Below are 112,966 nucleotides of genomic sequence, written 5' to 3'. Positions count from 1 at the left end.
GCCACGAGGGGACGAGGGCGCAGCGGCGAACGCCCACCGGCGATCACGGCGTCGTGCATGCGGATCAGCTCGCGCGCGTACCCGGAGAGGTCGGTGCCCGGTTCGAACGCGCCGAAATCGCCCACGCCTGCGCCCTTCATCGGTGCTGTCTGCCAGCGCTGCAACGCGCTGCAACGATTGTGCCACCCGCCCCGCATGGCGTGTGCTTCATGTCACAGATTGTGGAGGAGGATTCGATGACCCAGACACTCGATCCCGTCGTCGACGGATCGGACGTAGCCGGACCCCAGCAGCGGGTGGACGCGTGGCTGACGGCGTTCGAAGCGGCCCTGGCCGCCCGCGATGTCGACACGGCGGCGAGCATGTTCGCCACCGACAGCTTCTGGCGCGACCTGATCGCGTTCACCTGGAACATCAAGACCGTCGAAGGCCGGGCGGGCGTCGCCGACATGCTGCGCGCCCAGCTCGCCGACACCGACCCGTCCGGATTCCACACCACCGAGACACCGACCGAGGCCGACGGGGTGATCAGCGCGTGGATCGGTTTCGAGACCGGGGCCGGACGCGGTGTCGGGCACCTGCGGCTCACCGACGAGGGCGCGTGGACCCTGCTCACCACCCTGCAGGAGCTGAAGGGCTTCGAGGAGAGCAAAGGTCCACGGCGGCCGAAGGGCGTGCGTCACGGTGCCGACCGCGCCCGGGTGACCTGGTCCGAGCAGCGTGAACGCGAACAGCACGAACTCGGTTACACCCGGCAGCCGTTCGTGCTCGTCGTCGGTGGGGGACAGGGTGGTATCGCCCTCGGTGCGCGGCTGCGTCAACTCGGCGTGCCCGCCCTCGTCCTCGACAAGCACGACCGGCCCGGTGACCAGTGGCGCAAGCGGTACAAGTCGCTGTGCCTGCACGATCCGGTCTGGTACGACCACCTGCCGTATCTGCCGTTTCCCGACAACTGGCCGGTGTTCGCGCCGAAGGACAAGATCGGTGACTGGCTCGAGATGTACACCAAGGTGATGGAGGTGCCGTACTGGTCCAAGACCACCTGCACCTCGGCGCGCTACGACAAGGCGAGCGAAACCTGGGTGGTCGAGGTGGAACGCGACGGCGACCCGCTCGTGCTTCGCCCGCACCACCTGGTGCTCGCGACCGGGATGTCGGGCAAACCGAACATCCCGAATTTCCCCGGGATGGAACGCTTTCGGGGCGACCAGCACCACTCCAGCGGGCACCCCGGGCCGGACCGCTACGCGGGCAAACGTGCCGTGGTGATCGGGGCCAACAACTCCGCCCACGACATCTGCGGTGCCCTCTGGGAGGTGGGTGCCGAGGTCACCATGGTGCAGCGGTCCTCCACCCACATCGTGAAGTCGGATTCGCTGATGGAGCTCGGTCTCGGCGACCTGTACTCCGAGCGAGCCCTTGCTGCCGGAATGACCACGCACAAGGCCGATCTCACCTTCGCGTCGCTGCCGTACCGGATCATGCCCGAATTCCAGATCCCGGTCTACGACGCGATCCGTGAGCGAGACGCCGACTTCTACGCGCGCCTGGAGCGCGCCGGGTTCGAGCTCGACTGGGGCGACGACGGCTCCGGATTGTTCATGAAGTACCTGCGCCGAGGTTCGGGCTACTACATCGATGTCGGCGCCGCCGAACTCGTCGCCAACGGCGATATCCGTCTGGCGCACGGGCAGGTCCGCGAACTCACCGAGGACAGCGTGATCCTGGCCGACGGCACCGAACTACCCGCCGATCTCGTCGTCTACGCGACCGGCTACGGGTCGATGAACGGCTGGGCGGCCGACCTCATCGGCCAGGACGTCGCCGACGCGGTGGGCAAATGCTGGGGTTACGGCTCGGGCACCACCAAAGACCCGGGCCCCTGGGAAGGGGAGCTGCGCAATATGTGGAAGCCGACCCAGCAGCCCGGCTTGTGGTTCCACGGCGGCAACCTGCACCAGTCCCGCCACTATTCGCTGTACCTGGCCTTACAGCTGAAGGCCCGGTTCGAAGGGGTGCCGACCCCGGTCTACGGAAAGCAGGAGGTGCATCACCTGAGCTGACCACCCTCGACACGGCGAGCAGTCGGGTGGCTGATCCTCAGGCCGGTGGGATCAGGTCGCTTTCGCTGACGGTGTACGTCAGCGGCGGGTAGACGAAGTCTGTTTCGTTGTTCTCACGTCGTCGCAGGCGGTAGAACTCTCGTCGCTGATCGTCGTCGGCCGAGGTGAGACGTACGCCCTGCGCCAGGTACGGCCGGCCCTCGCGGAACCGGATGAAGGTCTTCGATTTTCGGAAGGTCACGCCGAGCCACTGGTTTTCGACCGACCGTGCGGACGGCTCGAGCACGATCTTGTGCTTGAACCGCCGATTCGCGGCGACCGAGAACACGACGACGCTGTGGTGGGCGAGGGGGATCGCGAAATTCTCCTCGGTCCCCTTCCGTTCGAAGATCAGGGTCCGCGGCGGTGCCTCGGGGTGGCGATAGCAGGAGAAGACGGCGATGAAGGACTGATCGGCGAGGTCGAGTGCTTGGTCGGAATGGCTGCCCATGGTGGCGTAGGTGTTCGTATAGCTCTCGATGAGCGCGTTGTCGAAACCGACCGTGAGTCCCGCTCGAATTCGTATCTGCTGTGCCAGGTGGTGATGTACCGGCTGGAACCGCTGCGTCGGGCGGGCGTAGCGGGTGGTGGTTCGGACGAGCGGCACGCGACCCGCCGCATCGGTGTCGGTGAGAGTCGCGCCGCGCCGGCCGTTCCCCGTTTCCTCCAGGAGAGCCGAACCGGAAAGCTCCGTGTAGAGGTTGCGCTCGAAAGGCAAAGCATACGAGGCTATTTCGTCGGAGATGTCAGATTCTGGGAGCATCGTAGTCTCCTGTGTTCATGCTGAAGGGAAACCGGTCGCCGTAGGCGATGAAGGACGTGGTTCTGTTCTCTTCGGCGTAGAGCCCGCGCAATTCGTCGACGCCTTCGAGGGTGGGCGGCTCCAGCTTCACCAAGCCGCCGGCGCGCTTCAGGAAGGTCTGGCCGTCCCTGTGTACGGCTTCGGCGTTCGAGCAGCGCACCACGTAGCCCAGACGGGTCGGCAGCGATCCGACGTCCGGCGCCGGGGGGCGGATCTCGTGGGTGTACAGGCGGTTGGTCGACAGCGGCATGAAGAACACGGAGCCGGGATACAGGGTCAGATCGAATCGCACGGGGACCCCGTCGCGTGCGTCGGCCGAATCCTTCAGGCGGAAGCGGAGTTCGGTCAGACCACTGATATTCCGCACGCCGTAGTCGAAGGGGTCGGCGGCCATGGGCGCCAGCATGTCGAGTCCGTCGTAGAAGGTGCAGAAGGCCATGATGCCGCCGACGGGCATGTCCTTGGTCTTGTCGGCATGGGCCGAGATCTTGGCCTTGGACTGTTTGCGCCCGGCCGTGGCCGGGGTGTTGTGATAGATCTGGGCGAGAACGTGATTGAGCGGCGCGTGGCCACGGAACACGGTGGCGGCCTCGTTGTTCAGGGCGTCGACGATGCTCGTGTCGGTCGGGCCGAAGCCCTCGGTCGGCCCCGAGAGATTCGTCGAGCAGCGCAGCAGCCGGAAATGTAGTTCATCACCTCTTCGCGAGACAGGTGTCAGGTAGATACCGCTGCGGTGGGCCGAACCCGGTTTGGTGGACTCGGTCAGGGACTGGAAGGTGTGTTCGGCGCTGATCCGTCCGAAGTGGTCGTCTTCGCGGGCGAAGAAGCGGCGGTAGTACACGCCGACTCGATGCACACGAACCGGGACACGACCGAGGTCGATGACAGTCGGCAGGTCGTCGTCGCCGTGGCCGTGTGACAGCTTCCGGACTATGAAAACCCGTGCGGCCGAACGCAGCTGATGCTCATTGATCGCAGCCATATCGCCACACAGGTAGACGGTCTTCTGTGTGAGATCCGTCGATCCGGCGGCGAGATCGTCCGGGGTGATCGTGGTCCCGAAGAAGTCCGTGATCGCGGTGTCGCGCAATCCCGTCGGTGCGATCAAGACGTTGCCCGTGTCGTCCAGGCGGGCCTCCGTCTCGGTGTGCGTCATATGATCACGGCTTCCTGATTCGGGTGGAGCGGTAGTGGCTCGGCGCGCTACCGGTCCACCGGTGAAACGCCCGGCGGAAGGCGCTGGCCTCCGAATAGCCAAGGTGAGCGGCGAGATCCGCGATCGGCTCGTCTCCGTGCACCAACGCCTCGACGGCGCGGTCGCGAAGGATCTCCTCCTGGATCCGCCGCTGGCTGGTGCCGTCGGCACGCAGCAGCCGCCGCAGGTGCGGCGCGCTGATCGATAGGCGGCGGGCGAGCTCGTCGGCACCGAGCCAGGGACCGTTCGGGTTGCGCTCCATGATCGCGCGCACCCGTGCCGCGGTGGTCGTGGCCTGCTCCTGTGCGTAGAACAGGACACCGGGGGAGTCACGGAGGAACCGTTTGAGGTCGGCTTCGTCGCGCACCACCGGCATGGGCAGCAACGCCGCGTCGAACGACATCGCCAACCGCGATGCGCGGAAGGTCGGCCGGACGCCGAAAATCGTCGTGTACTCGTCGGCAAGGTGCTCGGCATCGAACGGGAAATCCACGGAAAGCAACGTGATCGGCGCTCCGATCAGCCAACCGGCGAACCGGTGCACCCCACCGGTCATCGCGAACGCGACGAACGGATCGAGGCGCACGTCGGGATCGGCGATACCGATCGTGGCGCGGCCCGCGTCGTCGGCGCGCGACGACCAGCGGATGCCGGTGGTCACGGAGGACAGTTCGAACATGCGGGCGAGCGCGCCGCGCAGGTCCCGGGTGTGGATGACGGTGAGTCCGGCCAATCGCAAGGTGCCGCGCGCTACCGGTCGGGGACCCAAGCCCAGCAGTTCGTCGTCGGTCTGCTCCCAGAGGGCGCGGATCACCCCGGTCGTCTGCTCCGGTGTCATCCGGGCACGGTCCTCGGCGTAGAGCCGCCAGTCGAGTCCCGCTCCACGCAGCGCGCGCTCCACATCGAGGCCCCGTTTCACCATCGACTCGACTGTCGCCCGGAAGAACCGCATCGGAATCGTATGCGCCACTTGGCTCCTTCGACGTCGGGCGAGGCGATTCGTACGGTACCGCAGCGGCGATGATCGTTTCGGTCCCCCGAAGGGCCCGCTGCGGTCCTCGTCGGCGGGCAATCGAACTCATAGCGTCATAGGTGACAGCCGCATGGCTGATCTATGGAGAGGACTGTCCTGTGACGCAACGGGTATTCGTCGTCGGTGTCGGTATGACGAAATTCGAGAAGCCGGGTCGGCGATTCAACGAGGACGGCAGCATCTGGGACTACCCGGATATGGCACGGGAATCGGGCACCAAAGCCCTCACCGACGCGGGCATTTCCTATACCGAGGTGCAGCAGGCCTACGTCGGCTACGTGTACGGCGAGTCGACGTCGGGACAGCGGGCGGTCTACGAACTCGGCATGACCGGTATCCCGGTGGTCAACGTGAACAACAACTGCTCGACCGGGTCGACCGCGCTGTATCTGGCGGCGCAGGCGATCCGCGGCGGCCTGGCCGACTGTACGCTCGCGCTCGGTTTCGAGAAGATGCAGCCCGGCTCGCTCGGTACCACCTTCGACGACCGCGAGCAGCCGATGGCCAAGCACATGCAGGCCCTCGCCGAAATCTCCGAGGTGCTCTTTCCGCCCGCTCCCTGGATGTTCGGCGCCGCGGGCCGGGAGCACATGAAGGAATACGGCACCACCGCCGAGCATTTCGCGAAAATCGGTTACAAGAACCACAAGCACTCGGTGAACAACCCGTATTCGCAATTCCGTGACGAATACACCATGGACCAGATCCGCGATTCGCGAATGATCTACGACCCGCTCACCAAGCTCCAATGCTCGCCTACCTCCGACGGTTCCGGCGCGGCGATCCTGGCGAGCGAAGATTTCGTGAACGAACACGACCTCGCCGGTCGAGCGGTCGAAATCGTGGGTCAAGCCATGACCACCGACTTCGCCTCGACCTTCGACGGCACCGCCAAGAACATCATCGGCTACGACATGAATGTCGCCGCCGCGGCCGAGGTGTACAAGCAGGCCGGTCTCGGTGCCGAGGACTTCCAGGTCATCGAGCTGCACGATTGCTTCTCGGCCAACGAACTGCTGCTCTACGAGGCGCTCGGCCTGTGCGCGCCCGGTGAGGCCGGTCGGCTGCTCGACGACAACCAGACCACCTACGGCGGCAAGTGGGTCGTGAACCCCTCCGGCGGCCTGATCTCGAAGGGCCACCCGCTCGGCGCCACCGGATTGGCGCAGTGCGCCGAACTCACCTGGCAGCTGCGCGGCACCGCCGATGCCCGGCAGGTCGACAACGTGACCGCTGCCCTGCAGCACAACATCGGCCTCGGCGGCGCCGCGGTCGTCACCGCATACCAGCGCGCCGACCGCTGACCGGCCTTCCACCACACCACCATTCGCAGGAGAACACGCATGGGTCACATCGAGAAGACCGCCACCCTCAACGCCCCCGCCGAGAAGTTGATGGGCGTGATCACCGATCCGTCCACCTGGGGCGACTGGTTCACCATCCACGAGCGCTGGATGGTCGAACCACCGGCCACCCTGACCGAGGGCGCGACGCTGACCGCCAAGATCTTCATGCTCGGCATGGCCAACAAGTTGGAGTGGGTCGTCGGCGAGGTCGCCCCGACCAAGCTGGTCATGACGGGAACCGGGATGGCCGGGGTGAAGGCCACCTTCTCCTTCGACCTGACCCCCGACGGCGACGAGACCGAGGTCCAGGTCGCGGGGGAATTCGAGGGCTCGCTGATCAAAGGCGCCCTCGGCAAGGCCGTCGAGAAGGACGGCACCAAGCAGCTGCAGACCTCGCTGGACAAGCTCGCCGCCCTCGCCGCCGGAGCCTGACCATGGGCGACGTCTACGAGTTCGACCGCGACGGTCTGAACCTGTGGTCGGACGAAGAGCGGTTCGAGGTCACCAGGGAGCGGCTGGCCGAGTACGCGGCCGCGACCAACGACCCGATCCCCGCGCATCGCCGCGGTGACGTGGGTTCGCCGGTGTTCGCCATCGTCCCGGCCTTCGACGCGCTGATGGCACCCGCCGTCGACGTGGTGCCGATGGACATCTTCGGCCGGATCACCCATGGCGAGCAGGATTTCCACTTCCACCGCCCGATCGAGCCCGGTGACAAACTGGTCTCGCGCGGGCGCGTGATCGGCTGGGAGACCAAGTCCACCGGCTCGCTGGTCTATATCCACCTCACCTGCGAGGACGAGGTGAGCGGTGACCTGGTCAACGAGCAGTACCTGTCCGGCTTCTTCCGCGGGGTCGACGCCGGCGACAGAGTCGGCGAGGCGATCCCGGTGATCGAGCCCTATACCGAGCTCAAACAGTCCTCGCCGCAGGCGAAGACCGCCCACCACGTGGACGACGACCAGACGTTCCGGTACGCGCCCGCCTCGGGTGACCCGGTACCGCTGCATCTGGACGAGGAAGTCGCCAAGGACGCCGGTCTGCCCGGCATCATCGCGCACGGTCTGTGCACGATGGCGATGGCCGGGTGGGGTGTCCTCGCCGAAGTCGCCGATTCCGATGTTTCGCGGGTGAAGCGCTTGGCCGTGCGTTTCTCCAAGTTCGTCTTCCCTGGTGACGACCTCGAGACGCGAATCTGGAACGCGGGCACCGACAACGGTGTCACCACGTACGCGTTCGAGACCGTGCGAGGGACCGATGTGGTGCTGAGCAACGGCATCGCCGAAATCGCGGACTGACCCATGACCCGCCCGCGCCGAATCCTCGTGCGCGGGCCGGTCTTCGAGCGGCGGGCACTGACCGCCGGCTGTCGGACCCACATCCGTGGCGTCCGACCGAGACTGTGAACGGAGGAGTAGGCATGGGTGCCTTGGAAGGACGGGTCGCGGTGATCACCGGTGCCGGTCGCGGGATCGGACGTGAGCACGCGCTGCTGTTCGCCCGGGAGGGTGCCGCGGTCGTGGTCAACGACCTGGGCGGCAGCAACAGCGGTGACGGTGTCGATGGGGGCCCGGCGCAGGAGGTGGCGAACGAGATCGTCGCCGCGGGCGGCCGGGCGGTGGCCGACACCGGTGACGTCGCCAGCTGGGCGGGCGCTGAAGCCCTGGTCGCGCGAGCGATCTCGGAATTCGGTGGCCTCGACGTGGTCGTCAACAACGCGGGTATTCTCCGCGACGGCTTCATCCCCAGCCTGTCGGAGTCGGACTGGGACGCCGTGGTCGCGGTGCATCTCAAGGGTCATTTCGCGGTCATGCACCACGCCTCGGCGTACTGGAAGGCCGAGTCCAAGGCAGGCCGACGACCCAACGCGGCGATCATCAACACCGGCTCGGCATCGGGTGTGACCGTGCCCAACGCGGGCCAGGCCAACTACGGTTCCGCCAAGGCCGCGATCGCGGCGCTGACCCTGGTCGCTGCCGACGAGCTCGAGCGCTACGGCGTGCGGGTCAACGCGATCGCCCCGATCGCCCGCACCCGGCTGACCCTGGCCACCCCGGGAATGGGCGCGCTGATGGCGGCCGAGGCGGCCGACGCCGAAGCCGAGGGAAGCTTCGACGCTTTCAGCCCGGCCAACATCTCACCGCTGGTCGCCTACCTGGCAGGCGAGAAGTGCCCGATCACCGGCAAGGTGTTCGCGGTGCAGGGCGGCGCGATCAGCGAACTCGCCGGCTGGCACGACGTCAAGACCATCGAGACCGACGAGGCGTGGTCGATCGACGACATCGCCGCCCGGCTGCCCTGAACCACCAATCCTGGAGTGAACAACGATGTTCGAATGGTCCGAGACCGACGAGATGATCCGCGAATCCGTGCGCGCGTTCATCGACAAGGAAGTTCGTCCTCACATCGACGAACTCGAACACGGCGAGCTGCCGCCGTACGACATCATGCGCACCCTGTTCAGCCGGTTCGGGCTCGATGTGATGGCGGGTGAGGCGGTCGACAAGATGCTGGCCGAGGAGCAGGCCAGGGCCGACCGGATCGCGGCGGGTGAGCCCGCGCCGGAGAAGCCGGACAAGAAAGCCGCGCCGAACCCGCTTGCGGCGCAGGGCAGTATGGCCGCGGTACTCATCAGCGAACTGACCGGCGTCACGCTGGGTAGCGTCGCGGCGGTCGGTGTCAGCCTGGGTCTCGGGGCGGCGACCATCGCCGCACGCGGCACGCTCGCGCAGAAGCAGCGGTGGCTCAAAGACATCGTCACCCTGAAGAAGGTCGCGGCGTGGGCGATCACCGAGCCCGACTCCGGTTCCGACGCGTTCGGCGGCATGAAGACCTACGTCCGTCGCGATGGTGAGGACTACATCCTCAACGGCCAGAAGACGTTCATCACCAACGGCCCGTTCGCCGACACCGTGGTCGTCTACGCCAAGCTCGACGAAGGCGACGGTGGCGACAAGCGCGACCGCAAGGTGCTCACCTTCGTGCTGGACAAGGGCATGGAGGGGTTCACTCAGGGCAAACCGTTCAAGAAGATGGGCATGCATTCCTCGCCCACCGGTGAGTTGTTCTTCGACAATGTGCGGCTGGGCAAGGACCGCCTCCTCGGTGAGACCGAGGATCACCAGGGCGGTGACGGCCGGGAAAGCGCGCGGGCCAGTTTCATCGTCGAACGGGTCGGCTGCGCGATCTTGTCGATGGGCATCATCAACGAATGCCACCGGCTGTGTATCGAATACGCCAAGTCGCGCAAGCTGTGGGGCCAGGAGATCGGCCGCTTCCAGCTGGTCCAATTGAAGCTGGCCGAAATGGAGATCGCGCGTCTGAACGTCGAGAACATGGTGTTCCGGGCGTTGGAGAGCTCGGCGGCGGGCAAGATGCCGACTCTGGCACAGGCCTCGGCGATGAAGCTGTATTCCACCAGGGCCGCCACCGATGTCGCGATGGAAGCGGTGCAGTTGTTCGGTGGCAACGGTTACATGGCCGAATACCGGGTCGAGCAGCTGGCCCGTGACGCGAAGTCGCTGATGATCTACGCGGGCAGCAACGAGATCCAGGTGACCCACGTCGCCAAGGGCTTGCTCGCGCAGTGAGCGGTGCGCCGGCTGACCGCCCACACCGGGCGGTCAGCCGGTCGGTCAGCTGGAACCGCTGGGCAGCCCCGCCGAGCCGCTGCCCAGCTGGGGATCACCGGTGACCTCGACGACGAGGGTCTTGGTGGAGGAGCCCTGGGTGGCCACGATCGTGTACGTGCCCTTGGCCGGCGGGCGCCAGGTGCCGCGGATCGCGCTGCGCTGCCGGTCCGGGTAGTCGAGGCGCTCGGGTGAGGTGAGCTCGCTGCCGTTGATCGTGACGGTGGCGGGCAGTGCGTAGTCGGCGCCGAACATCCGGGCCATGACCGTGCAGTTGGCACCCACATAGTCGCAGGCGACGGGCATTTCGCTGTTGCCCCAGGCGTAGATGGTGATGTCCTCCACCTCCGCCGAGGCCGCGGGAGCCAAGGTGGCCGGGAGGATCAGTGCGCCCGCCGCGAGGGCGGTCAGTCCTGCGATTCGCATGGGTTCGGTGGTCCTTCGCATCGGTGTAGTCGGTCCCGGTGTTCGATGGGACCGCGTGAAGCGGAAGAGTTCCACAATTCTCGCAGGGCCGGTACCCCGAAAACACACGGCTTGACCCTGGCTTCGCGCCGATCGCCGGATCCGCTACCCCGCGCCGCCGAAATCCGGTTGCGAATCGTGTGTGACGGGACTTTACGGTGTCCGCTCGGTCCGCTCGCGGCGCGGCCCGCCGCGTGCCCGTACTCTGTTGAGTGCCTGCGTATTTGGCGGCCAAAAGCCCGTAGAATGGAGCCCGATGGACCACTCGGACCGTTTCCCTCGTCCTGTTCCAGTGACGGTGCCGAAGCTACTGGTCGGTTTAGGGGCGGTACTGGTTGTCGCCGCGGCGATCGCATCCTTCACCTTCACCTCGACTCTCGCGGCGGTGGCGGGGGTTCCGGAGCATCTGACGTGGTTGTGGCCGCTCGTCGTCGGTCTGACGGTCGCGCTGGTCGCCTGCACTTTCATCACGCTGGTCGGCATCCGTGACGAGAAGGCCACGTCCCTTGTCCGGTTCTACGAGTTGCTGCTCCTCGTCACCGTGCTGGCCAGCATCTGTGGCAACGTCGTGTCCATCTCGCGCGATCCGATCCAGATGGGGACCCTCGCGACGGCGATCGTGGTCTCGGTTCCCCCGATCTGTCTGATGGTCTGCGTCGGAAACTGCCTGCTGCTCACGGCGGTCGTCCCCGTGCGCATCGTGGCCGCCATTCCGCAGGACGACTGGCGGCTCAGGGTCCTCGGCATTCCGAGTACACCGGCGCCGTCCAAGGACCAGGAGACGGCCCAGCAGGAAAGCGCCTCCTGGTGGGACCAGCACCGCAACGAGGCACGGACTCCACCCGCGGCTCCGAAAACCCGCACGTAGGCGGAGCGACCACGGTGCGCTGCTCGGCTGAGTAGGGTCGGCGGAAAGTGACCAGGACCGGAAGGTGGCCAGTAGTGGGGATCGATCAGCGAGCTGTAGTGCGGATGAACGCGCTGGAAATCGCGGAGTTTCTCGACAATACGAGGGTGCTCACGCTGGCCACCCTCGACCGGTCCGGAAAACCGCACCTCACCGCCATGTGGTTCGGCCACATCGACGGTGTCGTCTACTTCGAGACCAAGTCGAAATCGCAGAAGGCGGTGAACCTGCGCCGCGATCCGACCATCGCCTGCATGGCCGAAGCGGGCGACACCTACGACCAGCTGCGTGGCGTGTCGATCGAGGGCACCGCCCACCTGATCGAGGACACACAGGACGAGGAGTACTGGCGGGCCGCCGTCGACATCTACGAACGCTATGTCGGTCCGTACAGCCCCGAGGTCCATCCGTTCGTCGAGCAGATGATGAACAAGCGCATCGTGATCCGGGTCGACCAGACCAAGGTCAGGTCCTGGGACCACCGCAAGCTCGGCCTGCCCGCGATGCCGCTGTCGGGTCGTACCGCCGAGGCCTGACCTCATGTAGTTGCAGTTTCTGAAAAATTGCAGTTTGTGCTAACTTGGCGGCATGTCTTCCGAGCCGGCCAAGCAGCCCTCGATCGGCCTGCGTGAACAGAAGAAGCAGCGGACCCTGATCGAACTGTGCCTCGCCGCACGGCGATTGGCGGTCCAGCACGGCCTGGAGGCGACCAATGTCGACGACATCGCCAAGGCGGTCGGCGTCTCGCCGCGCACCTTCTTCAACTACTACGACACCAAGCTCGACGCGGTGGTCGGTCCGGTCGGCGACATCGGCACGCCCGAAGCGCGACAGGAGTTCGTCGCCGGCGGTCCGACCGGGGTGCTCATCGAGGACCTCACCTGGCTGCACGCCGCCGGATTCCAGCCCGAAAACGAAGTGCGCGAAGGTATCTCGTTGGTCACCGAACTGATCACCGCCGAGCCGAGAGTGCTCGCCGCCTTCATCGCCTCGGGCGCCCGTTTGGAAGCCGCCACCGCCGAACTGCTCTCGGCGCGGCTCGGTGCCGAGGTCGACCCCGAATTCGCCTCGCTCACCGCGGGAATCATGACGACCATCACCACGCGGGCGGCGATGTCGCTGGCCGCGGATCCGAACGGGTCGCTCGCCGCAGCGCTGCACGAGCACTGCGCCATGGCCGCCCGGCTGTTCGATCGGCCGGTCGACACGACAAGGGAGACGCACCGATGACCACGACGGCCGACTCGCCGCCGACCCCGATCGTCCTGACGCAGAAGCGGATCTGGCTGATCTTCTCCGCGCTGATCGCGGGTATGTTCCTGGCCAGCCTCGACCAGATGATCGTCGGCACCGCCATGCCGACCATCGTCGGCGAACTCGGTGGGGTCTCCCACATGGCCTGGACCGCCACCTCGTATCTGCTCGCCACCACCATCGTGATGCCGATCTACGGAAAACTCGGCGACATGTTCGGCAGGCGCTGGTTGTTCCTGTTCGCGATCACCGTGTTCACCGCGGCCTCCGTCGGTGCCGCCGCGTCGACGGGATTCTGGGAGTTCATCGCCTTCCGCGGCCTGCAGGGCGTCGGTGGCGGCGGTCTGATGATCCTGGCGCAGGCCATCATCGCCGATGTGGTGCCTGCCAAGGACCGTGGCAAGTACATGGCGCCCATGGGCGCCGTCTTCGGAATCACCTCGGTCGCCGGGCCGCTGCTCGGTGGTCTGTTCGCCGACCACCTCGACTGGCGCTGGTGCTTCTGGATCAATGTGCCGATCGGTATCGCCGCGCTGTTCATCGCCTTCCGCTACCTGAGCATCCCCAGCCATCGACCCAAGTTCCGGCCCGACTACCTGGGCATCGTGCTCATGTCGGCCGCGACCACCCTGCTGATCCTGATCACCGACTGGGGCGGCAAGCAGTACGACTGGGGTTCGACGGTGATGCTGTCGATGATCGCGGCGTTCGTCGTCGTGGTCGCGGCGTTCGTCTTCGTCGAGTCGCGCGCCGAGGAGCCGATGCTGCCGCTGTGGCTGTTCCGCAATCGCACCTTCGTGCTCACCTCGGTGATCGGATTCCTGGTCGGCCTGGTGATGTTCGCGGCGATCGGTTTCATCCCGACCTACCTGCAGATGGCCAGCGGTACTTCCGCCTCGGTGTCGGGTCTGCTGCTGATCCCGATGATGATCGGCATGATGCTCACGCTCATCACCTCGATGAACGTGATCACCAAGACCGGTCGTTACCGGGTGTATCCGCCCATCGGTGCCGCACTCATCGCCATCGACATGCTGTGGCTGACCCGGCTCGACGCCAGCACCTCGATGTGGGTGGTCTCGGCCATGCTGTTCGTGATGGGCGCGGGCCTCGGCCTGATCATGCAGATCATCGTGCTCGTGGTGCAGAACGCGGTGGCCCCCGACCAGATCGGCACGGCGACCAGTGCCAACAACTACTTCCGTGAGATGGGTGGCGCGCTCGGCATCGCGATCTTCGGTTCCATCTTCACCGGCAGGTTGACCGAGAATCTCACCGGCGCGTTCCAGGCGAACTGGCAGGAAGCGGCGGCGGCGAACATCGACCCGAGCGCGCTGATCCCCTCGGTGGTCAAGAACCTGCCGGACAAGCTGCACGACGCGATCGTCGGTGCCTACGTCGACGCGCTGGTTCCCGGCTTCTGGTACCTGATCCCCGGTGCGATCCTCGCGTTCGCGCTCGCGTTGTTCATCCCGCACCTGACGCTGTCCGACGAGGCGGGCATGGTCGCGCGCGGCGAAGCCGTGATGGCCGAGGAGGAGCCGGACCTGGTCAAGGAGGGGTGAGTGTTCGGGCCGCGCCTCTCAGTCGTCGATGTGCAGTTCGGCGCCGAGAGCGGTGAAGGCGGTGGGAGTCAAGCCGAACATGGCCCGGAACGTGTCACTGAAGTGTGAAGGTGAGGCGAAGCCCGCGTCGGCGGCGGCTCGGGTCAGGTCGTGGCCCTCGGTGAAAGCTTTCGCCACGCGCAGCATTCGCGCCCATTGGACATAGCGGCGGAAACTCGTGCCGGTCTGTTCGGCGAAGGTACGCAGGAAGTACGAGGTGGAAAGGCCTGCGGCCAGGGCCTTTTCGGCCGCGCGTTGCTGCTGGGTCGGATCGGCGCGGATCTGCGCGGCCACGGCGGCGATGCGCGGATCGCCGATCGTCGGGACCGGCACGCTGGCCAGATCGAGCACTCGGTCGATCTCGGGGTCGGGGGAGTTGCCCAGGTCGATCAGGGCGGCTTCGTTGCGCTGATCGGCGCTGAAACCGCCGATGTCGCGCGACATCCCGCCGAGACAACGGGTCATCCGCGACGACGTCGGGTCGAAGAAGCAGAACAGTCGTCGCCCGTCGGTGTCGAGAATGTGGTGGGTGACCCGGGCGCGGAACAGGAAGCTGCGGGCGGTGATATCGGGAACACCCGCGGCACGGACCCGGAACGGCCCGTCCAAACCGACACCGAGACTCGCCACCGCGGTGGAATGCGGCCCCAGCGCCATACCGGGTCCGATATAGACCGCGTGCCCGAGACGCAGCCACAGCCGTGCCGGTCCGGTGGCGGTTGCTGGATCTGTAGCGCACGTTTCTGGAAGTGCCGGCAACGCCATGCACGCGACCATACATCCACCGATCGTGACCACCGTGCGAGAAGTGGAGCAGACATGACGACAACCTTCGAACTGAACGAGGTCGACGTCGACGGCGCGCGCCTGGCCTACGCCGATGTGGGACAGGGCGATCCGCTGGTTCTGCTGCACGGCTGGCCGGAGAGCCACGCCGCGTGGCGGCATCAGATCGGGCCGCTGTCCCGATCGCGACGGGTGATCGCCCCCGACTGGCAAGGCTGGGGTGCTTCGGCTCGTGACCTGCGGTTGAGCTGTGACTACGACACCGAGGTGGATCGCATCGCGCGGCTGTTCGACGCACTGGGCCTGGATCGCGTCGATCTGGCCTGTCACGACTACGGCGGTTTCCTCGGTCTCGGGTTCGTGCAGCGATACCCCGACCGGGTCCAGCGTTTCGCGATCCTCAATTCCCGCGCTCACCGCACCTTCACCACGCCGTACTACCAACTGTTCGGGCTGTTCTCCGCCGCCGCGCGTCGCCCGCTGCTGCGCCCGCTCCTCACGGCACGAACGATCGGACCAGTGCACCGCCTGGGATTGGCACAGTTCGTCCGCAACGGCTCGTTCGACACCCAGCGCCTGGCCGGCTACCTCGATTTCCTGAACACTCGCGAAGGGCGCCGCTGGTACGCCCATTTCTGGGCGGGCTACAGCGTCCGGGTGCGCCCGGAACTCGCGGCCGGACTCGGCGCCATCCGCTGCCCCACATCAGTGATCTGGGGCGACAAGGACCCGGCGATCCCGTTCAGCTATGCCGAAGACCTCGCCGCACACATCCCGCACGCGACTCTCGTCCGGATCGCCGGCGGACATTTCATCATGGAGCAACGTCCCGCCGAAGTCACCGAGGCATTGCGGGCATGGTTGCGCCGCCCCGTCGAAGGCGACAGTTCCATACTTTCAGGTACGGAAGACTATTCGGCATAGTATGGTCGACTGCGATCGCAGTCAGCGGGTGGATGCTCACGTCAGGAGGCCCGGTGTGGCCGAATCCCTCGAAGGTCAGGTCGACCACCTTCATGCCGGGGCAACGGTGAAGTGCCCCAGCGCGTTTCGCTACTGGGAGGTGCGCGGCACTCCGCGCGTGCGGCGACTCGAACGCGTCTTCACGGCCGTGACCAGGCAGCGGCTGTTCCCGACCGACGAGCAGGCGATCGCCCTATGCGAAGACCTGTTCACCGGTGACCCGGTGGCCGAGCGGTTCGTCGCGGAGGTGATGCACGGCGAGATCGGGCCGACGGCCGGGCGCCGGATGCTGGAGCAGGCCCTGCGTGCGGGCATCGACGCGGTACCGGAGGCACCGGAGTCGATGCGTGAACTGTTCGCCGAGTTCGAGACGGTGCCCGACTGGGTGGTGCCCGAACTCGTCGAGCAGGGCGCCGCGATCTGGCGGCGCTGGGGCACCATGCTGTTCAGTTTCGCCGGGGCCGAGACGCTCGAGATGTACACCGAGGCGGCGGTCGCCACGCCACTGTCGCTGGCCGGTGGGTACGCGGGCGACAGCGCGCTGCGCCGTTTCCTCGAGACCTGCCGGTTCTGGATGGACGTCTCCGAGCGCGGCGCGCTGCTCACCGCCGGTTCGGCGGGCCGGGCCACCGCGCTGAAGGTGCGGGTCATGCACGTGTCGGTGCGTGCGAAAGTCGCCGGTCATCCCGAATGGGACATCGAACGGTGGGGGCTGCCGATCAGCCAGACCTACCAGATGCTGACCCTGCTGGCGGGCAGCGTGACGCCCGGGCTCGGCCTGTGGGCGCTGGGTTATCAGACGACACCGTCGGAAATCCGTGCGCTGCTGCACTTCCAGAAGTACATGGGCCATCTGCTCGGGGTCCGTGTCCGCTGGTATCCCGACACGATTCTCGACGCACTGCGCGTGCTGGCGATGACCATCGCGTCGCGGTCCTACGACGCCGGGCAGCACGGGACCGAACTGATCGAGTCCTATCCGGCGGCGTTCGCGCCTCGCGACGGTCATCGCGGCCTGACCCGGCTACGCGAGATGTACAACTTCCGGATCAACTCGGTGTACGCCGCGATGTACATGGCCCCCGGTACGCGTCGGCACTACACCATGCCACCGGCGTTCCCGTGGGTCCTCGTCCCGATTCTGCGCTTCCCGCTGATCACCGTCACCGAACTCGTGCGCCGGTTCTGCCCGCCGTTCGCGCGGGTACACGAGAAACTCATGCTCGCCCACCGCGAGAACTGGTACCGAGCCCAGATGCGGGGGCGCGAAGCAGCCTTCGACGCCGGCGGGGCCCTGCGCCGATGAACCGACGGAAAGCGACCATGACTGCCACCGACATCGTCGAAGTATGGAACGGGCCCGGCCGCGGCGACGGCGAGCTGACGCGGATCGAGCCGCACCACAACGGTTTTCATCCCGCGTCGAGCACGCTCGCCTTCGAACACTGGTATTTCGACGCGCACCTCGACACCGGCCACGTGGTGATCGGGTTCCTGATCAAACGTCGCCCCGAGGATCTGCCGCTGTCGCGACCCTGGGTGGAGATGATGGTCTACGCGCCCGACGGCACCCGCCGCCAGGTGTCGCGGCGGTATCCGCACTCGGCGGCCTCGTTCTCGCCGGATGCCTGCGATGTGCGGATCGGTGACAACACCGCCCGCACCGAATCGCGCGACGACGGCCTGCCCATCCACCATCTGCGGATGGCCGAGGACGGCTTGGTCTTCGATCTGCGGTTCCACAACGAGGTCCCCGGCTGGATGCCCGGCAAGGGCGAAACCCGTTTCGGCGGTAAGGATTCCTTCGGCTGGATGGTCGCCGCGCCCCGCGCGCGAGTGACCGGGACCATCGAGCTCGACGGCGTACGGCACGAGGTCACCGGGCGTGGCTACCACGACCACAACTGGGGCGTCGGTGACATGAAGAAGATCATCGAGCGCTGGCACTGGGGCCGGTTGTACGTCGAGGACTACTCGCTGCTGTTCGCCTCGGTGCTGACCCAGCAGCGCAAGGGTGGCCACGCGATCAACCCGTTGATGCTGGCCCACCACGCCGACATCGTGCTGTCCACCGGCGAGACAGTCCTCACCGAGGGCCCCGCCCGCTTCGATGCCACCGCGGGCCGCACCTACCCCGAATGGGTCGAACTGCGGGTGCCCGGGCGACTCGAACTGCGCCTGGACATCACCCGGGTCATCCACGCCCACGACCTGCTCGACGATCTGCCGGTCGTGCGTTCACGACTGGTCAAGCCGCTCGTGCACCGGCTCGTCGGGCACCCGGGCTACTTCCGGTTCGAGTCCACCTTCGAGCTGAGAGTGCGTACCGGCAACGGCACCGCACAGCGGGACGGAACGACGCTGCACGAACTGGTCGCACTGACCTGAGCACCGCCGCGGAAAAGCGGGATCAGCACCGCGGTCCGGCGCTGGTGATGAACCGGAAGAACTCCCGACGCTGATCCGCGGTGGGCACCGGCAGGTTCTGATTGCCGTGCACGAAACCGATGCCCGCGAAGCACATCAGCCCGGCCCGCATCTCCGACTGTTCGGGCGAGAACCCCAGCTCGATCAGGGCTTCGGACAGCGTGTGGAAGATCCGCTGATCGAGCGCCTTCACCGCCTCGGCCACCTTCGCGTTGGTGCGTGCCCAGTCGCGGACCGCGAGCTCGATCTGCCAGACCCGCTCCTCGGTGAGCAACGCGCCCATGCGTTCCAGGCGTTGCTCGACGGGCAGTTCGTCGAGATCGTGGAAGCCACGGGCGGCGTCGTTGTGATCGGCGCACCAGAACTGCGCTGTCGTCTCGAGCAACTGGTCGATCCCGTCGAAGTGCCAGTAGAAGCTGCCTTTGGTGACCCCGAGTTCCTCGCAGACCTTGGCGATGGTGACGGCGCCGACGCCCTCGCGCAGCAGCACCCGCAACGCCGCGCTCGTCCAGTCCTCGACACCGAGCCTGCGGGCCGCTCCCCGGGCCGCCGCTTTACGTTTGGACACCGGCGCCGGCGGCCGGGCATTCCCGGGCTCGTCGGTCATGGCCGCTCCTCTCGGCATCGGGCAGTCGACCGTTCGGTTCCGCGGCGCGGGCTTACCTCGCGCGGCCGGGCCGGTCGATACGCGGGACTTCGGTCCCCGAACAGTGTTTCACGGAGCCGGCCCGCCACGTGCCGATGGTGCGGTGCGCTGATCGAATCAGAGGTCGAGCAGGTGCGGCAGTCCGGCTCGGAAGCGGTCGGCGTCGACGGCTTTGGCACCGGCGAAGACAGGTAGATCGACCAGCGGGAAGCGGGTCGCCCGGCTCCCCGGATCGTCGGCCGAGTCGAGGACCGCGTTGGCCGCGGCGCGCCCGGATTCGTTGGCCCCCTCCATCGTCGCCAGGTCGATATGGCTGCGGATGTGATCGCCGCCGAAATAGAGGTTCGGGATCGCGCAGTGCGCGTCGGGCCGGTTGTCGTAGGACCCGACCGTATTGACCAAGAGCGGAGTCTCGTTGTGGATGCCGTTCCCGGACCAGGTGATCCCGGGATCGAGGTGCCAGGAGTGGATGTCCTCGTCGCGCAACCAGCCGGTGCCGGTGTTGAGCCAGGTCGTGAGCTGCGCCCACACCTCCGCCGCGATCTCCTCGGCACCGCACTCCTTGGCGGTGCGCCCGTAGAGGATCCCAGGAGTGTCCCAGTCGGAGATGTCGACCGACAGGCACTCCACGACGGAGCCGTCGCCGTAGGTCGCGGCGAAATCCCCCACCCACATCGGTGCCTGGCGCAGCGCGGTGATCGCCCACGGTGACCCGAGTGCGGCGATGTGGCCCTCGGGGATGTCGGTGGGGCGGCGCAGGAAGTACTGGATGCCGACCATCCAGTCCGTGACCAGCTCGCGCATCCCGGCCAAGCGTGGGTCGGCGTCGAGGATCGCCGGGCTCAGCAGGTCGACGACCCGGTCGACGGGAACGGCGCAGATGTAGTGATCCGCGGTCACCGTGGTCGTGCCCCCGCCACCGGTCACCGTGGCCGACTCGATCCGGCCGCCGGCCAGCCGCAACGAGGTCACGGCCCGGCCGAGGACGAACCGGACTCCGAGGGAACGCAGATACGCCACCCACGGATCGATCCACGCGGCGTTGGTCGGCCGGTTGAGGATGCGGTCCACCCCGCCGGAGAATTCCGGAACGAGCCCCGTGCCCGCCAGGACGAGTGCCTCGCCGATGGTGCCGATCGTGCGCGCCGAACTGGTCTGTGGTTTGGCGGCCACGGTTATCCTGGTCAGCGCGTTGACCAGGTACTTGCGATAAGCGGGCGACTTGCCCTCGGCCCGCATGATCTGTTCCCAGGTGACGTACTCCCACTGCCCGAAGCGACGTTCCGTGCTCGAGGTGAACCACATGGTCATCTGTTTGGCGAAGAAGGCCAGTTCGTGGGCGGGCAGGTCGGGAATGAACCGCAGCGAACCGATGATGCTGTTCTGGATCACCTGCGGGGTCAGCTGGGTGAGGCCGCCCGGTTCGACAGGAAGGAAGATCGGCGCGGTGTTCTCGAAACCGGCGACCGTGCCCTCGACCCGCACGAGGTTGTCGAGCACGCCGTTCGGGTTGCCCGGGAACGGGATTCGGCTCATCGTGTCGGGGACATTGCGGTAACAACCGGGAAAGAAGCGGAAGCCGTGCTCGCCGGGCAGATCCTGCCTGCCCGGGCCCGCTGTGCCGGGAACGCCGAGGCTGCGGGCTTTGCCGCCCAGATGGGCGGGTTCGTAGACGGTCACGTCGTAGCCGCGTTCTGCCAGTTCGTGCGCCGCGCTCAGGCCCGCCATGCCGCCACCGAAGATCGCGACGGTTCTGCCCGTCGTTCGGAGCAGTGGCGAGCGTGGGCCGGGGGTGGCGCCCACCGTGGGTGGCTGGGCGGCCAGCGCGGCGCCGACGGCCAGCCCGGCGCGCAGGGCTGTGCGGCGAGTGCAGGTGAACGGGCTATCGGACATGCTGAGCTCCGGGTGTCGCAGAGGTGAGCAGGGTGGGCGTCGACACCCGAGGGGGAGTGCCGCGCAACGTGGTTCGCGTCATCTGTCGTTCGGCGACCGCGTCGCGGATCTCGCGCGCCATGTCGGCGAGGACAGCGGGAACCTGATGGCGTTGATGGCGCAGCGCATCCCAGCCGAGCCGCAACGCGCGAGCCGGGGTGTAGAGATCGGCGGGTTTGCGCGTGCGCGAGAAGATCCCGGTGGTGATCTCGGCCAGCTCGGTATCCACCTCGGCGCTGCGGTAGAGCTCGATCTCCAAGGGCCGCATGGCCTCGCCGCGGGCGAGCCGGTTGGTCCAGTGGAAGATGTCGCGGCACTCGATCACGCGCGTGCGCTCCCACTGTGCCAGTGCCGCGTCCAGAACGGCCGGGTCGTCGAGAACATCGGTGACGGCTTCGGCCAGCCGCCGGCCGTAGTGCAGTGCGTCACGGATCCCCTGCGCGGTGACGGGATCCTTGAAATGGCCCGCGTCGCCGGGCAGCGCCCAGCCGGGGCCCGCGGAACGGCGGAAGTACGAGGCGATGCCGACGGCCGACCGGACGCGCCCGACTCGTTCGCAGCCGCGTAGTCGGTCGACCAGCCCCGGAATCCGTTGCACCGCCGAGGAATAGCGGTGCTCGGCCTCGCGCGGGCCGAGCCTGCCCTCGGCGCGTGGCGGTTGCACCAGGCTCAGTACGAGACCGTCGTCACAGGGGAACGCGGTGCCCAGATCCGCCCCGACCCGCCACTGCGCGGCGATGTGGCGTGCGGCATCGGGCGCGTCACGCCAATAGGCGAAATAGCAGTCACGCCCGCTCGGCACCGACAGGAACGGCTCCTCCGCGCCGACCGCGCGGGCGACGGCGCTGCGCCGCCCGTCCGCACCGACTACCAGCGCCGCCCTGATCTCGGTGACGGCGCCCCCGCTGTCGCTGTAACGCACACCGGCACAGCGGTTCCCGTCGAAGACCACCGACTCCACCCGGCATCTGGGCCGCACGTCGGCGCCCGCCGCGATCACCGCCCGCACGAGCACTCCGTCGAGTCCGGTCCGCCGCACGCACATCGCGTAGTCGATGCCGTCGACCGGCTGGAACGTCGACCCGATACCGAATCCCGCGCCTTCGGCATAGGCGTGGGTCAGCTGGGGCGCACCGAGGGCGGCCACCTCGGGCAGGACGCCGAGTCGCTGGAGTTCGGCCATGCCCGCGGGCCAGAGCAGATGCGTGGACAACGTATCCGAGGGCAGGGGAGCGGAGTCCAGGACGACCACTCGTCGACCGGCCGCGGCCAAGGTCAGTGCTGTCGCGGAGCCGGCGCAGCGCGCACCGACCACGACGACATCGGCCGACTCGATGCCGGGTACGGGGGAAGGAGTCATGTGAGCCGCCTCGGTCATCGAGTCTCGGACAGTGTGTCCGATAAAATCATGAGGTGCGTCACACCGCGAGTCAATACCGCACGGCCGCAGCGTGTTTGCCGAAGGTGTACCGCTACCGAGAGCGACATACGCGGCGCGGCAGGCACAATGAGGGCATGCCCCCAGCACACGAGCGCGGCGCCGAGCCGGATCCAGGGTGCCGATGCCCTCGCTGACGCGCGTCCCGCGATCGGCCCGCAAATCCTCCGACGACCGGCGGGTCGAGTTCGAGCGCCGGGTACTGAGCGCGGTGGAGGACCTGCTCGCCGACGGTACGCCCTACACCGAGCTCGCCGTGCAACGGATCGCGGCGGCGTCCGGCGCGGCCCGGTCGACCTTCTACCGCTACTTTCCGGACAAGAGCAGCCTGCTGGTCCGGATGGCCGAACTGGCCACCGCCGACCTCTTCGCGGCCGCCGAAACATGGTGGCGCGCAGAGCACACCGACGAGCAGGCCGGTGTCGTCGCGGCGATCGCCGCGATGATCAGCGGCTTCCGTGCGCACCGCTACCTGCTGCTCGCGCTGAGCGAGGTGTCGGCCTACGACCGCGCGGTGGCGCGCTACTGGCGGACGAGGGTTGCCGGCTTCGCCGAACTGGTGTGTACCCGCCTCGACGCCGAGCGCGCGGCGGGCCGCGTAGCGCCCCGACTCGACCCGCCGTCGACCGCCCTGGTTCTCACCTCGATGGTCGAACGGACACTCACGGTCGCTTTCGCTTCGGAAACGGGTATCACCGACGAGGAACTGGCCGCATCGCTCGGCCGCGCCATCTGGCTCGTCGTCTACGGCGACGCACAGACGACCGCCTGCCCGTCGTCGTGATCCGTTGCTGCGGCTTCGAATGCCTTGGCGCACAAGGCCCGGTTACCAGCGGACGTCGTAGTCGAACGATCACTATCCCCCGAACAGCAGATACAGCCCGGTGAAGGTGAAGCCGACCATGGTCAGCATCAACGCCAGCTGGCCGGTCAACCGGTGACGCGGCGGCAGGAGAACCAGGCATCGGTCGTGTGCGGCGGCGACGCCGAGGACATGGCCGATCAGCACCGCGAGCACCTTGCAGGTGGCGAGCACGCCCGGATGGCTCGACAGCACGTAGGCCACGTCTCGATCGGCCAGGCCGGCGAGGTTCCAGCCACGGTCGAGTGGATCGGCGAACAGCAGTACCGTCGCCTGTCCCTTCTCGACGAGAAACGTGAGGTAGTGGGCGATCAGGTAGCCCGCGACGATCGGGGTGAGGCTGAGCGCCAGCCGCCGCGGGAGCAGCGCGCGATCAGCCGGGGAGACACCGCCGGTGGCGCGCGCGGCGAGGGAGAACAGCCCGCCGACGACCCCGATGAAGACCAGGAGTCCCGCCGTGCGCACCAGTGTCGTGTCGACGACCGGAGCCAGGTCGTCGACCAGTTCGCGCCACCACGGGAACGTGGAGAAGCTGTCGAAGGCGGTGGATCCGAGCAATGTCGCGGCGACCGCTACCGATCCGGCGAGCCCGGGGGTCCCGGCGAGATTGTTCAGCGGCATCCGCAGTACCGGCTGTCCCGCGCGGCCGCGGCCGAACGGGCTCAGGTGGGCCAGCAGCGTGCTGTACACCTCGAGCGGGTCCGCTCGCTCTGCCCATACGGTGCCGAACAGTACGAGGCCGATCGAGGTGACCGCCAGGTAGCCGATCAGCCAGGTCAGTACCGCGGTCACTGAACCTGGTGTGTGCCAAGCCAATTCCAGCCACACGAAGGAGAACAGGCCCACAGCGGCGGGGAGGTGCCCCCATTCCTCGCGATAGCGGAGAATCCCGTGCTCCGGCGCGCGCCGCGACAGCAGACAGCCGAATCGATGGATCGCCCTGACCGGGGAGACGACCTTCCAGACCGGTCCGATCAGCAGCGACGCCACCATCACCCCGACCCAGACGCCGATATACAGCACTCCAGGAACCGGATTCAGGGCCGGATCGGCGGAACCGAACACCGCGATGACGAGCACGCACACGGTGAACGCAACGCTGACCGTGGAAATCGAGCCGCGAGTCAGGGGCGCATCGATCAGTCGGCGCACCGGCGTGGGCAGCGGCAATCCCGGCGACCGCGGGTCGAGTCGCGGCTGACGCCAGGCCACGAACAGCAGCGCGAACGAGAAGGTCAGCGCCCACGCCGCCCCGACCAGTGCGTAGGTGAGCGGAATCGGGAGATCCGCGGCGCCGTTGAGGCCGTGGGCGAGGGGGTTCACCGCCGGACCAGCAGCGTCGTCACCGTCCGTCCGAGCCGGTGGAGTTCGATGTCCACCTGGCCTGGAACCGCCACGGTGAAATCGAACTCCTGGCCCGCGGCCGCGGTGACGGGAAAGGTGTGCGCCGGAGCGGAGTGGACGTGCAGTTCGTCGGTGGCGTCGCTGTCGACCCGCAACACGATGCGTTGCCCGACCGCGACCTCGGTGCGCGTATTGACCGGAGACACTTCACCGTCGGCTATCCGGATGTCGATGGTGCGTGCGGTCGCCACCGGCTCGACGGTCGGCTCGCCCGATGAGCAGCTCATCAGCAGTGCACCCGCGCAGACCGTCACAAGACCGAGCCGGAGTCGACGAGGGCTCACGGATTCTCCTCACTGCGCTCGGTCCGCGCGGATTCGGTTTCGGCGCCTTCGTTTTCGCGCCTCTCCGCGCGCCGATCGCGCATCGCGATGAACAACACCAGCCCGACCAACGCGACGGCGGGCAGGAAGGCCGGAATCGCCAGCAGAAGGGAGTGATCGGCGAGAATGTCGACGTTCTCCGGGCGGATCACGTGTCGACCGTTGCCTTCTGATCCGGTGTGCTGCCCGCCGCCAGGTAGCGATCGTTGACACGAGCCGCGCCCCACGCCATCGCCGCGATCAAGGCCAGGCTGCACGCCAGCACAACCAGGCCGGCGAGGCCGATCAGCCAGGACGGATGGTCGAAGGACCGCTCGCGCTGCAGCACCGAGATCTCCTCGACGAACGGCCGCGTGAAGGTCGCGGGCGCGGCCACCTCCGCGGCGCCGATGCCGGGATCGAGCGGCATGAAGAGCGGCAGCGCGGACTGCATCCGTCCGTCCTGCAGGCGCAGCACCGTTTTCCAGGTGCCGTGCACGGGCACGGGTCGGGTGGAAACGAAGTGGTCGTCGGCGACGCGACGCAGTTCGTCCACGACCAGGCCGTGGCCGGGACTGTCGTCGCCGGTACCGCCCTGCCAGGCCAGGATCTCCACCCATTCCGGATCGGCACCGACCAGATCGGTGGGGGAGAGCCGGATGTCGGCGGTGACCATCCGCCCGCCCCGCACGGGCTCGGCGTCGGTGAGCACCACCGTCGCCGACGCGTGCTCCGGCACGCGGATGATCAGCCCGTTCGTGGTCGCCGCGGCAGCGATCACCACCGCGGCGACCACCAATCCGCGCCGCACGGCAGGCCTGGGCAGTGGCTCGCCGCGCAGGACGGTGCCCAGCATCGCGCCGATCACACCGCCCGCCACACCGACCGGCACCGCCATCGCCAGCAGTTCGGGCCACATCCCGGCGACCCAGGAATTGACGAACATCCGCTCGATCCACAGCGATTCGAGCCAGATGCCTACCGTCGCCACTCCGAGCCCGGTCAGCGCGCCCCACCAGAGCGGTCGCCGGATCAACGGCAGGAGAGCCAGCAATTCGACCACGACCGCGGCACCGAGATACAGCGGAAACACATTGCGCGGTGCCTCGAATCCGGTGCCGACCAGGACCGCGACGACGTAGCGAACACCGAAGGCGAAGGCCACGAGCAGCAACGTGCTGAGCGGGCCGAGGGTGAGCCGCGCCGCGATCAGGGCGATCGTCGCGGCGAAGACGATCAACATCGGTTGCAGCACCAGCCGGAACTGCTGCACACCGAAGTCGAATTCGACGCCGAACACCGACAGCCCGATCACCAGCCCGCCGAACGCGAACGCCTGAACCGCCCACAACACCCGGCCGTCGATGCGCGCGGGGTCGGGCCGGTTGTATCGGCCTTCGAGTTCGAGCAGCAGCACGCCGATCAGCGACAGACCCGCACCACCGATGAGCATCAGGTGGGTGGGCCCCCAGAGCGTCACGTCCTGGCCGAACAGCCGATGCCAGATGTCGTCGAGCGGAAAACCGATCAGCGCGTACAAACCCGCACCGGCGATCAGGATGCCGCCCACGGGGGCGTACCAGTCGCGGGTGATCTTCACCGCGGCCCGGCCCGGCTTCTCGTCGAGCGGTAGGACGACGGCAAGCATGCCCGCCATGAAGAGGAAGAACAGGCCGACCAGGATGAAGTAGTGGGCCGGATTGGCCAGCGGTCCGGCGTCGCGTCCCTTGCCGACGTGCAGGCTCACGTCCCAGATGAAGCCGAGAAACGCCGTCAGGATGGTCGCGAGGAACATCGCGATCGGGAGCGCCACCCAGCCGGGCCGGTTCATGATGCGCCCGCTGAAGTCGGCCAGCCGTTGCAGCCAGGTGATGCGCCGGGTCCGGTGCAGGTAGGCGACCCACAGCAGAATCGCGCCGATCACCGCGGCAGCACCGGTCATGAGCGCGACCTGATCGAGGGCGGCGCCACCGCCTTCGGTGCCCTGCGCGACCGGCATCGTCGACGGAGCGGATATCGCTGTGGACACGGCAGTCCTCCGATGTGTCGAAGCGCCCGGTCGATGGGGTAACGAACAGTATCCCGAAATCCGCGCGGTGCCGATACCCCACGCGCGCAGGTCGCGGATCCGGTCCTGCGCGCGTGGGGAACGACGCCGTGGGTCAGCGCGTGGCGATGATCGCCGATCCGTGGCCGAAGAGGCCCTGGTTCACCGCGATGCCCGCGCGGGCGTCGTCCACCTGGCGGCCCTCGGCCTGACCGCGCAGCTGCCAGGTGAGTTCGCAGATCTGGGCGACGGCCTGCGCGGGGATGGCTTCGCCGAAGCAGGCCAGGCCCCCGCTGGGATTCACCGGTACCCGTCCGCCCAATGTCGTCGCGCCGCTACGCAGCAGAGCCTCCGCTTCGCCGGTCTCGCAGAGCCCGATGTCCTCGTACCAGTCCAGTTCCAGCGCGGTCGACAGGTCGTAGACCTCCGCGAAGGACAGGTCTTCGGGACCGATCCCGGCCTCCTCGTAGGCGGCGTGCGCGATGGCAGACCGGAAGGTGCGCGAGGGCGGCTCCACGGCCACGGCCGAATCCGTCGAGAAGTCCGGCAGATCGAGCACGGTCTTGGGGAAGGTCGGTGTGACCGTCGACAGCGCGGAGATGCGCACCGGATCGGCGACGCCGTGGCGGCGGGCGTAGTCCATCGACGTCAGAACCAGTGCGGCGCCACCGTCGCTGGTCGCGCAGATGTCGAGCAACCGCAGCGGGTCCGACACGATCGCCGAGGCGGAGATCTCCGCGACCGAGACCTCCTTGCGGTAACGGGCGTTCGGGTTGTTCAGACCGTGCCTGGAATTCTTCACCTTGACGGCGGCGAAGTCGTCGAGGGTGGCACCGTGCAAGGCCATCCGGCGGCGGGCATACAGGGCGAAATAGATGGGGTTGGTAGCGCCGAGCAGGTGGAAGCGCAACCAGTCCGGGTCGTCGCGGCGCTCGCCACCGACCGGCTGGAAGAACCCCTTCGGGGTGGTGTCCGCGCCGACTACCAGCGCGACCTCGCACAGTCCGGCCAGGATCTGCGCACGCGCGTTGGCGACGGCCTGCGCACCCGAGGCGCACGCGGCGTAGCTGCTCGAGATCTGCGCACCCGACCAACCGAGCGCCTGCGCGAACGTCGCACCCGAGACGAAGCCGGGGTACCCGTTGCGGATGGTGTCGGCACCGGCGATGTAGCCGACGTCGCGGTGGTCCAACCCGGCATCGGCCAGCGCGGCACGCGCCGCCACCAGCCCGTATTCGACGAAATTGCGGCCCCACTTGCCCCACGGGTGCATGCCCGCGCCGAGGACGGCGATGTCGCGATCGTTCGTGTCAGTCATTGACCGGCCTCCACATCCACACCGTGTGCTCGGCGTCGTCGTCCTCGTACAGCGTGCCGACGGTCAATTCGACCGGCATGCCGACGGCCAAGTCGTCCACGGTGAGACCGCGCGCGACCTGCCCGAGAACCACCATCTGCTCGACCTCCAGCTCCACCGCCGCGACGACGTAGGGCACGAACGGGTCGGCCGAGACGTAGGGCGCGGGCGGTTTGTATCGAGCGTCCGCGTACGACCAGATCCGCCCGCGCGTGGAGAACAGGTACTCGACGAGCTCGGAGCCGTCGTGGGCACCCGTGCACCGCGGGTTGCGGCAGGCGAGCGTGTTCTTCGGGAAGTACGGCGTGCCGCAGTCGTTGCAGCGGGTGCCTTTGAGGCGTACCTGGCCGTCGTCCGCGGTGAACCAGTCAGCCACGGCGGGGCGTTGTTCTTTCTGCACGTGGCCGACGGTATAGGAACACGTTCTACTTTGGGGCGGAATTCCGATCCGGCGCCGCTCGGGCGCGGGTACGGTTGGCGCGTCGAGGATGCGATGACGTCGATCTGGAGTACCGCAACGCGATGGGCACCAAAGCTATTGACCCGCAGTCGATCCGCAACGTCACGATCATCGGTGAGCCCGCCGGGGCGACCCGGCTGACCCACCGTCTGCGCCGGTGCTTCGGCGACCCGGAGAACACCGTCCGCTGGTCGACGGACGGGGTCGAGCACACGATTCGCGTCACCGCGCCGTCGAACGAGGCGCTCATCGCCGACCTGGAACGCTGCATCCGCGTAGCTCACGGATTGGTCGTGGTCGTGAACGCCGCCGCGCCCAGCACTCCACGGCTGGAGACCATGTTGCGCGTCGCCGACGACCATCAAGTCGCGCGCCTGTGCCTGGTCACCGGGCTCGACCGACCCACCGCCGACTTCGACCGCTGTGTTCGTACGATCGCCGACACTCGCGGGGCCGCGCCGCTGGCACTACAGGTCCCGGCCGGCACCGGAGGCGACTTCGACGGTGTCATCGATCTGATCTCGGCTGCGGTGCTCGGGGCCGCCGGAAACCATCGGGCGTCCGCCGAGCGCTGGCACCGCGCGCTCGTCGAGACGCTGACCGAATCGGACCCCGCGGTGTCGGACTTCCTCACCGTCCCGGACCTGCACAACCGCATCCGGCGGCGCACCCGTAACGGCGACATCGTTCCCATCCTGTGCGACGCGCCCCGCGCGAGCGACGACATCGCCGCGCTCCTGGACGCCGTCGTCCGCTACCTGCCGTCACCCATGTACGTCTGTCAGCCCGAACACGTCCTCGACTACTGACCACCGTGGCCCCGACGGGGGAGGCCGTTCCGCCGTCGAGCGCTCATGTCGCGCTGTGCGGTGCGCAGTCCCCGCCGGATCGTTCCCGGCTCGGTGGGGACCGCGGTGCGGAACTTGCGTTCGGACGCGGTTTCGGGTGCGTCGTCGGTGGTGGCCAGCAGGAAGGCGTCGGGGAGCGCGAGTTTGTTGATCGTGCGCAGGGTGAGCAGGTACTGCCGGGGCAGTGGACCGGTGGTGTAGGGCAGGTCGTATTCGTCGCAAAGTGCGCGGACCCGAGTTGCTATCTCGGCGTACCGGTTGCTCGGCAGGTCGGGGAACAGGTGGTGTTCGATCTGGTGGGAGAGATGGCCGCTGAGGAAGGCCAGGATCGGGCCGGCGTCGAAGTCGGCGGTGCCCAGCATCTGGCGCAGGTACCACTCGCCGTGAGTCTCGTGCTCGATCGCTTCCGGGGTGAATTTCTCGGCGCCGTCGGGGAAATGGCCGCAGAAGATCGCGACATAGGCCCAGAGATTGCGCAGCGCGTTGGCGGTGATGCCCGCGGCCAGGGTGCGGCGCCAGCGCCGTCCGCTCGAGATCGGGAAGAACAGATAGTCCTTGGCCGTCTGCCTGCCGATCTTGCGGAGCAGTGCCCTGGTGTGCGCCGCCTTCTCGGTGGCGGTCGCGGCGCGGTCGCGTTCGGAATACAGCCCGTGCAGGGCGATGCCCCATTCGAAAGTGGCTGCCAGCGCCAGATTCTGCAGCGGTTGCAGGAGCAGGCGTGGTCGCCATTGCTGGTCCCTGGTCACCCGGATGACACCGAACCCGACGTCGTCGTCCATGCCGACCACGTTGGTGAACATGTGATGGTGGTAGTTGTGCGAGTAACGCCATTGTGACGACACCGCGGCCATGTCCCATTCCCAAGTGCGAGAATGGATTTCGGGATCGTTCATCCAATCCCATTGGCCGTGCGACACATTGTGGCCGATCTCCATGTTCTCGATGCTCTTGGCCGCGGCCAGCGCCGAGGTGCCGACGAGCCAGCCCAGTCGTGTGCCGGTGCCCGCCAGGAGCAGTCGCGCACTCATGTCGAGGATTCGCTGGAACGCGATCGTGCGCCGGATGTAGTCGGCGTCGGTGGTGCCGCGCCGTTCCTCGATGTCGCGTCGGATCGTGTCGAGTTCCTCGCCGAGGGCTTCGACATCGGCCTTGCTCAGGTGCGCGTAGACCGCGACTTCGGTGATGGCCATGATTCCTCGCTGGTCGGTCAGCTCGAGAGGGGAGCCAGGGTCGCGGTGAGGCCGGTGAGCAGGATGTCCAGGCCTCGCTCGAGCTCGGCCGCGCCGTCGTAGGCGGCCAGTACCGGCGCCAGTGCACGCACCAGCGGGAACTCGGTGATCGGCAGCCGCTGCAGGCCGAGCCGCAGGACCTCGTCGGATTCCTCCGGCCGCTCGATCACCTCTTGGAGCTCGTTGAGTACGTGACCATAGAGGAATCCGAAGAGCGCGCGGTAGACGTGCAGCGCGTCGGCGCCGGAGAACCCGGCATCGGTGAGCAGCCGCAGGATGTTCTCCAGTGGCCGGACCACCGCGATCGGGCGCAAGCCGAGCGGGGTCGACAGCGGCCGGATCGCCAGCAGCGGCACCACATTCGGGTGGGCCAGCGCCAACGCGCGGAACGAGCGGGCCACCGCACGCAGCTGCGCCGCCCAGTCCGGATCGTCGGCATCGACCACCAGTTGCGCGAACACCATCTCGGCCACGCCGTCGAGCACGGCTGCCTTGTTGGGCAGGTGACGGTAGATCACCATCGGGTCCCGGCCGACCGCTTCGGCCAGCCGCCGCATCGACAGTGCGTCGACGCCGTCGCGATCGACGATCATCAGCGCCGCGGTGAGCACGGACTCCCTGGTCACCGCGCTGGTGGGACGGGGGATTCCGGCTGTCGAATCCTCGGCCACGAGGGCACCTCCGTCTGATCCAGTTGCTCACCAGTGTAGACCTACAGTGTTGACAAGCCAGGTCAGGTGATGTCGAGGTCGGCGAACGCAGTTACAGCACGCAGGGGAGTGATCGCGGCAGCAGAGTCGTCCCGGTGGCGCTGTTTCCCGCGGCTTGCCGGGCTTTCGATCGCCCCGCCGTGATCATCCGCCGGTAGTCCGCTGCGACGGCGGGACCTGCGCGGATCATGCAGCAGCGAGTACCGTGAAGACCGGGGACCGCCGTTCGGACCGGTGCACCAGGTGGGCCGCGCTCGAGCACGATCAAGGGGCGTCCGATGCCGATATTCATGGTGGAGCGACAATTCGCCGAGCAGCTCGAGGTGGCCCCGGAGACCGCCGCGGAGATCAACCGGATCAACGACGAGTTCGGGGTGCGCTGGCTCAGTTCGTTTCTGTCGCTGGACAAACGCAAGACGTTCTGCCTCTACGAGGCCGACAACGTCGACGCGATCCGCGCCGCCGCGGTCAGGGCCGGAATCCCCGCCGACGCCATCATGGAACTGTCCGGCACCATCAGCCCGGACGGGGCCTTCGCCCCGCTGTCGACAGCAGACGGGCCGACCGCCGGCTAGAGCAGTCCGTGCTCGGCGGCGAAGACGGCGGCCCTGGTCCGATTGGGCGCGGCCGTCTTGATCAGGATGCTGCGTACATGGTTGGCGGCGGTATTGGCGCTGATGAACAAGCGCTCGCCGATCTCGCGATTGGACAGTCCGTCGGCCACCAGGCGCAGCACATCCACCTCGCGATCGGTCAGCCCGTTCGGCAGCCGCACGTGCTCGCGGTGCGGCGCGGGCTCCGCGTCCAGATCCCGCAGAATGCGACGGTGTCCGATCCGCCGCGCCAGCGCGCGTGCCTCGGTGGCGAGGTCGGCGGCGGCGGGTCCGGGCACGGCGGCGGGACGACGGAGCCGGTGCCGGTACCAAGCCGCCAATGTCTCGGCCTGGTGAGTCACCGCCCCCATCCGGCGGTCCATCGCGAGAGCGCGCTCGAAGTGCCTGTCGGCACTGCCCGCACCCAGCACCGAGTCGAGTTGGGCGAGATAGCGATCCGCGCTGCCGAACACCGCCACGCTCGCACCGGCCATCAGATTGGCACCGGAGTACTCGGCTACCAACGGGCGCAGCATCGCCGCCACCGCGGTGTCGTCGAGCCGGACCGCCGCCTCGGTGGCGAAAGCCAGCACTCCCGCCCATTGCGCGCCGAAACGGTGATCGGTGAGCCGGTCGCAGAGGTGGGTCAGCAGGCGCGCGGCCGCCGACCACATCTCCAGTTCCGTGTACAACGCCAACAGACCCGGCAACCAGTGATCGTCGAAGCTCTCGTTGCCGGACACGAGCGGGCGAACCCGCTCCAGGCCACCGGTGACCCGCCGGAGCATGAACTGCTGCACACCCCATGAGCCCTCGGTGGCGCCGCCGAACTCCTGGGCGAACTGGTCGTCGAGCCAGTCGATGATCCGCTCGGTGCCCGCGAAGTCGCCGACGGCGAACCGGTGCGCGCATCGCGAGCAGCCGGCGACATACCGGAAGAACGGCTGACCCCGGGCCAACGCCAACTCGGTCAGGTCGCGCTGGGCACTGCTCCACGCCACCGCGTCGCCGAGCAGGTAGGCGAACACCGCGCGGTGGAAGGCGGCGGGGCCTCGGTAGTCGTCGTCACCCAGGCGCGCACCGATGTCGTTGAGCTCCATCGCCCGTGCCAGCAGTTCGGGTGACAGGTCGGGGCGCATACCCTGCCACAGCGTCGTGCACAGGGCGTGCGCGAGCAGCTCCGCATCACCGATCACCCTGGCCCGCGCCAACGCATCCTCGCCGAGCCGGCGAGCCTGCCGGAAATCGCCGGTGAACGACGCGGCACGCCCCATGCTCGCGCGAGCGCGCACCGACAGCGGGTCGTCAGGGTCGAGCGCGGCGGCGTCCAGCGCCTCGCTCAGCAGCGCCAGCGAGCGCTGGCCACTCGCGGAGGGCCGCCACGACGCGTTCTCGTGCCCGATCGCGGCGGCCAGCCGGACGCGCGGATTCCCGTCCGTCGCGAGATGCTCGTAGAGCCGACGGGCGGTGTCGAAGTCGCCACCGTGCAGGCGACAGCGCGCCGCCGCCGAGAGGAGCTCCACCCGGGTCGGTCCGCGCGCGGCACGCACCTGCGCGGCACGCTCGTACAACGCCGCCGCCTCGCGATGGGCGATGCCGCGCTCGGCCTGGCGGGCCGCGAGCACCAGATAGCGCACTGCCTTGTCCGCGTATCCGAGGGCACGGGCCCGGAAGTAGTGATGAGCCAGCGCGGCCACCCGGGTGGGGTCGCGCAGCTCGATGGCGACCGCGACCCGGGCGTGCGCGGCCGCCAGATCGCCGGCCGACATCCGGTCGAGCACGGCCTGGCGAGCGAGGGCGTGCGCGAAGCGATACTCGCCGTCCGCGGTCCCCGCGACGAGAAGTCCGGCGCGCACACCGAAGTCGATTCCCGCGAGGACCTGGTTCGAGTCGGGTCCGTCGGTCAGGATCTCGGGGTCGACGACATCACCGGCGACCGCCGCCAGTTCGATCACCCGCGCGTGATCCACCTCGAAGGCCGCGAGCCGGCGGGCCAGCGCGTCCTGGACCGATCGCGGTGCGGCGACAGCGGACCGTACCGCGGTCAGGCCGCCCCGGGTCGCCAGGTCGTGCCAGTACTCCTGGAGGAAGAACGGATTCCCGCCGGTGTGGTCGCGCAGTACCGGCGCGGCCGACCGCGCCGACCCCCGCGACACCCCGGCCGCCCGGACGAGGTACTCGGCCACCTCCTCGGTGCTGAGCCCGGCGAGATCGATGCGGGCCACACCGTCGAGACGATGCAGATCGGCGAGGGCGAAGCTCACCGCGTCCGTGCGGTCCGGAGCGGTCGTCCGCAGAGTCGCCAGCACGAGCAACCGCTCACCGGCCGTGGACTCGACCAGATGAGACAGCATCGCCAACGTCGGTTCCGATGCCCAGTGCAGATCCTCGAGGACGATCACCAGTGGGCAACGCTCGGCGGCCGCCAGCAATACCCGCATGAGGGCGTCGAAGAGGTCGGGCCGCGAGTCCCGGTCACCCGGATCCGGTCGCGCCGACGGCCAGTACCGCGACACGCTCGTGGTGAGTCGCAGCAGCGGGGCGGCCGCGGTGGGCGCGATAGCGCGAAGAGCTTCCGGCGGGGCCTGCTCCATCGCCTGCTCGAGAATCGCCACGAAGGGCCGGTACGGGACATCGAGGTCCTCGCGGCACGCGCCCCACAGCACGGTGGCGCCGTGCGCGCGCAACGCGGTGGCCGCCTCGCTCACCAACCGGGTCTTGCCGACCCCCGGCTCGCCGCCGACGAAGACGACCTGCCGCCGATCACTCTCGACCGCCGCCCACACAGCCTCGAGCCGCGCGACTTCCGCGCCGCGCCCGACGAAGGCCGTACCGCTGCTCGGCGACGCCGAATCGGTCACTCCTCGACCTTAGCCGGATTCGACGACCACCGAGATAGTCCGATCTGACCCCCTCCCGTCCGCGCCGATTCGGTCAGATCAGGTCAGGTGCGTGGCACCGGCTCTCCGTAGCGTCACAGGTAACGCCGACCGAGGAGCACACCATGGCCACGAGGATCGAAGACCTGCCCATCGAGGTCGCCCAGGGCGAGTTGACCACGCGGTACATCGAATGGGGCGACATGGCGCTCCGGTACGCCAGCGTGCCGCCCGAAACCGACTTCGGCCCGGTCCTGCGGGGTCTTCCCGACGACCGTTGCCCGAGTCCGCACTGGGGAATCGTGTTGGAAGGTTCGTTGCGGCTCGAGCACGCCGACGGCACGGTGGAGACCGCCGAGGCGGGGGAGGTCTACCACTGGCCTGCCGGGCACACCGCCACCACCGTCGGCGGAGCCGTCTTCCTCGAGGTCGGTCCGGTGACACAGATGCGTCAGTTCCACGACCACGTCCTGCGTTTGTTCGGCTGATCGGACCCGACCCGAGGGAGCAGAAATGAACGGCACACCAGCACTGACCATGCTCGAAGCGGTCCGCGGCGAGGTGATCACCGCGCAGTCACCCGGCTACGACCGGGCCCGTTCGGTCTACAACGGGATGATCGATCGCACACCCCTCGCGATCGTCCGCGCGGTCGACGTCGCCGACGTGCGCGTCGTCGTCGACACCGCCCGGGCGAGCGGACTCGACCTCGCCGTGCGCGCGGGCGCCCACAGCGTGCCCGGTTTCGGCACCGTCGACGACGGCATCGTCTTGGACCTGAGCGCGATGAAGGGCATCCGCATCGATCCCGAGCAGCGGATCGCCCGGGTCCAGGCGGGCTGTACCTGGGGCGACTTCGACCACGCCGCACACACTTTCGGCCTCGCCACGACCGGCGGCATCATCTCGACCACCGGGGTGGCCGGCCTGACGCTCGGCGGCGGCATCGGCTACCTCGCCCGTGCCTACGGGCTCTCGATCGACAACCTGCGATCCGCCGACGTCGTCCTGGCCGACGGCACCTTCGTCACCGCGAACGCGACCGAGCATCCCGACCTGTTCTGGGCGTTGCGCGGCGGCGGCGGCAACTTCGGTGTGGTGACCGAGATGGAGTTCGACCTGCACCCGGTGGACACCATCTACGGCGGACCCATGTTCTTCGAACTCGAAGCCGCCGAAGACCTGTTGCGGACCTACCGCGACTGGATCGCCGCGGCACCGCGCGCGATGGGCGCCTTTCCCGCCTTCCAGATCGCCCCACCATTGCCGTTCATCCCCGAAGACCGGGTCGGTGAGCCCTTCATGCTCCTGGTGTCGTGCTTCAACGGCAGCGACGAGGAGGCCGAAGCACTGCTCGCGGACCTGCGAGCGGTCGCGGCACCGGTCGCCGAGCACGTGGGCCGGATGCCCTACCCGGCTCTCAACGGCGCGTTCGACGCGCTGCTGCCCGCCGGGTTGCAGCACTACTGGAAGGCGGCGTTCCAATCCGAACTCACCGACGGCGCCCTCGCCGCGCACCTGGAGTTCGGGCCACGGGTGCCCGCCATGCAGTCCACCATGCACCTGTACCCGATCGACGGCGCCGTCCACGATGTCGCGGCGCAGGACACCGCGTTCGCCTACCGAGCCGCGAACTTCGCCCCGGTCATCGCGGGCATGTGGCCGGACCCGGCCGACAACGACGCCAACATCGAGTGGGTGCGCGACTACCACGCCGCGCTCGAACCGCATACGGCCGACGGTGGTTACATCAACTTCATGGCCTCCGACGACCAGGGCCGCATCCGCGCCAACTACGGGCCCAACTACGACCGCCTGGCGGCGATCAAGAAGGCCTACGACCCGGCCAACCTGTTCCATCTCAACCAGAACATCGCCCCGGCGAAGTAGAACGACGGATGCGGCCGACGGGGCGAGGCGCGGCGAATCAGGCCGTGTGCGGGGAGTTCGGCGAGGTCGCGGTGACGCGTCGTCTGCGCGACGGCATCATCGTGGTCGGGTGCGAAACGCTCCAGGCCGCGCTCTTGCAGACGAACTCCTCGAGGCGCGCGGCCGCTCGGCCGGTGAGCGCGGTGGACCTGGGCCGGTCGTCGGGGGTCACCCACTGCACGATGGCGTCGCGGCGGCCGAGGCTCACGCACTGGCCGGTGTAGCCGATATCGTTGCGCGGCACCGCGCGTCCGGTCAGGCGGGCGGCGATGGCGTCGGCCGCCTGGTACGCCGTGGGGACGCCGGACGCGCAGGACATACGCAGCGGGTCACCGCCGGCGCCGGGGGCGAGCGCGGCATCACCGATGGCGTAGACGTCGGGATGCGAGATCGAGCGCATCGTCTCGTCGACGACGATCCGACCGGTGTCCGACACGGTCAAGGTGGTGGCCGTGGGAATCGGATGGACCGCGAAACCCGCCGTCCACACCGTCATCTCGGCCTGAATGATCTCACCGGCACCGGTGACGGCACCGCTCTCCAGCACGCGGGCGATATCGGTGTGCTCGCGCACCGTGATGCCGAACCGGTCGAACGCGGCGCGCACGTGTCGGCGCGCCTTCTCGCTCAGCCAGTCGCCCAGGCCGCCGCGCGCGACGAGCACGACGCCGAGGTCCGGTCGGGCTTCGGCGATCTCGGTGGCCGCTTCGATGCTGGTGAGACCACCGCCGACGACCAGCACGGTCGCGCCGGCGCACAGGCTCGCCAGCCGTGCACGGGTGCGGAGCGCGGACTGCTTGCCCGCGACGTCCTACGCGTGCTCGGTCACACCCGGCGCACCGGAGGCGGCAGCGCTGCCGAGGGCGTAAACCAGTGTGTCGTAGGCGATCTCGTTGCTGTCGTCGACGGCGACCGTCTTGTGGTCCACATCGATGGCGGTGACCCGTCCCAGCCGCACGCGCACGCCGGTACCCGCGAAGACCTCGGTCAGCAGGCGGCTCGTCAGGTCCTGCCCTGCCGCGAGCTGGTGCATGCGGACCCGTTCGACGAACTCCGGATCGGCATTGACGAGGGTGATGTCGACGTCGGCCGGGTGCAGTCGCTTGGCCAGGCGTCCGGCGATCGACACCGACTCGCGTTGCTCGACGGTGTCGGCCGGGCCCGCGATCGGGTCGGTGGCGAAGACGGGCTCGGGCAACCACTGGCCCACGTACGCCTCACGTCGAACCCGCGCCGACGTGAGCTGGTTGAGGCAGATATTGGTGAGCACCTTCGTGAGCCAGGCGGCGGGCGTCTCGACGAATTCGTGGTCGGCGGCGTGCCAGCGCAGGAAGGTGTCCTGCACCGCGTCCTCGGCATCGCTCGCCGAGCCCAACAGGCGATACGCGATCGCCTCCGAACGCGCCCGCGAGTTCTCGAACTCCGCGAGCTCGCGCGTACCAACCGACATGGGTCGAAGCTAGTGGTTCCCGGAGTGGTTCGCGAACCCGGGCGCTACTAACAGTTGCGTTCGTCGGTCCCGTCGCCGCAGTCGTCGTCGCCGTCGCACAGCCATTGTTTCTGAACGCACCGGTCGTTGTCGCATTTGAATTCTGTCGGTTCACAAGGGAAACGGCCGCTGTGACATTCGGTGCGAGTATTTCCCGGTCCGAATTCAAAGGAAACCAGCGCGTCGGTGCCTGCGGTGGATTCTGCTTCGGCTGGGGTGACCACCAGGGCGAGCGATAGGGCGGCCGACCCCAGCATTGTCGCGAGAACGGAAACAGCACGCATGAAAACCCTCCATAGCTAGTGGGGGACACGCTGCGGAATGCGATATTCCAGCAGTATATGACGATGACGGGACAATTCTCGCAATGCGATGGCGATCCGTCGGCCTCTCAGCCGTACGAAACGCCGGTCATAGCCTCCGAGATCTGCCACAGTCGCGCGGCGCTGTCGGTGTCGCGCAGCGGTTTCCACAGCTTCTGCTCTCCGGGCGGGCCGCCGACTCGGCCCGGCCATTGTGGACCGTAGAAACCACCGTCTCTGGACTCAGGAGCGACCGCGGCCATGAGTGCGGGAAGTTTCGCGCTGTCCACGGTTCCCGCGATGATTCCGTGCGCCGAAAGCCAACGGATGATCCGTACCTGCATCGTGTCGCCGGTCCGTCCGATTTCCGGGCGCGCTGCGAGGAGGTTTGTCGGTGCGACACCGGGATGCGAGATGTTGCTGGTGATTCCCCACCCTTTCGCGCGGCTGAGGCGACTGAGTTCGAGTCCGAACAGCCCGGACGCGAGCTTGGATTGCCGGTAGGACCGCATGCCGTCGTATTTCCGTTCCCAGTTCAGGTCCGCCCAGTTGATCTCGGCATTGCGGGCCGCGACGCTCGATTGCGTGGTCACCCGCGCGTGACCGGCGCGGAGCAGCGGTAGGAGGTGGCCGGTGAACGCGAAATGACCGAGATGGTTGGTGCCGAACTGCAGCTCGAATCCATCGGTGGTCGCCTGCCGCTCGGGCGGGGTCATGACGCCCGCGTTGTTCACCAGGAAATGGATCGGTGAACCGTCGGCACGCAACTGTTCACCGAGCGCCGCGATCGACGCCAGCGAAGACAGGTCCATATCGCGCGGAACAAGCGTCGCGTCCGGGTGCTGCTCGCGAATTCTCGCCATGGCCGCTTCGCCTTTGCTGCGATTGCGGACGGGCAGGACGACTTCGGCGCCCGCGCCGGCGAGCATCGTCGCGATACCGAGTCCGATGCCATCGCTTCCTCCCGTCACGACCGCTCGTTTTCCGGAAAAGTCGGGGATCGCGATGTCGTAGTTCCTGCGCACCATGGGTTACTCCTGATATCGACCTGCGCTGTGCACCGTTTTCGGTACCTCAGGACGAGCCTTCCGCGCGCTTCGGAACTTATCCAGGACTCGGCGATCAGTGGCTGAGGCACCGCGTCCGGGCGGAGCAGGGGGAAGATGTACAGATGATCGATCGAGCGGGACTCGCGGAGTTCCTCCTTGGCCGACGGCAGGCATTACAGCCCGAAGATGTCGGTCTCCCACGCGGCAAACGCCGTCGAACTCGTGGGTTGCGGCGCGAAGAGGTCGCGGCACTGTGCCACATGTCCCCGGACTATTTCGCGCGTCTCGAAAGAGCGAGCGGCCCGCAGCCTTCCGAGCAGATGATCGCATCCATCGCGCAGGGACTGCACTTGTCGCGTGACGAGCGCGACCATCTCTTCCGCCTCGCCGGACACCAGCCGCCGAGCCGAGACGGCGACAGCGAGTACATCAGTCCGGGCATGATGCGGATCTTCGACAGATTGACCGACGATACTCCGGCCGAGATCGTGACCGAACTCGGTGAAACGTTGCGCCAGACTCCGCTCGGTGTCGCGCTCGTAGGCGACCTGACCCGATACACCGGACCGTCGCGCAGCATCGGATACAGATGGTTCACCGATCCGGCGGCCCGCGCCCTTCATCCTGCCGAGGATCACGAGTTCTTGTCGAGAATGTATGTTTCGGGGCTTCGGGGCGTGCTCGCCCTCCGTGGGCCGACGTCCAAAGCCGCCCATCTCGCGGAGTTGCTCACCACCGAAAGCGCGCAGTTCCGCACCCTGTGGAAAGACCACGAAGTCGGCATCAAACCACGAGCCGTCAAGCGATACCTACACCCGACCGTCGGACCACTGGAGCTGAACTGTCAAATCCTTCTGGACCCAGACCAATCGAATCTGTTGCTCGTCTACACAGCGGTACCGGGGAGCGAAAGCTACGAGAAACTGCAGCTGCTGTCCGTCATAGGTGCGACCATGCCTCTCGAGGCGCGTTGAACCCGAAACAGCTCCTCCCGAACCAGATCTTCGGCGGGGCAACCACGTCGGGGCACCCCGTGGTGCCGGTCAGGAGGCTGGTCCGGAAGCCTCGTCCGCGCGGTGGGAACGTGCGCCCCGCATGTACTCGCGCACGGTCAGGGCTGCTCTCAGTTTCGTGATGAGCTCCGGGCTGTGGGGGTCGAGTCCGGCGAGTCGGTAGATCCGGCGGAGCCGGTAGTCGACGGTGTTTTCGTGGATGTGCATCTCACGTGCGGTGAGCCGACGATGTAGCCCGTTGTCCAGATGAACCCGCAGCGTAGTCACGAGTTCGGGATCCACCGCTACCGCATCGAGTGCGGTTTCGAGGCGGTCGCGGCCGGGGCCGGGACGAGTCAGCTGGTATTCGACTGCGAGATCGTCGAAGTGGTAGAGACCCGGTCTTTTGCGGAGTCTGCGCGCGACGTCGAGCAATTCGTGGCCGACTTCGGTGGCCGCCGGAATGCCGTCACGTGCTGCCTCGATCGCGATCACGGTCAGCGATGTCGGCGTGAGCATGTGCCGAATTGTCTCGGTATCCGGCGTGCCGTGAATCAAGACGGTGCCACCGAGCGTGCTGTGCAGCGCGGAAACAGGCTGTGCGAGAGTGTCTTCCAGCATCTCGACGAAGGTGCCGGGTGAAACGGTCCCTTGTCCGGGCGCGTGGGCGGCCACCGACAAGACGATGTACCGCTCGGTGAGCGGCGTTCCGTGTTCGCGGGCGACCGCGAATGCGTTTCGCCCGCTCAGCAGGGCACGGGCGACTGCCTGCCGACCGTGGTGATCGGAAACGAACCGATCGACCTCGAGATAGACCCGGTAGATCGTCGCGTCGACCGTGTGCATCGCCTCCATGATCTTGGCGACCTCGCCGAGATTCTTTCGGTACGGCGGATTCGAGATGTGGTCGTTCAGATGAACGCGGAATCCAGTCCGCACGAGCCGGTGGACGGTTTCGATGGGGACACCGGTGGTCGCCCACCGTGCGGCAGCAGGGCGGAGTGCCGCGCGCACATCGTGTCGGCGCGCACCGCTCACCGATTCCAGGCACTCTCTGACGACGGCGTGTATTTCGTCGCGCAGGACATCGCTGTGCGCCTTGTGCGGGCGAATCGCGTGCAGAACTCCGTCGACGATCCGCTGCGTCGCCCGCGAGATCGGCGCGGGCGGCGCGAGGGGTATGGCACTGGTGTCGAACATGATCATCGTTGGTATGAGCCGAATCCGCGAGTAGGGTCACGAAAGTTTGACGTGCACTCGACTGCGCCGTCACTCCACTGAGCGACGATAACGAGTGGTAACACGTTGTAGTCGGAGACGTTCGTTGCCTCGTGCGCCGAGATGACGGTGACGAAATTGGTGCGGACGCCAGGATTCGGCTGTATTCGACCGGACCTACCACTGTCGGCCTGTCTTCGGCACACAATCGGGGCATGCTCGTCGAAAAGCCTGTTTCCGTGCGACCCGCTCTGACTGCCCGCATGCTCGCTCGATGGCCGCAGATCTCCGAACGCATGCTCGCGGAAGGTCTCGGTGCGACCACGCCCGCCGACCTACCCGCCGACCACTTCACCGCCGAGGTGCTGCCGACCTTCCTGACCTGCGGCCGTGCGGTCTTGGAGGCCATCGCCGCCGGCCGTGACTTCAGTCAGGCCGAGGTCGCGGTTTTCGTCGGACCCGTCGCCGAACGGCACGCCGAGGACAGGCTGCCGCTGCGAATGCTCATCGCCGCGATCCACGCATCGGCGAAGTCGTTGCTTGCCGAGGCATCGGCATTGGTCGAACCGGACGAGATGGACGAGTTCCTGGTGGCATTCGGCCGACTTCTCGATCTGCTCCGCGATATCAATCTGACGGTAGTGGAGGCGTATACCGAGGTGGAGCGCTCGATCTATCACGCCGAGCGGGAGGCGCGCCGCGAATTGTGCTCGGCACTGGTGCGGGGCCTGCCCGCCGAGGAACTCGCCGCCCGCGCGGACACGATTCTGGCCGATCACTACACAGTCTTGGCGATACACCTGAACGAACCGCTGCTGACGGGCAGCGCCGCGAATCTGGTTGCCCGGCGCCGGATCCGGGTACTGCAACACGCGCTCGACGACCTCACCGGCACCACCACCCCCGCCACTTTCGACGGGAAGAGTGGAATCGCCTTGGTGAGCGACAGCTCCGAGACCGGCACCGTCGAAGCCCAGCAGTTCGACCGGCTCGCCGCGCGGCTCTCGGAGCAATTCGGCGTCACCGTGTATCTCGCCGAACTCCCCGGCATCAGTCGCGCGGATATCCCGGCCGCCGCCGAGGACGCGATCGAACTGACCGAATTGGCACGCCTGCGCGGCAGGCCGGGCGGTTGCTACCGGCTCGACGATCTGCTGCTGGAGTACCAGCTCACGCGTCCGGGCCCCGCGCGAGCGAGATTGGCCCAACGCGTGATTCCGTTGTTGGCCAGCCCCCATCTGCTCGACGCGCTGGAAGCCCATCTGCACTACGGTGCCGACCGCAAAACCGCCTCACGCCGCCTCCACGTCCACCCCAACACCTTCACCTACCGACTGCACCGCATCGCCGAACTCACCGGCCTCGACCCCACCGTCCCCCGGGAATCCCGCATGCTCGCGGCCGCCCTCACCGTGCACCGACTCGACTCGTCCAGACGCGCGGTGGATTGAGTCATCTCCACGCGGTGTGACAACGGTGGCGCCGACACAGTTCCCCGCGCCGCCGAAGAGGTCCATGAGCTCGTCGAGACAGTGCACCGGCCGGGCGATCCGAGCAAGATGGATCGCCTGGCGAAATCCGCGTGAGGAACGCCGAGGTGCGGTCGTTGGTCAGGGGCGCGGCTCCGGGATGTCGAGTTCGACTTCATCGAGCGGCAGGTCGGCGAGGGCGAGCACCCGGTGCAGTGGATGGACTCCGCGGGGGAGACGCCGTGCGTGGGTCGCGGCTACGGCGGCGATGATCGCGGTCGCGCGGGATTGGCTCCTGCCGCGCGCCCAGCGTGTGGTGCCGTCGTGGCCGCGGGCCAGCACGATCCACCGGTCGGTCCCTGGAAGGTGGAGCCCGCGTGGCGCTTTCGAGGCGCCGGGGAGCCAGGTGAGGGCGGCGAGCGCGGTGGTGGCAAGCCGGGAATCGAGGCCGAAGTACGTGCGGACAGCAACGTCGAAGTCGCGCTGGAGGGTGTGCTGGTCGGCGAAATCGAGCCGGTAGAGCCGCCGTGGTCGTCGGTGCCCGGGTAGCCGGAAGGCCCCGGGCCGCGTGTAGTTGCGGATGTAGCCGTCGCCGTCACGGAAGTGCTTGCCCAGCAGGCGATATGACCATTCGACGGCGGCGGCACCGTGATGTTCACCGGCACCGAGGAACACGGCGAGGTCGATCGGACCCGGCGATGTTCGGTGGAGGGCTGCTGCGAGCAGGTTGGTCAGTCCAGGGGCGAGGCCGACCTCGACGACGACCGGGGACTGCACGTCGGTCCGTGCGAGGGCGCGGAGATATGCGGAGGTGGCCGAGATTTCGATGAACGCGGACCCGTGGTCACCGGCGAGGGCGGCCAGTCGTGGATCTTCGGCACCCGACGCGTTGACTGTCACATCGGTGCCGGACAGCGCCGCACGATAGGCCGACAGCCCGGGATCTCGCAGATCGACGACCGTGTCGCTGCGCGCCGGATCCCGTCCGGCGACGACCACGGTGTCTCCGCGGCGGCGGAGCTCGGCGACGAGCAGACTGCCGACGGCGCCGTAGCCGCCGAGCACCAGGACCCTCATCGCGCTGTTCCGGACGAGGAGGCGGCGAAACGCGCGAGTGCGCTGGGTGATCTCCTGGCTCGTAGTACGCCGACGCCGACGAACCCGTAGACGAGACCTGTGCCGATCTCGGTGATCGCGCTCAGCCAGGAGAACCACGTGACGCCGGTGTGCGGCAACGAGATATAGCTGTCCTGGTAGTCGGCCCAGAATGTCGGCAGCAGGTGCGCGTACACGAACACGGCCGCGCTGCCGAAACCGATGCCCACCGCCGCTTCCGGCGCCCGGTACCGGTGAGTCACCGCCATCAGCACCGCGACGGCGACAAACGCTGCCTGCACAGTGCCACCGATCATGATCGACCTCGGCGAGGCGTCCATGCCGCGCCGCAGATGATCCAGGCCGTGTATGCCGAACCCGATCGCGAACGTCACTGCGGCCAGTCGCAGTTTTCGCGTCCGCCACCGATCGTCTTGGGTGGCCATTACCTACCTCGATCCCAGCTGGAGATACGCTCATACTGTTGGGCAATATCAACGTATGGTGACACGGTATGGGCGTATTGTCTATGGTGTATTCATGCAGCCCACGTCGCCGTTTTCGCTTCCGGCAGGCCCTGGCCCGTCGGCCACGGACCGGATCCGGGTCGCCGCGTTGACGTGCTTTGCCGCCGAGGGGGTGCGGGCGACCTCGCTTCGATCGGTGGCGGAGAAGGCGGGGGTCTCGATCGGGCTGGTGCAACATCACTTCGGTACCAAGGCCGGACTCGTCGCCGCTGTCGACGAGTACGTGCTGCGAGTCGTCGCGACAGCGGTCGCGTCACGGCCGCTACCGCCACCACCGGAGGATCCGCTCGGCGAGCTGGGGCACCGGGTCGCCTCGATCATGACCGAGCATCCCGAGGTCGTCGACTACATCGCGCACGCGTTCGCTGGTGGCGACACCATCGGCACGACCGTCTTCGATGGACTGGTCTCCATCAGCACCACGCAGTGGAACCGATTCGATGAACAGGGGCTGCTACGACCCGATGTCGACCGCACCTGGGCAGCGCTGCATCCATTGATCTTGGTCATCGGTACGGCGGTGTTGCGCAAACAGATCGACCGGCACCTGCCCGCGCCCCTCACCTCACCAGCACAACTGCACCGCTGGGACGATGCGATCGCCCAGCTCCTGCAGGGCGGACTGTTCGCTGACCCGTCACCCCCACCGACTGTCGATCCTGCCCATCGAGCGGACTGAACCAGGCCCTACCCGGGTTCTGATCGGCCGGCCATTGGCAGTGTTCACAGCTGGTGCGCGTGTTCTTCGGTCAACCGTCAAGCATCCGGAGAATCCTCGTTCGGCCACGGCCGGGTGCGCGACTATGACTTCTGGTGCAGTGCCTGACGAAGGGCGCCGTCGCGGCACAGTGGCCGGGATGCGTGGGCACTTCCCGGCAGCGTGGCCGGGCCGAGAGAGGCGCAGAGATGTCGAGTGATGTCGTGGATGTGACCGTGGACTTCGCCGTTGCGAGGCAGGCGTTGTGGGAGGTGCTGCTGGAACCGCAGAGCTATCCACGACTGTGGTCCGGTATCGGAGGATGCCAGCGGTTGACCGGTACCGAGGGCGACACGAGGTGGCAGGTCCGCATCGGCGACGCGGATGTCGGCGTGCGCACCGTCGATCTGGCCTTGCGGATCGGTCGCTGGTACGAGAGCTTCGAACTGCACAACCCGGAGACGGGCAGTTTCGCGCTGATCCGGCTCGCCGGTGACCAGCAGCGAACCAGTGTGAGCGTCACCGCCTTCGCCGCGCCGCGGTTGCATCCGGCGCTGGCGCAGGCGCGCGACGCCGAGACCGTCCGGTGGATCAGGGCCGGATTGCGGCGCGCGGTCGATGTGGTGCGTGGGGCGCAGACATCGGTGGTGGGAAACGGCGACCGGGCGCCGATCCGCCGCAAGTCCGAACTCGTGCGCTGGGTGGTGAATTCCGGGCTGGTCGCGCCGCCGGTGACCTCGGCGCGGCAACTGCGGTCGTTGTACCGGTGGGGTTTCAACCTGGCGGGCGGTTACGCGGCGGGCGCCGCGCACAGCCCCGACCAGCTCGCCCTGATCGACACCGTCAGCACGGCCACATTCGCCGAAACCGACAAGCGCACCACCGCGCTCGCCGGGGCGATGTACGAGGTCGGATTGCGCGCGGGCGACGCGATCGGATTGCTCGCCGCCAACCACTGCGGCATGGTCGAGACGATGGTCGCGGCGGGCAAGCTGGGCGTGGACGTCGCGCTGCTGAACGCCGGCCTGTCGGGCAGGCGGATCGAGGAGATCGTGCAGCGCCACCGGCTCTCGGCGTTGTTCGTCGACACCGACCTCGAGCACCTCGTGCAGTATCTGCACAACGGCGTGCCGCGCTTCGTCACCGACGACCTGCCCGCGGACCCGGGCCGGATCACCATCGAGGATCTGATCGCCATGGGTAACACGACTTTTCCGGTCCCCACGGTGCCTGGGCGTCAGATCGTGCTCACGTCGGGAACCAGCGGCACACCGAAGGGCGCAAGACGACCGCATCCGAAGGGATTCGACACCCTGGTCGCGCTCCTGTCGCGAATCCCGATCCACGTGGGCAGCACGATGATGATCCCCGCGCCGCTGTTCCACACGTGGGGGCTCTCGGCACTGCAATTGAGCACCGCCGTGCGGGCCACCGTGGTGCTCGCGCAAGGATTCGATGCCGAGGAATGCCTTCGTCAGGTCGCCGAACACCGGGTGAACACCCTCATCGCGGTGCCGACCATGATCCAGCGCATGGTCGACCTGCCCGCCGCGGTGCGCGCTCGCCACGACCTGAGCAGTCTGCGCCACGTCGTCAGTTGTGGTGCTCCACTCGTCGCGGCGACCGTCGATCGCTTCCTCGAGGACTACGGTGATGTGCTCTACAACCTCTACGGTTCCACCGAGGTCTCCTGGGCGAGCGTGGCAGCGCCCGAGGACCTTCGTGCCGCCCCGACCACGGCGGGTCGCCCGCCGCTGGGGACCCGGATCGCGATCCTCGGCGCCGACAGCCAGCCGGTACCCATCGGGGTGACCGGACGGATCTTCGTCGGCAACCACATGCTGTTCGACGGCTACGTCAACGACACTCCGCCCGAGGAGGCCGACGGCATGCTGAACACCGGCGATCTGGGCTACCTCGACGCGGAGGGCCGACTGTTCGTGGCGGGACGCGACGACGAAATGATCATCTCCGGTGGCGAGAACGTCTTCCCACGGCCGGTCGAAGAGGCATTGTCGTATCTGCCGCAGGTCAGCGACGTCGCGGTGGTCGGGGTACCCGACCGTGAATTCGGTCAGCGATTGGCCGCCTTCCTCGTCAAACAGGAAGGCTCCAGCCTGGATTCGGGCATGGTGCGCACCTACATCCGCAACCGGCTCAGCCGCTTTTCGGTCCCGCGCGATGTCACTTTCCTCAACTCGCTGCCGCGCGGGGAAACCGGCAAAGTGCTCAAGCGACTGCTCGTCGACCCCGCGGGATTCCCCGACTGAACGGTGCCTTGCCTGCTTGATGAGCATAGCCATACGGGCTCATCGGCGACTCGTGGCTACAGCCCCGGACATCGTCTTCGAGGATCGGTGCGACGGCGCGGCAGAGCCGCCGCACCTCAATCGACGCACAAACGATGCATTTTGAGGAAATCGGTGTCACAATCGAGCCGTGAATGCAGAGCGAGCTGCGACCGCGGCCGGACTTCGCGGACTCTCCACCGACGACGGCTCGACGCGGTTCGCACGGTGGCTCGCGCATACCCAGCGGTCGGTCCGCGATCACGTCGACGAGTTCGTCCGGGCGCGGTGCGCGGCGGAATTGGACCCGGCGGGGTTCTCGCTGCCAGGTCGGCTGATGATCGACTTCGCCTCGGGTGGCAAGTGCGTGCGGTCGGTGTTCGTCTACCTCGGCTGGCTGTGTGGTGGCGTCGGCGAGTCCGAACCAGCGCTGCGCGCGGCCGCCAGTGTGGAACTGCTGCATGCGTTCGCGCTCGTGCAAGACGACGTGATGGACGAGTCCCGCGTCAGACGGGGACGACAGTCGACCCACCTGCGCCTGGCCGCGTGGCACACCGAGCAGGGGTTGTCGGGATCGGCGGCCCGATTCGGTGAATCCGCGGCGATCCTCGTCGCCGACCTCTACCTGGTGTGGGCCGAGCGCATGTTGCGCGAAAGCGGCGTCGGCGCCGCCGCCTTGGACCGGGCATGGCCACGCTACGACGCGATGCGCGGCGAACTGGCAGTAGGTCAGCTCGCGGACCTGTCCAACGACGCGAACCGCGTGCCGGACTTGACCGCGGTGATGGACATCGCACGCCGTAAATCCGGCAATTACACCGTGCGCCGGCCCCTGGAACTCGGTGCGGCGATGGTTGGCTGCGACGACACCGTGATGGAAGTCCTCGGCGAATACGGCGTACTGATCGGAGAAGCCTTCCAACTCCGCGACGATCTGCTCGGCATCTTCGGTGACCCCGCCACCACCGGTAAGCCTTCCGGTGACGATATCCGGGAACGCAAGGCGACCACCGTGATCGCGCTGGCCGATCAGCTCGCCGGGCCGTCGGACCGCGCGCGGCTGCGAGACCTCTGGCGGGACGAGCTGATCGACGAGCAGGGCGTCGCGCTCGCGCAGGCGGTCATCGTCGACAGCGGCGCGGGCAGGCGCGCCGAGCAGATGATCCGCGACCGAGTCGAATGTGCGCGGCGGGCTCTCGACCGCGCCGATCTCGAACCGTCGGTGGCCGAGGCGCTGCACCGAATGGCGCTGTTGTGCACCGACCGTACGTCCTGACCGGCCAACCGGCGTGCCGCCGACAAATCCGACTGGAAGGAAGAGATGCGAACGATACCGGGAAGAACCGATGAGGTCGTCGTCGTCGGGGCCGGTCTGGCTGGTCTGGCCGCAGCGCTGCACTTGGCGGGGCGCGGACGTGGCGTCACGGTGGTGGAGCGCGACTCGGTTCCCGGAGGTCGAGCCGGACGGCGCGATATCGACGGTCTTCTGCTCGACACCGGGCCGTCGGTACTCACCATGCCCGACATCGTCGCCGACACCCTTGCCGCGGTCGGGGAGAGTCTCGACTCCCGGCTGGACCTGCTGCCGGTCATCCCTGCCTACCGCGCGCACTTCGCCGACGGCAGCGGGCTGGATGTTCACAGCGACGCCGAGGCGATGGAGGAATCGGTCGCGGCATTCGCCGGGCCCGAGGAAGTGGAGGGGTATCGCCGATTGCGGGCGTGGTTGAGCGAACTGTATCGCGTCGAATTCGATCGGTTCATCGCCACGAACGCCGATTCTCCGTTCTCCCTGCTCACCCCCGCGCTCGCGCGGTTGATCGCGTTGGGCGGTTTTCGTCGCCTCGACCGGGCGGTCGGATCCTTCCTGACCGACGAACGGCTGCGGCGGGTGTTCACCTTCCAGTCCCTCTACGCGGGTGTTTCGCCACAGCGAGCCCTGGCGCTGTACGCGGTGATCTCCTACATGGACACCGTGGGCGGTGTGTACTTTCCGCGCGGCGGAATGCGTGCGCTACCGGACGCTCTGGCCGCCGCTGCCGTGGATGCCGGTGTGCGGTTCCGCTACGACGAGACCGTCCACGATCTGGAACGGAACGGTTCACGCATCACTGCTGTGTTCACCGACAAGGGACGCAGAATCCCTTGCGACGCAGTCATTTTGGCAACCGAGTTGGCCACAGCCTACGAATTGCTCGATCGTTCTCCGCGGCGTCCGATCAGCTGGCGCCCGGCACCGTCCGCGGTCGTCATGCATGTCGGCTTTCCCGCCGGCGTGCCGACCGCACATCACAACCTCGTCTTCGGTGCCGCCTGGAACCAGACCTTCGACGAACTGATCGACAGGGGAGAGTTGATGACGGACCCGTCGCTGCTGGTCACCCGGCCCACCGCGACCGACCCTGGCCTCGCACCGCACGGGCAGGACCTGTTCACCGTTCTCGCTCCGGTACCCAACCTGTACCGCGGCAAGGATCTGGACTGGGATCGCCGCGCCACCGCTTACAGCGCGGAACTCGCGGCGATCGTCGAGAACCGGTTGGTTCCGGGCTTCGTCGAGAACTCCACGATCGTGCATGTGGACACCCCCGCCGATTGGCAACGGCAAGGCATGCTGGCCGGTACCCCGTTCTCACTCGCGCATACATTCGCCCAAACCGGTCCGTTCCGTCCCGCGAACATGCCACGCGGAGCGACCAATGCGGTGCTGGCCGGCTGTGGCACCGTTCCCGGCGTCGGCGTGCCGACGGCACTGTTGTCGGGTCGTCTCGCCGCCGACCGCGTGACCGGCACCGTGACCACCTCACGGTCTTCGTCTTCCACCGCGACCAAGAGCGGACGACGATGACGCGCACCGAACTCGACGCCGCCGGTATCCGTGACGCGGGGTTGCGCGCGTCCTATCAGCGATGCCGCGAGCTCAACGCCCGGCACGGGCGCACATTCTTCCTCGCCACCCGGCTGCTCGCGCCCGCCCAGCGCCCCGCGATCCACGCGCTCTACGGTTTCGCCCGATGGGCGGACGACATCGTCGACGAGCCACCGACCGGCGACGCCACCGGTTCCGCGGCGGCACGCCTGGACGCGGTGGCCCAGACCATGCGCGACAGTCTTCGCGGTACCCACGACGACGACCCGATCCTTGCCGCGCTCGCCGATACCGCCGCCAGATACGGGATCGAGCACTCGCTGTTCGACGATTTCCTCGACTCGATGCGGATGGATCTGACGGTGACCGACTACCCGGATCGGGCCGCGCTGGATCGCTATATTTACGGTTCGGCAGCGGTGATCGGCCTGCAAGTACTGCCGGTACTCGGCACCACCGGCCCCCGATCCGATGCCGCTCCCTACGCGGCGGCGCTGGGAAAGGCCTTCCAGCTCACCAACTTCCTTCGCGACGTCGCCGAAGACCTCGACCGTGGCCGGGTGTATCTGCCTGCCGACGAACTGGCTGCTTTCGGTGTGGACCGCGCCCGCTTGCAGTGGTGCCGGACCCATCGGCGCACCGACTCCAAGGTGCGGTCGGCGCTGGCCGCTCAACACGCCGTTGCCCGAGACTGGTACCGGTTCGCCGATGCCGGAATCGCCTTGCTGCACCCGGTGTCGCGACCGTGCGTCGCCACCGCGGCCGTCTTGTATTCGGAGATTCTCGACCGGATCGAACAGAGCGAGTTCGCGGTGTTCACCGCGCGGGCGACTGTGAGCACCGCGCGCCGGACTCGCGTCGCCGGTTCGGCGCTGGCTCGCGCGTTGTGGGCGCGCCGGGGCAGCCGGGCACGGTCGCTGACCCCCGCTGAAAGCTGACGTGATCGAGCCTGAAGTATCGACAGCCCGGCCGTGGAGCCCTTACCCAGGGGATGGCGCGGCGGTGCGTTCGGCAGTACTCGTGATATTTCGGACCATGCCCCCGAAAACGGCGCTGTGGAACGGGGTGATCGCCTTCCAATACAGGTGTCCAGCAAGCCCGTGCGGGTGAAAGATCGCGCGTTGCCGGTAGCGAGAACCTCCGTGCGCGGCGGGTTCGACGCCGAGCTCGAGCCACGCCAGGCCGGGGACTCGCATCTCGGCGCGCAGACGCAGCAGGTGTGGTCGGTCGATATGTTCGACGCGCCACCAGTCCAATGCTTCGCCGGAATGCAGGCGCCGCGGGTGTTTGCGGCCACGGCGGAGTCCGACCCCGCCGGTCAGCCGGTCGATCCAGCCGCGTAGCGACCAGGCAAGCGGGAAGGAATACCAGCCGTTCTCACCGCCGATGGATTCGATCACCGCCCATACCGTGTCCGGATCCGCGGAGGTGTGATGCTCGCGAACATCCTCATAGAGGGAGCCGCCGGACCAGTCCGGATCGGTGGGTAGGGGATCGGAAGGTGCGCCGTAGGTACTGGCATCGGACCAACGGGTGGGCACCTCGGCGTTGCGGATGCGGGTCAGCGCCAGCTCTACAGCACATCCGTACCGGGTGAGGCCCTCCGGGGGATCCGGGATGTATGCGGCGATGTCGTGCTCGCCACAGACGACCTCGTGGACGAGCGACTCGATGAGCGGCACGGCCAGCGCACGGGGCACCGGGGTCACCAAATTGACCCACTGCGCGGACAGCCATGGCGTGAGCACCGGAACCGGCAGCACCACTCGACGATTCAGCCCGGCCACGACGGCATATTCGCGCATCATGGTCAAGTAGGTCATCACGTCGGGTCCGCCGATATCGAAGGCGCGGTTGACCTCGGCGGGCAAGTCCGCGGCACGCACCAGGTAATACAGAACGTCTCGAACAGCGATCGGCTGAATCCTGTTGTGAACCCACCGCGGGGTGACCATCGCGGGCAGGCGTTCGGACAGATACCGCAGCATCTCGAAACTTGCCGACCCGGAACCGATGATCACCGCCGCACGCAACTCCACAGTGGGAACACCGGATGCACGCAGGATCTCGCCGACCTCCGCACGGGAGGCCAGGTGGCGAGACAGTTCGGTGTGTGGCGGGACGATCCCGCCGAGATAGACGATGCGCCCGACCCCGGCCGACAACGCGGCCGCCCCGACGATGCGCGCGGCTGCACGATCGATATCGGCGAAGTCGCGGCGGGTCAGCGAGTGCACCAGGTAGTAGACGACTTCCTGACCGGCCACCGCCGCGCGCACCTGGTCGCCGTCGGTGACATCTCCCTCGACCACCTCGACCCGATCGAGCCACGGCACTTCGGCCAGTTTCGCCGGTGTCCGGGCGACCACCCGCACATCATGACCGGCCTGGAGCAATTCGGGTACCAACCGCCCACCGATGTAACCGGTCACCCCGAAGACCACACACCGCATGCTCGTTCAGCCTTCCGTGATATCGGGTCGGGCAGCGTGGCCCGGTAGGCCCTCGGTACGTCGAGCCTCCTTCATCTCGGCCTCGTAGACGTGGGTGCGGCCGCCCACCAGCCGGTCACGAACTGTCCGCTCGAGCTCGCGAAACACCGCGTAGTAACCCTCGTCGTACTCTTCGACGACCTGGAAGGTCCAGCGACCCGCCAGCACGTTGCGGCCGATCAGTTCGGTCGACAGCCGATCGGCGAGTTGGTGGTGGCCTGCCACGCGAAGCATGTCGGCTGCTTCTCCGAGCGCGAGATCGGCTCCGCCGGTGAGTTGGTGGAACTCGTAGAGGTGTCCACGCGCGCGTTCCGTCGTCTCCAGCGCCTCCGACAACTTGCCGACCGCGGCGACAGTTTCGTCGCTGATACCGCTGGGCCGCCGGTGGCGGTCGGCCGCTCGGCCGTTGTCGGGCTGGTTCTCGTTCGCACTCATCGCCCAGCTAGGGCTTGGGGCGATCGACGTCGCCACGCCACGCTCCCGTTTCCGATCCACGGCCTTCGATGAAGTCCTTGAAGCGGCGCATGTCCCCCTTGATGCGGCGATCGAGCACACCTGTTTTGTCCGCGATGTTCTCGACGAAGCCCTCCGGGTCGATGTCCATCTGCACGGTGACCCGGGTCGTCGAGTCATCGATGCGGTGAAAGGTGACTACGCCGGCATGCTCAGGACCCTCGTCGGACTTCCAGGCGATGCGTTCCTCGGGATGCTGCTCGGTGATGGTGGCATCGAACGTCCGGGTCGCCCCGGCGATGTCGACGGTCCATCGGGTATGGGTGTCGTCAAGCTGTTCGATCCGGTCCACACCGTGCATGAACTGCGGAAACGATTCGAACTGGGTCCACTGGTTGTAGGCGGTCGCCACCGGCACCTGCACGTCGACAGCTTCGATAACAGTGCTCATCCTCGGCCTCCTCGGGTTGAACTCGGACAGTCAGCGGCCGAATGCCCACTCGATCCGATTTCACACCGATTGATGCAGATTCGCTTCAAATTGGCACATGCTCCCGCGCTGTTCGCCGACGGCGCCGACGCCGAAGCGCGCCGGATCCGCCACCGGCACCGCGCGAGTCATCGTCTGCGGCGCCGACAAGGCCGCCGGCTTGCAATCGGCGTCATGACAGAGCCACTGACATCTCGGCGGGGACTGGTCGGGCGTGCGGGCCGGTGGTCCGCCCCTGCCTATGCTGAGGCTTCGTCGTAGGCGGCGATGATCTCGCTGGCGATGCGGCCGCGGGTGGAGACGGTGTGGCCGTTCTCGATGGCCCAGGCCCTGATGGCCGCGAGGTCGGTGCGACGACCTGTCTGGGCGGCGGGGGTCGCGGTGGCGTGTCGGCGGGTGTTGCTGGTTTTGGCGCGGCCGATTCGCCGGGCGTAGGGAATCCATTGTTCGAAGGTGTCGCGCAGTTTGGTGGCGTTGGTTTCGGACAGGTCGATCTCGTAGGTGTGTCCGTCGATGCCGAAGGTGACGGTTTCTTCGGCGGTGGATGTGCCGTCGAAGTCGTCGACGAGGGTGACAACGACCTTGCGCGCCATATGGATTCCTGTCAGTTGTGTATGCGGGTTCGGTTCGGCGATGGCCAGGGTAGTAGCACTCGGTGCGGGTCGTTCATGCGGACCGTGCGATCCACTTGTCCGGTCGAGGCTGCGCGGATCCGTGACTGTGTTCGAGGCAGCGGGCGCCTGGCCGTGTCGGGGCGAGCGCGACCGACGGAGGGGCGGCGGCCTGCCGTGGGGTGTGCCCCGCTGCCGTCACCACGCAGTGAATGTTGACATTGCTAACACGGTTTTTTAAGCTGCTCGCGCTGCACGGATCTCGTGTGTCCGATGAGCTGTTGTCTCGAGCTGATCTTTCGCCTTCCAGGGAACGGACCAACATATGCCTGCCACAGGCGAATTCGACCTCGTGCTCGTCGGTGCTACGGGATTCACCGGAGGTTTGACCGCCGAGTACCTCGCCGCTCGGTTGCCGAGCGGTGCTCGCTGGGCATTGGCGGGAAGGAACCCGGACAAACTCGCGGCCGTCTTGGCGCGGCTCGCTGTGATCGACTCCGCCGCTGCCGAGCCCGCATTGCTCCACGCCGACACGTCGGACCCGAATTCGCTTCGGGCGGTCGCGGAGTCGGCACGGGTCGTCGTGACGACCGTCGGACCGTATCTGGAACACGGGGAGCCGCTGGTCGCCGCATGTGCCGCAGCGGGCACCGATTATGTCGATCTGACCGGGGAACCCGAATTCATCGATCGGATGTATCTGGCCCACCATGCCGGAGCTGTCGCGACGGGGGCACGACTGGTTCATGCCTGCGGATTCGATTCCGTTCCCCACGACCTCGGCGTCCTGTTCACCGTGCAGCAGCTCCCGAAGGACGTGCCGCTGACGGTGCGCGGCGTAGTGCGCAGTAACGCGATGATCTCCGGTGGAACCTTGCATTCGGCGCTCGGACAGCTGTCCCGACTCCGGAAAATGCGACAGGCCGCCGTCGAACGCGGTCGAGTCGAGTCGCGAACAGACGGCTCGCAGGCGCGTATCCGAACCGGCGTTCCGCGTCGTGAAGCCGCCCTGGCGGCCTGGTTGCTTCCCCTGCCGACCGTCGATCCGCAGGTCGTGCGCCGATCGGCTGTGGCGCGGCCCGACTACGGACCCGCCTTCACCTACTCCCACTATGCGGGGATCAAGAGCCCGATTGTGATGGCAGGCTCCGTCATCGGCGTCGGTGCGGCGGCGGTCGCCGTTCAGCTTCCGTTTCTGAGACGGGTCATCGGCGAGCGGATTCCTCGTGGCAGCGGGCCCTCGGAGTCGAGACGTGCCCGTTCGTGGTTCACTGTCGACTTCATCGGGGAGGGCGGCGGTGTGCGGACGCACACGCAGGTTCGCGGGGGCGACCCCGGTTATGGCGAGACCGCGAAGATGCTCGCGGAGTCAGCGATGTGTCTGGCCTTCGACGACAATCCACCGACCGCGGGGCAGGTCACCACGGCGGCCGCGATGGGTGAGAATCTGCTGCGGCGGCTGGTCGGTGCGGGTATCTCCTTCTCCGTGGTGAATGCGGATCAGCCATTGGTGGGCTGATGATCGGTTCGGCTCGTCAAGTCGGTCGGGCGATCCGTGATGCGCGGTCCGGTCGCGGAATATCGTTGCGTGAGTTGGCCTCTCGCATCGAGGTGAGCGCGGCCACTGTCAGTGCGATCGAGAACGGCAAGACGCGTGTCGATGTCGAACGGCTGCACGCGATAGCCGCCGCCTTGGATACCGAAGTCGCGGAGCTGCTGGAACGTCTCGAGGGCCCGGGCGGTGGTGAGGTGTCAGTGATCCCTGTCGTGTCGAGCCCTCCGGTCGATCGCGACGGGCGTTCCTGGCGGATGTTCGGACCCGTGCGGCTGGATCCGGTGCTGCGGGCGGCGATCGAGGACTTCGTCGAGAAGGGGTATCACGGTTCGACGATGCGCTCGATCGCTCTGCGGGCGCGGATGAGTGTGCCGGGGGTATACCACCACTACCGCAGCAAACAACATCTGCTCGTGGCGTGTTTGGACGTCACGATGAACGAGCTCTTCGTGCGGGTGACGGCGGCTCGCGAGGAGGGGGATGATCCGGTCGCGCGGGTGGCGTTCATGGTCGAGGCGCTGGCGCTGTTCCACATGTACCGGCGGAAGCTCGCCTTGATCGGCGCCAGCGAGATGCGAAGTTTCGAGCCGGCCAACCGCAGACGGATCAGCGCGCTGCGCAACGATTTACAGCACCTGATCGATGACGAGATCGCCGAGGGCGTCCGCCGCGGCGTGTTCTCGGTCGACAGTCCCCGCCATGCGGGGCGGGCGATTTCGACGATGTGCACGTCGTTGTCGCAGTGGTACCGCGAGAGCGGCCCGGCCGGACCCGAGCAGATCGCCCGCGACTACGCGCGTTTCGCACTCGGGCTGCTCGGGTCGGGTGCCCGCGACAGCTGACGGTGGCCCGCCACGATGTGGCCGATGCTGTCGACACGACCGGGCGCCCACAGCGAGCACCCCGTCGCGTCACGGTGATCAAAGGCTCCGATGCTTCGTCACCTCGACCCGGCTGGAACCCGAAACTTGTGCGGCACTGGTGTTCCGGGTGATCGCGTACCCGAAGAGCGCAGCGATGACATACATCAGCACCGAGTAGACAGCGGCCGGGATCGCGGCCTCGGCGCTGTCGAGGACACTCAGGGCGATGGTCATCGCCACGGCGGTGTTGTGGATCCCGACTTCCATCGATACCGCGATCGCCTGCGGCTGGGCGAGCTGGAGCAGGCGCGCGCCGGCGTATCCGAGTGTCAGGCTGCACAGGCAGAAGATGGCGGTGACAAGCCCGACCTGACGTGCGTAGTCGGCGATGTTGTCGCGTTCGGCCACCAGCGCCCCGACCGAGACCAGGGCCAGCACGGCGACGGAAAAGATCCTGACCGGTCGATCCGCCCGGGCGGCGAGGGTGGGCGAGAAGCGGCGGGTGATCATGCCGATCACTACCGGCGCCAGCACGATCGCGATCACCTGGATCACTTTGCTCAGCTGCAGCCCGACCTCGCCGTCCGCGCCGAAATAGCCGATGGCGAAGTTGGTGATCACCGGGACGGTGACCGCGGCCAGGACGGCGTTGATCGCAGTGAGTGTGATGTTGAGGGCGACGTCGCCACGAAACAGATGGCTGTAGAGGTTGGCGGTCGTGCCGCCGGGGGAGGCCGCGAGCAGCATCATTCCGATGGCGAGCAGCGGGTCGAGATCGAAAACCATGATCAGACCGAACGCCATCGCGGGGAGGACGAGAAGCTGAAGAGCCAACGCGATGAACACCGCCCGTGGCGACTGTGCGATCCGGTGGAAATCGCCGACGGTCAGGGTGAGCCCCAACCCGAACATGATGATGGCGAGTGCGCTCGGCAACCCGATCGTGATCAGGGCAGATGATTCCATTGACTACTCTCGATTCGGGGAACGAACGCATTCGATTTACGCGCGGTTCGACTGAACGCGGCCGGCGGATTACGTCGGAATTCTTCCACGCCGCAATGTAATTGCCGCTAACATGGCTGTCAACCGTGACTTCGGCTCAGGCGAGGCCCAGGGGCGGTCGGCTCGGAGTCTCCGGCCGGAGATGGGACGGCCGTCGGGGGCGGGAGGATCCGGTTCGGCCGAACGGAGGGCATAAGGCCTGCGTAGTGGCTGTGTTGACACTGCTAACATCTGCGGTTATCGTCGGTGGTCCGCAACGAGTGAGCAAGGGAGCTACGCCGATGTCAGCGACGAAGCGCACATCCGTCGAGGTCGACCTCGGTGGTCGCCGGGTCGAGGTGCCGAAGGGCGGACTGTACGACCGGTACCGCATGAATACCGATTTGGACGAAATCGGCCGCGACCCACGTGTCAGCAGCACCGACTTCTTCCGGCGGCTTCCCAAGAAAAAGGTCGAATCGCCGATCGGTGAAACTCTGACGCCGAATTTCTATTACCGGATGTCGAGCACACGGCTCACCATGCTCGCCAGATCCCGGAACATCCGTTCCCGGCTTCCCGAGGGGCTTGCCCCGCTCGAGGTGGTGCCCGGGATCGGTTTCGTCTCGGTCGTGTTCTTCCGGTACGACGTCTGTGACATCGACTTCTACACCGAGGTCGCGGTGGCCGTCGGCGTCAGGCCGGCCCGCCACGGCGGCGGCCCGGGGGTCATCGACCTCCTGGCGGGCCTCGGCAACGATCATCTCCACAACTACGTGCTCGCACTGCCGGTGAGCTCGCAGATCGCCCAGGTACGCGGTCACGACGGTTACGGTTTCCCCAAGTGGGTGACCGAAATCGATGTCGACATCGACGCGACCGGCACCACGGCACGGGTGGCCAATGATGACGGCGGAGTAGACCTGGCGGTGTCGGCCCCGACGCCGAGCCAGAAGCTGTACGGCAGTGGCGAGCGTGTGTCGACGTTGACCTCGTACACCTCGATCGGCGGTGCGTGGCATGCGACGCAGACCCAGATCAATATGCTCGCGGGCGGTTCGGCGAGCCTGCCTCGTGGGATCGACCTGCAGCTCGGTCACGGCCGACTCTCCGATGACCTCCGGGCGCTCGACCCCATCAAGACCGTGCGCCTCGATGTCATCACGGAGGGGCAGGTCGCCTTGCATATGCCGATCCCGACATCGATACCGACCAGCTGACTCATCGTCGTTGCGGCACAGTTCGGTTACTCGAACGACCGACCTGTGCCGCACCGATGCGGGGCGGCGAGGAGTGATTTCCGCGTCGTCGTTACCGGATGGAGCTGGACGCTACTCGAGTGTGGGCGAATCCGACGGAATTCGGGTACTCGGCGCACGGAATTTGCGGCGGTATTCCGCCGGTGTCAAACCTGTCGAGCGGCGGACGAGTTTCCGCAGAGTGGACGGGTCGGTGTAGCCGACCGATTGTGCGATTCGTTCCAATGTGTGGTCGGTGACGGCGAGATCGTGCACGACCCGTTCCAAACGCGCGCTCTGAAGATATTCGGTGACCGACATCGCAGTGGCTTTCGAGAATCGCCGCTGTAATGTGCGCGGGTGCAAGCTGACCGAGCGAGCGAGGTCTTCGATCGACAGTGGGCGGTCCAATTCTGCCTGAATTCTTTCCTGGACGCGGAGCACTGCGTCGTCGTCGTGTTCATTCGACGGCATGATTTCCATATACGGGATCTGTTGTCGGCGAGGCGAATCGGCGATCAGGAATCGAGATGTACGCAGCATGACATTCGGACCCCAGAGGGTCTCCACCAAGGACAGCCCGAGATCTACCCACGCCATGATTCCGGCGGCGGTGATGATGTCACCGTCATCGATCACCATGCGGGTGGCATCGAGTTCCACAGCGGGAAAGCGACGAGCGAACTGATCGGCGAAAGCCCAATGCGTCGTCGCAGGTCGGCGGTCCAACACGCCGGTCTCCGCGAGTACGAAAACCCCGGCACACAGGGCCCCGAGGACGGCTCCCTCGGCTCTGAGCCCGAGAGCCCAGCGGCGGAGCGCGTCCGCCGAGCGCATACGCGCCGGCTCCACGAGGCTGGGTGGAAAGATCACATGGGTGGGACGATGCGCGGTCCCTGGCAGCGAGTCGTAGGAGCAGATGACGTCGTGCTCGTCGAGTCGCCAATGACTCACTCGCACATGTACGTTCGTATTTCCCAGGATCTCTGCCTGTTCGCCGGCGACTCGAAACACATCGGTCAGCCCGAATATCGCCGTCATCTGACACTGGGGATAAGCGACGAGCGCAATTTCGGCGTCGATCGGTGTCGTGTCGCGATCGGCCCACAATGTGTCGTCTGCGCCCATGGTCACATGTTAGCGAAAGGCCTAACGTGGGTCGTGTGCATTGACCCGAACGTGGCGTCGACCACGATGCCTCGACCGACCGGAGAGGAAAATGATGTCGAATACGGATTCGCCGATCACCCCTTACCTCGAGGACGCGGCTCGCGAGCTGACCGAGGCCACGGACCCGCATCCTCGAATTTATGAGGTGCCGCCCGAAGAAGGCCGCAAAATCCTGTCGGATCTGCAAAGCGACCAGAGCGTGCCTCGCCCCGAGGTCGACGAGGAGTGGGTGGAGGTCGACGCCGGCCAGTGGGGGACGGTACGTACCCGCATCATTCGACCCAAAGGTGCGCAAGGCCCGCTGCCGGTCGTGTTCTACATCCACGGCGCGGGATGGGTTTTCGGCGACGAACACACCCACGATCGGCTGTTCCGTGAGCTGACTGTCGGTGCGGGTGCCGCCGGTGTCTTCCCGGTCTACGATCGGGCGCCGGAGAAGAAGTATCCCACGCAGGTCGAGCAGAACTACGCCGTCGGCCAATGGCTGCTCGCCCACGGTGCCGAGCACGGACTGGACACCTCCCGCGTCGCCGTGACCGGAGAATCCGTCGGCGGGTGCATGTCGGCGGTGTTCGCGCTGATGAACAAGGACCGCGGTGGCATCGACCTCAAGGCGCAGGTGCTGCTCTATCCGGTGACCGCCGCGGATTTCGACACCCCGTCCTACCACCAGTTCGCCGAGCACTACTACCTGACCCGTGACGGCATGAAGTGGTTCTGGGACGCCTACACCACCGACCCGGATGCGCGCCGCGAGCCCTACGCCTCGCCGTTGGAAGCCGGTGTGGAGCAGTTGCGCGGTCTGCCACCCACTTTGGTGATCACCGCCGAGGCCGATGTGCTGCGCGATGGCGGCGAACTGTTGACCAACAAACTGCGTGAGGCCGGGGTAGAAGTCACCGGTGTCCGGATCAGCGGCACCGTGCACGACTTCCTGCTGCTCGACAGCCTGCGCGACACACCCGCGACCAACGTGGCGCGCAAACTGGCGATCGACGCGCTGCGTGAGGCCCTCCACGACGACTGAGATCCTCGGCCCACCGGACGGGCACGACACGATCGCCGCGGCGGTCGGCGGAAAGCTGTTGTGCCCGCTCGATGGGTGACACTTGTCCGGCCTGCCCGGAGAGGACCGGCGGCACGGCCAGCGGCCCCGGCGACAACACATGAAGGAAGATCACGCATGACCAAGCGCATCTTGAATGTCGTCACCAACGTCGGCGACTTCGACGATCCCGCACATCCGACCGGATTGTGGTTGTCCGAACTCACCCATGCCTGGCACGTGTTCGAAGAACACGGCTTCGAGCAAACCCTCGTCAGCCCGGCGGGTGGTCCCTGCCCCCTGGAACCGCGGTCGCTGAAATTCCCGAACTTCGACAAGACCGCCAAAGCCTGGCATGCCGATTCGGCCCGGATGGCGTTGCTGGAGAACACCGCTCATCCCGACGAGATCGACTCCGCCGACTACGACGCCATCTACTTCACCGGCGGTCACGCGGTGATGTACGACTTCCCCGACAATGCGGGTCTGCAGCGCATCACCCGGGAGATCTACGAACGCGGCGACATCGTCTCCTCGGTGTGTCACGGCTACTGCGGCCTGCTCAACACCACCCTGTCCGACGGAACCCTCCTCGTCGCAGGCAAGAAACTCACCGGCTTCGCCTGGCAGGAAGAAGTCCTGGCCCGGGTGGACAAGCTCGTTCCTTACAACGCCGAAGCGGAGATGAAAAAGCGTGGCGCCCGGTACGAGAAGGGCAAATTGCCGTTCCTGTCCTATGCCGTGGTCGACGGCAACCTGGTGACCGGTCAGAACCCTGGCTCGGCCAAGGAGACCGCGAAGAAGGTCGCCGCTCTGCTCTAGGTGCCGGCAGCCCGGGCGCCGAAGCGGGGTCGTGCCCGACCCCGCTTCGTGGCGTTCAGATCTGGGCCGCGGCGGCCCGTCCCGCTGCCCGCCCGGAAAAGATGCAGCCGCCGAGGAAGGTTCCTTCCAGCGAGTTGTAGCCGTGCACCCCGCCACCGCCGAAACCTGCCGCCTCGCCTGCGGCGAACAGTCCGGGAATAGGGTTGCCTGCGAGGTCGAGGGCGCGCGAGTCGAGGTCGGTTTGGATACCGCCGAGGGACTTTCGGGTCAGTACATGCAGTTTGACGCCGACGAGCGGACCGGCGGCGGGGTCGAGCAGGCGATGCGGCGCGCTGGTGCGCATGATGCGGTCACCGAGGTAGCGGCGCGAGTTGTGGATGCCCTGGATCTGGGCGTCCTTGCTGAAAGCGTTGTCCACCTGGAGGTCTCGGTCGCGGATCTGCTCACGAATGCCGACCGGGCTGAGTAGCGGTTCGTCGGTGAGGCTGTTCATCTTCTCGACGAGGTCGTCGAGGGTGTCGGCGACCACGAAGTCGGCGCCGTGCTGTTTGAACGCTTCGACGGGGGCTGCCGCTTGTCGGCCGAAGAGTCGTTCGCGCACAAGCGCTTTGCGGTTGCGGTGAGTGATGTCGGGGTTCTGCTCGGATCCCGACAGCGCGAATTCCTTGGCGACGATCCGCTGGGTGGTGATGAACCAGGAGTGGTCGTACGGGGCGATTTCCGGTGTGGTGCGCAGATATCGGAGCGTTCCGAGGGTGTCGTAGCCGGGTAGATACGGTGCGGGCAGGCGCCGGCCCAACGCGTCGAGCCACATCGAGGACGGTCCGGGCAGGATGCGGATGGCGTGACCCGGCCAGATCGGGTTCCAGTTCTGAATACCTTCGGTGTAGTGCCACATACGGTCGCGGTTGACCAGGCGAACCCCGGCCTCGGCGGCGATGTCGAGCATGCGGCCGTCGACGTGGGCGGGCACGCCGGTGATCATCCGTGCCGGGGGAGTGCCCAACCGTGTGGGCCAGTGCCTGCGGACGTGCTCGTGGTTGCCGCCGATGCCGCCGGTGGCCAGCACGACCGCTGGCGCCGACAGGCAGAAGTCGCCGACGACCTCACGGTTGGAGGGCTCACCCCGTGCGCTGGTGTCCTCGGCCAGGATCGCTCCCTGGACCCCGGTGACAGCACCGTCGGTGAAGACCAGTTCGTCGACGCGATGGCGATGGCGGAAAGTGACCCTTCCCGCGTCGGCAGCGCGCAGCGCCGACTCGGTGAACGGGGCGACGACACCGGTGCCGGTGCCCCAGGTGATATGGAAGCGGGGCACCGAGTTGCCGTGTCCGTTCGCGGTCAGGTCGCCGCGTTCGGCCCACCCGACCGAGGGCAGGAAGCTGATGCCGAGGTCGGCGAGGTAGCCGCGCTTGTCGCCGGCGGCGAACTCGACATAGGCCCGTGCCCATCTCTGCGCCCAGCTGTCTTCGTCGTGGAGCCGGTCGAAGCCCGCGCTGCCCGACCAGTCCCGCCAAGCCAGTTCGAGGGAGTCGCGCACGCCGAGACGCCGCTGTTCGGGGCTGTCGACCAGGAACAACCCGCCGAAGGACCAGAACGCCTGACCGCCCAGATTCGCCGCGTTCTCCTGATCTATGACGAGCACACGCTTACCCGCACGGGTGAGCTCGTGGGTAGCGACGAGACCGGCCAGGCCGGCTCCGACCACGATGACATCGGCGTCCATGTAGCACCTGTTTCCTTCAGTTCACAGCATTGGATGCACAAATGTATCCGATACATTTGTGAATCGTGTGCCTGTTGTAGCGTATTGCCGGTGAGCACCGTCGATTCGGCCAAGCCCGCACGGGTGACCAAACGTCGCGCCCAGACCCGGACGCGGCTGCTCGACGCGGCGTTCTCGGTGTTCGCCGACAAGGGTTTCGGGCAGGTCCGCATCGATGACGTCTGCGCGGCGGCCGGCTACACCCGTGGTGCCTTCTACTCCCAGTTCGACAGCCTGGAAGAGCTGTTCTTCGAGCTCTACGATCAGCGGGCGAGCCTGATCGTCGAGCAGGTCCGCTCCTCGCTGGCGGCCGTGGCGGACTCGGCCGACCTGGACGCGTTCGTCGACCAGCTGTCCGCCACGCTGCTCCTGGATCGCCGGTGGCTATTGGTGAAGACCGACTTCCTCACCCATGCCGCCCGCCGACCCGAGGTCGCGGCCCGATTGCTCGGGCATCGCGCGCAATTGCGTGCTGCGATCGAACACAAGCTCGAAGGCGCCGCGCTGCCCGTTCCTCCGGGAATGGGGTCGATCGCGGACGCCGCACGGGCGGTCGTCGCGGCCTACGACGGCGTGACCGTGCAGCTGCTGCTCGACGGTGATCAAGTCGCCGCTCGGCATTGGCTGGCCGGGTTGATCGCTCAGCTCGGGCTGTCCGGGCGCTGACTTCCCGTCCGCAGGCACGTCCGGTTGGTCGAAGAGGTCCTCGATCGCCGTTAAGTTGACGCCGCTAACATTGCTCGCTATGTTAGCGGTGCGTACATCTACGTGGATACGCGCCGTGGCGACGAGAGGAGGCCCTGTATGTCGAACGGGTCGAAGAGAAGCGGTTTGTTCTCCCCGGTGCGATTGCGCTCCGGGCAGGTCCTGTCCAACAGGATCGCCAAAGCCGCGATGGAAGAAGGCATGGCAGGCGAAGGGCAACTCCCCGATGAGCGCTCGATCTCGCTCTACCGGCGGTGGGGGGCCGGTGGCGCCGGGCTGCTGATCACGGGCAACGTGATGGTTCACGCCGAGGCGCTCACCGGCCCCGGCGGCATCGTGCTCGACCGCAACGCCCCGCTCGAGCCCTTCGCGCGCTGGGCCGCCGCGGGCAAGGCCGCCGGTGCGGCGATGTGGATGCAGATCAGCCATCCCGGGCGCCAGGTGCAAGCGAACATGCCGGGAGTGGCGTGGGGTCCGTCCGACATCGGCGTCGACCTCGGGAAGCATTCGAAGAGATTCGCGCGCCCGGTCGCCATGACGCACCGCCAGATCCTGGAGACGCGGGACCGATTCGTCACGACCGCGCTTCGCGCGGAGCTCGCCGGGTTCGACGGTGTCGAGGTGCACGCCGCCCACGGGTATCTGCTGTCGCAATTCCTGTCACCGCTGGTGAACAACCGCACCGATGAATGGGGTGGATCGCTCGAGAACCGCGCGCGACTGCTGCTCGGCATCGTGACGGGCATCCGGTCGGCGGTATCGCCCACGTTCGCCGTCGCGGTCAAGCTGAATTCGGCCGACTTCCAGCGCGGGGGATTCGACGCCGAGGACGCGCGAAAGGTGATCGCCATGCTGGCCGAGGGGGCGTCGACCTCGTCGAGGTCTCGGGTGGCAGCTACGAGAGTCCCGCGATGTCGGGTCGCCCCGCTGATGGGCGCACCGCCGCCCGCGAAGCCTACTTCCTGGAACTGGCCGCACAGCTCGCCGAGAGCAGCGCGGTCCCGCTCCTGCTGACCGGCGGGATTTCTCGCCGTGAGACCGCCGAGCAGGTGCTCGCCAACAACGTCGCCGTCATCGGCATGGCGACGGCCCTCGCGGTCACCCCCGACCTGCCGAACCGGTGGCGGGAAGGACTCGCCGCTGTCGGCGCTCTGCGGCGAGTGACATGGTCGGACAAGTCGCTGGCCTCGGCGGCCGAGATGGCGATGGTCCGCTATCAGATGCGCCGCATGGCCGCAGGCAAGGATCCCGCCCTCGGCGTGCTGCCCGCGTGGGCGCTCGCGGCCGATCAGCGAGTGCAGCGTCGCGCCTTGCGGCAGTACTCGCGGTGGTTGGCGAGCGATCGTGGGAGCAGCCGGGTGGAGTGGCCTCGACTTCCCAGCTCCGCGCAGTGAGTTCCGTGCCGTGGCTGGGAGGCTCAGCCACGGTACGGCGTCGTTTCAGCCGCAATGGCCGATGGCAGATGGTGATTCGTGCGCAGCGTGTAGTTCGCTCCACCACGCGACGATGCGGTCGACCACCGGGCCGGGCGAGCGCACCCATTTGATGTGATCGTTGCTCGCCCCGGCGGGTACCTCCGCGCGGGTGTAGTCCCAGCGTGTCGCGCTGCCTGCGGCGAAGAGCTCACGGGCGAAGGAATCGACACCGCGGCGCGGGGCGAGAGTGTCGCCCTCCAGGTAAACGATCAATGCCGCCGTGTCGATCTTGTGCTGGGCAGGGAACGGCGGTCGGCCCGTCAGCACCATCCTCGCCCATTCGCGCATCAGGGTCCGCGCCCCGGGAGCGCCGAACGCCGGCTCGGGCACGAAGCCGAACGCGGCGGTGATGGCCGGTATCAGCGCGGCGCCCGCGGCGACCGGCAACCCGAAATGGGGGTAGTGCCGGAAATGGGGGATGCAGCCGCCGACTGTCACCAGTGCGTCGGCGCCCGGGTGGTTGAGTTCGTGGCCCGCGGCGAGCTGGGCGCCCAGGCTGTGTCCGACAATGATCACCGGCCTGTCCGGGTGGTCGCGACGCGCGGCGTGGACAGCTGTCGCGATGGTGTCGATCTCATCACCGTAGGACCAGTTCTCGCCCCTTGAAGCCCGCGGCTGATCGGGTTCGAATCCTCGCCTGGGCAGGGCCCGCGCGACCCAGCCGCGCTCGGTGAACGCGGAGACGAGCGGTGTGTAGAACCGTGAGCCGATCGCCATCGCGGGGGCGATCAGTACTACCGGCGTGCTCGCGCCCGCGCTCGGATTGCTCGGCGTTGTCACCATGGGCTCCTTCGGTCGTCTGTCGGCGAGGTGAGGCACTCCGGCGATCCGGGCGCCACCGGCCGGTACCGAGACTAATGTAAGCGGTGAGAACATTTGCGGTGGGTCCGATTCCTCGTGGTGAAGGTCGCATCCCCGATCGAGTGTTGACAGTGCTTACATTCGGGGTTAGCGTCGGAATCAGCGAAGAGCCGACGGCGCCCCTACGAAAGAGAGAGCGCACCGTCGCACCGACTGCCTAGACACTTTGGAGCTGGCACGATGACCATCGACCACACCACCCGCACCACGTCGACGACCGGCGACGCGGGCCTTCCCGCGGCGGTGACTCCGGCGCTGCTGGCCCGGTTGGCAACCCGCGTCAGCGCGGGCACGGACGCGGCACGCGCGCAAACCTCCGCACCGTTCACCGGCGGCCCGCTGGCTGACTTGCCGGTGTCGACGCCCGCCGATGTCGAGGCGGCCTTCGTCCGTGCTCGGGCCGCTCAGGCCGGGTGGGCGGCGATGCCGATCGCCGAACGCAAGGCGATTCTGCTGCGCTTCCACGACCTACTGCTGAACCGGCAGGCCGAGGCGTTGGATCTGATGCAAGCCGAGAACGGGAAGGCCCGCCGCGACGCGTTCCTCGAGGTCAGCGATATCGCGATCGCGACCCGCTACTACGCGCGCAGCGCGGCGAAGATGCTCGGCCCCAAGCGTCGTCGGGGTGCTATACCCGTGCTCACCCACACCACCGAGCTACATCACCCGAAAGGTGTTGTCGCTGTCATCTCGCCGTGGAACTACCCGCTGAGTATGGGTGCGGGTGATGCGATCCCGGCCTTGCTGGCGGGCAACGCGGTCGTGCAGAAACCCGACACCCAGACCGCGCTGACCGCGTTGTGGGCCCTGGACTTGATGATCGAGGCCGGGTTGCCCAGTGGTGTGTGGCAGATGGTGATCGGCCGGGGCAGTTCCATCGGTCAGTCGCTGATGGACAACGCCGACTACATGATGTTCACCGGCTCCACCGCCAGCGGCCGCCGCATCGCCCGCGACGCCGGTGAACGCCTCATCGGGGCCTCCCTCGAGCTGGGCGGCAAGAATCCCATGATCGTCCTCGACGACGCCGACATCGCGCGAGCCGCTGATGGGGCGATCGCGGCGTGCTTCTCCTCCACCGGCCAGTTGTGTGTCTCGATCGAACGGCTCTACGTCGCCGAGTCGATCCGCGACGAGTTCGTGGCCGCCTTCGTTGAGCGTACGAAAGCGTTGAAGATCGGTGCGGCCTATGACTACAGCACCGATGTCGGCAGCCTGACCAACCGGTCCCAACTGGACACCGTCACCGCCCATGTCGACGACGCGGTCGCCAAGGGTGCGACGGTGCTGGCGGGTGGAAAGCCCCGCCCCGATCTCGGGCCGTTGTTCTACGAACCGACGATCCTGACCGATGTCACCCCGGAGATGACTCTCTACACCGAGGAGACTTTCGGCCCGGTGGTGTCGATCTATTCCGTCCGTGACGACGAGGAAGCGATCCAGCGCGCCAACGCCACGGCCTACGGTCTCAATGCCAGTGTGTGGAGCCGCAACAGCAAGCGCGGTCGTGCGGTCGCCGCCCGGGTGCGCACCGGAACGGTGAACGTGAACGACGCCTACGCCGCGGCGTGGGGCAGTGTCGACGCGCCGATGGGTGGGATGGGCGACTCGGGTCTGGGCCGTCGCCACGGCGCGGACGGCATCCTGAAGTACACCGAGGCTCAAACCGTCGCCCACCAGCGTCTGCTCGGCTTCACCGCCCCGACCGGTCTCTCGGAAAGCGTCTGGGCCGACACGCTGACCCTCGCGTTGAAGACGATGAAGCGCATCGGCACCCGCTGAGCGGCCGGATCCCGACGATGTCGCCCTGGACGCGATCGGCGTCCAGGGCGACATCTCGTGGTGCGATCCGCGTCAGCCCGCGAGTTGTGGGGCGGGGCGGGAGTTTCGGGTCAGGCCCTTGTGGTCGTAGAACCACGTGACGGCCACGCCGAAGACCGATCCGATAGCCAGCCCGAGCGTGGTCATCCACATTCCGCGTTCCAGGCCCGCCGCGGCGCTGCCGTCGAAATACATCAGGGATCGGACGGCCAGATACACCTGGCGAAGCGGTTCGAATTCGGCCAACCAGTGGATGAAGGGTGGAACGGCCTCGATCGGGATCGTGCCACCGGCCGAGGGCATGCCGAGGATCACGAACAGGATCAGATTCACCAGGATGCCGGCCGAGCCTACGGCGGCCTGGATGGACAGCGCTGTCACCCCGACGGCGGTCATCGCGAAGGTGCTGTAGAGGAACAGCGCGAACGGCTGATCGACGTGCACACCCACCGCGGCCGTCACCCCGCTCAGTGCCGCGGAGGTGAGGATCGCCGCGACCGCGATCGCCGCCCACTTGATGACGAGTGTGCGCAGCCGCGAGATCGGCGCCGACGCGGCGTGGCTGAAATACGGCCCGTACTCGGTGGGGGCGAACCCGAGCATGGAGTCGATGATCGCGTGCACCGTCATGGCCCCGGTCATGCCGCCGAGCAGGATGGTCAGCGCGTAGAAGAACGCGGTCAATCCTTGCCCGGAGCCCTCCGGGACACCGTGGTACGGCTCGATGATCGACCGGACCGGCTCGGTGAGCAGCAAGCGGGTGGTCGCGCTCAACTGCGTACCCGCGCCGAGCTGTTGCTGGACCCGGTCGGTGAGCCGCGGGCCGAGTTCGGCGTTGACCGACTCGATCATCTGGTCGGCGAACCGGGTGGAGATCGAGGTGCTGAACGGGCCCAGGCGCGGGTTGGTCTGCATGGTGATCGTCGGCTTGTCGACGTCACCCGGAACGACCGAACCGGCGCCGAGGATGCCGAGCCGCTTGCTGAAATCGCCCGGAATGATCAGCACCCCGTACACTTGCCCGTCTTTCACCAGATGCTCGGCCTCGTTGATACCGACCACCCGCAAGTCGAATTTGTCCTGCGGAGTGCCGGCAACAAGGGCGTCGAGAACCTCGGCCCCGTAATTGACGGTCTGCTGCTGTCCCGGCGGCCCGATCGTCTCGCCGACATCGCTGTTGACCACCGCGATGCTGTAGTCGTGCAGATTCTGGTCCGGTTTCGCCACGTAGGCCAGATACATCAGACCCAGCAGTGTCGTGAACACCGTCACCACGATGACCGGCATCATCCAGCGAAGGCCTAAGGAATTCGATTGTGCCACAGCCGTGGCCGCTGTGTCCTCGGGGAGGGAACGGTCGCTCATCTGAATGCTCCTGGTCCGGTAATACGGGTGCTGGACATCGGTGCGACGCATGAATTGATCCGCGTAGGGCGCGGATGCGGTAACAATGCCACCTGTCGAGCGTTTTCGGGGGTGGTGGCACGCCGTTGCCGTCGCCGGTGAGCCTGTCGGGATTCGAATCGCAACTCGATCACAGGGCTCACTGGTCATGCCGTCGAGACTGTGGTGCGAGATACCGTTGAGCCCATTGACGGACTGCGTTTCCCAAGTAATGTTAGCAGTGTGTACATTATTGTCGACATAAAGGGGAAAACATGTTCGCGGTGACGCTCGACGGCTACGGCGGTCCGGAAGTGATGAAGTGGGCCGAGGTCGACGACCTGCCCGCCCCGGGACGCGGGGAAGTGGCGATCGATGTGGTCGCGGCGGGGGTCAACCGCGCCGACATCATGCAGCGCCAGGGTTTCTACCCGCCCCCTCCGGGTGCGAGCGAAATCCTCGGGCTCGAGGTGTCCGGGGTGATCGCCGCGGTCGGACCCGACGTCGAGGGCTGGCAGCCTGGTGACGCGGTCTGTGCCCTGCTGGCCGGTGGTGGCTACGCCGAACGCGTCAATGTGGTGGCGACGCAGGTCCTTCCGGTACCCGACGGGGTCGACCTGATCACCGCTGCGGCACTGCCCGAAACCGCCGCCACGGTCTGGTCGAACATCGTCATGACCGGTGGATTGCGTTCCGGGCAGACGCTGCTGATACACGGCGGCGGCAGTGGCATCGGCACGCACGCCATCCAGGTCGGCCACGCGCTGGGCGCCCGCGTCGCCGTCACCGCTGGATCGCAGAGCAAGCTCGACCGCTGCCGCGAACTCGGTGCCGATACTCTGATCAACTACCGCGAGGACGATTTCGTGAAGGTCGTGACCGCGGAATACGGTGGGGCCGACGTGATCCTCGACATCATGGGCGCCGACTACCTGGCCCGTAACGTCGAAGCGCTCGCCGAAGGTGGCGACCTGACCATCATCGGCCTGCAGGGTGGTTCAGTGGCCGAGCTGGATCTCGGCTCGATGCTGTTCAAGCGTGCCTCGGTACACGTGACGAACCTGCGCCGCCGCCCCGCTACGGGCCCCGATTCCAAGGCCGAGATCATCGCCGCGTTACGGGAACGGCTGTGGCCGCTGATCGCCGAAGGCAAGGTCACTCCCGTTGTCTCGGCCGAGATCCCCATCGCCGATGTCGCTCAGGCGCACCCGCTGCTCGATTCCGTCGAGTCCGTGGGAAAGGTGCTGCTCATCGTCCGGCGACCCTGACGCGTCGCCGCGTGCTTACTCGCCCTTGTCCGGATCGCCGGCGGGCAGGGAGGCGGCGAGGAAGGCGTGGACGGTCGCGCTCACACGCTCGTCCAGCTCTCCCGGAACGGCGGCATCGAACTTGCCGTTCAGGTAAAGGAACGCCAGACCATGCACCAATGACCACATCGCGGTGGCCAGTGCTTCCTCGTCGGCCTGCGGGAAAGCTTGTCGCACCACTGATCGCACATAGTCGTGGATCGCGGTGGTCGCCGCTATCCGTTCGGGGCTGCTCGGATCGCACGGCTCGGCGAACATCGAGCGGAACAGGCCCGGCCGATTCAGGGCGAACCGGATGTAGGCCAACGCGATCGCGCTGAAATCCTGCGCCGTGCGTGGCTCTGCGCTCGCCGCGAGCAGGTCGGCCGCCAGGTCGCGAAATCCGACGGCGGCCACGGCGGACAGCAGGGCATCGCGATCGGCGAAATGACGGTAGGGCGCGGCGGTGGACACGCCCGCGCGGCGGGCGGCGGCGCGCAGGGACAACTCTGCGGCGCCGTTCTCCTCGAGGAGTTCGATCGCGGCGCGGACCAGCGCGGAGGGAAGGTCGCCGTGATGGTACGTGTTCGAGGTTGCCATGACACCAATCTAACAATTGTTGACACCGCTAACATCGCCGTTTACTGTTAGCCGCCGCACAATGTTAGCAGTGTCAATATCGTGTGCGGGAAAGGAGTGGTCCGATGTCGGGCGGTTTGCGATCGGACGAACTGTTCACCCCGCTGCGCTTGCGGTCAGGCCAAGTGCTGTCCAACAGAATCGCCAAGGCGGCGATGGAAGAGGGGATGGCCGGGCCCGCGCAGCTGCCCGACAGCCGTCTGACCGCCCTCTACCGACGCTGGGGCGCAGGCGGCGCCGGTCTGCTGATCACCGGCAACGTGATGGTGCACGCGCACGCGCTGACCGGTCCTGCCGGCATCGTCTTGAACGCCGACTCCCCGCTCGAGCCGTTCGCGGCATGGGCGCGCGCGGGCAAGGAGAACGGGGCCGCGATGTGGATGCAGATCAGCCACCCGGGCCGCCAAGTACGGGCGAACATGCCGGGCGTGGTGTGGGGGCCTTCCGAGATCGGCGTCGACCTGGGTCGGCGCTCCAAACGATTCGGTCAGCCCGTAGCGATGAACGCCTGGCAGATCCACACCACCATCGGCCGCTTCGCCACCACCGCCCGCAGCGCCGAACTCGCGGGATTCGACGGCGTCGAAGTACACGCGGCCCACGGATATCTGCTCTCGCAATTCCTGTCGCCGTTGGTGAACAACCGCACCGACGAGTGGGGTGGATCGCTGCAGAACAGAGCGCGTCTGCTGCTCGAGGTCGTGCACGCCATCCGCTCGGTGGTCTCCCCGCACTTCGCTGTCGCGGTGAAACTCAACTCTGCCGACTTCCAGCGCGGCGGGTTCGGACCCGCCGACGCGCAGCAGGTCATCGGAATGCTCGCCACCGCCGGAGCCGACCTGGTGGAGATCTCCGGCGGAAACTACGAGAGCCCCGCGATGTCGGGCCGTCCCGCCGACGGACGCGCCGCCGCCCGTGAAGCGTACTTTCTGGATCTGGCCGCCGACCTGGCCAAGACCAGTGTGCTGCCACTGATGCTGACCGGCGGCATCTCTCGTCGCACGACCGCACAGCGGGTGCTCGGAAGCAAGGTCGCGCTGATCGGGATGGCGACCGCGTTGGCGATCACCCCGGACCTACCGTCTCGGTGGCGGCGCGGAGCCGAGGCCTCGCGCAGCTTGAAACCGGTGACATGGACCGACAAAGCCCTCGCCTCGGCGACCGAGATGGCGATGGTCCGTTACCAGATGCGCCGCATGGCCACCGGCGCCAAACCCGCGCTCAACGTGAGCCCGACGGTGGCGCTGCTCGCCGACCAACGCGCGCAGGCCAAGGCGCTGCGCCGCTACTCACGCTGGCTGGCCGCTGTCGAACGCGACGAGGCATCGGTCACCAGCCACGGATACCCGACGCGCTGACAGCGCACGTCCTTCCCGTCGATCGCGGAGAACATCCGCACACCACCACCACCACCACCGCGTCGTCCCGGTTTCGTCCGGTCGCCCGGAGAAATGATGAGCAGAACTATGAAGCAGACCCGCGACGCCGCGGATACCGCACACACCACTCCGCACAATCATGTCGCGATCGTCGGCAGCGGTTTCGGCGGAATCGCCACCGCGGTGCGACTACGCCGCGACGGTGTTTCCGACATCGTGTTGCTCGAGCGCGCCGGCGAGGTCGGCGGTGTGTGGCGTGACAACGACTATCCCGGCGCCGCCGTGGACGTACAGAGCAGCCTCTACTCGTTCTCGTTCGCACCGAATCCGCACTGGCGCAACACTTTCGCCAAACAGCCCGAGCTGTTCGACTATCTCGTGAACGTCGCCGACACCGAGGGGTTGCGGGAGCACCTGCTCACCGATTGTGAAGTCCAGCAACTCGACTGGGACTCCACGGCGAAGCTGTGGCGGCTCGAGACCTCCCACGGACCTCGGACGGCCACCCATGTCGTCCTGGCGACCGGAGTGCTGGCCGACCCGCTGATTCCGGACCTGCCCGGGGCGGACACCTTCGGTGGTGTCAGCTTTCATTCCGCCCGCTGGGACCACGGCTTCGATGTCCGTGGCAAGCGGATCGCGGTGGTCGGAACCGGGCCTTCGGCAGTGCAATTCGTCCCGGCTATCCAGCCCGACGTCGCCCACATGACGGTGTTCCAGCGGACTCCGGCCTGGGTGACGCCCCGGCACGACCGCGAGATCCCGACGCTGCGCCGGACGTTGTATCGGCGGTTCCCGAAGTTGCAGATCCTGGAACGGTTGCGCGTGTATCTGCAGCGCGAATGGAAGGTGCTCGCTTTCCGCAACCCCGCGCTGATGGCGCTGCCCGAGCGTGAAGCGCGCCACCACCTTGCCGCCCAGGTCGGCGATCCCGAACTGCGCGCAAAGCTGTTGCCCGACTTCCGGTTCGGTTGCAAGCGAGTGTTGATCTCCGACGAGTATCTGCGATCGCTGGATCAGCCGAACGTGGAGCTCGAAACCGGGGGGATTCAGGCGATCACCGAGACCGGCGTCGTCGACATGACCGGTCGCGAGCACCCTGTCGACGCCATCATCTACGGCACCGGGTTCCGCACCTCGCGGCTGCCGCTCACCGACCGCGCCTACGTCGACGGGCGCAGCATGGCTGACGCATGGGGCAACAGCCCGACCGCCTACCTGGGCACCGCTGTCGCGGGGTTCCCCAACGTCTACCTGATGCACGGCCCGAACATCGGTCTCGGACACACCTCGGTGATCCATATGTTCGAATCGCAGGCCAACTACATCGCCGGGGCGATCGGCTATCTCGCGGACAACGAACTGGCCGCGGTGGAACCGACTGTCACCGCCCAGCAGGAGTTCGTCGCCGATGTCGAACGCCTCGGCGAGGGCACGGTGTGGACCAGCGGTGGCTGCACCAGCTGGTATCTGAACGAGGAGGGCCGAAACACCAACATCTGGCCCGGCTCCACCTTCGATTTCCGCAGGCGCACCCAGCGTTTCGATCCGACGAAGCACCTGTTGCACACCCGCACCCCCGCGGGGGCTGCCCGGTGAGCGCCGGTGCGTTGCTGGCCGGGACGCCAGGCAAACCCACCGTCGTGCTCGTGCACGGGCTCGCGAGCTCGTTCCGGGTGTGGGACGAAGTCGTGCCACGACTCGACACGTGCGCGAATATCGTTGCGGTCCAGCTCGAATCGTCCACCTCGATCGAGGCGGACGCCGACGACGTGGCCGCACTGCTGGCCTCGGAGGCGATCGTCGTCGGTCATTCCCGGGGTGGCCTGGTCGCCTCGGCGCTGGCCGAGCGGCACCCGGAGCTCGTCACCGCGCTGGTGCTGCTGTGCCCGCCGTGGTCACGCGAGAGCCGGTCGAGTGCCCGTGCACCGATCGAGCGCGCACTGGCAGTGCCCGGTCTGGGTGATCTGTTGTGGGCACTGGCGTCCGAGGACCGCCGGCGCGCCGCCCAGCAGAATGCGTTCGCCCCGCATGTGCCCGTGCCGGACCAGTTCGTCGCCGACGCGCGGGCGCGCGGGCGCGCCGATTTCGTCCGCAGCTCACGCGCGATCGACACCTATCTCGGCACCCGTTCGCTCCCGGAACGCCTCGGTGGGCTCCCGATGCCCGTCGACCTGGTCTTCGGCGAACTGGATGCCCGCGTCGCCCGCCCGATCGGGCACTTCGACGGTCTGCCACGCGCGCGGGTCACCGAACTGCCGAACGTCGGACACACCCCGCCGTGGGAGGCGCCGGAGGTGGTCGCGGATCTGATCGCGACCCACCTGTGCGGCACCGTCGAGCCGCGACCGAGTGCCGTGGAGCCCTGACGCGCGGCGTGCTGGTGGCGCGCGGGCGGCGACCCCGACCGCGAGCCGTCACGGCACCAGGCCTGACGCGACGGCGGCGAGGTCGACCGCGTCCGGATCGCCGGACGGTTCACGCGGTGGCGGGCACCGAGGTGGGGACCGGCATGTGCAGCGCGATCTGGCCTTCGGTGACAACGTCGAGCCGCACGGTTGTGATCGGTTTCAGCGAGCGCACGTCATCCGACATCCGCCCGGAGCCCAGGGTCAGCTCGAGGTTGCGCGGCAACAACGCGCTTCCGCCGGACAAGACGTTCAACTGGTTCAGCACCGAATGCCAGGCGCCCTTGGTCCAGGTGTAGGACGTCATGCTCGACACGCGCTTGCCGCTGGGCGAGCGTCGCTGACGAGGGGTCGGGGTCGACAGGGCGATATCGGTGTCACCGGCATCATCGGCGACCCGGGCCGTGGTGCGCCCGGAGTCGATCTGTACGTCTAGCTCGGTGACCCACTTGGGAAAGCCGTAGCCGTCGTGCCCACGCACCTGCGCGATATCGGTGTGGACCGGAAGCGACAACACGTAGGAGTCGATGTGGTCGTCGTCGAGGGCCGCGAGTAGATCGACAACTCCCAGCCGCCCGTGACGCGCGGGTCGCACGGCGACGCCGACCGCGGCTTCGGTGTAGAAATCGATGTCGCATACGTCGTATCGGTAGAAGATCACCGACATCAGCCCGATGCCCGGTGCCACCTCCAGCGGAGCGAACTCCTCGGGAAGCCGCGCACGGATCGCGCTCGAACGGGCGAGCATGGTCAGACGCGCATTGGACACGCGGTAATAGAAGTTGGGGGTGAAGGTGGGCCCGATCGGGGAATCCACTTTCGTTTTGGGAAGTCGACGAAAGAAGTCGACACTGCTCACCCGAGGGTCCTGAGCGACGATATCGAGATCGGTTTCCATCCGAAAACGGTCGTACAGACCGCCTTTCGGGACGTGTACCTTGTGGCCACCGAGGTCGACCTCGACCTTTTCCTCTTGGATCGTTGCCACGCCATAGCTCCCATCATTCGAAAATGTGTGGTGCTGCAGCCAGGCTATCCCGCAGATGTAAGCGGTGGCAACACGTGGGCGAATGGCACGGCGCGCGAGCATTTTTCGTCAACATGCACACGAACGGTCAGCTGTTTTCCAGGGCGAGCGCGTGCTCACCGAGTCCTGTTGGTCCGGCAGTAGAATTGTGGCGCTGCCCACCGCTATGTTTGCAGTGCTTACATTGGTGCTACTGTGAGGTCTCTTGTCAGTTGTCGGCAATCGAAAGGTTTCTCTCCAGTGCAGACGATCCTCGGAGCAAACGGACAGATCGGCACCGAGCTCGCCCATGAGCTCCATGGGCGGTACACCAAAGACATCAGGCTGGTGAGCCGCAATCCCGAACGCTTGCACGACACCGATGAACTGGTCGCGGCGGATCTCATGGACGCCGAGCAGACCGCGGCGGCGGTCGCGGGCAGTGACATCGCCTATCTGACCGTCGGTCTACCGCCGGACGCGAAGCTATGGGCGGACCAGCTCCCCGTCATGATGGAGAACACGATCGCCGCGTGCGAGGCACACGGAGCCAAGCTCGTATTCTTCGACAACACGTACATGTATCCGATGACCAGTGATCCGCAGACCGAGCAGACGCGATTCGCCCCCGTCGGAAGCAAAGCCCACACCCGGGCGAAGATGGCAACGATGCTGTTGGAGGCCATGGCCGCGGGTCGGGTCGAGGCGGTCATCTGTCGCGCGCCGGAATTCTATGGGCCGGGCAAGACGCAGAGCTTCACCAACGCGATGGTGTTCGACCCGATCGCACAGGGCAAGAAGTCGCGTGTTCCGTTGCGCGACGACACCCTGCGGACCTTGATCTGGACGCCGGATGCCAGCCGTGCCATGGCACTGATCGGCAATACGCCCTCGGCCTACGGGCAGACCTGGCATCTGCCTTGTGACGACAACCGGGTGACCTACCGCGGGCTGATCGAGCTGGCCTCCGCATCCTGGGGACGCGAGATCGACTACTCGGTCATGAAACGGCCCGTGTTCTTCGTCGCTCGGCTGTTCAACCAAGGCGTGCGTGAACTGTGGGAGTTGTTGCCGCGCTACGAAGTAGACAATCTTTTCGTCTCGGACAAGTTCAAGCGTGCTTTTCCGGATTTCCGGGTCACGACCTACGCCGAGGGCGTGGCGGCCATCAAGGCGGATTGAGTCTTCGCGGGCGCCCGATCCTCCTCCTTGGCTCGTGGGCCATTTGCACGGTGCTGCGCAAATATGCGAGGGTTGGGGCTGAAAGGACTCTCATGACAGCTGCCAACCCCGCACTCGTCGCCGAGCTCGGCCCGCGAGCGCTCGCCAATCGACAGCGCATTCTCGCCGTAGCGGGAAGGGAGCTGCTGCGCGATCCCGCCGCGAGCATGGAGGACATCGCTGTCGCAGCGGGGATGGTCCGTCGCACGTTGTACGGCCACTTTCCCACCCGGGAGGCCCTCGTCGACGGCCTGCGCGATCAAGCTTTCGACCAGGTCGGCCGTGCGCTGGACACCATCGACCTCCAACGCTCTCCGGCGCGAGCGATCGCTGACCTGACCATCGCCTTGTGGCCGGTCGGGGACGAGTTCCGGCTGCTGTTGCGCCTGGACGAGACGCAGTCATGTGTGCGGACGACCGATCGTTTGGACTCCGTCCGCAGTGTGGTCGTCACCTTGATCGAGCGAGGTCGAGCCGACGGAAGCTTCAACGACGACCTGCCGCCGTACGCCGCTGCCAACATGCTCGTCGCCATGGTCATCGCCCTGTTGAATGCCAGAAACGACGGCGAATGGGTCGGTGCGGACGCGGCTGAGGTCGCCGGGCGAACCTGTCTGATCACAATCGGTGTCGAACGCGACGCCGCTCTGGAGATCGCGCGGATGGCTGCTGCCGAATCGGCGGCCTGACCGAACATCGGCACACCGGATCGCCTTTCGGCCGATGTCCGAACAGCTCGCTGGAGCTGGATCTGCGACATGACCACCGGTGAAATCGGTGCGGTGTGAGTCCGTTCACGAACGCCTGCCCGGCGCTTGCACACGGCTGTGCAAGCGGCGTAATTTCACAGTAGCGTGCAATTGCACGCGAGTGTGAAAATTGGGAGGAGAGGGACTATGACCACCCAGGTGGCAAGTGCTCGGATCGGGATCGTGCCGCAGTCGTCCGCCGGCCGTGCTCAGGGCGGGTCGTCTCTGTCGGCGATCCGCGGAATGGGCGCAGCCCGTGCCCTTTACGGTCTCGTTCCTCTTGTGTTCTCGATGATCGAATCCGGCGTCGGTACAGGAGTCGCGGGTCCGGCGCTGTTGCTCGTCGGGATCCTCACCCTGCTGCAAGGGTCGGCTGTCGTGTCCTCGGCATCGCGGTTGGCGCGAGACGATGTCGGTGTACTGGCCGCGGTGCTCGCAGACGCAATGGCAGTTGTTGCCGGAATTGCGTTGGCGCTCTTGGCTTGGGACCAGTTCTCTGTGGCGGCCGCGACCGTAGTTCTCGGTGCGGTGGTTGTCGCCGGCCTGTCGATGGTGGTAATTCCCCTGGTGACAGCCAAGACCTCGTGGGGACCCGCCCGGCGCTGAGCCGGGTCTGAGAGCCAGGGCTTTGTGTCTACCGTGCGCTGGTGTACAAGGTGTTGCAGCGACACCGGCTGCCAGGAACGGCGGGCGGTGTCGCTGCCTTGGACGAGGGTGTGTTCAGCGAGACGGCAGGATGGTTTCCGCTTCGGCAGGGGCGGTCACCGGCGTCGCGACAGGGTCGGTGTCCGCGTCGAAGCGGCGTTTGTTGGTTTCAGCGCCGGCGAGGGTGCACAGCAAGCTGACGGCGGCAACACCCGCGAGGTACAGGCCGATGGCGACACCGCCGAAGGAATCCTGGAGCTGTACGGCGAGCAAAGGAGTCACTGCGCCGCCGAGGACGCCTGCGAGGTTGTAGGAGAGGCCGGCGCCGGTGTAGCGGTATCGGGTCGCGAACAGCTCCGGCAACATCGCGCCGACCGGGCCGTAGGCGAGCCCGACGCCGACCTGGGACAGGCATGCGCCGATGATGTAGGCCCAAGTGGTGCCGACACTCAGAATCGGGAACATCAGCAGCGCGAAGACGATCGAGAACAGGTTGCCCAGCGCCATCATTCGGCGCCGGCCCACCCGGTCGCTGAGGCGCGCGCCGACGATGGTGGCCACGGCAAGCGTTGCGCCGATCGCGATTCCGACCGCGAGCACGAATGTCTGCGACAGACCGAGGTTCTTCGTGCCGTAGCTCGTCAGGTAGGTCACGCCGATGTAGTAGAACGCGAAGCACATGCTCACCGCGCCGGTGCCGAGGAGGATTTCGCGCGGCTGGCGGGTAACGGCCTCGAGAAACGGGTTCCTGCTGGGCTTCTGGGTATCGGTGGCGTGACGGAAGGTGGCGGTTTCGCCGATGTTCAGACGCATGTACATGCCGACAGCGATGAGCACGATGCTCAGCAGGAACGGGATGCGCCATCCCCACGCGGCGAAGGACTCGCTCGACATCATCAGGCGAGTGGACAGGAATGTGGCGCTGGCCAAGACGAATCCGAGCGACGGGCCGAGCTGGGGAAACAGGGCGAAGGTGCCACGTTTGTCCGCGGGCGCGTTCTCGGCGGTGAGCAGTGTTGCTCCGGCCCACTCGCCGCCGACCGCCAGCCCCTGGCAAACCCGCAGCAGTACAAGCAGGATCGGCGCCAAGATCCCGATCTGACCGGTGGTGGGCAGCAACCCGACCGCGACTGTGGACAGGCCCATCAGCAGCAAGGTCGACACCAGGGTCTTCTTGCGTCCGATCCGATCACCGTAGTGACCGAACAGAATCGCCCCGAGCGGCCGCGCGACGAAGGCCACGCCCAGCGTCGCGAACGACAACATCGTTGCCGAGGCGGTACCGAGCGCGGGAAAAAACGTCGTGTTGAAGACCAGTGCCGCTGCGGTTCCATAGATGAGGAAGTCGTAGAACTCGATCGTCGTACCGATCAAGCTGGCCCAGGCCAATCGCCGCATCTGGGCTTTCGATGGGGGTGGGGGAGTGGACATGGGGGCTCCTGTTCAGCGTCGAACGGCTGCGTCACGACTGCTCGGCCTGGCCGTCTCCCGATCGATCGATCGGGACGAATCGTGACTCAGGACACAGTCGCACTCGGTGAATCGCGAGGTCAATGCTGAACAGGCCGCAACGTATTGTGGAGTTTGTTCAGCTGTTCAGAATTACTGAACTAGTTTCGGGCTCCGAGGCTACGATGCGATAGCCGAAGGGAGTGTGCGATGATCGGAACAGCGAGTGTGCGGGCGAGCGCCATTCGTGGTGCGGCCCTCGAGCTGTTTGTGGCGCAGGGGTACGAGGCCACCTCGATGAGCGAGATCGGTGCCCGGGTAGGCATCCGCGGCCCGAGTTTGTACAAGCACGTCGCGTCCAAACAGGAATTGCTCGTCGCGATCATGACCGACACGATGGACGCCCTGCTCACGGAGCATCGCAGCGCCGTCGCGGGTACCGACGACCCCACCGAGCGTCTGCGCCGCGCCGTCGAGGCACACATTCGGTATCACGCTCGTCATCGCCTGGAGGCGTTTGTCGGCAACCGCGAGATCCGGAGCCTGACGGAACCGAATCTGTCCGAAGTACTGTGTCGGCGTTCGGAATACGAACGGATGTTCCGGATACTGGTTGCCGACGGCGTCGCCGCCGGCCGGTTCCGGGTCGTCTCGGAGCGGATCGCTTCGTATGCGATCCTCGACCTCGGTATGGGCGTGGCCGTCTGGTTCCGCGAAGACGGAGAATTCAGCGAGAACGAAATCGTCTGGCAGTATGTCGATTTCGCTCTTCGGCTGGTCGGGGCCGCCTGAACGGACCCTACTGGATCCGTCGTTTCGTGCCGGCCCAGGCGGCATCACGGAGGACGTGTTTTCGCACCTTGCCGGTGGAAGTCTTCGGCAGAGCGCCGAAGGTCACCGTTTTCGGCGCCTTGAACCGTGCCAGCCGCTGTCGAACGAATTCGATCAGCTCGGATTCGGTTGCCGCCGCGCCGTCCTGGAGTACGACGAAGGCCGCGGGGACCTCACCCCATCGTTCGTCGGGAACAGCGATCACCGCCGCCTCGAGCACCGCGGGGTGGTCGGCGAGGGCCTGCTCGACCTCTACCGAGGCGATGTTCTCCCCGCCCGAGATGATGACGTCCTTGCTCCGATCCTGCAGTTCGATGTACCCATCGTTGTGCACGACGCCCAGGTCCCCGGTGCGAAACCAGCCGTCGGGGGCCGCCGCACGAGTCGCAGCCTCGTCGTCGAGGTATCCGAGCATGAGATTGTTTCCGCGCAGCGCGATTTCGCCGACGGACTTGCCGTCTGTGGGCACATCCGATCCGTCGGCGTCGATCACTCTCGCGCGACACGAGATCATGTTCCCCACACCCTGGCGTGCCTTGAGGCGCGCCTGCGCACCCTGGTCGAGCCCATTCCATTCGGGGCGCCAGTCACAGATCATCGCCGGGCCGAACGTTTCGGTGAGTCCGTACAGGTGTGTGACGTCGAATCCGAGTTCGCCCATCCTGCGCAGAATGGCAGGGCTGGGCGGGGCACCGCCGGTGGCTACCCGCACCGGTGTCGTGACCGGATGCGCTGCTGGCGCGTACGCCAGCATCGACAGAACGGTCGGGGCGCCGTTGAGATGGGTGACGCCCTCGTCATCGATCAAGCGCCAGACCTCGGCCGGGTCGACCTTGGGCAAACAGACATGGGTGCCGCCCGCGGCGGTGACAGCCCACGGAAAACTCCACCCGTTGCAGTGGAACATCGGCAGTGTCCACAGATGCACAGCCGACGGTGACAACCCGGTGTGCCCCACCATGGCCAGGGCTTGCAGGTAGGCGCCGCGATGGTGGTACATCACCCCTTTCGGCCGTCCCGTGGTTCCGGATGTGTAGTTGATCGACAACAGTGAGCGCTCATCTGCCGGCGTGACCTTCGAGGGCTGGGCCTCGGCGATCATGCGCTCGTACTGCTCGCCGATGACCACCGTGGTGACCGGGTTGCGCACGTGTGTGAGCGCCTCGTCGAGGAGCTCACCGCAGCTCGGATCAACCACTACGACAGCGACTTTCGCGTGCTCGATGATGTAGGCGACCTCGGCGGCCGCCAGTCGCGTGTTCATCGCGACGAGCGGGACACCGGCCCAGGGAACGCCGAAATGCGCCTCGAGGAGGGCGTGGGTGTTCGGCGCCAGGAACGCCACGGGGCGTCCATCCGTCTGCGGCGCCAGCGCACCCGCGAGCTTGGCACACCGATCGTGCAACTGCGCGTAGGTCCACCGTCGAACCCCATCGACCACAGCCACCCTGTCCCCGTGCGCTGCTGCCGCGCGTTCGAGAAAAGCGACCGGTGTGAGCGGTTCAAAGGACAAACGATCGAGATCCAACGACATCCCTCGGCCTCCTCGAGTGCCGCTCCGGGGCGGCAAGTTGTGGTCGTTAGGGTAGCCCAAGGCTAATGACCAGTAGCCTAAATTCACCAATTACCCTCGGTAATCCGAAATCGTGGTAGCGGGCGGCTAATGAAGTGTGGCTGTGGTCGGACGATCAGGGGGATAGCGGATCCGTGGCCGACAACTGCCGGCGGCGTCGAGGAATCGGCGGGTAGATCGCGAGGTGCAGGTGTGCGCCGCAGGCCGACGTGCGGAGTCGAGTCGGGAATGTCTGGTAGCTATGGTCTCGGCTGTCGAGCCGAGCGGGCCTTCCCGAACCCAGCCGGGAAGGGCCCGCTCGAGGCCTGCGGTCAGACGGTGACCGCCTCCTTCTTCTGGAGGGGGTCACGGGTGCGAGCGGGCAGCTCGGTCCCTTCGATGTCGACATCCGGGATCAGCCGGTCCAACCAGCCGGGCATGGTCCACGCCCGTCGCCCGAGCAGCGTCATCGCCGCGGGCACCAGCGTCATGCGAACCACGAAGGCATCGACGAACACGCCGAACGCGAGGGCGAAGCCGATGGACTTGATGATCGGATCGACGTTGAAGATGAACCCGCCGAACACGGCGACCATGATCAGCGCAGCGGCCACCACCACACGCGCACTGTGCGCGACACCGTGGGCGATCGCCTCGGCGGCGTCGCCGGACTTCTCGTAGTACTCGCGCATCCGGCTCACGAGGAACACTTCGTAATCCATGGCGAGACCGAACAGCACACCGGTGAGCAGCACCGGAAGGAAGCTGGTGACCGGTCCGGCCGCCGGAATGCTCAGCAGGTCGTTGAGGTGGCCCTGTTGGAAGACCCAGACCGCGGCACCCATGCTCGCACCGACCGAGAGCAAGAAGCCGAGCACGGCTTTGAGCGGGACGAGCACCGATCGGAACGCGACGGTCAGCAGGATCAGTGCCAACACGACGATGACGCCGATGAACAGAGGCAACGCGGCGCCGAGTTTGGTCGCGACGTCGATCGCCATCGCGGTCTGGCCGGTGACGTAGAGCTGCCCGCCCGAATCCGCGACCTGGGGTGCCAGATCACGCAGCCGATGCACGAGGTCGGTGGTGGCCTGTGCGTCGGGGCTGGTTTCGGGAACCACCGACATCACCGTGACAGTGCCCGTGGAGTCGGGAACGGGCGGGGAGACCGCGGCCACGTTGTCATCGGCCACCAGCGCCTCGCGCAGCTGCAGCACAGTGCTCTGACGCTGGTCCGCAGGGATCGCCTCGGTGTCGATCACCGTGATCAGGGTGGCGTTGAAGCCCGCACCGAAGCCCTCGGTCAGCAGCTCGTAGCTCTGGTGCTGGGTGCTGGACTCTGGCTGGGAGGCGTAGCTGGGCAGGCCGAGGCGCAGGTCGAGCGCAGGCAGCGCGACCGTCAGCAGTCCGGCAACACCGACGAGTAAGACCACGGCGGGCTTGCGGGTCACCATGCGCGCCCACGCCATACCCCACGCACCGGGAGCCCGCTGCTCGCGCACCTTCGACGGCTTCGGGGCGCGGGGGCGCAACCGCTCCCCGAACACACCGAGCACGGCGGGCAGCAGACTGATGGCGACGAGCACGGCGATCAGAACCGTCGCGGCGCCGGCGAATCCCATGATCATCAGGAAGGGGATGCCGGTGATCGACAACGCGGCCAAGGCGATGACGACTGTCGCGCCGGCGAACACGACGGCACTGCCCGCAGTGGCGGTGGCCCGGGCGATCGATTCCTCGGCGGACAGGGCTGGGTCGGTCAACTGCTCGCGGTGTCGGGAGATGACGAACAGGGCGTAGTCGATGCCGACGGCAAGACCGATCATCAACGCGAGAACGGTTGCGGTGCCGGTCATCTCGATGAACCGCGACACGAACATCGTCCCGAGCACGCCCACCGCCACACCGATGAGCGCGGTCACCAGTGGTAGTCCGGCGGCGACGAGAGAACCGAGCGCCACCGCCAGGATGATGAAGGCGAGGGCGACACCGACCACTTCGGCGGGCCCGCCCGCCTCGGTGGGCGGGAGCATCGCCGACCCGCCGAGTCCGACCTGCATGCCGGCGTCGCGCAGCGGCTGAACCGCCGCGTCGAGCTCCTCCTTGGCGGATTCGGGAACCTCGGGGGCTTCCTGCGTGAACACGACATCGGCGTAGGCGATGGTGCCGTCGGGCGACACCGCGCCGGTCGCGGCAGGTGCCATCACGGTGGTGACCCCTTCCACGGTGCCCGCCTCGCGCAGCACGTGGTCGAGGACCTGCTGGTGCGCAGGGGCGGTGAGGGGCGTGCCATCGGTGCTCGCGGCGACGATGCGCACGACACCGCCCGCGGCCTGCGGGAATTCTTCGGTCAGCAGGTCCTGTGCCTGCTGCGATTCGACCCCGGGGATCGTGAACTCCGTGGATGTCTTCCCGTGCAGTACGGCGCCGAGGCCGCCGACCACGGCGAGCAGCAATATCCAGCTGGTGATCACCCAGCGCCGGTGGCGAACCATCCAGCGCGCCCAGGTGTAGAGGCGTGAAGCCATCGTTGCGTTCCTTACCGGTCGTGACGCTGTTCGGGGGGAGTGGTGTGCGGTGCACCGGAGGGCGGGGAAGGCAACCGCAACCACTGCATCCTAAAGCAAATTTACAGTCAACGGTAATTTCACCTCAAGTGGTAAACTTCATCACATGACCGGTAGTGGGCTCAGGGAACGTAGTAAGGCGCGGCGCAGGGAGGCGATCCTCACCGCCGCCTACGAGCTGTTCGCCGAACGAGGGTTCGACGCCACGAGCATCGCCGAGGTCGCGGAGGTCGCCGAGGTGTCACCGCGCACGGTGACCCTGTACTTCCCGACCAAGCTCGAACTGGCGATGGCGCACTTCTCCACCTACGTCGAGGAACTGACCGCGGCACTCCACGAACGGCCCGAAGGTCAGGGGATTCTCGACACCCTCGAGGATTGGTTGCGCCGCAAGCAGGACACGCGCACCAGCTTCGACGACCTGTACGACCGGATGCTGCAGGCCAATCCGCAGCTCGAAGGCCTTTGCAGGGGTCGGCTCACCGAGGCGATCCGCGAAGGCGCACAGCTACTCGCCCAAGAACAGGGCTGGAGCGCCGACGATCTCGCCCCTCGCATGTTGGCCGCGACAGTGGCCAGTGTCATCGGCGAACTCACCCACCGATCCCGACCGGGCGACCTGGACCGGGCGATGGTGTTCATCCGGGCGGCGGCAGCCACCTTGCGCTGAAGCCTGGCGAAGGGCTTCAACCCTTCACGTACAGCTGAAGTCGCCGACCCGGGCCACCGCCCGGATCGGCGCGCCGTCGGCCCCACGCAGCGGCAGCGGAAACAACGAAACCTCGATCGATTCGCCAGACGCCTGCGCGTTCGACAGCTCGTCGAGTGCGGTGAGGTTCTCGGCGATCACGGCGTGCGCACCGCACAGGATCCGGTGTGCGGGCAGGTCCAGAGCGTCGGTCCCGGACGGGTCGATGCTCGGCGCGTCGATGCCGATGGTCCGGATGCCTCTGTCCACCAACAGTTGTGCGGCTTCCGGGTGCAGGTATGGGTGAGTGAAGTAGTCCGGGGTGCCCCATCGCGACGACCAACCGGTGGCGATCAGCACGACCGTGCCGGGTCGCATGTCGACGTCGAACAGCGTCGGTCCGATCGCGGTGTGCGCGGGCACCGACCGCGCATCCACGATCCAGGCTGGTCCGACGAAGCGCTCGAGGGGCAGTTGGTCCAATGTCGGCAGACTGTCGTCCAGATGAGCGGGCGCGTCGATGTGCGTGCCGGATTGCGACCCGAGATGCACGCGCAGCACGTTCACCCCGTCGACGGCGGCACGCAACGCCGGTTCCAGCAGAACTTCCGGATCGCCCGGGAACACCGGCATGCCGGTGTGTATCGGCCGGGTCAGATCGATCAGGCGCACCACATCAGCATACGAGAGCCGTCGACCGTGCTGGGGTGGCTGTGCTGCCCCACGCGAAAACCATTGGTGTTGCGTGATATTCGGCCGATAGCCTGGACGGGACCCGCCGAGTAGCTCAGGGGAGGAGCGAAACTATGTGGGACTGGGGGAAATCTGTCGCCGAGCACGCGGCCGCCACCGCGTGGACCACCTGGCCACCGTCGGAAAGGCCACCGACCGTCGTCGACCCACCGCCGGGTCGCGTGAGCCGATCATGTCGAGTAGTTCGAAAGCGAGTCGAGGTGGCAGGACCGCAGCGGAACGCCTCGCCGACCGACCGGTCGACCTCGGCCACCCAGGTCGAGTAGACCGTCGATCGATGGTTCGGTGGAAGACCCGTGGTTGGATCGGGCTGCTGCGGGTAACGGCCAGGTAGATCTCGGCATCTTCCCGGGAATATGCGGAGATCGAGAACGCGCCGGTTCAGTGAACGAGCCGGCGCGTTCGCCCGTCGGAGCCGTGCAGGTCATCGGCTCCGTCGACGAGCGGCGCGCCTGTCAGCACCGAGCGATCTGGGTTGTCTGGTCGAATCGATCAGCAGCGCAGCCGGTTTCGTGCGCGTCGTCCCGGCGAGAGTTCGGGACGACGCGTGGATCGTCAGCGGCGAAGCGGCGCAACGGTCATCGCCTGCGGTCGCACTCGACCCCTTCGACGAGATCTCCGGAGACCGTGCCGGAACCGCAGATCCACCGTGCGCCGTCGTCGGGACGTGTCACCACGAATTCGCCGTCGATCGGGCCTTCGGTGGGCGCATCCTCGCCCGCGGTGCACCCGGTACCGACGATGTCGGGGAAATCCGGCTCGACCGTGGCGCAGGTGTAGGACCACACCGATTCGGCGGCGGCTGTCGGTGCGCCGAGCAGCAGCGTGCCCGCCACGACGACCAAGGCGGGTAGGAGCGTGCGGGCAATGCGAGTGCTGGTCATGAGATCTCCTTGTGCTGTTCCGTGGAAGGACGAATCGGTTGTCCACCCGGTGCGGCAGACAGCGTGGCGCGCCGGGAATCCGGGTGGGCCATCAGGAGAAATGCGAATTGCCATCGAACGATAACGCGGTGGGCTGGGCATGCAGGGGCGACACGCGTGCTCAGCAGACCACCAGATCCGCTGTCGGCCGCAGGCCCTCGACGCTGCCGGGGGTGATCACGGCAAGGTCGTAGACGTGCCCGGCCGTGAGCTGCCACTGCCCACCGGCCAGCGGGACGACCGCGACGCCGGGCACCGGTCCGGAGGTCCAGTCGAGTCGGCCGGCCATGGTCTGGATGTCGGTGCGGCGCAACACGTTTGCGATCGCGTCGGGATCGGTGGGGTCGTCGGCGGCACGCAGCGCGTGGACGGCAACCTCGAACAGCGCGTAGGCCAGGCCGAGGGGCTGCAACCACGGCCGCCCGGTGCGCTGGGTGTAGGCGTCGGCGAGGTCGGCGGCGGTGGTGTCGTCGAGAGAGGACCGGTAGGGGTGCGCAGGTGTCCAGTAGACCAGGGTGCCCACGTTGTCCTGGCCTGCCTCGCCGCCGGAGCAGGTGACGGCGGGTGGGTAGGCGAGCCAACGGGAGCAGGTGATCAGGCGCGGGTGCCAACCGGATTCGGTTGCCCTGCTTCGGAACAGCGTGAGGTCTCGGGTGGTGGCCGCGCTGGTCACCAGCTCGGCACCGCTGTCCCGGAAGGCGCGCAGGTGGGTGTCGAAGTCGGTGGCGGGCTCGTGGTAGCCGGTCGGGTCGACCAGTCGGTGACCACGTCCTCGTGCGACGGGGGCGAAACCGTGGACGTGGTGGCGCGACCAGTTGCCCTGGGGGCCGTCGTTCCACAGGCAGCCGATCGCCGGGCCGTCGGGTGCCGCGCGCTCCCAGAGGTCGGCGAACACCTCGGCGATGTCGTCGAGACCCCAACAGAAATGGAACGCCCGGTTCAATGGCCGATCGCCTCGGCCGTAGTAGTACACCTGCCAGGGGAAGGTGCTGGAAACGCAGACGCTGCCGAGACTGTCGCACGTGTCGGCGACCACCGGCAGAACCTGGGTGCCTGCCAGGGTGAGCACGATGCGCGCCCGCTCGTCCCGGACGAGTTCGGTGACCGCCCGGCGCGCACCGTCGGCGGTCGACTTGCTGTCGCGGCCGGCGATCCGCAGTCGGGTGCCGCGGGGCGCAAGACGGTGCAGGTGTGGGGCGAGCTCCGTGAGGGCGAAGTCGAGTGGGTCGCCCAGGCTGGAAAGGCGGCCCGAGCGCGCGACGACCACCCCGATGGTCAGAACCGGTCGGCCTGCTTCGATCTGGGGAAAAGGTGCCTCGCTGCGGGTGGTGGGGCCTGCGTCCATGACATCTCCTGTCGATGGCGGGTGCGGGTGGAATGAACCGTCCGAGGCCGACCAGGTGGGAACGCCTTCGGCCGGGTCGTACAGATCTACCCGGCAGCTACTCACGAATGACACCAGCGCCTGCGTGTGCGCGGGCGAGGCGGGTTCGGCCGTGACCTTCGAACTTCAGAGTTCGGTCGAGCGCTCGTATCTGCCACAGGATCGCATACCGAGTCGAAGAATCGGCGCAGCGCGAGGTGTCGATCGGGCATTGAAACCGGCGACGCAAGCGACTCGGAAGCCGAACTCGCGCCGCTCGTGGGCTTCTACACGGCGTTCCGGCGCCGCGCTGAGAACGACAACGGTTCGATCCGTGGTGGCCATGGCTTTGTGGCTGTCAACCCGTCGACCATGGCACCATCAGTGCTCATGTCGTCCCCCATGAGTACCGCTGAACTGGCCGACCGCACCGCGCGTGCCGTCGAGGCCGCCGTCGCCGCCGGCCGCGCACTGGGGCTCACCGTGACCGATCCCGCTGTCCTGCACGACGTGTTCTCCGTGGTGGTACACCTCGCCCCCGCACCGGTCGTGGTGCGGGTACCGACGGTGGTCACCCTGCCCGTCCAGGAGCAGTACATGCGCCAGCGCCTCGAACTCGATGTGGTGTCGTGGCTGGCCACCCGGCACGTCCCCGTGATCCCGCCGAGCCCGCTGGTCCCGGCCGAACCCGTACGCCACGACGGCTTCTCGATGACGTTCTGGCAGTACGTCGACCAGAACCCCGACGTCGAACCCGACTACGTGCGCAACTCCGCCCGCGTCGCCGACCTGCACCTTGCCCTGCGCGACTATCCCGGCGACCTGCCGTTCCTCGCCGCCGCCGAACCACGCACCATCACCACGAGTCTGACCGCGCTCGCCGAGCGCCCCGACCTCCTCGCCCCGGCTGACCTCGACCGAGTCCGCCGCGAATGGGCACTGCTGGAACCCCTGGTCTCCTCGCCCACCGCGTTCGACGCCGAGTTCCCTGGCATCACACCGCAGCCCATCCATGGCGACGCGCCCGCGGTCAATATCGTCACCACCCGCACCGGCCATCTCTACGCCGATTTCGAACTCACCTGCCTCGGCCCCATCGAATGGGATCTGGCCGCCATGGGCCCCGAGGGGGCCGCCGCGTACAACGCCGCCGCCGAGGCCAACGGAACACGTCCGCTCGACCCGCGCGTCGCACAGTTCACCGAGGCGGTCGGCATGGTCCGTGCCATCACCTGCCTCACTCTGGTCGACCAGCAGCCGATCCTCGCCGAGGCGCTCGCGCCCGCTCTCGACGCCTGGCGGAAGCAACCGTTCGCGAACGGCGCTGTGTCGTAGTCGTGGATGAGGGTGAATGATCTTGCGCGCCAGCGGAATTCCTGATGATCGTGGCCTTCGTCAGCCTGGTCGGGTGGGAGCGATGGAGCTCGGTGGTGCCGAGTCGGATTTCGCGGGTCCGGCTGAGGGTGGGCGGGTGGGGGCAGCGATCCTCGGGTTCCGTACCGGGGAGGGACAGGGCTTGGACCTTCGCGTCGCGGCGGCGCCGGCGGTCACCGTCGTGATCGGTTTCGGAGATGCCGGGTTCGTCGTCGACGATGCCGTGGGCCGGCAGAGCTCGACCGGGCTCGTCGCCGGACCTGCGCTCGCGGCGGCGCGTGTTCGTTGCGAGCGAGCCGAGTGCATCGAGATTCGCTTGTCGCCGTTGCGGGCCTATTCGCTCCTTGCTGTCAGCCCGCGTGATCTGGGTCGAGGCATGTCGGGGTGGGAGGAGCTGTGGGGCGGACCGGCTCGGCGTCTGCGGGCTGGGCTGGCCGCTGCCACGGACTGGGATGAGCGCTTCGCCCTGACGAAATCCTTTCTGACCCGGATCGATCGGTGCCGCGAGCCGGATCCGGAGGTGGTCGCCTGTTGGAACGACATACTCGCCGCTCGGGGACAGGTACGTGTAGCCGACCTCGCCCAGTCGTGCGGGTGGAGCCGCAAGCGTCTCTGGTCGAGGTTCGAGTCGCAGATCGGCTTGACGCCCAAACGCGCGGCGATGCTGGTCCGATTCCGGTGTGCGGTAGACGGTTTGCTGGCTGGTCGGTCCGCCGCCGAGGTCGCAGCGGAGGGAGGCTACGCGGATCAGGCGCATCTGCACCGGGATGTGTCGATTTTCGCCGGCAGCACACCTGGCGTGCTCGCCACGCGTTATCTGCCCGATATCGCGCGCTACCGCCACCGGGCGTGGGGAACATTTTCTCAATACTCGACGGGTCCGCTCGGCCGATAGTGGTGTTCGCCTCAGACGAGGCGGCGACCGCGAGAGGACATATGCCGTGAGTGACTACTTCGATCCCGACGAACTACAGGCCGCACTCGATACGGTGCATCGCGCCGGAGTGCCGGGACTGTTCGCCGAAGCGCGTGCCGGTGAGCAGATCTGGCGCGGCGCTGCCGGGGTCGCCGACCTCGCCACCGGCCGACCGGTCACGGCCGATATGCGCCATCGTGTCGGCAGCATCACCAAGACGTTCACCGCCGCGGCCGTGCTGCAGCTGGTCGAAGCCGGTGAGATCGGGCTCGATACACCGATCGGCCACTATCTGCCGCGGTCGGTGCCCGGCGAGCGCGGCGCGGTGATCACGGTCGCGATGCTGATCAACCACATCAGCGGTCTCGCCGAATACCTCCCGTACGCCTATCCCTCGCTCGCCGCGTTCCCCGATCTGGCGCGGACGACACCGGAAAGCTTGGACGACAACAGGTTCAGCCGGTTCAGCCGGGACGAGCTGATCGAGTTCGGTGTGGCCGCCCCGGCCGTCGGTGTCCCCGGCAAGCCTCCGGGGGTGTACTCGAACACCAATTACCTGCTGCTGTGTCGGCTGATGGAGGCGGTCACGGCGACTTCGGCGGAGAAGTTCATCACCCGAAATGTCATCGAACGTGCCGGTCTGCGCCATACCGAACTGCCCGCTGGGCCCGAGATCGACGGGCCGCATTCCCAGCATTACGAATCGTGGTTCGGCATGATCGACCCGCCGCGCGACTACAGCGTCTACGACATGTCCTGGGTAGGCCCGGCGGCTTCCCTGATCTCGACTGTCGCCGACCTCAACCGGTTCTTCGATCTGCTCCTCGCCGGTGAGATCATCAGCCGCCCGATGCTGGAACGGATGCAGCGCACGGTCGCGGTGATCTCCTTCGAAGGCAAGACCGTCGATTACGGTCTGGGGCTGCACCGGATGGAAATTCCCGGTCGTGGGACTTTCTGGGGTCACGACGGCTCGGTCTGGGGTGGCGGCGCCATCACACTGACCAGCGCCGACCGAACCCGCCAAGCCTCCGTCGCGCTGAATCTCCAGCGCTGGAACACCTTGGCGCCGTCTGGTCGGCCACAACCGCACGCGATCGATGATGCTCTCGCCGCCCTCCTGCGAACACTGACCGGCGGACGCCCCGGTCCGTCACCCCGCTGACAGTGAGCAGGTTCCCCCGGAACCGGTCCCGCGACACCCAGGAATCATCCTGCTCAGGTGTCGCCGCGCCGCCGCACGCCGCGTATCGGTACCAGGGCGGCCATCGATCCGTACCGGAGATTCACCGGCTTATGCCGAGGAGGCCGAGGGCGAAGTCGGCGTAGGCGGTAGCGATCTGCTCAGGGGTGGACGGGCCGTCGAGGCGGAACCATTGTGGGAGGGCGGTGCACATTGTCGCGATCGCGCGCCCGGCGGCCTTCGCCTGGTCGGTGGCGCGGTCGTCCTCGGCGAGGGCGGTGTCGATGTCTTCGTCCAGGAGGTATTGGATCATGTTGCGGGAGTGGGTAATTCGCTGTCGATTGGCAGGGTCGAGACTGCGCATCTCGCTGGCGCCGATGAATGCGAGTTCGCGGCGATGGGTGTGGAACAACGCGAGCGCCTCGACCGTGCGGATCAGCCGGTCGCGACCGGTGGCTGCCTCGCTCCGGGCCGCGCCGACCCGCCAGTGCAACTCGTCCATGGTGAGGTCGAGTGCCCGCACCAGCAGGTCCTGTTTGTCGCGGTAGTGGTGGTAGACGCCGGGCACGCTCATGCCGGCCCGGTGTGCGATCGACCGCATGGTCGCGCCGTGGTAGCCGGTTTCCACGAAGGATTCGATCGCGGCGGTGAGCACCGGATCGATGTCCAGCGGCGGGAATTCACGCCATGCGCGGGTCGCTTCGGCGATCGGCCCGGTGACGGCGCCGCGCGGACGCTGTATGGTCACCGCGTTTCGCGACTCGTCGAGCAGCGACTGCGTCGTGGTGCCGAGTTCGGTGGCCAATCGGCGGAGCCGGGGGACCGAGACACCCGTCTTGCCGGTCTCCACGGCACTGAGCGTGGCCGGGCTGACCCCGATCCGGCGCGCGGTCTCCCGCAACGACAGCCCCGCCGCGACTCTCGCTTCCCGCAGCCGCGCACCCAAATCCGTTGGTCCGTTGTCGAGCGTGTCCATGTGTTCAGAATAGCTGAACATCGTGACGGCCGAAAAATGCTGTGTTGACAGTATTAAGCGGAGCATGTCAGGGTGCTGAGTAACCAATGCCGAACGATCGTTCGGTCCGGGAGTGAGGAGTGGTTTCGTGGCGATCGATCTGTCCTACCCGCCCGAGGTGCAGCGGCTGGCCGACCGCACCCGCGGGTTCGTTCGCGACCGGGTGCTACCGATCGAGGACGCGCACGACGGCGACATCACTGCCGCGGGCGGCGACGCACTGCGCAAGGATCTGCAACACGCCGCACGCGAGGCCGGTGTGTTCGCACCGCACGCACCGGCCGAATACGGCGGGCACGGACTGGGAATGGTGAACCGCGCACCGGTCTTCGAAGAAGCGGGCTATTCCCTGTTCGGCCCGACGGCGCTGAATATCGCGGCCCCGGACGAGGGCAATGTGCACATGCTCGCCCACATCGCCGATCCCGAGCAGAAACAACGGTTCCTCGCTCCGCTGGCGCGCGGCGAGGTCCGCTCGGCCTTCGCGATGACCGAACCCGCCCCCGGTGCGGGCTCGGACCCCTCCGCGCTGACCACCCGCGCGGTGCGCGCCGAGGGCGGGTGGCGGATCAACGGTCACAAATGGTTCATCACCGGCGCCGACGGCGCGGGCTTCTTCATCATCATGGCCCGCACCTCGGGTGAACCCGGCGAGCGTGGTGGCGCGACCATGTTCCTCGCCCCGGCCGAGACCCCGGGAATCCGAGTGGGCCGCCATATCGACACCCTGGACCGATCGATGCTCGGCGGTCATTGCGAGGTGTTCCTCGACGACGTGCTCGTCCCCGACTCCGCCGTGCTCGGGGCGGTCGACCGTGGCTTCGAGTACGCCCAGGTGCGGCTGGGGCCTGCCCGCATGACCCACGTGATGCGCTGGCTCGGAGCCGCCCGCCGAGGTCACGACGTCGCGGTGGCGCGGGTGGCCGAGCGTCGCGGATTCGGTTCGCGGCTCGGCGATCTCGGCATGATCCAGCAGATGATCGCCGACAACGAGATCGACATCGCCGCTACGCGGGCACTGCTGACCCGCGCATGCTGGGAACTCGACCTCGGCGAACCCGCCGCGAATGCGACGTCGATCGCGAAAACCTATGCGGCCGAAGCGATCTTCCGGATCATCGATCGCAGCATGCAGATGTGCGGTGGCCTCGGCGTCTCCGCCGACCTGCCGCTGGCTCGGCTCTCCCGCGAGGTCCGGCCGTTCCGGATCTACGACGGCCCGTCCGAGGTGCACCGCTGGGCCATCGCCAAACGTGCGGTGAGCGCGGCCCGTCGCGCACAGCAGGACATGAAATGAGCCTTCCCGGAATGGATGTCGTCGCACTGGAGAAGTTCCTGCGCGACAGTGGCGTCGCGGTGCGTGGTGAGCTGCGGGTGGAACTGATCGGCGGTGGCCGTTCGAATCTGACCTTCGAGGTCGCCGACGACGAGTCGACCTGGGTGGTGCGCCGTCCGCCCGTCGCCGGGCTCACGCCCTCGGCCCACGACATGGCCCGCGAATTCACCGTGACCCGAGCACTCGAGGGCTCGGCGGTACCGGTCGCGAAGACCGTCGCGTTCGATGCGCAGGGCACCGCGCTCGGCGCCCCCATGACCGTGGTCGAATACGTCGACGGATCGGTGATCCGCGACCAGCACGACCTCGCCGCCCTCACCGACGCCCAAGTGGCGGCGAGCGCGGCCGAGCTGGTGCGCGTGCTGGCCCGATTGCACGAGGTCGACCCGGACGCGGTGGGTCTGGGCACGTTCGGACGTCCCACGGGTTTCGTCGAACGGCAGGTAAATCTGTGGGCGTCCCAATGGGATCGGGTGAAGACTCGTGAGCTCGCCGATGTCGCGGCCCTGCACGCGGCACTGGTGGAGTCGGTGCCGACAGCCTCCGCGGCCTCGATCGTGCACGGCGACTTCCGGATCGACAACACGATTCTGGACGCGGCCGATCCGGGCCGGGTGCGTGCTGTCGTGGACTGGGAGATGTCGACACTGGGGGATCCGCTCACCGATGTCGCGCTGATGTGTGTGTACCGCTCGCCGGTGTTCGACCTGGTTCTCGGCTCGTCGGCCGCGTGGACCAGCGATCGCATGCCCACCGCCGACGCTCTCGCACAGGCCTACGCGACAGCCTCCGGGCGAGACCTGGGCGACTGGGGTTTCTACCTCGCGCTCGCCAACTTCAAACTCGGCGTGATCGGCGAGGGCATCACCCACCGCGCGCTCCGAGGCTCCGGCGCCGGAGCAGGCGCCGAACGTGCGGCCGAGGCGACGCCGGAATTCATGGCGGCCGGGCTGCGGGCGATGAAAGGACACCGGAAATGACCAGGTCCGCGCTCATCAGTGGCGCCTCCAGGGGTATCGGCCTCGGCATCGCGAAACACCTGGCCCAGCAGGGTTATTCGCTGACCATCACCGCGCGCGATGTCGACCGTCTGCGCGCGGTCGCCGCGGAACTGCGTGCGGACGGCGCGGCGGAAGTGGTCGTTGCCGCCGCCGATATGTCCGATGAGGAGGGCGTGGCGCGCGTGCTCGCCGCGCACACGGATCGGTTCGCGACGATGTCGGCCCTGATCCTGAACGCGGGTGTCGGCACCGCGGGCCCGCTGGCCGAATCTTCGATGCGGCGCTTCGACAAGACCATGGAAGTCAACGTCCGCGCTCCGATCCAGTTGATCCAGGGCGCGCTGCCGCTGTTGCGCGCCGGGGCCCGGGAAGACCCCGGTCGTGGTGCGAAAGTCATCGCGCTGTCATCGATCACCGGTGTCTACGCCGAGGCCGGGCTCGCCGTCTACGGCGCGGCCAAGGCGGCGCTGATCTCACTGCTGGCCACCCTCAACGCCGAAGAATCCGGGAACGGAGTCACCGCCACCGCCATCGCACCCGCCTACGTCGACACCGAGATGAGCGCCTGGATCCACGATAAGGTTCCCCCTGAGCAGATGCTCGCCGTGAACGACATCGTCGAGATGGTCGACGCGCTGCTGCGGTTGTCCGCCCGCGCGGTGGTGCCGGCAATCGTGATGTCCCGCGCGGGCACCGACGGCTACCGGGCATGACTGAGCGGTCGCGCCCACCTTCTCGTAGTCGACCCTGAACGGAGCTGTTGCCGAGCGGAGTCGTCGACAGCGTTCGGCCTGGGGATGGCCGCGGGCCCGATCGTGGGTGGCGTACTGACCGCGGCTCTCTGGTGGGGTGCGGTCTTCCTCATCGCCGTCCCGGTCGCCCTTCTGGTGCTGGCGGGCGCGCCGACGCTGCTTCCGGAGCGATGGTCACCTGCCGGTCGGCTCGACGTGCTCAGTGCCGGGCTGTCATTGGCGGCGATGCTGCCGGTCGTCTACGCGATCAAGCATGCCGCCGCGCACGGTATCGACCTGCCCGCGGTGGCAGCCGCTGTCGTCGGTGGTGTCGCGACCGTCGCGTTCGTCCGCCGTCAACTGCGTCTGCCGGAACCCCTGCTCGACGTGAAGCTGTTCACCGGTACGACCTTCGCAGCCCTGTCGGTGCTGTTGATCGGCCTCGTCGGATTCGGTGGCGCGATGTTTCTGGTGACCCAATACCTGCAGCTCGTGGCGGGCTTCTCCCCGGCAATGGCCGGTTTGTGAATGGGTCCGCCCGCGCTCGTCATGCTCGTCGGCGGCTCGGTCACCAGCACTCAGGCCATGACCGTTTCGGCTGAGAGCGAGGCGCCGACGAGACCCATCTGACGGCGGAAATCGCCGCCGACGTCGAATCCTGAATACGAAGCGAGGGCGACCGGTCGCCCTCGCTCTGTTCATGCCGTGTGGCCTGTGGCCACCGTGCGATGTCCGGCCGATACGCACTCTTCAGCGAAGAACCGGTCAGGCGGGTTATTCGACCTCGGTCATCGCGAGGAGTTCAGCGCGGGCGATCTCGAGGTCTTCGTCCGAGAGGTAGGGGCTGGCGGCGGCGACCGCGAGCCCTTCTGTGGCGTATCGGATCAGGAGGGCGCGGGTGTGGGGGAGACCATCGGCGGCGAAGGCATCGGCAAGGATGCGGGCGTCTCGTTCGTAGAGGGCTTCGCGCTCCGGCGAGGTACCGAGGGTGGTGATGAGGCTGGTGGGTGCCAGGACTCGTTTCACGTATTCGCTGTCGCCGGTGAATGCGCGGATGTAGGCCCGGGTGAATTTTCCGGGTCTGTTCTCCGACAGGTCGATCTGGGCGCGCACCTCTTCGTGCAAGCGGGTGAGAATGTGTTCGGTGACTCCGTTGACGAGTGCTTCGCGGTGGGGAAAGTGATGCATGAGGCCGCTTTTGGTGACGCCTGCCGCGACCGCGATATCGGCCAGGGCCACATTGGCGCCGCGTTCGGTGAATACCGCCTCTGCCGCGTCCAAGATGGCGCGGCGGGTGCGTTCCTTGTCGCGGGTAGCGGCGCGGTCGCCGGTGGTCGCGCGGTCAGACTTCGTCATGTCGAGCTACTTTCACAGTGCCGTGGGAAGGGATGGCACGCCAAGCGAGGATCGCCGCGACGGCGAGGATCGCCGCCGCGATGAACGAGGTGGTCTGCATGGCGTGGGCGAAGGAGTCCTGGGCCAGCGCGACGATGCCGGGGTCGTCGACCGTCGCGACGGTGGCGGCGAGCGAGTCCTCGATGACGGCGACGCGGGACGGGTCGGTATCGGCAGGCAGGTTCACATGCGACCGGTAGTTCGCCAACTGGATGGACCCGAGAACCGCGATCCCCAGCGCCCCGCCGAGTTCGTAGGCGGTCTCCGCGATCGAGGATGCCGCGCCCGCGCGTTCCCTCGGCACGGCGGTGACCACCGCGTCGACCGCCAGGGTCATGGCCACGCCTACGCCGAGACCGAGTACCGCCAGGGCGACACCGAGACCCCAGTAGCCGGAGTGGGTGGCGGACAACCCGAGCAGGAGAAGTCCGACCGCGGCAGTGGCGAGACCGGCACCGATCGAGCGGCCCGGGCCGAATCGCGTGACGAGCACACCGACGAAGGCGATCACCACGATCGACGCGATCGTGGCCGGAAGTTCGGCCATCCCGGCCCGCAGCGGCCCGTAACCGCGCACGAGCTGAAGATACTGGGAGAAGAAGAACAGCAGACCCATGAACGCGAAGATCGACAATGCCGACGAGGTGACCGCACCCGTGAATGCCGGTCGGCGGAACAGCGCGATATCGAGTAGCGGGTACTCGAGATTCAACTGCCTGCGCACGAACAACCATCCTGCCACCACACCCGCTGCCGCGAACGTGACAACAGTCCAGTCGAAACCCGTTCCGACCCAATGCTTTATCGCGTACACCAGGGGCACGATCGCGACAATCGACAGCGCCGCCGAGACGAGGTCCACCGGCCTGGTGGCATCGCCGCGCGACTCCGGGAGCAGCACGACGCCCGCGACGAGGACGACCAGCATGATCGGCACGTTGATCAGGAATACCGAGCCCCACCAGAACCGTTCGAGCAGCGCCCCGCCGACGAGTGGCCCGAGCGCGGCACCTGCTGTGGCGCCCGCGGACCAGATCGCGATCGCGGTGGTGCGTTGCCTCGGCTCGGCGAACAGGTGACGGACGATCGACAGTGTCGAGGGCATCAGTGTCGCGCCCGCGACACCGAGTAACGCGCGAGCGGCGATGAGCGTTTCCGGGTTCGGCGCGAACGCGGCCAGCACCGACGCACAACCGAACGCTCCCGCGCCGATGAGCAGCAGCCGTTTGCGCCCGATCTTGTCGGCCAGATTGCCCATCGTGATCAGCAAGCCCGCCAGCACGAACGAATAGATGTCGCCGATCCACAACAGCTGGGTCGCGGTCGGTGCGATATCGGTGGTCAGCGACGGGACGGCCAGGTACAGGACCGTGCCGTCGATCGCGAGCAGCAGCACCACCAGGACCAGGGCGGCGAGCGCCCACCATTCGCGCCTGCCCGCACGTTTCGTTTCGAGGTCTTGGCTCACCGCACCAGACTAACCGTCCACCTGCCTTGTTGTACAGTCCGAATGGACTGTAAATGCGTGATGGTCGGTCGATGCGGCAGGGTCTATGGGGTGGGGTTCGTCGCGGACGTGCTCGTGCGGGACAGTCGAACGGCCGGGCCGCCGAGGCTCGCCACGAGCAACAGCCCAGGCCGGCGACCGGCGTCGACCTTGTGCTCGCGCACTATTCAGCGGAGTCGGCGTGTCGGTCGGGACCAGCCGATGCTGAGTTGGACGGCCGTTGCCGTGCTTCTCGATGAGGTATCGAAACGCGCCCGGCGTGGGTGCGACAGGCGTTTCTTGCGTGCATGATGTCGACATGAAGTACGTGTTGCTGATCTGCGACGACGAGACGACTTCGCCGACCATGGCGGAAATCGCCGCCGATCCGGCGTACCGCGCGTTCGAGGACGAAGTGGAGCGGCGCGGCGCCAGTCTCGGCGGCGCGCGATTACGCCCGGTGGCCGATGCGACGACAGTCCGCAACCGCGACGGAGAAACACTGGTGTCCGACGGGCCGTTCGCGGAGACCAAGGACTTCATCGGCGGCATCGACATCATCGACTGCGCGGATCTGGATGACGCGATCGCCATCGCAGCACGCCATCCGTACGCGAGTCGGGGTTGCGTCGAGATCCGCCCCGTCTGGGAATGACCGCACCCCAGGCAGTTCGCGCGGCGGTGGCCGCGGCGTTTCGCGACGAATGGGGTCAAGTGGTCGCGACCCTGATCGGGATCACCGGAGATTGGGATCTCGCGGAGGACTGCGCGCAGGAGGCGTTCGCCGCGGCGCTGACGACGTGGCCGCGCGATGGTGTCCCGAGCCGTCCGGGAGCCTGGCTCACCACGACGGCGCGCAACCGTGCGACCGACCGGCTCCGCCGGGACACGGCCGCGGCCGCGAAGCTGCGCCAGCTCGCTGTGCTGGGACGAGACCCGATCGAGCCGCCGACGGACAGGATCCCCGACGAGCGGTTGCGGCTGATCTTCACCTGCTGCCATCCGGCGCTGCCGTTCCCGGCCCGGGTCGCTCTCACGTTGCGCACGCTGGCGGGCTTGAGCACCGCCGAGATAGCGAAGGCGTTTCTGACCGCCGAGCCCACGATGGCGCAACGCTTGGTGCGCGCGAAACGCAAGATCACCGAGGCGGGCATCCCGTACCGCGTGCCACCGCCGGAACTGCTGCCAGCACGACTCCCCTCCGTTCTGGCGGTGCTCTATCTGATCTTCAACCAGGGCTACGACGACGAGGACGAAACCCGCGGGCTCGCGGCCGAGGGCATCCATCTCGCGCGTGTCCTTGCCCGGCTGCTGCCCACCGAGCCCGAGGCGCGCGGCCTGCTGGCCTTGATGCTGCTGCTCGAGGCACGCCGCGAGAACCGTACCGACCACGGCGTGCTGGTCACGCTGGAGAACCAGGACCGATCCCGATGGGATCACGCGCTGATCGCCGAAGGCGTGCAGACGCTCGACAACGCGCTGGCCATGCGCCATCCCGGCCCCTATCAGGTGCAGGCCGCGATCGCCGCTTGCCACGCCACCGCGCCCGACGCGGCGTCCACGGACTGGCCACAGATCGCAGCCCTCTACCGCGAACTCGCGCAGTTGGCCCCGTCCCCGGTCGTCGACCTCAACCGCGCCGTGGCGGTGGCGATGGCCGACGGCATCCCCGCCGGCCTGGCCCTCGTCGACGAGATCGCCGAGTCCGGCCGCCTCGACGGGTACTACCTGCTGCCCGCGACCCGAGGCGATCTCCTCCGCCGCGACGGCCGGATCACCGAAGCCACCGCAGCGTACGAGGCCGCGCTGGAACTCGCCCCCACCGACGCCGAGCGCCGCTACCTGGCCGAACGCCTTCGCGGACGCTGACAGATCCGTTCCGGAACTTTTCTCGCGCCGATGTCGATCCAGCGCACTGCCCTTCGTCGGTGGTACACAACCACCCGATAGAGAGGCAAGAAAATGTCGAACGCCGAATACCTGAGCGCCACGATGTCGGTCAGCCATACGCCGGAAGAGGTCTTCGCCGCCGTCACCGATGTGCGCGGATGGTGGAACCAGAACATCATCGGCGATACGGCCGCCGTCGGCGACGAGTTCGTCTTCACCGACGACATCAACTACGCGGGAGAGACGGCCAGGACGAACAAGGGCGGCATCCGGTTCAGCCGGTTCCGGATCACCGAGGTAGTGCCGAGCGAGCGGATGGTCTGGCACGTCGTGGACTCCGACCTCAGCTTCGTCGACGACCGCGACGAGTGGACCGGCACCGACGTCGTCTTCGACATCACGGCGGACCGGACCGGCACGACCCTGCGCTTCACGCACAAAGGCCTGACCGCCGCAGACTCCGAATGCTTCGACGAATGCTCCCGCGGCTGGAACTTCTACATCACCAGGAGCCTGCCGCAGTTGATCACCACCGGCACCGGTTTGCCGTTCGCGAAGTACGACGCCTGATCCTCCGCGACTCGAGGGGATCGGCCTCTAAGTTTCCTGATCGGAGGCAGAGGTCGGGCAGGAAGGTGATTCGGTCGGTCCATGCACGAATTGAAGGCAAGACGGTGATCTGTCGAGCACGGTCAGTGTGTTGCGGTGAACCTATTGTTGCCCGGCGAGGGAGCCGTGTTCGGCGAGGGCGACGAGTTTCGTCAGCGCCGTGCGCCAGCCGATCTCGTTGTCGGGCGGGCTCAAGCCCGGTGGAACGTCCTCGTGCAGCACATCCAGATCGGTGCCGCCGTCGGCCGAATCGGTGAGGGTGAAGGTGACGGTCTGCGCGCCGGACATCTCCGGCCTGACGGTGACGAACTCGAGCACCTCGACGATCCGCTCGTCGGGAGTCAGGCTGAGGAAACGGCCGTAGTAGGCGTCGTGCTGCGCATCGGCGGTGTCGGCGTCGGCAGCGTCGTCGTAGATGAGGGTGATGGAAAATGCCCCACCCTCGTGGGGCTCGAACCGGTGCACTCGGCTGGCTTTGGCCATGTCGTCGGGCACCATCCATGCCTTGACCGAGTCCGCGTCGAGGAGCAGCCGGTAGACCGTTGACCGCGGCGCGTTGATGTGCCTGCCTATCCTCGTGGTCGACATACTTCCACGGTAGCCTCCGCAGTGCGCACAGATCGTCTAGGCGCCAGAAGCCGCGAAACACCCGTCCTCGAAGTCCATGGTCGCAAGCGGCGCACGGAATTGTCGTGAGCGGTGCCGAGAACGCGGGTGCTCAGGACGATGAACCCGCTGCGTGGGGCTCAGCCCGCAAGGAACTCGACGAACGCACCGAAGCCCTGGTGGAGCGCATCTCACGGATGCCGATCGACCAGCTCATGAGGGCCGAACCGGTCCTCGACTCCAGCTTGCTCGCCCAGGGAGTGGTCGACTCCGGGATGATCAGCACCGTCTTCGACGGCATCCCCGCCACATCCGCGAGGGCTACGCCTTCCGATGACGTTCGGTCACAGCCGGTTTCCGCGAGCCCGCTCGCGATCGAGACGAGCCCGTCGGCGACCACAAACGCACCAGGCCCGGCGCGGAGGGTTCCACGCAACGACATGTGCATCCTGACAGCACGATGCGACAGATCGACGTCGAACGCACGAGGCGGATTCGGTCAACGTAGGGCCTTACCGAGTTTTCCCGTTGCTCGGTGTCAGGTGAGGAGAGTTGGTTGGGGGCGCAATGTTGTTTGCTATGCGTGCAAGGGAGGCCGATGGGCAGGGCTGAGTCCCTGGTAGAGACATATTCTGCGGTGTGCAGCGGAGGTGTGCCGCTGGTGAAGAGGAGTTGGTGGGATGCTCGTGCACGACACCGCAGAAATCGCGCCGCGCGAGCGGGTCGATGCGGTGAACGCAGTGTTCAACGACCGGGAGAGCCCGCAATCGGTGACGTACACGACCGATGCGGTCAGCCGGCATCAGATGTATCTGGACGACCTGGGCCCCGGGGTGCATGTATTGCGCAATCGGGGGACTGGGCTCTACATCGTGCGCGATGCGCGGCATGTGGCACAGGGCGCGCCGGAACAGTTCGCGTTGTTCATGCAGATGCGGGGCTCGGGTTTGCTGACTGCGGTGGAGGGTAGCGGTCTGATCGGGCCTGGTCGATTGAGTTTGCTCGACACCACCCGGCCCTATACCTATCGACAGTCGGCGTTCAGCGATCACAAAGTTGTGATACTCGAGCCGTCGGTGCTCGATCTTCCGATCGACATATTGCGGTCGGCGGCACCGGGTTTGCTCGGCAGCCCGCTGTACCCGCTCGTGCGTGCGCATTTTTCGGAGTTGTGCAATACCACCACGGAACTGCCGCAAGCGGCTACCAGCGCGGTGGGGCAGGCGACGGTGCAGCTGGTCAAGGCGCTGGTGACCACGGCGGCCGAGGATCACCGACAGCACGAGGCCATGGACGACGCCTTGTTGCTGCGCATCAGCCTGTTCATCGATGCCCATCTCCACGACGCCGACTTGGACGCGACCAATATTGCCACCGCGCACAGTATTTCGATTCGCCAGCTGTATTACCGCTGGTCGCGTTCGGGTCGCGAACTCGGACTTGCCGAATGGATTCTGCAAAGACGCCTGGACCGGGCCGGGAACCTGCTGGCCGATGCCGGTCGAGCGCTGCCGATCGCAACAGTGGCGCGGCGCAGCGGGTTTCGCAATGTCACCCATTTCAATCGCCGTTTCCGCGACGCGTATGGGATGTCACCGCGAGAGTGGCGCGATGCGCACCAGCCGGGCGGTCGGGCATGATCAGGCGACGGGTCGGGATCCTGGTGTTCGACGGGGTCAAAATGCTCGACTTCGCCGGGCCGGCAGAAGTTTTCATCGAGGCCAACCAATCGGTGCCCGGCTACGAGGTAGTGCTGGTTTCGGCGGACGGGCGGCCCGTGCACACCTCCATCGGTGGACCGGTCGGGGTGAGCGCGGCGGCCCGGCACGCGGGCCGCTTCGACATCGTGGTGATTCCAGGTAGCGAACTGCCGCCGTCACGGTTCGTCACCCCGGCGGTGGTCGGCGCGGCGCGGTGTCTGGCGCAACACACCACCAAGCTGGCTTCGGTATGCAGCGGCGCGTTCGTGCTGGCCGACCTCGGTGTGCTCGACGGCCGACGGGCCACCACGCATTGGAAGTTCACCGAGGACCTGGCTCGTCGGTTCCCGCAGATCGCGGTCGAGCCCGACGCCATCTATGTACGCGACGGCAATGTGTACAGCTCGGCAGGCGTCGCGGCGGGGGTCGATCTCGCGCTGGCGTTGGTCGAGGAGGATCACGGCACAGTCGTCGCGCGCAAGGTCGCCCAATCGCTGCTGGTGTACATGCAGCGCGCGGGCGGTCAGTCGCAATTCTCGGCGGCGCTGACCGGGCCCGCGCCGCGCGGCCCGGTGGTACGCAAGGTGGCGGACCTGATCTGGGCGGACCCGGCGTTCCCGTTCACGGTGCAGTCGCTCGCCGCGCACGCGCAGGTGAGCCCCCGGCACCTGAGCAGGCTGTTCCGCGTTGAGTTGGACAGTTCACCGGCCGAATATGTGGCCTACGTGCGGTTCGCGACCGCCAAGGACAAGCTCGAGGCCGGCTATTCGATCACCGAGGCGGCGATCACGTCCGGTTTCGGCACCACCGAGGCGATGCGGCGGGCATTCGTGCTGCGGTTGGGGATTTCGCCGAAGAAGTATCAACTGCGGTTCGGGTCGGCGGTGCGCGCGACCGGTTGATGTCCCGAATTGCCGTTTTCGTGGCCGGTGCAGCGGGGCGAGTTCGTGGCTGTCTCGACAAAACTGACGGCAGTCGTCTCAGCGGCGACCTCGTCGAAAGGAATCCGATGGTAGGCAATCCGCTCCAGCTCTCCCTGGAACCGGCCGCGCAGGCATTCGTAGCCGCCACGGCAGACCCGCCGTACCTCTATCAGCTGTCGCCCGAGGAGGGGCGCAAGACCGTCGACAGCGTGCAGGACAGCCCGATCGAGAAGCCGGCCGTCGACGAGCGGTGGGTCACCGTCGAGGGTGGGCCGACCGGGTCGGTGCGGGTGCGCATCGTCCGGCCGCAGGGCACGACCGGCGTGCTCCCGGTGATTGTCTACACCCACGGAGCCGGTTGGGTTTTCGGTGACGCGCACACCCACGACCGGCTCGTACGCGATCTGGCGATCGGGGCGAACGCGGCGGTCGTTTTTCCGGAGTACGACCGCTCGCCCGAGGTCGGGTATCCGGTGGCGAACGAGCAGTCGTACCGGGTGGCCCAGTGGGTGGTCACCGAGGGCGCCGACATGGGGCTCGATGCTTCGCGGCTGGCGGTGGCGGGTGATTCGGTCGGCGGCAATATGGCGATAGCGCTGACGCTCATGGCCAAGGAACGCGGCGATGTGTCCATCGCGGCGCAGGTGCTGTTCTACCCGGTCACCGATGCGGCCTCCGACACCGAGTCCTACCGGCAGTTCGCCACCGGCTACTTCCTGACCCGCGATGGTATGCGCTGGTTCTGGGATCAATACACCACCAGTGCCGAGGACCGCGCGCACATCACCGTCTCCCCCCTGCGAGCTACCATCGAGGACTTGGCCGGGTTGCCGTCCGCCTTGGTCATCACCGCCGAGGCAGATGTGCTGCGCGACGAGGGCGAGGCGTACGCGGACAAGCTGCGGGCCGCCGGTGTGCCGGTCACTCAGGTGCGTTACGGCGGCATCGTGCACGACTTCGTGATGCTCAACGCTCTGCACGACACCCACGCCGCGCGGGCCGCGATCGCACAGGCCACAGCCTTCCTCACGCACATCCTGCACGGCTGAACGGAAGGGCCTGCCATGAAACACACTCTCCTCGCCGTCCTCGGCGCGGCCGCGACGGCACTCGCGGGCAGCACGGTTCCGGCGACCGCCGCCCCCGTCACCCCCACCGTCGTCCTCGTGCACGGCGCGTTCGCCGATACCACCAGCTGGGACGGCGTGGCCGCGCACCTGCGTGCCGGCGGATACCAGGTCGTGGTACCCGACAATCCGTTGCGCGGTCCCGGCAACGACGCGGCCGCCATCGAGCGGGTGCTGGCCGACATCGATGGGCCGATCGTGCTGGTCGGGCATTCCTATGGTGGCGCCGTCATCACCAATGTGGACAATCCCGATGTGATGGCGCTGGTCTATGTGGCGGCATTCGCCCCCGCGCCGGGGGAGCCGATGTTCTTCGCGATCAACCCGTTGCAGTTCCCGGGCAGCCGACTGTTGCCGCCCGCGCTGTCACTGAAGGCCAGTGAGTCAGGTTTGGACGGTTACGTCCACCCTGCTTATTTCCATGAGGTTTTCGCACAGGACGTCAGCGCGGCGACAGCGGCCGACATGATCGCGCATCAGAAATCCATTGCCGCTCTGGCGAATATCGAGCCGTCCGGGCCGGCGGCCTGGTCGGACACGCCGAGCTGGTTCGTGGTGTCGGCCGATGATCGTGTGATTCCGCCTGCCGCCCAACGGCTCATGGCCGCGCGAGCGGGTGCGCGCACTACCGAGCTCGCCGCCTCGCACGCCTCCCTCGTCTCCCAGCCCGGCGCTGTCGCCGCGGTTATCGAACAAGCGGCCCAATAGAAGGAAAAGCAATGACCACAACCACTTTCGATCAGCACACCGCCGAGCAGATCGCCAAGGCCAATCAGAGCGGACGCACCCCGGTGGTGTTCGTGCACGGGCTGTGGCTCCTGGCCACCAGCTGGGATCGCTGGGCCGAGGTGTTCGACGGCGCCGGATACGCGCCGGTGACCGCCACTTGGCCCGACGACCCCGACACCGTCACCGAGGCGAACGATCACCCCGAGGTGTTCGCGGGCAAGACCGTCGGCCAGGTCACCGAGCACCTCACCGCGATCGCCGGCGAACTCACCCGCAAGCCCGCGGTGATCGGGCATTCCTTCGGTGGCCTGCTCGCCCAGATCGTGGCCGGGCGCGGGCTGTCGGTCGCCACGGTCGCCATCGACCCGGCCCCGTTTCGTGGGGTGCTGCCGTTGCCGATCAGTTCGCTGCGCGCGGCCTCGCCCGTCTTGCGCAACCCAGCCAACCGGCACCGTGCGGTGCCATTGAGCTATGAACAGTTCCGCTTCAGCTTCGCCAATGCCGTCAGCGAGGAAGAGGCCGAACATCTCTACCGCACCTTCGCGGTTCCCGCCCCCGGTGCACCGCTGTTCCAAGCCGCCGCCGCCAACCTCAACCCGTGGTCGGAAACCGCCGTCGACACCAGCAACCCAGACCGTGGCCCGCTGCTCATCATCTCCGGCGAACAAGACAACACGGTGCCGCGCGCGATCACCCACGCCGAATACGAGAAGCAACGCAAGAACCCCGATGTCACCGAGTTCGTCGAGATCCCCGGCCGTGGTCACGCGCTGACCATCGACAGCGGCTGGCGCGAAGTCGCCGACACCGCACTGCGTTTCGTGCGCCGCTTCGCCTGAGTCCGACGTGCGCGCCGCAGCAGCCGTCGGCGGCGGCCGGGTACGGCAGCGGCGCCGCCGAGGCCATATGTTCAGCGCAGACGGCGGATGTCACCGCGCACTCGGTAGAAGCCACCTCGGGCGGACTCGGTGACCGCGTCGACCACGTAGCGGGCGCCCGGCTCGCGGATGTCGCGGGGGAACTGGACGTTCCAGCCCGACTGGTAGCCGGGGGAGACGACGTGCACGCGTAGTGAACCGCCGTGTTCGACGCATTCTACGACGATGCCGGTGCCGGTCTCGGTGGTGATCTCGACGGTGTTCGACGCGGACACGGCCGTGATCTCGGGGGCCTTGACCGAGACGGTGGCGGGCAGTACGCCCTGGTCGGCGTCGCGAATGGCTTGCTCGCTCACGTCCAGGCAAGCCAGTGCGCCGGATGTGGTTACCAGGTAGAGCTTCTCGTCGTGGTACTGCATGGAGTAGGCCGAACCGCAGCCGGTGGCCAGTTTCCACAGGCGAGCGCCGGTGGCGTCGAAACAATAGACCGAGGAATGGGAGTCACCGGCGAAGACGTAGCGGCCGTCGGGGGAAGCTGCGCAGGAGAAGACGGCGGCGTCGCACTGGTAGGCGCGGGTCGTGCTGCCTTGCTTGGTGATCTCCTCGACGCGGTTGGCCGAAGTGCCTACGTAGACGTCGGAGGTCTCCTGCCAGCCGAAGAGCACGGCGCCGCGGGTGCTCGAATGCCATTGGGTTGCACCGGATTCCAGGTGGAACTTGGTGACGCCGTTGCTGTGACCGTGGTAGACGCCGGTTGCGTCCAGGCGAACCATCCAGCCGGAGTTGCCCGTGCTGCGCGCCGACCAGAGGGACTCCTCCTCGTGGTCGATGACGGTCAGCCCACCCGCGGCATCGGAGGCGGCGAGGATGCCGTCGTGGATGTCGAGCCAGTAGACGTCGTCGGCGGAGACGTTGTAGGCGGCGCGTGGGACCTTGCCCGACAGGTCGTAGACGCGGCCGTCGTCGCAACCTGCGTAGATCCAGAAGTCATCGGCCACAAGGCATTTCACGCCGTCGGGCAGTTGATAGCGGTTGGTCACCTCGCCGCCGGGAGTCAGCGTGTAGACCTCGCCGTTCTCGTTGCCGACCCAGCAGCGGTGTTCGTCGACGAAGATGCCGAAGGCGGCGGCACCGGAATCGAAGCGCCACAGCACCGGGGCGCTCTTGGCGGTCGACCGCTGACTGGTGATGGCGCGGCGAGTCACCGTCCGGCGCCCGCGCGCGCCCATGATCGCCGGGGCATAACCTTTACGGACCTTCTCGCCGATCTTCTTCTGCGCGGCCGTCTTGGCCTTGTCCTCGGTGGCGAACGAGCTCGCCTTGGACTGCCCCTGCTCACCTATACGCCCATAGCGGATGTTCACCTGGGTGCCGGTCACGATCACCTCGTAGAACTTGTGGGCGGAACCGGTGTCGTCGGACAGTTCCAGGTAGGTGGTTTCGGCGGTGGTCATAGGTGCCTCGCTGCGTTCGTGCGGTGTAACGGTTGCGCGAAAAGTAGCAAGGGTCACCGACATCCACGAGACTCACGACGTTCGTCCAGCTAGGTGACAGGATTGCTACCCTCCGCACGCGGCCGGGCGCGTTTGTCCGGCGGTCGAGGGATCGGCCCGCAAGTCGCACGGTCGACACCATGTCTCGACTCTCCGACGACAGCTATGACGAAACGCACATCCGGTCGACACGATCCACATCGGACGTACAGCCCCCTTTTTCGAGCCCCAGCAGCCTGCTGATGAGCCCGGGCCTCGCCGGAATCGACACTGATGACCCAGTCGACCTCGCCGATGAGTCGTCTACGACGATCACCTGATCCCTGAATGAGGTCGTCGGGCGGCGTCATAGACCCAATGAGGCCGGTCCGGGTATGGGTCAGTCGTGGTCGTTCCCCCTGAACGGTGAACTGAGCTGCGGTTTCAGTGCGGCGGTCACCGACGGTTTGCCCTGGTCCCCGTACCAAGGCAGATACGAAAACCATGCGTGAGCAGGGGATTTCGTGGGTAGGCACGATGCGAGCGGCTTGGCGTGCTTACAGGCGTGACATGCTGAATTCACCGGAAGCCGTGTGCTGCGGGCCTGCGAGCACGGCCGCCCGTGTTTCGCTCACTGGTGACGGCTGCTGAGGACTCGCGTCGGCTCCTCGCGGACAATGCCCCGGTGACGCTTACTCTCGCCGAACTTGTCGGCTACACCGATTCTGGTCTCGACGCCGACCTCGCCCGCTGGTTTCCAGACGCCGACCGGGTGTCGATTCCCGCCGAAACACGCTCGGCCGGACTGTTTCTCGAACGACTCGCCCCTGCCGATGCCGCCGCGCTCGCGGCCTTCGATTCCAGGGTTCGCTCCGGTCGGATGCCGCAGTTCCTCGACATTTTCGAATGGTCCTACGCGTTCGACTTCGTTGCCAACGGCTGCGGGATTCTCGATGCGGACTACAGCACCGAACTGGCTGACGACGACGTGTTCTCCGTCGGTGCCGACGGCGGCGGCAACCTGTATGTCTTGCTCACCAACGGGCAGGTCGCGGTGTGGTTTCACGAGGAGGAAGTTCTCGAGGGTGACACCCGTTTCGACAACCTCGATGTCTTCCTCTGGTCGTATGTACGCTACCGAGCGGTGCGCGCGGGCAGGCTTGCGCCGGCCGATATCGAGGCGGACTTCATCGCGCTCGGCCAAGATGGTGCGCTCGCCGAGGAGATCGGGTTGTTGAGTCAAATCACCCAGTAGCGCAGCTGTTTTCGTGTGCGGGTCGTCCCGGGTGAGGGTCCGGGGCGACGCGTGGATCGTCAGCGGCGAATCGGCTGCACGGTCATCGCGCTGTGGTCACACTCGGCCCCTTCGACGACATCTCCGGAGACGATGCCTGAGCGGCAGGTCGAGCAGTGACGGCCCCGCATCTGCGCAGCGCGATCTTGTACGCGGGGAAACCGGTAACGCTCGAAGCGGCATGAGCAGGCTCCAAGGGTTTGTTCAGGATCTTGAAAAAGTCTCGGGATACTGTCGAAAGCAGTTGCAGACCAATGCAATAGCGCTCCTCCAGGGGCCTTTCGAGAGGAAACCATGAAGAAGAAAGTCTTTTCTTCGATAGGACTCGCGCTCGCGGCTGCGGCCACAGCGATCGCTGTGACCGCTCCCACCGCAAGCGCCGATACGGCCTCGCGAGGCGCATGCTTGACCATCGTGAACAACACCCCCAAGGCCATTCGCATCGTGATGCGAACAACGCCGATCGGAAACCAGCCCGGTTGGAGCCACGACGTCGCTGCTCGCTCTCGTGCGGTTCTCAAGGATGGGAACCGTAACAGCCTCCTGTCGCCTGACGGGACGTGGAACATCGATGCCCCGGCAGGCAAATGGTGGTTCGACGGCCGGATGCGCGAAGGTGCCTGTAATGGGTCCTGGTACTACACCGTGAATTGAACGGCGTAGCTCTAGATTTCGGTATGGACGTCCTGATATTCAGGAGTCGCGAAGTTCGAGCTGACGTGAGATCTCCGCGGCCGCGTCTTTCACGGCGGCCTCGACGTCGCGCAGCCGACTGCGGGGGACCCGGGCGGCGAGAGCGGCGACGCTGACGGCGGCGCAGACCGAACCCGTGGCGTTTCGCACCGGTGCGACCACGCCGAGGATGTGGGGGTCGAGTTCGCCCTGCGACACCGCGATTCCGGCTTTGCGGATACCACGGTCCGGCGTCCCGTCGTCGGCCGACGACGGGACGCCGGACCGTGGTA

106 protein-coding genes and 2 pseudogenes (1 of these 108 cut by a window edge) are annotated in these 112,966 nt (G+C 67.0%); 60 read left to right on the top strand and 48 right to left on the bottom strand.

The annotated features are described in order from the left end of the window. Positions 1-140, bottom strand: the start of a protein-coding gene (locus tag AB0I35_RS17795) for a transcriptional regulator (RefSeq protein ID WP_357397144.1). Its footprint begins 1,138 nt before the window's first position; the window shows 140 of its 1,278 coding nt (coding positions 1-140); the start codon lies at positions 138-140; its stop codon lies off the left edge, out of view. Positions 141-236: 96 nt separating this feature from the next. On the opposite strand from AB0I35_RS17795, the gene AB0I35_RS17790 reads away from it, so the two are divergent. Beyond that, complete coding sequence (locus AB0I35_RS17790) at positions 237-2,063, top strand: NAD(P)/FAD-dependent oxidoreductase (protein WP_357397143.1); 1,827 nt, start codon at positions 237-239, stop codon at positions 2,061-2,063. A gap of 37 nt (positions 2,064-2,100) precedes the next feature. Here the strand turns inward: AB0I35_RS17790 and AB0I35_RS17785 are convergent, their stop codons facing one another. The 3 genes from AB0I35_RS17785 to AB0I35_RS17775 are packed head-to-tail and all read right to left on the bottom strand — an operon-like array spanning position 2,101 to position 5,069. Continuing rightward, the gene (locus AB0I35_RS17785) at positions 2,101-2,865 is read right to left on the bottom strand and encodes a hypothetical protein (RefSeq protein ID WP_357397142.1); all 765 of its coding nucleotides are present in this window, start codon (positions 2,863-2,865) and stop codon (positions 2,101-2,103) included. Then, complete coding sequence (locus AB0I35_RS17780) at positions 2,849-4,060, bottom strand: hypothetical protein (RefSeq protein WP_357397141.1); 1,212 nt, start codon at positions 4,058-4,060, stop codon at positions 2,849-2,851. Before AB0I35_RS17780 ends, AB0I35_RS17785 begins: the two co-directional genes overlap by 17 nt. Before the next feature lie 4 nt (positions 4,061-4,064). Then, positions 4,065-5,069 carry an AraC family transcriptional regulator gene (locus tag AB0I35_RS17775; protein ID WP_357397140.1) on the bottom strand — a complete coding sequence of 335 codons (1,005 nt, stop codon included), beginning with the start codon at positions 5,067-5,069 and terminating at the stop codon, positions 4,065-4,067. Positions 5,070-5,230: 161 nt separating this feature from the next. Here AB0I35_RS17775 and AB0I35_RS17770 point away from each other — a divergent pair, with 161 nt between their 5' ends. The 5 genes from AB0I35_RS17770 (at position 5,231) to AB0I35_RS17750 (ending at position 10,068) form a co-directional block, all read left to right on the top strand. Next, positions 5,231-6,436 (top strand): lipid-transfer protein, encoded by a 1,206-nt coding sequence (locus AB0I35_RS17770; RefSeq protein ID WP_357397139.1) that lies wholly within the window; start codon positions 5,231-5,233, stop codon positions 6,434-6,436. Positions 6,437-6,475: 39 nt separating this feature from the next. After that, entirely contained in the window at positions 6,476-6,910 is a 435-nt protein-coding gene (locus tag AB0I35_RS17765) for an SRPBCC family protein (protein WP_357397138.1), read from the top strand. A gap of 2 nt (positions 6,911-6,912) precedes the next feature. Next, entirely contained in the window at positions 6,913-7,776 is an 864-nt protein-coding gene (locus AB0I35_RS17760; RefSeq protein WP_357397137.1) for a MaoC/PaaZ C-terminal domain-containing protein, read from the top strand. A 122-nt stretch (positions 7,777-7,898) separates the two neighbouring features. Next, positions 7,899-8,780, top strand: a complete 882-nt coding sequence (locus AB0I35_RS17755) for an SDR family oxidoreductase (protein ID WP_357397136.1) — start codon at positions 7,899-7,901, stop codon at positions 8,778-8,780. A gap of 25 nt (positions 8,781-8,805) precedes the next feature. Then, positions 8,806-10,068, top strand: a complete 1,263-nt coding sequence (locus AB0I35_RS17750) for an acyl-CoA dehydrogenase family protein (RefSeq protein ID WP_357397135.1) — start codon at positions 8,806-8,808, stop codon at positions 10,066-10,068. A gap of 45 nt (positions 10,069-10,113) precedes the next feature. Here the strand turns inward: AB0I35_RS17750 and AB0I35_RS17745 are convergent, their stop codons facing one another. Then, on the bottom strand, positions 10,114-10,533 hold the full coding sequence (locus AB0I35_RS17745) for a hypothetical protein (RefSeq protein WP_157104724.1): 420 nt from the start codon (positions 10,531-10,533) through the stop codon (positions 10,114-10,116). Positions 10,534-10,828: 295 nt separating this feature from the next. Here AB0I35_RS17745 and AB0I35_RS17740 point away from each other — a divergent pair, with 295 nt between their 5' ends. The 4 genes from AB0I35_RS17740 (at position 10,829) to AB0I35_RS17725 (ending at position 14,298) form a co-directional block, all read left to right on the top strand. Continuing rightward, entirely contained in the window at positions 10,829-11,440 is a 612-nt protein-coding gene (locus AB0I35_RS17740; RefSeq protein WP_357397134.1) for a hypothetical protein, read from the top strand. Positions 11,441-11,514: 74 nt separating this feature from the next. After that, positions 11,515-12,015 carry a TIGR03618 family F420-dependent PPOX class oxidoreductase gene (locus AB0I35_RS17735; RefSeq protein WP_357397133.1) on the top strand — a complete coding sequence of 167 codons (501 nt, stop codon included), beginning with the start codon at positions 11,515-11,517 and terminating at the stop codon, positions 12,013-12,015. 52 nt (positions 12,016-12,067) lie between these two features. Then, a complete protein-coding gene (locus AB0I35_RS17730; protein WP_357397132.1) occupies positions 12,068-12,709 on the top strand; it encodes a helix-turn-helix domain-containing protein in 642 nt (213 codons plus the stop codon). Continuing rightward, positions 12,706-14,298, top strand: coding sequence for an MDR family MFS transporter (locus AB0I35_RS17725; protein ID WP_357397131.1), 1,593 nt, complete (start codon positions 12,706-12,708; stop codon positions 14,296-14,298). Before AB0I35_RS17730 ends, AB0I35_RS17725 begins: the two co-directional genes overlap by 4 nt. Before the next feature lie 18 nt (positions 14,299-14,316). Here the strand turns inward: AB0I35_RS17725 and AB0I35_RS17720 are convergent, their stop codons facing one another. Beyond that, on the bottom strand, positions 14,317-14,994 hold the full coding sequence (locus AB0I35_RS17720) for an AraC family transcriptional regulator (protein WP_357397130.1): 678 nt from the start codon (positions 14,992-14,994) through the stop codon (positions 14,317-14,319). A gap of 162 nt (positions 14,995-15,156) precedes the next feature. Here AB0I35_RS17720 and AB0I35_RS17715 point away from each other — a divergent pair, with 162 nt between their 5' ends. The 3 genes from AB0I35_RS17715 to AB0I35_RS17705 are packed head-to-tail and all read left to right on the top strand — an operon-like array spanning position 15,157 to position 18,474. Then, on the top strand, positions 15,157-16,047 hold the full coding sequence (locus AB0I35_RS17715) for an alpha/beta hydrolase (RefSeq protein WP_357397129.1): 891 nt from the start codon (positions 15,157-15,159) through the stop codon (positions 16,045-16,047). Between the two features lie 55 nt (positions 16,048-16,102). Next, a complete protein-coding gene (locus tag AB0I35_RS17710; protein WP_357397128.1) occupies positions 16,103-17,392 on the top strand; it encodes an oxygenase MpaB family protein in 1,290 nt (429 codons plus the stop codon). 17 nt (positions 17,393-17,409) lie between these two features. Beyond that, entirely contained in the window at positions 17,410-18,474 is a 1,065-nt protein-coding gene (locus tag AB0I35_RS17705; protein ID WP_357397126.1) for a lipocalin-like domain-containing protein, read from the top strand. 22 nt (positions 18,475-18,496) lie between these two features. On the opposite strand, the gene AB0I35_RS17700 is transcribed toward AB0I35_RS17705, so the two are convergent. The 3 genes from AB0I35_RS17700 to AB0I35_RS17690 all read right to left on the bottom strand — a co-directional run bounded on the left by AB0I35_RS17700 (position 18,497) and on the right by AB0I35_RS17690 (position 22,451). Then, a complete protein-coding gene (locus tag AB0I35_RS17700) occupies positions 18,497-19,120 on the bottom strand; it encodes a TetR/AcrR family transcriptional regulator (RefSeq protein WP_357397125.1) in 624 nt (207 codons plus the stop codon). A 156-nt stretch (positions 19,121-19,276) separates the two neighbouring features. Next, positions 19,277-21,052: an FAD-dependent oxidoreductase gene (locus AB0I35_RS17695; RefSeq protein WP_357397124.1), complete on the bottom strand. Its 1,776-nt coding sequence runs from the start codon at positions 21,050-21,052 to the stop codon at positions 19,277-19,279. Next, positions 21,042-22,451, bottom strand: a complete 1,410-nt coding sequence (locus AB0I35_RS17690) for an FAD-dependent monooxygenase (protein WP_357397123.1) — start codon at positions 22,449-22,451, stop codon at positions 21,042-21,044. The genes AB0I35_RS17695 and AB0I35_RS17690 overlap by 11 nt, the downstream gene beginning before the upstream one ends. A gap of 202 nt (positions 22,452-22,653) precedes the next feature. Here AB0I35_RS17690 and AB0I35_RS17685 point away from each other — a divergent pair, with 202 nt between their 5' ends. Further along, positions 22,654-23,313: a TetR/AcrR family transcriptional regulator gene (locus AB0I35_RS17685; RefSeq protein ID WP_357397121.1), complete on the top strand. Its 660-nt coding sequence runs from the start codon at positions 22,654-22,656 to the stop codon at positions 23,311-23,313. 72 nt (positions 23,314-23,385) lie between these two features. On the opposite strand, the gene AB0I35_RS17680 is transcribed toward AB0I35_RS17685, so the two are convergent. The 6 genes from AB0I35_RS17680 to AB0I35_RS17655 form a co-directional block, all read right to left on the bottom strand. Beyond that, positions 23,386-24,714: a hypothetical protein gene (locus AB0I35_RS17680; RefSeq protein ID WP_357397120.1), complete on the bottom strand. Its 1,329-nt coding sequence runs from the start codon at positions 24,712-24,714 to the stop codon at positions 23,386-23,388. Beyond that, positions 24,711-25,079, bottom strand: a complete 369-nt coding sequence (locus AB0I35_RS17675; protein WP_357397118.1) for a hypothetical protein — start codon at positions 25,077-25,079, stop codon at positions 24,711-24,713. Before AB0I35_RS17675 ends, AB0I35_RS17680 begins: the two co-directional genes overlap by 4 nt. After that, positions 25,076-25,267, bottom strand: coding sequence for a hypothetical protein (locus AB0I35_RS17670; RefSeq protein ID WP_357397370.1), 192 nt, complete (start codon positions 25,265-25,267; stop codon positions 25,076-25,078). The genes AB0I35_RS17675 and AB0I35_RS17670 overlap by 4 nt, the downstream gene beginning before the upstream one ends. After that, entirely contained in the window at positions 25,267-27,096 is a 1,830-nt protein-coding gene (locus AB0I35_RS17665) for a hypothetical protein (RefSeq protein ID WP_357397369.1), read from the bottom strand. The genes AB0I35_RS17670 and AB0I35_RS17665 overlap by 1 nt, the downstream gene beginning before the upstream one ends. Before the next feature lie 163 nt (positions 27,097-27,259). Continuing rightward, a complete protein-coding gene (locus AB0I35_RS17660) occupies positions 27,260-28,462 on the bottom strand; it encodes a lipid-transfer protein (protein WP_357397117.1) in 1,203 nt (400 codons plus the stop codon). Next, the gene (locus AB0I35_RS17655) at positions 28,455-28,877 is read right to left on the bottom strand and encodes an OB-fold domain-containing protein (protein WP_357397367.1); all 423 of its coding nucleotides are present in this window, start codon (positions 28,875-28,877) and stop codon (positions 28,455-28,457) included. Before AB0I35_RS17655 ends, AB0I35_RS17660 begins: the two co-directional genes overlap by 8 nt. Before the next feature lie 146 nt (positions 28,878-29,023). On the opposite strand from AB0I35_RS17655, the gene AB0I35_RS17650 reads away from it, so the two are divergent. Beyond that, complete coding sequence (locus AB0I35_RS17650) at positions 29,024-29,770, top strand: GTP-binding protein (protein ID WP_357397116.1); 747 nt, start codon at positions 29,024-29,026, stop codon at positions 29,768-29,770. On the opposite strand, the gene AB0I35_RS17645 is transcribed toward AB0I35_RS17650, so the two are convergent. Both AB0I35_RS17645 and AB0I35_RS17640 read right to left on the bottom strand, forming a co-directional pair. Next, entirely contained in the window at positions 29,764-30,999 is a 1,236-nt protein-coding gene (locus AB0I35_RS17645; protein WP_357397115.1) for an acyl-CoA desaturase, read from the bottom strand. The two genes, AB0I35_RS17650 and AB0I35_RS17645, sit on opposite strands and share 7 nt — an antisense overlap. Positions 31,000-31,016: 17 nt before the next feature. Next, a complete protein-coding gene (locus AB0I35_RS17640) occupies positions 31,017-31,709 on the bottom strand; it encodes a TetR/AcrR family transcriptional regulator C-terminal domain-containing protein (protein WP_357397114.1) in 693 nt (230 codons plus the stop codon). 317 nt (positions 31,710-32,026) lie between these two features. Here AB0I35_RS17640 and AB0I35_RS17635 point away from each other — a divergent pair, with 317 nt between their 5' ends. Further along, positions 32,027-32,323, top strand: a complete 297-nt coding sequence (locus tag AB0I35_RS17635) for a DUF4242 domain-containing protein (RefSeq protein ID WP_357397113.1) — start codon at positions 32,027-32,029, stop codon at positions 32,321-32,323. Here the strand turns inward: AB0I35_RS17635 and AB0I35_RS17630 are convergent. After that, positions 32,320-35,202 (bottom strand): AAA family ATPase, encoded by a 2,883-nt coding sequence (locus AB0I35_RS17630; RefSeq protein ID WP_357397112.1) that lies wholly within the window; start codon positions 35,200-35,202, stop codon positions 32,320-32,322. The genes AB0I35_RS17635 and AB0I35_RS17630 overlap by 4 nt on opposite strands. Before the next feature lie 143 nt (positions 35,203-35,345). On the opposite strand from AB0I35_RS17630, the gene AB0I35_RS17625 reads away from it, so the two are divergent. Next, positions 35,346-35,708: a hypothetical protein gene (locus AB0I35_RS17625; protein ID WP_357397111.1), complete on the top strand. Its 363-nt coding sequence runs from the start codon at positions 35,346-35,348 to the stop codon at positions 35,706-35,708. 25 nt (positions 35,709-35,733) lie between these two features. After that, on the top strand, positions 35,734-37,110 hold the full coding sequence (locus tag AB0I35_RS17620; protein ID WP_357397109.1) for an FAD-binding oxidoreductase: 1,377 nt from the start codon (positions 35,734-35,736) through the stop codon (positions 37,108-37,110). Between the two features lie 37 nt (positions 37,111-37,147). On the opposite strand, the gene AB0I35_RS17615 is transcribed toward AB0I35_RS17620, so the two are convergent. The 4 genes from AB0I35_RS17615 to AB0I35_RS17600 all read right to left on the bottom strand — a co-directional run bounded on the left by AB0I35_RS17615 (position 37,148) and on the right by AB0I35_RS17600 (position 39,968). Continuing rightward, positions 37,148-37,918 (bottom strand): FAD-dependent oxidoreductase, encoded by a 771-nt coding sequence (locus tag AB0I35_RS17615; RefSeq protein WP_357397365.1) that lies wholly within the window; start codon positions 37,916-37,918, stop codon positions 37,148-37,150. A 42-nt stretch (positions 37,919-37,960) separates the two neighbouring features. Continuing rightward, positions 37,961-38,599, bottom strand: a complete 639-nt coding sequence (locus AB0I35_RS17610; RefSeq protein WP_357397108.1) for a sigma factor — start codon at positions 38,597-38,599, stop codon at positions 37,961-37,963. A gap of 47 nt (positions 38,600-38,646) precedes the next feature. Beyond that, entirely contained in the window at positions 38,647-38,922 is a 276-nt protein-coding gene (locus AB0I35_RS17605) for a hypothetical protein (protein WP_357397106.1), read from the bottom strand. Between the two features lie 107 nt (positions 38,923-39,029). Continuing rightward, the gene (locus AB0I35_RS17600; protein ID WP_357397105.1) at positions 39,030-39,968 is read right to left on the bottom strand and encodes an SDR family oxidoreductase; all 939 of its coding nucleotides are present in this window, start codon (positions 39,966-39,968) and stop codon (positions 39,030-39,032) included. A 143-nt stretch (positions 39,969-40,111) separates the two neighbouring features. Between AB0I35_RS17600 and AB0I35_RS17595 the strand changes: the two genes are divergently transcribed. Beyond that, positions 40,112-40,963 carry a helix-turn-helix transcriptional regulator gene (locus AB0I35_RS17595; RefSeq protein ID WP_357397103.1) on the top strand — a complete coding sequence of 284 codons (852 nt, stop codon included), beginning with the start codon at positions 40,112-40,114 and terminating at the stop codon, positions 40,961-40,963. A gap of 69 nt (positions 40,964-41,032) precedes the next feature. On the opposite strand, the gene AB0I35_RS17590 is transcribed toward AB0I35_RS17595, so the two are convergent. Beyond that, on the bottom strand, positions 41,033-42,181 hold the full coding sequence (locus AB0I35_RS17590) for a helix-turn-helix domain-containing protein (protein WP_357397102.1): 1,149 nt from the start codon (positions 42,179-42,181) through the stop codon (positions 41,033-41,035). 257 nt (positions 42,182-42,438) lie between these two features. Here AB0I35_RS17590 and AB0I35_RS17585 point away from each other — a divergent pair, with 257 nt between their 5' ends. After that, complete coding sequence (locus tag AB0I35_RS17585; RefSeq protein WP_357397100.1) at positions 42,439-43,650, top strand: helix-turn-helix domain-containing protein; 1,212 nt, start codon at positions 42,439-42,441, stop codon at positions 43,648-43,650. A gap of 159 nt (positions 43,651-43,809) precedes the next feature. Here AB0I35_RS17585 and AB0I35_RS17580 read toward each other — a convergent pair whose 3' ends face one another. Next, on the bottom strand, positions 43,810-44,745 hold the full coding sequence (locus tag AB0I35_RS17580) for a hypothetical protein (RefSeq protein ID WP_357397099.1): 936 nt from the start codon (positions 44,743-44,745) through the stop codon (positions 43,810-43,812). Beyond that, complete coding sequence (locus tag AB0I35_RS17575; protein WP_357397098.1) at positions 44,742-45,209, bottom strand: hypothetical protein; 468 nt, start codon at positions 45,207-45,209, stop codon at positions 44,742-44,744. The genes AB0I35_RS17580 and AB0I35_RS17575 overlap by 4 nt, the downstream gene beginning before the upstream one ends. A gap of 94 nt (positions 45,210-45,303) precedes the next feature. Between AB0I35_RS17575 and AB0I35_RS17570 the strand changes: the two genes are divergently transcribed. The 5 genes from AB0I35_RS17570 (at position 45,304) to AB0I35_RS17550 (ending at position 52,082) form a co-directional block, all read left to right on the top strand. Continuing rightward, the gene (locus AB0I35_RS17570; protein ID WP_357397097.1) at positions 45,304-45,969 is read left to right on the top strand and encodes a TetR/AcrR family transcriptional regulator; all 666 of its coding nucleotides are present in this window, start codon (positions 45,304-45,306) and stop codon (positions 45,967-45,969) included. A 227-nt stretch (positions 45,970-46,196) separates the two neighbouring features. Next, positions 46,197-48,257 (top strand): AMP-binding protein, encoded by a 2,061-nt coding sequence (locus tag AB0I35_RS17565; RefSeq protein ID WP_357397095.1) that lies wholly within the window; start codon positions 46,197-46,199, stop codon positions 48,255-48,257. Between the two features lie 169 nt (positions 48,258-48,426). Then, positions 48,427-49,551, top strand: coding sequence for a polyprenyl synthetase family protein (locus AB0I35_RS17560; protein WP_357397093.1), 1,125 nt, complete (start codon positions 48,427-48,429; stop codon positions 49,549-49,551). A gap of 45 nt (positions 49,552-49,596) precedes the next feature. Then, a complete protein-coding gene (gene crtI, locus AB0I35_RS17555; RefSeq protein WP_357397092.1) occupies positions 49,597-51,123 on the top strand; it encodes a phytoene desaturase family protein in 1,527 nt (508 codons plus the stop codon). Next, positions 51,120-52,082 carry a phytoene/squalene synthase family protein gene (locus AB0I35_RS17550; RefSeq protein ID WP_357397091.1) on the top strand — a complete coding sequence of 321 codons (963 nt, stop codon included), beginning with the start codon at positions 51,120-51,122 and terminating at the stop codon, positions 52,080-52,082. The genes crtI and AB0I35_RS17550 overlap by 4 nt, the downstream gene beginning before the upstream one ends. 42 nt (positions 52,083-52,124) lie before the next feature. Here AB0I35_RS17550 and AB0I35_RS17545 read toward each other — a convergent pair whose 3' ends face one another. The 4 genes from AB0I35_RS17545 to AB0I35_RS17530 form a co-directional block, all read right to left on the bottom strand. After that, positions 52,125-53,597: an SDR family oxidoreductase gene (locus AB0I35_RS17545; protein WP_357397090.1), complete on the bottom strand. Its 1,473-nt coding sequence runs from the start codon at positions 53,595-53,597 to the stop codon at positions 52,125-52,127. Positions 53,598-53,603: 6 nt separating this feature from the next. Next, positions 53,604-54,071, bottom strand: a complete 468-nt coding sequence (locus tag AB0I35_RS17540; RefSeq protein ID WP_357397088.1) for a hypothetical protein — start codon at positions 54,069-54,071, stop codon at positions 53,604-53,606. Between the two features lie 7 nt (positions 54,072-54,078). Further along, positions 54,079-54,540: an SRPBCC family protein gene (locus AB0I35_RS17535; protein ID WP_357144593.1), complete on the bottom strand. Its 462-nt coding sequence runs from the start codon at positions 54,538-54,540 to the stop codon at positions 54,079-54,081. 278 nt (positions 54,541-54,818) lie between these two features. Continuing rightward, positions 54,819-55,172 (bottom strand): Lsr2 family protein, encoded by a 354-nt coding sequence (locus AB0I35_RS17530; RefSeq protein ID WP_357397087.1) that lies wholly within the window; start codon positions 55,170-55,172, stop codon positions 54,819-54,821. 343 nt (positions 55,173-55,515) lie between these two features. Here AB0I35_RS17530 and AB0I35_RS17525 point away from each other — a divergent pair, with 343 nt between their 5' ends. Continuing rightward, the gene (locus AB0I35_RS17525; protein ID WP_357397085.1) at positions 55,516-56,709 is read left to right on the top strand and encodes a saccharopine dehydrogenase NADP-binding domain-containing protein; all 1,194 of its coding nucleotides are present in this window, start codon (positions 55,516-55,518) and stop codon (positions 56,707-56,709) included. Continuing rightward, positions 56,709-57,587 (top strand): TetR family transcriptional regulator, encoded by an 879-nt coding sequence (locus AB0I35_RS17520; protein WP_357397084.1) that lies wholly within the window; start codon positions 56,709-56,711, stop codon positions 57,585-57,587. The genes AB0I35_RS17525 and AB0I35_RS17520 overlap by 1 nt, the downstream gene beginning before the upstream one ends. Positions 57,588-57,665: 78 nt before the next feature. On the opposite strand, the gene AB0I35_RS17515 is transcribed toward AB0I35_RS17520, so the two are convergent. Then, positions 57,666-58,574: a bile acid:sodium symporter family protein gene (locus AB0I35_RS17515; protein WP_357397082.1), complete on the bottom strand. Its 909-nt coding sequence runs from the start codon at positions 58,572-58,574 to the stop codon at positions 57,666-57,668. Positions 58,575-58,894: 320 nt separating this feature from the next. Between AB0I35_RS17515 and AB0I35_RS17510 the strand changes: the two genes are divergently transcribed. Then, positions 58,895-59,812 carry an acetoacetate decarboxylase family protein gene (locus AB0I35_RS17510; RefSeq protein ID WP_357397081.1) on the top strand — a complete coding sequence of 306 codons (918 nt, stop codon included), beginning with the start codon at positions 58,895-58,897 and terminating at the stop codon, positions 59,810-59,812. Between the two features lie 111 nt (positions 59,813-59,923). Here the strand turns inward: AB0I35_RS17510 and AB0I35_RS17505 are convergent, their stop codons facing one another. Beyond that, positions 59,924-60,790, bottom strand: coding sequence for a helix-turn-helix domain-containing protein (locus tag AB0I35_RS17505; RefSeq protein WP_357397080.1), 867 nt, complete (start codon positions 60,788-60,790; stop codon positions 59,924-59,926). 262 nt (positions 60,791-61,052) lie between these two features. On the opposite strand from AB0I35_RS17505, the gene AB0I35_RS17500 reads away from it, so the two are divergent. Continuing rightward, positions 61,053-62,027: an alpha/beta hydrolase gene (locus AB0I35_RS17500; RefSeq protein ID WP_357397364.1), complete on the top strand. Its 975-nt coding sequence runs from the start codon at positions 61,053-61,055 to the stop codon at positions 62,025-62,027. Between the two features lie 156 nt (positions 62,028-62,183). Further along, the gene (locus AB0I35_RS17495; RefSeq protein WP_357397078.1) at positions 62,184-62,867 is read left to right on the top strand and encodes a type 1 glutamine amidotransferase domain-containing protein; all 684 of its coding nucleotides are present in this window, start codon (positions 62,184-62,186) and stop codon (positions 62,865-62,867) included. Positions 62,868-62,922: 55 nt separating this feature from the next. On the opposite strand, the gene AB0I35_RS17490 is transcribed toward AB0I35_RS17495, so the two are convergent. Next, a complete protein-coding gene (locus AB0I35_RS17490) occupies positions 62,923-64,593 on the bottom strand; it encodes an FAD-binding dehydrogenase (protein ID WP_357397077.1) in 1,671 nt (556 codons plus the stop codon). A 90-nt stretch (positions 64,594-64,683) separates the two neighbouring features. On the opposite strand from AB0I35_RS17490, the gene AB0I35_RS17485 reads away from it, so the two are divergent. After that, complete coding sequence (locus tag AB0I35_RS17485; RefSeq protein ID WP_357397076.1) at positions 64,684-65,298, top strand: TetR family transcriptional regulator; 615 nt, start codon at positions 64,684-64,686, stop codon at positions 65,296-65,298. Positions 65,299-65,436: 138 nt separating this feature from the next. Continuing rightward, positions 65,437-66,731, top strand: a pseudogene (locus AB0I35_RS17480) (NADH:flavin oxidoreductase/NADH oxidase family protein). Between the two features lie 45 nt (positions 66,732-66,776). Here AB0I35_RS17480 and AB0I35_RS17475 read toward each other — a convergent pair. Beyond that, on the bottom strand, positions 66,777-67,595 hold the full coding sequence (locus tag AB0I35_RS17475; RefSeq protein ID WP_357397074.1) for an alpha/beta hydrolase: 819 nt from the start codon (positions 67,593-67,595) through the stop codon (positions 66,777-66,779). A 258-nt stretch (positions 67,596-67,853) separates the two neighbouring features. Here AB0I35_RS17475 and AB0I35_RS17470 point away from each other — a divergent pair, with 258 nt between their 5' ends. After that, positions 67,854-69,455, top strand: coding sequence for a succinic semialdehyde dehydrogenase (locus AB0I35_RS17470; protein WP_357397073.1), 1,602 nt, complete (start codon positions 67,854-67,856; stop codon positions 69,453-69,455). Between the two features lie 72 nt (positions 69,456-69,527). Here the strand turns inward: AB0I35_RS17470 and AB0I35_RS17465 are convergent, their stop codons facing one another. Continuing rightward, positions 69,528-70,859: an ABC transporter permease gene (locus AB0I35_RS17465; protein ID WP_357397072.1), complete on the bottom strand. Its 1,332-nt coding sequence runs from the start codon at positions 70,857-70,859 to the stop codon at positions 69,528-69,530. Positions 70,860-71,152: 293 nt separating this feature from the next. Between AB0I35_RS17465 and AB0I35_RS17460 the strand changes: the two genes are divergently transcribed. Further along, positions 71,153-72,145 (top strand): NAD(P)H-quinone oxidoreductase, encoded by a 993-nt coding sequence (locus tag AB0I35_RS17460; RefSeq protein WP_357397071.1) that lies wholly within the window; start codon positions 71,153-71,155, stop codon positions 72,143-72,145. A 15-nt stretch (positions 72,146-72,160) separates the two neighbouring features. On the opposite strand, the gene AB0I35_RS17455 is transcribed toward AB0I35_RS17460, so the two are convergent. Next, complete coding sequence (locus AB0I35_RS17455; protein WP_357397070.1) at positions 72,161-72,763, bottom strand: TetR/AcrR family transcriptional regulator; 603 nt, start codon at positions 72,761-72,763, stop codon at positions 72,161-72,163. Between the two features lie 104 nt (positions 72,764-72,867). Here AB0I35_RS17455 and AB0I35_RS17450 point away from each other — a divergent pair, with 104 nt between their 5' ends. The 3 genes from AB0I35_RS17450 to AB0I35_RS17440 all read left to right on the top strand — a co-directional run bounded on the left by AB0I35_RS17450 (position 72,868) and on the right by AB0I35_RS17440 (position 76,550). Continuing rightward, positions 72,868-74,160, top strand: coding sequence for an NADH:flavin oxidoreductase/NADH oxidase family protein (locus tag AB0I35_RS17450; protein WP_357397069.1), 1,293 nt, complete (start codon positions 72,868-72,870; stop codon positions 74,158-74,160). 108 nt (positions 74,161-74,268) lie between these two features. Beyond that, complete coding sequence (locus tag AB0I35_RS17445) at positions 74,269-75,780, top strand: NAD(P)/FAD-dependent oxidoreductase (RefSeq protein WP_357397068.1); 1,512 nt, start codon at positions 74,269-74,271, stop codon at positions 75,778-75,780. Further along, the gene (locus tag AB0I35_RS17440; protein ID WP_357397067.1) at positions 75,777-76,550 is read left to right on the top strand and encodes an alpha/beta hydrolase; all 774 of its coding nucleotides are present in this window, start codon (positions 75,777-75,779) and stop codon (positions 76,548-76,550) included. The genes AB0I35_RS17445 and AB0I35_RS17440 overlap by 4 nt, the downstream gene beginning before the upstream one ends. Positions 76,551-76,659: 109 nt before the next feature. Here AB0I35_RS17440 and AB0I35_RS17435 read toward each other — a convergent pair whose 3' ends face one another. Beyond that, positions 76,660-77,577: an acetoacetate decarboxylase family protein gene (locus AB0I35_RS17435; RefSeq protein WP_357397066.1), complete on the bottom strand. Its 918-nt coding sequence runs from the start codon at positions 77,575-77,577 to the stop codon at positions 76,660-76,662. A 279-nt stretch (positions 77,578-77,856) separates the two neighbouring features. Here AB0I35_RS17435 and AB0I35_RS17430 point away from each other — a divergent pair, with 279 nt between their 5' ends. The 3 genes from AB0I35_RS17430 (at position 77,857) to AB0I35_RS17420 (ending at position 80,171) form a co-directional block, all read left to right on the top strand. Beyond that, the gene (locus AB0I35_RS17430; RefSeq protein WP_357397065.1) at positions 77,857-78,777 is read left to right on the top strand and encodes an NAD-dependent epimerase/dehydratase family protein; all 921 of its coding nucleotides are present in this window, start codon (positions 77,857-77,859) and stop codon (positions 78,775-78,777) included. Positions 78,778-78,869: 92 nt separating this feature from the next. Continuing rightward, entirely contained in the window at positions 78,870-79,505 is a 636-nt protein-coding gene (locus AB0I35_RS17425) for a TetR/AcrR family transcriptional regulator (protein ID WP_357397064.1), read from the top strand. 351 nt (positions 79,506-79,856) lie between these two features. Next, entirely contained in the window at positions 79,857-80,171 is a 315-nt protein-coding gene (locus tag AB0I35_RS17420) for a hypothetical protein (RefSeq protein ID WP_357397063.1), read from the top strand. A 114-nt stretch (positions 80,172-80,285) separates the two neighbouring features. Here the strand turns inward: AB0I35_RS17420 and AB0I35_RS17415 are convergent, their stop codons facing one another. After that, positions 80,286-81,641: an MFS transporter gene (locus AB0I35_RS17415; protein WP_357397062.1), complete on the bottom strand. Its 1,356-nt coding sequence runs from the start codon at positions 81,639-81,641 to the stop codon at positions 80,286-80,288. Positions 81,642-81,869: 228 nt separating this feature from the next. Here AB0I35_RS17415 and AB0I35_RS17410 point away from each other — a divergent pair, with 228 nt between their 5' ends. Then, positions 81,870-82,451 carry a TetR/AcrR family transcriptional regulator gene (locus tag AB0I35_RS17410; RefSeq protein ID WP_357397061.1) on the top strand — a complete coding sequence of 194 codons (582 nt, stop codon included), beginning with the start codon at positions 81,870-81,872 and terminating at the stop codon, positions 82,449-82,451. A gap of 7 nt (positions 82,452-82,458) precedes the next feature. Here AB0I35_RS17410 and AB0I35_RS17405 read toward each other — a convergent pair whose 3' ends face one another. Further along, positions 82,459-84,024, bottom strand: coding sequence for an acyl--CoA ligase family protein (locus AB0I35_RS17405; RefSeq protein ID WP_357397060.1), 1,566 nt, complete (start codon positions 84,022-84,024; stop codon positions 82,459-82,461). Positions 84,025-84,374: 350 nt separating this feature from the next. Then, positions 84,375-86,570 carry an MMPL family transporter gene (locus AB0I35_RS17400; RefSeq protein WP_357397058.1) on the bottom strand — a complete coding sequence of 732 codons (2,196 nt, stop codon included), beginning with the start codon at positions 86,568-86,570 and terminating at the stop codon, positions 84,375-84,377. Positions 86,571-86,715: 145 nt separating this feature from the next. Here AB0I35_RS17400 and AB0I35_RS17395 point away from each other — a divergent pair, with 145 nt between their 5' ends. Beyond that, complete coding sequence (locus tag AB0I35_RS17395) at positions 86,716-87,279, top strand: TetR family transcriptional regulator (protein WP_357397057.1); 564 nt, start codon at positions 86,716-86,718, stop codon at positions 87,277-87,279. Between the two features lie 24 nt (positions 87,280-87,303). Here AB0I35_RS17395 and AB0I35_RS17390 read toward each other — a convergent pair whose 3' ends face one another. The 3 genes from AB0I35_RS17390 to AB0I35_RS17380 form a co-directional block, all read right to left on the bottom strand. After that, positions 87,304-87,969: a cyclase family protein gene (locus tag AB0I35_RS17390; protein ID WP_357397055.1), complete on the bottom strand. Its 666-nt coding sequence runs from the start codon at positions 87,967-87,969 to the stop codon at positions 87,304-87,306. Positions 87,970-88,628: 659 nt separating this feature from the next. Next, positions 88,629-88,934 (bottom strand): hypothetical protein, encoded by a 306-nt coding sequence (locus tag AB0I35_RS17385; protein ID WP_357397054.1) that lies wholly within the window; start codon positions 88,932-88,934, stop codon positions 88,629-88,631. 160 nt (positions 88,935-89,094) lie between these two features. Beyond that, positions 89,095-90,318: an ABC transporter substrate-binding protein gene (locus AB0I35_RS17380; RefSeq protein ID WP_357397053.1), complete on the bottom strand. Its 1,224-nt coding sequence runs from the start codon at positions 90,316-90,318 to the stop codon at positions 89,095-89,097. A 420-nt stretch (positions 90,319-90,738) separates the two neighbouring features. Between AB0I35_RS17380 and AB0I35_RS17375 the strand changes: the two genes are divergently transcribed. Genes AB0I35_RS17375 through AB0I35_RS17365 form a run of 3 tightly spaced genes read left to right on the top strand, consistent with a single transcriptional unit; the run spans position 90,739 to position 93,791 of the window. Continuing rightward, entirely contained in the window at positions 90,739-91,671 is a 933-nt protein-coding gene (locus AB0I35_RS17375) for a phosphotransferase (RefSeq protein WP_357397052.1), read from the top strand. 16 nt (positions 91,672-91,687) lie between these two features. Then, on the top strand, positions 91,688-92,605 hold the full coding sequence (locus tag AB0I35_RS17370) for a helix-turn-helix domain-containing protein (protein ID WP_357397051.1): 918 nt from the start codon (positions 91,688-91,690) through the stop codon (positions 92,603-92,605). 46 nt (positions 92,606-92,651) lie between these two features. Further along, on the top strand, positions 92,652-93,791 hold the full coding sequence (locus AB0I35_RS17365; RefSeq protein ID WP_357397050.1) for a serine hydrolase domain-containing protein: 1,140 nt from the start codon (positions 92,652-92,654) through the stop codon (positions 93,789-93,791). A gap of 121 nt (positions 93,792-93,912) precedes the next feature. Here AB0I35_RS17365 and AB0I35_RS17360 read toward each other — a convergent pair whose 3' ends face one another. Next, positions 93,913-94,785 (bottom strand): TetR family transcriptional regulator, encoded by an 873-nt coding sequence (locus AB0I35_RS17360; protein ID WP_357397049.1) that lies wholly within the window; start codon positions 94,783-94,785, stop codon positions 93,913-93,915. Positions 94,786-94,912: 127 nt separating this feature from the next. Between AB0I35_RS17360 and AB0I35_RS17355 the strand changes: the two genes are divergently transcribed. The 4 genes from AB0I35_RS17355 to AB0I35_RS17340 all read left to right on the top strand — a co-directional run bounded on the left by AB0I35_RS17355 (position 94,913) and on the right by AB0I35_RS17340 (position 98,420). Then, on the top strand, positions 94,913-96,121 hold the full coding sequence (locus tag AB0I35_RS17355) for an acyl-CoA dehydrogenase family protein (protein ID WP_357397048.1): 1,209 nt from the start codon (positions 94,913-94,915) through the stop codon (positions 96,119-96,121). Further along, positions 96,118-97,140 carry a phosphotransferase family protein gene (locus AB0I35_RS17350; protein ID WP_357397047.1) on the top strand — a complete coding sequence of 341 codons (1,023 nt, stop codon included), beginning with the start codon at positions 96,118-96,120 and terminating at the stop codon, positions 97,138-97,140. The genes AB0I35_RS17355 and AB0I35_RS17350 overlap by 4 nt, the downstream gene beginning before the upstream one ends. Next, a complete protein-coding gene (locus AB0I35_RS17345; RefSeq protein WP_357397046.1) occupies positions 97,137-97,874 on the top strand; it encodes an SDR family oxidoreductase in 738 nt (245 codons plus the stop codon). Before AB0I35_RS17350 ends, AB0I35_RS17345 begins: the two co-directional genes overlap by 4 nt. A gap of 102 nt (positions 97,875-97,976) precedes the next feature. Continuing rightward, positions 97,977-98,420, top strand: coding sequence for a hypothetical protein (locus AB0I35_RS17340; RefSeq protein ID WP_357397045.1), 444 nt, complete (start codon positions 97,977-97,979; stop codon positions 98,418-98,420). Between the two features lie 246 nt (positions 98,421-98,666). Here AB0I35_RS17340 and AB0I35_RS17335 read toward each other — a convergent pair whose 3' ends face one another. Together AB0I35_RS17335 and AB0I35_RS17330 are read right to left on the bottom strand one after the other, a co-directional pair. Next, positions 98,667-99,248: a TetR family transcriptional regulator gene (locus AB0I35_RS17335; RefSeq protein WP_357397044.1), complete on the bottom strand. Its 582-nt coding sequence runs from the start codon at positions 99,246-99,248 to the stop codon at positions 98,667-98,669. Next, positions 99,235-100,755 carry an MFS transporter gene (locus tag AB0I35_RS17330; protein WP_357397042.1) on the bottom strand — a complete coding sequence of 507 codons (1,521 nt, stop codon included), beginning with the start codon at positions 100,753-100,755 and terminating at the stop codon, positions 99,235-99,237. Before AB0I35_RS17330 ends, AB0I35_RS17335 begins: the two co-directional genes overlap by 14 nt. 337 nt (positions 100,756-101,092) lie before the next feature. Here AB0I35_RS17330 and AB0I35_RS17325 point away from each other — a divergent pair, with 337 nt between their 5' ends. The 3 genes from AB0I35_RS17325 (at position 101,093) to AB0I35_RS17315 (ending at position 103,233) form a co-directional block, all read left to right on the top strand. After that, a complete protein-coding gene (locus AB0I35_RS17325) occupies positions 101,093-101,428 on the top strand; it encodes a YciI family protein (protein WP_357397041.1) in 336 nt (111 codons plus the stop codon). Continuing rightward, positions 101,425-102,642, top strand: coding sequence for a sigma-70 family RNA polymerase sigma factor (locus AB0I35_RS17320; protein ID WP_357397040.1), 1,218 nt, complete (start codon positions 101,425-101,427; stop codon positions 102,640-102,642). The genes AB0I35_RS17325 and AB0I35_RS17320 overlap by 4 nt, the downstream gene beginning before the upstream one ends. A gap of 93 nt (positions 102,643-102,735) precedes the next feature. Next, positions 102,736-103,233 (top strand): SRPBCC domain-containing protein, encoded by a 498-nt coding sequence (locus tag AB0I35_RS17315; protein WP_357397039.1) that lies wholly within the window; start codon positions 102,736-102,738, stop codon positions 103,231-103,233. Positions 103,234-103,374: 141 nt separating this feature from the next. Here the strand turns inward: AB0I35_RS17315 and AB0I35_RS17310 are convergent, their stop codons facing one another. After that, entirely contained in the window at positions 103,375-103,860 is a 486-nt protein-coding gene (locus AB0I35_RS17310) for an SRPBCC domain-containing protein (protein WP_357397038.1), read from the bottom strand. 170 nt (positions 103,861-104,030) lie between these two features. On the opposite strand from AB0I35_RS17310, the pseudogene AB0I35_RS17305 reads away from it, so the two are divergent. The 6 genes and pseudogenes from AB0I35_RS17305 to AB0I35_RS17280 form a co-directional block, all read left to right on the top strand. After that, positions 104,031-104,386 (top strand): annotated as a pseudogene (locus tag AB0I35_RS17305) (hypothetical protein); the annotation flags it as partial. Positions 104,387-104,558: 172 nt separating this feature from the next. Next, a complete protein-coding gene (locus tag AB0I35_RS17300) occupies positions 104,559-105,518 on the top strand; it encodes a helix-turn-helix domain-containing protein (protein ID WP_357397037.1) in 960 nt (319 codons plus the stop codon). After that, complete coding sequence (locus AB0I35_RS17295; protein WP_357397035.1) at positions 105,515-106,480, top strand: DJ-1/PfpI family protein; 966 nt, start codon at positions 105,515-105,517, stop codon at positions 106,478-106,480. Before AB0I35_RS17300 ends, AB0I35_RS17295 begins: the two co-directional genes overlap by 4 nt. 107 nt (positions 106,481-106,587) lie before the next feature. Then, the gene (locus AB0I35_RS17290) at positions 106,588-107,550 is read left to right on the top strand and encodes an alpha/beta hydrolase (protein ID WP_357397034.1); all 963 of its coding nucleotides are present in this window, start codon (positions 106,588-106,590) and stop codon (positions 107,548-107,550) included. Between the two features lie 15 nt (positions 107,551-107,565). After that, the gene (locus tag AB0I35_RS17285) at positions 107,566-108,336 is read left to right on the top strand and encodes an alpha/beta hydrolase (protein ID WP_357397033.1); all 771 of its coding nucleotides are present in this window, start codon (positions 107,566-107,568) and stop codon (positions 108,334-108,336) included. A gap of 11 nt (positions 108,337-108,347) precedes the next feature. Beyond that, positions 108,348-109,196 carry an alpha/beta hydrolase gene (locus tag AB0I35_RS17280; protein ID WP_357397032.1) on the top strand — a complete coding sequence of 283 codons (849 nt, stop codon included), beginning with the start codon at positions 108,348-108,350 and terminating at the stop codon, positions 109,194-109,196. A gap of 71 nt (positions 109,197-109,267) precedes the next feature. Here the strand turns inward: AB0I35_RS17280 and AB0I35_RS17275 are convergent, their stop codons facing one another. Then, positions 109,268-110,689: a WGR domain-containing protein gene (locus AB0I35_RS17275; protein WP_357397030.1), complete on the bottom strand. Its 1,422-nt coding sequence runs from the start codon at positions 110,687-110,689 to the stop codon at positions 109,268-109,270. A gap of 703 nt (positions 110,690-111,392) precedes the next feature. On the opposite strand from AB0I35_RS17275, the gene AB0I35_RS17270 reads away from it, so the two are divergent. Both AB0I35_RS17270 and AB0I35_RS17265 read left to right on the top strand, forming a co-directional pair. Continuing rightward, on the top strand, positions 111,393-111,962 hold the full coding sequence (locus AB0I35_RS17270; RefSeq protein ID WP_357397028.1) for a hypothetical protein: 570 nt from the start codon (positions 111,393-111,395) through the stop codon (positions 111,960-111,962). 333 nt (positions 111,963-112,295) lie between these two features. Beyond that, positions 112,296-112,655: a hypothetical protein gene (locus tag AB0I35_RS17265; protein WP_357397027.1), complete on the top strand. Its 360-nt coding sequence runs from the start codon at positions 112,296-112,298 to the stop codon at positions 112,653-112,655. A 39-nt stretch (positions 112,656-112,694) separates the two neighbouring features. On the opposite strand, the gene AB0I35_RS17260 is transcribed toward AB0I35_RS17265, so the two are convergent. After that, the coding region (locus AB0I35_RS17260) for an IclR family transcriptional regulator C-terminal domain-containing protein (protein ID WP_357397025.1) at positions 112,695-112,966 on the bottom strand (272 nt) is incomplete at its 5' end.

Source organism: Nocardia sp. NPDC050378 (genome assembly GCF_040655675.1).
In the GTDB taxonomy this organism is placed as follows: Bacteria; Actinomycetota; Actinomycetes; order Mycobacteriales; family Mycobacteriaceae; genus Nocardia; species Nocardia coubleae.
This window is presented reverse-complemented; position numbering and strand designations above follow the sequence as displayed.

What these genes read in the sequence shown, in the direction of transcription:
- AB0I35_RS17375 (WP_357397052.1), top strand. Translation starts at nt 90,739, where the DNA reads ATGAGTACCGCTGAACTGGCCGACCGCACCGCGCGTGCCGTCGAGGCC.
- AB0I35_RS17730 (WP_357397132.1), top strand. Translation starts at nt 12,068, where the DNA reads ATGTCTTCCGAGCCGGCCAAGCAGCCCTCGATCGGCCTGCGTGAACAG.
- AB0I35_RS17290 (WP_357397034.1), top strand. Translation starts at nt 106,588, where the DNA reads ATGGTAGGCAATCCGCTCCAGCTCTCCCTGGAACCGGCCGCGCAGGCA.
- AB0I35_RS17415 (WP_357397062.1), bottom strand. Translation starts at nt 81,641, where the DNA reads ATGTCCACTCCCCCACCCCCATCGAAAGCCCAGATGCGGCGATTGGCC.
- AB0I35_RS17540 (WP_357397088.1), bottom strand. Translation starts at nt 54,071, where the DNA reads ATGAGTGCGAACGAGAACCAGCCCGACAACGGCCGAGCGGCCGACCGC.
- AB0I35_RS17455 (WP_357397070.1), bottom strand. Translation starts at nt 72,763, where the DNA reads ATGGCAACCTCGAACACGTACCATCACGGCGACCTTCCCTCCGCGCTG.
- AB0I35_RS17500 (WP_357397364.1), top strand. Translation starts at nt 61,053, where the DNA reads ATGTCGAATACGGATTCGCCGATCACCCCTTACCTCGAGGACGCGGCT.
- AB0I35_RS17780 (WP_357397141.1), bottom strand. Translation starts at nt 4,060, where the DNA reads ATGACGCACACCGAGACGGAGGCCCGCCTGGACGACACGGGCAACGTC.
- AB0I35_RS17285 (WP_357397033.1), top strand. Translation starts at nt 107,566, where the DNA reads ATGAAACACACTCTCCTCGCCGTCCTCGGCGCGGCCGCGACGGCACTC.
- AB0I35_RS17470 (WP_357397073.1), top strand. Translation starts at nt 67,854, where the DNA reads ATGACCATCGACCACACCACCCGCACCACGTCGACGACCGGCGACGCG.
- AB0I35_RS17510 (WP_357397081.1), top strand. Translation starts at nt 58,895, where the DNA reads ATGTCAGCGACGAAGCGCACATCCGTCGAGGTCGACCTCGGTGGTCGC.
- AB0I35_RS17360 (WP_357397049.1), bottom strand. Translation starts at nt 94,785, where the DNA reads ATGGACACGCTCGACAACGGACCAACGGATTTGGGTGCGCGGCTGCGG.
- AB0I35_RS17320 (WP_357397040.1), top strand. Translation starts at nt 101,425, where the DNA reads ATGACCGCACCCCAGGCAGTTCGCGCGGCGGTGGCCGCGGCGTTTCGC.
- AB0I35_RS17740 (WP_357397134.1), top strand. Translation starts at nt 10,829, where the DNA reads ATGGACCACTCGGACCGTTTCCCTCGTCCTGTTCCAGTGACGGTGCCG.
- AB0I35_RS17565 (WP_357397095.1), top strand. Translation starts at nt 46,197, where the DNA reads ATGTCGAGTGATGTCGTGGATGTGACCGTGGACTTCGCCGTTGCGAGG.
- AB0I35_RS17700 (WP_357397125.1), bottom strand. Translation starts at nt 19,120, where the DNA reads ATGACCGACGAGCCCGGGAATGCCCGGCCGCCGGCGCCGGTGTCCAAA.
- AB0I35_RS17570 (WP_357397097.1), top strand. Translation starts at nt 45,304, where the DNA reads ATGCAGCCCACGTCGCCGTTTTCGCTTCCGGCAGGCCCTGGCCCGTCG.
- AB0I35_RS17590 (WP_357397102.1), bottom strand. Translation starts at nt 42,181, where the DNA reads ATGTTCGACACCAGTGCCATACCCCTCGCGCCGCCCGCGCCGATCTCG.
- AB0I35_RS17535 (WP_357144593.1), bottom strand. Translation starts at nt 54,540, where the DNA reads ATGAGCACTGTTATCGAAGCTGTCGACGTGCAGGTGCCGGTGGCGACC.
- AB0I35_RS17310 (WP_357397038.1), bottom strand. Translation starts at nt 103,860, where the DNA reads ATGTCGACCACGAGGATAGGCAGGCACATCAACGCGCCGCGGTCAACG.
- AB0I35_RS17665 (WP_357397369.1), bottom strand. Translation starts at nt 27,096, where the DNA reads ATGCCGGTCGCGCAGGGCACCGAAGGCGGTGGCGCCGCCCTCGATCAG.
- AB0I35_RS17450 (WP_357397069.1), top strand. Translation starts at nt 72,868, where the DNA reads ATGTCGGGCGGTTTGCGATCGGACGAACTGTTCACCCCGCTGCGCTTG.
- AB0I35_RS17395 (WP_357397057.1), top strand. Translation starts at nt 86,716, where the DNA reads ATGACCGGTAGTGGGCTCAGGGAACGTAGTAAGGCGCGGCGCAGGGAG.
- AB0I35_RS17595 (WP_357397103.1), top strand. Translation starts at nt 40,112, where the DNA reads ATGATCGATCGAGCGGGACTCGCGGAGTTCCTCCTTGGCCGACGGCAG.
- AB0I35_RS17685 (WP_357397121.1), top strand. Translation starts at nt 22,654, where the DNA reads ATGCCCTCGCTGACGCGCGTCCCGCGATCGGCCCGCAAATCCTCCGAC.
- AB0I35_RS17335 (WP_357397044.1), bottom strand. Translation starts at nt 99,248, where the DNA reads ATGACGAAGTCTGACCGCGCGACCACCGGCGACCGCGCCGCTACCCGC.
- AB0I35_RS17265 (WP_357397027.1), top strand. Translation starts at nt 112,296, where the DNA reads ATGAAGAAGAAAGTCTTTTCTTCGATAGGACTCGCGCTCGCGGCTGCG.
- AB0I35_RS17520 (WP_357397084.1), top strand. Translation starts at nt 56,709, where the DNA reads ATGATCGGTTCGGCTCGTCAAGTCGGTCGGGCGATCCGTGATGCGCGG.
- AB0I35_RS17705 (WP_357397126.1), top strand. Translation starts at nt 17,410, where the DNA reads ATGACTGCCACCGACATCGTCGAAGTATGGAACGGGCCCGGCCGCGGC.
- AB0I35_RS17275 (WP_357397030.1), bottom strand. Translation starts at nt 110,689, where the DNA reads ATGACCACCGCCGAAACCACCTACCTGGAACTGTCCGACGACACCGGT.
- AB0I35_RS17300 (WP_357397037.1), top strand. Translation starts at nt 104,559, where the DNA reads ATGCTCGTGCACGACACCGCAGAAATCGCGCCGCGCGAGCGGGTCGAT.
- AB0I35_RS17295 (WP_357397035.1), top strand. Translation starts at nt 105,515, where the DNA reads ATGATCAGGCGACGGGTCGGGATCCTGGTGTTCGACGGGGTCAAAATG.
- AB0I35_RS17755 (WP_357397136.1), top strand. Translation starts at nt 7,899, where the DNA reads ATGGGTGCCTTGGAAGGACGGGTCGCGGTGATCACCGGTGCCGGTCGC.
- AB0I35_RS17420 (WP_357397063.1), top strand. Translation starts at nt 79,857, where the DNA reads ATGATCGAATCCGGCGTCGGTACAGGAGTCGCGGGTCCGGCGCTGTTG.
- AB0I35_RS17610 (WP_357397108.1), bottom strand. Translation starts at nt 38,599, where the DNA reads ATGTCGGTTGGTACGCGCGAGCTCGCGGAGTTCGAGAACTCGCGGGCG.
- crtI (WP_357397092.1), top strand. Translation starts at nt 49,597, where the DNA reads ATGCGAACGATACCGGGAAGAACCGATGAGGTCGTCGTCGTCGGGGCC.
- AB0I35_RS17645 (WP_357397115.1), bottom strand. Translation starts at nt 30,999, where the DNA reads ATGGCCATCACCGAAGTCGCGGTCTACGCGCACCTGAGCAAGGCCGAT.
- AB0I35_RS17530 (WP_357397087.1), bottom strand. Translation starts at nt 55,172, where the DNA reads ATGGCGCGCAAGGTCGTTGTCACCCTCGTCGACGACTTCGACGGCACA.
- AB0I35_RS17280 (WP_357397032.1), top strand. Translation starts at nt 108,348, where the DNA reads ATGACCACAACCACTTTCGATCAGCACACCGCCGAGCAGATCGCCAAG.
- AB0I35_RS17475 (WP_357397074.1), bottom strand. Translation starts at nt 67,595, where the DNA reads ATGGTGACAACGCCGAGCAATCCGAGCGCGGGCGCGAGCACGCCGGTA.
- AB0I35_RS17445 (WP_357397068.1), top strand. Translation starts at nt 74,269, where the DNA reads ATGAAGCAGACCCGCGACGCCGCGGATACCGCACACACCACTCCGCAC.
- AB0I35_RS17605 (WP_357397106.1), bottom strand. Translation starts at nt 38,922, where the DNA reads ATGCGTGCTGTTTCCGTTCTCGCGACAATGCTGGGGTCGGCCGCCCTA.
- AB0I35_RS17410 (WP_357397061.1), top strand. Translation starts at nt 81,870, where the DNA reads ATGATCGGAACAGCGAGTGTGCGGGCGAGCGCCATTCGTGGTGCGGCC.
- AB0I35_RS17725 (WP_357397131.1), top strand. Translation starts at nt 12,706, where the DNA reads ATGACCACGACGGCCGACTCGCCGCCGACCCCGATCGTCCTGACGCAG.
- AB0I35_RS17350 (WP_357397047.1), top strand. Translation starts at nt 96,118, where the DNA reads ATGAGCCTTCCCGGAATGGATGTCGTCGCACTGGAGAAGTTCCTGCGC.
- AB0I35_RS17405 (WP_357397060.1), bottom strand. Translation starts at nt 84,024, where the DNA reads ATGTCGTTGGATCTCGATCGTTTGTCCTTTGAACCGCTCACACCGGTC.
- AB0I35_RS17325 (WP_357397041.1), top strand. Translation starts at nt 101,093, where the DNA reads ATGAAGTACGTGTTGCTGATCTGCGACGACGAGACGACTTCGCCGACC.
- AB0I35_RS17695 (WP_357397124.1), bottom strand. Translation starts at nt 21,052, where the DNA reads ATGTCCGATAGCCCGTTCACCTGCACTCGCCGCACAGCCCTGCGCGCC.
- AB0I35_RS17545 (WP_357397090.1), bottom strand. Translation starts at nt 53,597, where the DNA reads ATGCGGTGTGTGGTCTTCGGGGTGACCGGTTACATCGGTGGGCGGTTG.
- AB0I35_RS17660 (WP_357397117.1), bottom strand. Translation starts at nt 28,462, where the DNA reads ATGACTGACACGAACGATCGCGACATCGCCGTCCTCGGCGCGGGCATG.
- AB0I35_RS17785 (WP_357397142.1), bottom strand. Translation starts at nt 2,865, where the DNA reads ATGCTCCCAGAATCTGACATCTCCGACGAAATAGCCTCGTATGCTTTG.
- AB0I35_RS17460 (WP_357397071.1), top strand. Translation starts at nt 71,153, where the DNA reads ATGTTCGCGGTGACGCTCGACGGCTACGGCGGTCCGGAAGTGATGAAG.
- AB0I35_RS17490 (WP_357397077.1), bottom strand. Translation starts at nt 64,593, where the DNA reads ATGGACGCCGATGTCATCGTGGTCGGAGCCGGCCTGGCCGGTCTCGTC.
- AB0I35_RS17580 (WP_357397099.1), bottom strand. Translation starts at nt 44,745, where the DNA reads ATGAGGGTCCTGGTGCTCGGCGGCTACGGCGCCGTCGGCAGTCTGCTC.
- AB0I35_RS17550 (WP_357397091.1), top strand. Translation starts at nt 51,120, where the DNA reads ATGACGCGCACCGAACTCGACGCCGCCGGTATCCGTGACGCGGGGTTG.
- AB0I35_RS17790 (WP_357397143.1), top strand. Translation starts at nt 237, where the DNA reads ATGACCCAGACACTCGATCCCGTCGTCGACGGATCGGACGTAGCCGGA.
- AB0I35_RS17495 (WP_357397078.1), top strand. Translation starts at nt 62,184, where the DNA reads ATGACCAAGCGCATCTTGAATGTCGTCACCAACGTCGGCGACTTCGAC.
- AB0I35_RS17625 (WP_357397111.1), top strand. Translation starts at nt 35,346, where the DNA reads ATGGCCACGAGGATCGAAGACCTGCCCATCGAGGTCGCCCAGGGCGAG.
- AB0I35_RS17720 (WP_357397130.1), bottom strand. Translation starts at nt 14,994, where the DNA reads ATGGCGCTGGGGCCGCATTCCACCGCGGTGGCGAGTCTCGGTGTCGGT.
- AB0I35_RS17745 (WP_157104724.1), bottom strand. Translation starts at nt 10,533, where the DNA reads ATGCGAATCGCAGGACTGACCGCCCTCGCGGCGGGCGCACTGATCCTC.
- AB0I35_RS17465 (WP_357397072.1), bottom strand. Translation starts at nt 70,859, where the DNA reads ATGAGCGACCGTTCCCTCCCCGAGGACACAGCGGCCACGGCTGTGGCA.
- AB0I35_RS17650 (WP_357397116.1), top strand. Translation starts at nt 29,024, where the DNA reads ATGGGCACCAAAGCTATTGACCCGCAGTCGATCCGCAACGTCACGATC.
- AB0I35_RS17345 (WP_357397046.1), top strand. Translation starts at nt 97,137, where the DNA reads ATGACCAGGTCCGCGCTCATCAGTGGCGCCTCCAGGGGTATCGGCCTC.
- AB0I35_RS17385 (WP_357397054.1), bottom strand. Translation starts at nt 88,934, where the DNA reads ATGACCAGCACTCGCATTGCCCGCACGCTCCTACCCGCCTTGGTCGTC.
- AB0I35_RS17765 (WP_357397138.1), top strand. Translation starts at nt 6,476, where the DNA reads ATGGGTCACATCGAGAAGACCGCCACCCTCAACGCCCCCGCCGAGAAG.
- AB0I35_RS17600 (WP_357397105.1), bottom strand. Translation starts at nt 39,968, where the DNA reads ATGGTGCGCAGGAACTACGACATCGCGATCCCCGACTTTTCCGGAAAA.
- AB0I35_RS17635 (WP_357397113.1), top strand. Translation starts at nt 32,027, where the DNA reads ATGCCGATATTCATGGTGGAGCGACAATTCGCCGAGCAGCTCGAGGTG.
- AB0I35_RS17515 (WP_357397082.1), bottom strand. Translation starts at nt 58,574, where the DNA reads ATGGAATCATCTGCCCTGATCACGATCGGGTTGCCGAGCGCACTCGCC.
- AB0I35_RS17620 (WP_357397109.1), top strand. Translation starts at nt 35,734, where the DNA reads ATGAACGGCACACCAGCACTGACCATGCTCGAAGCGGTCCGCGGCGAG.
- AB0I35_RS17575 (WP_357397098.1), bottom strand. Translation starts at nt 45,209, where the DNA reads ATGGCCACCCAAGACGATCGGTGGCGGACGCGAAAACTGCGACTGGCC.
- AB0I35_RS17380 (WP_357397053.1), bottom strand. Translation starts at nt 90,318, where the DNA reads ATGGACGCAGGCCCCACCACCCGCAGCGAGGCACCTTTTCCCCAGATC.
- AB0I35_RS17315 (WP_357397039.1), top strand. Translation starts at nt 102,736, where the DNA reads ATGTCGAACGCCGAATACCTGAGCGCCACGATGTCGGTCAGCCATACG.
- AB0I35_RS17760 (WP_357397137.1), top strand. Translation starts at nt 6,913, where the DNA reads ATGGGCGACGTCTACGAGTTCGACCGCGACGGTCTGAACCTGTGGTCG.
- AB0I35_RS17690 (WP_357397123.1), bottom strand. Translation starts at nt 22,451, where the DNA reads ATGACTCCTTCCCCCGTACCCGGCATCGAGTCGGCCGATGTCGTCGTG.
- AB0I35_RS17715 (WP_357397129.1), top strand. Translation starts at nt 15,157, where the DNA reads ATGACGACAACCTTCGAACTGAACGAGGTCGACGTCGACGGCGCGCGC.
- AB0I35_RS17370 (WP_357397051.1), top strand. Translation starts at nt 91,688, where the DNA reads ATGATCTTGCGCGCCAGCGGAATTCCTGATGATCGTGGCCTTCGTCAG.
- AB0I35_RS17525 (WP_357397085.1), top strand. Translation starts at nt 55,516, where the DNA reads ATGCCTGCCACAGGCGAATTCGACCTCGTGCTCGTCGGTGCTACGGGA.
- AB0I35_RS17425 (WP_357397064.1), top strand. Translation starts at nt 78,870, where the DNA reads ATGACAGCTGCCAACCCCGCACTCGTCGCCGAGCTCGGCCCGCGAGCG.
- AB0I35_RS17750 (WP_357397135.1), top strand. Translation starts at nt 8,806, where the DNA reads ATGTTCGAATGGTCCGAGACCGACGAGATGATCCGCGAATCCGTGCGC.
- AB0I35_RS17400 (WP_357397058.1), bottom strand. Translation starts at nt 86,570, where the DNA reads ATGGCTTCACGCCTCTACACCTGGGCGCGCTGGATGGTTCGCCACCGG.